The organism is Citrobacter sp. Cpo148, from assembly GCF_030332375.1.
Taxonomy (GTDB): Bacteria; Pseudomonadota; Gammaproteobacteria; order Enterobacterales; family Enterobacteriaceae; genus Citrobacter; species Citrobacter portucalensis.
In genome coordinates, this window is the sequence record NZ_JAOWHY010000034.1 from 54,965 (window position 1) to 170,307 (window position 115,343).

Genomic DNA, 115,343 nt, shown 5'->3' on the forward strand with positions numbered 1-115,343 from the left:
GAGCCTTATCAGGGGTACGTGTCACTACGATTATCTGATGCCCCAGTTCCAGCAGGCAGGGGATCAGATGACGTCCAATCAGGCCAGTACCGCCGGTAATCAGAATCTGCATGTCGCCTCCCGGGTTACGTTTTAGCGCTGCCAGCTCAGCGTCATTGATACTGAGTCGGCGTAACGCAATGCGTGAAGTTTATCTATCTCGACTTCAGCATAAGTGACCCAGTGATGTTCGCGTGCGATATCGAGCACATCTTGAGTTAATTTTTCTAACAATGAGAAGCGGTTACCCTCCACGTGGGCAATGATGCTTTTGGTTATAGTGCGGTAATTCAGCGCGTCGTTGATATCTTCGCTGGTACGCGCTTTGTCTGCCGGATAGTGAATGGCAATGTTGATGACGATATCCTGGCGGTTAAGGATCTCCTCTTCTTTAATGCCGATAAAGGTGCGCAGACGAAGGTTTTTTATACGAATAATAGCGTCAGGTTGTGACATTGCAGGTTTCCTCCATGTATGAACCTCTGCATGATACACGAGAACCGAATTGCGTCACCGCTTCTCACTCAGTGCTTGCTGCATGGCGCGTTCCGTGGCAGGACGCGTACGGATGCGTTCGTGCCAGTTATTGACCGCCGGGTAATTGTCGAGGTCGATGCGCTGACGCTGATGGGCGTGGATCCACGGCCAGCAGGCAATGTCAGCAATGCTGTAGTGATCGCCTCCCAGCCAGGGTGACGTTTCCAGACGTTTATTCATCACGTTGTACAGGCGCTGGGTTTCAACCTGGTATCTTTCAATAGCGTAAGGGATCGTTTGCGGAGCGTAATGACTGAAATGATGATTCTGCCCCAGCATGGGACCCAGACCGCTGACCTGCCAGAACAGCCACTGCAGTGTGGTGTGGCGTTCGCGTAATTCACCGCTGAGCAGCTTACCGCTCTTCTCCGCCAGATAGAGTAAAATTTCTCCGGACTCAAACAAGCTGATGGGCCTTCCGCCATCTTCCGGCGCATGATCGATAATGGCCGGGATTTTATTGTTCGGCGAGATCAGCAGAAAATCGGGGCGAAACTGGCTGCCTTTGCTGATATCGACATGAATCAGACGGTATTGCAGCTGTGCCTCTTCAAGAAACAGCGTGATTTTGTGACCGTTTGGCGATGGCGTGTAATAGAGATCGATCATTTTCAGCATCCGTTTTGTCATGAACCGGGTCATTACAAGTATAGAGCCTGTTGGCGTGCGTGAGTTTTCATCAAGTGACAGCGAGAGAAAGACTCTATATTTTGAAAGCAAGCCAATACACTTCAGAGGACATTATGAGCAAATCTGCAATTACGCTGTGGTCAGATGCCAATTTTTTCTCCCCCTACGTGCTGTCTGTTTATGTCGCTCTGCAAGAGAAGGGGCTACCTTTCACGCTGAAAACCGTTGATCTCAATAGTGGTGAACACTTGCATCCTTCATGGCAAGGTTACGCCTTGACGCGCCGCGTACCGGTTCTTGAGATCGATGGTTTTGAACTGAGCGAATCATCAGCGATTACGGAATTCCTGGAAGAGAGCTTTGCACCGCCACAGTGGGAGCGTATCTACCCACACGATGTACAAAAGCGCGCTCGGGCGCGCCAGGTTCAGGCGTGGATCCGCAGCGATTTAATGCCTATCCGTGAGGAACGATCAACAGATGTCGTTTTTGCTGGCGTGAAGAAAGGACCGTTAAGCGAAGCGGGAAAAGCCAGTGCGGAAAAACTGTTCGCTACTGCGAGCAGTTTACTGAGCCACGGTAAGCAGAATTTATTTGGCGAATGGTGTATCGCTGACTGTGATTTAGCGCTAATGCTTAATCGCCTGGTCCTGAATGGTGATGAGGTTCCAGAAGCGCTTGCGGAATACGCCACCTTCCAGTGGCAGCGCGCTTCAGTACAGCGTTTTATCGCGCTTTCAGCGAAGCGTTCCTGCTGAAAAACGGGCCGTAATCCAGTATCATTACAAGGTGATTTTCAGCGAGGAGTGAGTGATGAAACTGATGTTCGCATCGGACATTCATGGTTCGTTGCCAGCCACGGAACGCGTACTCGAACGGTTTGCTGCAAGCGGCGCGCAATGGCTGGTGATATTGGGTGATGTTTTAAACCACGGGCCGCGTAATGCGCTTCCAGAAGGCTATGCACCTGCGCAGGTTGCTGAACGGCTGAATGAGCTGGCATCGCGAATTATTGCGGTGCGTGGTAATTGCGACAGCGAAGTGGATCAGATGCTCCTGCATTTTCCGATGACTGCGCCGTGGCAGCAAATTCTGACAGAAAACCAGCGACTCTTTTTGACGCACGGACACCTTTTTGGCCCGCAAAATATGCCGGTGCTCAATGCGGGCGATGTTCTGGTTTATGGGCATACTCATCTGCCGGTTGCTGAGCGGCGCGAGGGTATCTATCATTTCAATCCCGGCTCGGTAAGCATCCCGAAAGGGGGCTTTGCGGCAAGTTACGGGATTCTGGATGATAATGTTCTCAGCGTAATGGCACTCAATGATCAAAGTGTTATTGCACAGGTCGAGATTAATCCGTAATTTACCCCACAAACATAAACGCGCCGTAAGAGCGCCAGAAAAAAGAAGGTTTCCTGATGGTGGAACAGCGTCGTTTGGCAAGTACGGAATGGGTGGATATTGTGAATGAAGACAACGAAGTCATTGCACAGTCCAGCCGGGAACAAATGCGGGCGCAACGCTTACGCCATCGTGCAACGTATATCGTTGTGCATGATGGTATGGGCAAAATTCTGGTTCAACGTCGCACTGAGACAAAAGATTTTTTGCCCGGCATGCTGGATGCCACCGCAGGCGGTGTGGTTCAGGCTGACGAGCAGATGCTGGAATCAGCGCGTCGTGAAGCAGAAGAGGAACTGGGGATTGCGGGCGTGCCGTTTGCCGAGCATGGTCAGTTTTACTTTGAAGACCAGAACTGTCGCGTATGGGGGGGGTTGTTTAGCTGCGTTTCCCACGGACCGTTTGCGCTTCAGGAAGATGAGGTCAGTGAAGTTTGCTGGTTGACGCCGGAAGAAATTACCGCGCGCTGCGACGAATTTACACCGGACTCCCTGAAAGCCCTGGCGCTGTGGATGACCCGCAACGCCAAGAATGAAGGGGCGAAAGCCGAAAAGCAGGAAGAAGCTGAGTAAACTCTGTTCATCCGGCCTACTGCGTCGAGAAATCGAGTAGGCCGGACGCACACTTTTTAATGGTAACCCATCATCTGCGCGCCAATCACCACCACGCTGGACATAATAAACAGCAGTCCCAACAGTGTAGCACCTACCTTCAGCCAGTTACGAAAATCCACCCGACAAACGCCTAACGTAGCCATCAGAGATGCTGACGTCGGATAGATAATATGACTGAATCCGTCGCCAAACTGGAAGGCCAGGACTGTGACCTGACGGTTTACGCCAACCAGATCGCCCAGCGGTGCCAGTAGCGGCATGGTTAACGCAGCCTGACCAGAGCCGGAAGTGACGAAGAAATTAAATACTGCCTGGAACAATAGCATAAACCACGCCGCGATGGCGTTATCCAGCCCGCTGATGCCATTGGCAATGCTGTGCAGCAGAGTGTTTAACACGCTGGCTTCACCCGCCTCTCCATTACCGACCAGCAGTAAAATGCCTTTGGCAAAACCAACCAGCAGGGCAGGGGCAATCATCATTCGTGCGCCCTCAGTGAATGAGGAGGCCATGATGTTGAGCGTCATGCCGTTGAGCCGAAACACGACGCCGATAATGCCAATCACCAGACCCATCGTGAAGAACTGACTGGCGATCTCAGGAATAAACCACGCGTTGACGATAACGCCCCAGACAACCCAAATCATCACAGCGGTCAGCACCACTAGCACTAACCAGTCGCCCAGCGTGAAGCGTCGTTCCACGACTTCGTCCTGCTGCTCGCGAAAGAAGCGGTCGGATTCATGTACCCGGGACAAAAGCGGATTCTTTTTGATACGCGCCGCATAGGCCAGCGTGAAGGTCAGCCCGATTAGTGTAGCGATCACCCAGACCACGATGCGTAGCCCGGAACCAGAGAGCACCGGTACCCCCGCAATACCTTGCGCGACTACCACGCAAAATGGGTTCATCCATGAGCTGGCGAAACCAATCTGAGTCGCGATATAGGTAACCAGCACGGTGGTGATACTGTCGTAACCTAGGCGTACCATCAAAGGCGCGATGATAATGGCAAAGGCAACAGCCTCTTCCCCCATGCCAAACACCGCGCCGCCTAAGGAGAAGAGAATAAACAGCACTGGGATAAACAGGACCTCGTTGCCCCGCGTATGGCGAATGAGCGCCAGGATGCCGTTATCAATGGTGCCGGTACGCATAACGATGCCGAATGCGCCGCCAATGACCAGCATAAACATAATGATGCCGACAGCAGTGCCGAATTTCGAGCCGGAGGTTAATCCTTCAAACGGGAAATTCATCAGGCCTGGGCGTTCATCTCCGGTGGTGAATAACTGCACCCGGTGATACTGCTCTTCACCTGCGTCGTTGGTCAGAATACGAAAGGAATGGGGGTCAACCACCTTACGGGTTTTGGTTTGTCCATCAACCTGATACTGAACTTCCTGGCTGTCGAACATCCCGACGGGAACAACCCATGTTGCCAGACTGGTTAAAATGGCGACGAAAAAAATAATCACCAGCGTGTCGGGCATCGCCCATTTTTTAGCTGGCTGTGATTCTGTTACTGCTGACATGAAAGACTATCCCTGTTGCAACGCAAAAGAGAGTAAGTATGCGAACAGAAGAATAGTTATTCATTGATGCAGCGCATCCAGCCAAATGTTTCAGATTATGCCAAAGGGGAAAAAGACATAAAAAAACCGGAAATATCAGCTATTTCCGGTTTGATAAGCAGATGTGTTGCCGGATAAGAGATCCGGCACACTCGGCAGATTACTGCTGCTGCTGGGAAGACTGGATCGCGGTCAGTGCGATGGTGTAGACGATATCGTCTACCAGCGCGCCACGAGACAGGTCGTTCACCGGCTTGCGCATACCCTGCAGCATTGGCCCGATGGAGATCAGGTCGGCAGAACGCTGTACCGCTTTGTAAGTGGTGTTACCGGTGTTCAGATCCGGGAAGATGAACACGGTAGCGCGACCTGCAACCGGAGAGTTCGGCGCTTTGGATTTCGCTACGTCAGCCATAACGGCGGCGTCGTACTGCAGCGGACCGTCGATCATCAGGTCAGGACGTTTTTCCTGTGCCAGACGGGTTGCTTCGCGAACTTTCTCTACGTCACTACCTGCACCAGAAGTACCGGTGGAGTAGGAGAGCATCGCTACGCGCGGTTCGATACCGAAGGCAATTGCGGAATCAGCGGACTGAATCGCGATTTCTGCCAGCTGCTCTGCAGTCGGATCCGGGTTGATCGCGCAGTCGCCATAAACGTAAACCTGATCCGGCAGCAGCATGAAGAACACGGAAGACACCAGAGAGCTACCCGGTGCAGTTTTGATCAGCTGCAGCGGCGGACGGATGGTGTTCGCGGTGGTGTGTACTGCACCAGAAACCAGACCGTCAACATCGTCCTGTTCCAGCATCAGGGTACCGAGAACCACGTTGTCTTCCAGCTGTTCGCGGGCAACGGTTTCGGTCATACCTTTGTTTTTACGCAGTTCGACCAGGCGAGCAACGTAGCTTTCGCGAACCACATCTGGATCAACGATTTCTACACCAGCGCCCAGTTCAACGCCCTGAGAGGCTGCAACGCGGGTGATCTCATCCGGGTTACCCAGCAGTACGCAGGTTGCGATACCACGTTCAGCACAGATGGCTGCCGCTTTAACGGTGCGCGGTTCGTCGCCTTCCGGCAGAACAACGCGTTTGCCCGCTTTGCGTGCCAGCTCGGTCAACTGGTAACGGAACGCTGGCGGAGACAGACGACGGCTGCGCTCAGAGGTCGCAGTCAGGGATTCAATCCAGTCAGCGTTGATGTAGTTAGCAACGTATTCCTGAACTTTCTCAATGCGCTCGTGATCGTCAACCGGAACTTCCAGGTTGAAGCTCTGCAGGCTCAGAGAGGTCTGCCAGGTGTTGGTGTTTACCATGAATACCGGCAGGCCGGTTTCAAATGCACGTTCGCACAGTTTAGTGATGCGCGCGTCCATTTCGTAGCCGCCAGTCAGCAGCAGGGCACCGATTTCCACGCCGTTCATGGCCGCTAGGCATGCTGCAACCAGTACGTCAGGACGATCTGCGGAAGTTACCAGCAGGGAGCCTGCGCGGAAGTGTTCCAGCATATGTGGAATGCTGCGTGCGCAGAACGTCACAGACTTCACGCGACGGGTGTTGATATCGCCTTCGTTTACGATGGTGGCGTTCAGGTGACGCGCCATATCGATTGCACGAGTAGCGATCAGATCGAAGCTCCATGGCACCGCGCCCAGAACCGGCAGCGGACTGGATTCTTGCAGTTTAGCCGGATCAACTTTGATCACTTTCGCTTTGGAAGAGTCGTCGAAAATCTCGGACAGATCCGGGCGAGTACGGCCCTGCTCATCAACCGGTGCGTTCAGTTTGTTAACGATTACGCCGGTGATGTTGGTGTTTTTCGCGCCGCCGAAGCTGCTGCGAGTCAGTTCAATACGCTCGTTCAGCTGTTCCGGGGTGTCGGTACCCTGAGACATAACGAAGACGATTTCCGCGTTCAGCGTTTTCGCGATTTCGTAGTTCAGAGACTGCGCGAACTGATGTTTACGGGTTGGGACCAGGCCTTCAACCAGTACAACTTCAGCGTCTTTGGTGTTCGCGTGGTAGTTCGCGATGATCTCTTCCATCAGCACATCTTTCTGATTGCTGGACAGCAGAGATTCAACGTGGCTCATCTTCAGCGGCTCAGCGGCTGGCAGAGAAGAGTTAGCACGGACGATGCTGGTAGTCTGGTCTGGCGCATCGCCACCGGCACGCGGTTGAGCGATCGGCTTAAAGACGCTCAGACGAACGCCTTTGCGTTCCATTGCGCGGATCACGCCAAGGCTGACGCTGGTCAGGCCGACGCTGGTTCCGGTAGGGATCAGCATAATAATACGGGACACGGTTTATCCTCTTTCGTTACCGCCAATTTAGACGGGTTACAAAACAGCACCGCCAGCTAGGCTGGCGGTGTGAAATCAGGCAGTCAGGCGGCTCGCGTCTTGCGCGATAACCAGTTCTTCGTTGGTTGGGATAACCAGCGCAGGACGGGTACCTTCTTTGTTGATGAAACCAGATTTGCCGAAACGTGCGGCCAGGTTACGTTCGTGGTCAACTTCAAAGCCCAGAACGCCCAGTTTGCCCAGAGACAGTTCACGAACCATCGCTGCGTTTTCACCGATACCACCGGTGAAGACAACTGCATCCAGACGACCATCCATCAGCGCAGTGTAAGAACCGATGTATTTCGCCAGACGGTGGCAGTAAACGTCCATTGCACGTTTAGCGTCTTCTTTAGTAGCGTAGTTATCTTCAACATAACGGCAGTCGCTGGTGACTTCGGTCAGACCCAGCAGGCCGGACTCTTTGGTCAGCATTTTGTTGATCTGGTCAACGCTCATGCCCAGGGTATCGTGCAGGTGGAAGATGATCGCCGGGTCGATGTCACCGGAACGCGTACCCATCACCAGACCTTCCAGCGGGGTCAGACCCATGGAGGTATCAACACATTTACCGTTACGGATAGCAGATACAGAACCGCCATTGCCCAGGTGGCAAGTGATGATGTTCAGCTCTTCAACCGGTTTGTTCAGCACTTTTGCCGCTTCCTGAGTAACGAAGAAGTGGCTGGTACCGTGCGCGCCGTAACGACGAACGCCGTGTTCTTTGTACAGGCTGTACGGCAGAGCATAGAGGTAAGACTCTTCCGGCATAGTCTGATGGAACGCGGTGTCGAATACAGCCACGTTTTTGTCTTTCAGATTAGGGAAGGATTTCAGCGCTTCTGCGATACCGATCAGGTGAGCCGGGTTATGCAGTGGTGCGAAAGAGGCAGAATCTTTGATGCCCTGAATAACGGAATCATCGATAACCACGGAGCTGGTGTACTTCTCGCCGCCGTGTACGATACGGTGACCAATAGCGGTCAATTGCGCAGACAATTCTGGTTTTTGTGCCAGAATAGTGTTAACGATAAAGTTCAGCGCTTCACTGTGAGCGGCGCCTGCACCTAAAGCCGCTTCTTGTTTACCGCCGTCCATTTTCCACTTGATACGTGCTTCTGGGAGATGGAAACATTCGGCTAAACCAGAGAGGTATTCTTCACCGTTTACTGCATCGATGATGGCAAATTTCAGTGAGGAGCTACCGCAGTTCAGAACCAGTACTAACTTACTCGACATGGAAGTACCTATTTATGATACGTGGCTAAAAAAACGTCAGGGAGTCATAGAGCGTAGCGCATGATGACACCGACGTTTATGATTAACATCATGCGCCATAGTCTTTTTGGGCACGATGGAATAAATACCTTTGAGTCTATGTCATTTTGCGTATTTTTCAGGCAATGGCATAATGTATGCCAATTTGACGACTCAATGATTTTGGACTACAGGCCTTACAGGCCGGCACAGGATACCTGAATGTGGGTATCAAAGACAAAATGTTTTGAACGATGTCCCTTGTAGTTGTTGTTTTGCACAAATTTTTTAATTTTTATATGTGAAGTTGAGGTAACCGCCATGTCGACACCGGATAATCGCTCCGTCAATTTTTTTAGCTTGTTTCGCCGGGGGCAGCACTATGCAAAGACGTGGCCAATGGAAAAGCGCCTTGCGCCCGTGTTTGTTGAGAACCGCGTGATCCGCATGACGCGTTACGCGATCCGTTTTATGCCGCCTATCGCCGTCTTCACCTTATGTTGGCAAATTGCGTTAGGGGGGCAGTTGGGCCCGGCCGTGGCGACTGCGCTGTTTGCGCTTAGCCTGCCGATGCAGGGGATGTGGTGGCTGGGAAAACGTTCCGTAACGCCGCTGCCGCCTTCAATTCTCAATTGGTTCTACGAAGTTCGGGGTAAATTGCAAGAAGCTGGGCAGGCGCTCTCTCCGGTAGAAGGAAAGCCGGATTACCAGGCGCTGGCTGACACGCTTAAGCGCGCCTTCAAACAACTGGATAAAACTTTCCTTGATGATTTGTAATTGACCCCTGATTACGCATATAAAAGAAGGCACAAGATGCCTTCTTTTTTTTCATCGCAGTAGTAGTGATACAGGAGTCCCAAATGGAAATGACCAACGCTCAACGTCTGATTTTGTCGAATCAGTACAAAATGATGACTATGCTCGATCCAACTAACGCCGAGCGTTATCGTCGTTTGCAGACGATTATTGAACGCGGTTACGGCTTGCAGATGCGTGAGCTGGATCGTGAGTTTGGTGAACTGACGGAAGAAACCTGTCGTACGATTATCGATATTATGGAGATGTATCACGCATTACATGTGTCCTGGACTAATCTTAAGGATGCGCAGGCTATTGATGAGCGTCGCGTGACCTTCCTCGGTTTTGACGCCGCAACGGAAGCCCGTTTCCTCGGGTACGTTCGTTTTATGGTCAATGTGGAAGGTCGTTACACCCACTTTGATGCGGGTACGCATGGCTTCAACGCCCAGACCCCAATGTGGGAAAAATATCAGCGTATGCTGAATGTTTGGCACTCTTGCCCGCGTCAGTATCACCTGAGCGCGAATGAAATTAACCAAATCATTAATGCCTGAGGGGGCGAGCGTGCAGTGCAAAGGTTTTCTGTTTGATCTGGATGGAACGCTGGTCGATTCCTTACCCGCAGTAGAGCGTGCGTGGTGCAACTGGGCCGATCGCTTCGGCCTCGATCACGCCGAGGTACTCGGCTTTATTCATGGTAAGCAGGCCATTACCTCCCTGCGACACTTTATGGTGGGCAAGTCTGAGGCAGAGATCGCCGCGGAATTTACCCGTCTGGAACAGATCGAAGCGACGGAAACCGCCGGGATCACCGCGCTGCCGGGGGCAGTTGATTTACTCAACCATCTCAATAAAGCAGGTATTCCATGGGCGATTGTGACCTCCGGTTCTATGCCAGTCGCACGTGCGCGTCATCGTGTTGCCGGGCTTCCTGCTCCTGAAGTGTTTGTCACCGCCGAGCGGGTAAAAAGAGGGAAACCAGAGCCAGACGCGTATCTGTTAGGCGCTCAGCTTCTGGGCCTGGCACCGCAGGAATGTGCAGTGGTGGAAGATGCCCCCGCCGGGGTGCTCTCAGGACTGGCTGCTGGGTGTCATGTCATCGCGGTTAACGCGCCAGCGGATACGCCGCGTCTGGACGAAGTTGATTTTTCGCTGACCAGTCTGGAACATATTTCTGTGACCAAACAACCCAACGGAAATGTGGTCGTTATAAGAAATACCTGATCATGATTTAGCCCCAGATTGTTGGGGCTTTTTTATGGCAGAATCAGTCCATCCCTCTCATTTAACAAGGATATGTTGTGAACGGTGAATTGATATGGGTTCTCTCATTGCTGGCGATTGCCGTCGTCTTGTTTGCAACTGGCAGAGTGCGTATGGACGCGGTCGCTTTGCTGGTCATTATTGCCTTTGTTCTGAGCGGAACATTGAGCATCACAGAGGCTTTTTCCGGGTTCAGCGATCCTAACGTTATTTTGATAGCGGCTTTATTCATTATCGGCGACGGCCTGGTGCGTACCGGCGTGGCGACGGTAATGGGTGCCTGGCTGGTGAAGGTCGCCGGCAGCAGTGAAGTCAAAATGCTGGTGTTGCTGATGATAACCGTAGCCGGACTCGGTGCCTTCATGAGTTCGACCGGTGTGGTCGCCATCTTTATTCCGGTTGTCTTAAGCGTTTCTATGCGCATGCAAATCTCCCCCTCACGGCTGATGATGCCGTTGAGCTTTGCCGGATTGATAAGCGGCATGATGACGCTGGTGGCAACGCCGCCGAACCTGGTCGTCAACAGTGAATTGTTACGTGAAGGACTTAACGGTTTTAGCTTTTTTAGCGTAACCCCACTGGGACTGGTGGTGTTGGTACTCGGCATAATTTATATGCTGGTGATGCGTTTTATGCTGAAAGGTGAAGACTCCGGGCAGCCGGGAGACGGCTGGAAGCGCCGGACCTTTCGCGATCTGATCAAAGAATATCGCCTGACAGGGCGTGCCCGTCGCCTGGCGATTCGCCCGGGTTCTCCCATGATTGGCCAACGTCTGGATGATCTGAAATTGCGTGAGCGCTACGGGGCAAACGTGATTGGTGTTGAACGCTGGCGGCGTTTTCGCCGCGTGATTGTCGATGTTAACGGGGTTTCTGAGTTCCGTGCCCGTGACGTATTGCTGATCGATATGTCAGCGGCCGACGTCGACCTGCGTGAATTTTGCAGCGAGCAACTGTTGGAGCCGATGGTGCTGCGTGGTGAATACTTTTCCGAGCAGGCGCTTGACGTGGGTATGGCCGAGATTTCATTAATCCCTGAATCGGAATTGATCGGCAAAACGGTACGGGAAATCGCTTTTCGTACGCGTTATGGCCTGAATGTCGTCGGACTGAAGCGTGATGGTACGGCACTGGCCGGAGCGGTGGTGGATGAACCACTGCTGATGGGCGATATCATTCTGGTAGTGGGTAACTGGAAACTCATCACTTTGTTGGGGCAAAAAGGGCGCGATTTCGTGGTGCTGAATATGCCCGTGGAAGTCAGTGAAGCTTCTCCGGCGCACAGCCAGGCGCCGCATGCGATTTTCTGTCTGGTGCTGATGGTCGCGTTAATGCTTACCGATGAAATCCCTAATACGGTTGCCGCGATTATCGCCTGTTTGCTGATGGGAAAATTCCGCTGCATCGATGCCGAAAGCGCCTATAAAGCCATTCACTGGCCAAGTATTATTTTGATTGTCGGAATGATGCCCTTTGCGCTGGCATTACAGAAAACGGGCGGTGTTGATCTGGTGGTTAAAGGGCTAATGGACGTTGGTGGAGGGTACGGCCCGTATATGATGCTGGGCTGCCTGTTCGTGCTGTGCGCGACCATTGGGTTATTTATCTCTAACACTGCGACGGCGGTACTGATGGCGCCGATTGCGCTGGCGGCAGCAAAGTCGATGGGCGTTTCGCCGTATCCTTTTGCGATGGTGATTGCGATGGCGGCTTCCGCAGCCTTTATGACGCCAGTGTCTTCACCGGTAAACACACTGGTACTCGGGCCGGGTAACTACAGCTTTAGCGATTTCGTAAAAATTGGCGTGCCGTTTACCATCATTGTGATGGTGGTGTGCGTGGTGATGATCCCGATGCTGTTTCCGTTTTGATTTTTATGTGCCGGATGGCGGCTAACGCCTCATCCGGCCTACAAAGGAAGTGTCGCCGCAAACTTACAATGGAGAATCCTGACTGATTTCATCTAATGAGAGGTGAAAACTCGGGACGAATACGTCCATAAAGTAGTCCATCTCTTCGCTGCGTCGTGACTCCAGCGTTTTTTCCAGACGCGTTTTTGCCAGCAAAAATTCGTTGTTACCGGCAGAGAGTTCTTCCAGGCACTTCAGATACGCGCACAGGGCATCCGCCTGTTTAACAATCGACCTCTCTTCTTCACTTAAGGCATGTTCATCAATGAGCGGCGCAAAAATATCGCGCAGCTCATCGGGAACCATATCGACCAGTTTTTGTTGGGCAATTTTCTCTATCGCTTTATATTCCTGAGCAATCTGAGAGTTGAAATATTTCACTGGGGTAGGGAGATCGCCGGTTAACACCTCTGACGCATCGTGATATATCGCCAGCAGGGCAATACGCTCAGCATTAACCTGACCACCAAATTTACGGTTTTTAATTGCGGCCAGCGCATGGGCAACCATGGCAACCTGCAGACTGTGTTCGGACACGTTTTCGGTGCGCACGTTGCGCATCAGCGGCCAGCGATTAATGAGTTTCAGACGGGAGAGGTGGGCAAAAAAGTGGCTCTGCTTCATAATGACCCTTACTCAGTGACTTCAGTAACGGTATTTTGCGCAGAGAGTGCTACCGGATGCAAACCCGGCAGCACTTTGCGTAGTTACAGCTGGCGATACCCTGACAGGAAACGCTCAAATTTACTCAGCGACATTTCGATATCGTCAATACGCGGTAGCGTGACGATGCGGAAATGATCCGGCCACGGCCAGTTGAATGCCGTCCCCTGGACCAGCAGTACTTTTTCCTGCAACAGGAAGTCGAGTACCATCTTCTGGTCGTCATGAATATTAAAGCGTTTAGCATCAATTTTCGGGAACATATACAGCGCACCGCGCGGTTTTACGCAAGAGACGCCGGGGATGTCATTAAGCAGTTCCCAGGCGCGGTTACGTTGCTCATACAGACGTCCGCCTGGCATGATGAATTCGCTGATGCTCTGATATCCACCCAGTGCGGTCTGAATGGCATGTTGTGCCGGAACGTTGGCACACAGGCGCATAGAAGCCAGCATCTCAAGGCCTTCGATATACCCTTTGGCATGTTTCTTCGGTCCGTTCAGTACCATCCAGCCCTGGCGGAAACCGGCAACACGATAGGTTTTTGACAGGCCGTTAAAGGTAATAGTCAGCAGGTCAGGGGCCATTGCCGCAATCGAGTGGTGCTCGGCGTCATCGTAAAGAATTTTGTCGTAAATCTCGTCCGCAAAGATGATGAGATTGTTTTGGCGGGCAATCTCAACAATCTCCATCAGCAGCTCTTTAGAATACACCGCGCCAGTAGGGTTGTTTGGGTTGATGATGACGATCCCACGGGTACGCGGCGTAATTTTGGCGCGGATATCATCCAGGTCCGGGAACCAGTCTGACGATTCGTCACACAGGTAGTGCACGGCATTACCACCAGAGAGCGAAACCGCCGCCGTCCACAGTGGATAATCAGGTGCAGGAACCAGCATTTCGTCCCCACTGTTTAGCAATGCCTGCATGGCCTGCACAATCAATTCAGATACGCCGTTACCGATATAGATATCTTCCACGGTTACGTCGCGCATCCCACGGGCCTGGTAATGCTGCATGATTGCTTTGCGGGCTGAATAAAGGCCTTTGGAATCGCAATATCCTTGCGCAGTTGGCAAATTGCGGATCACATCCACCAAAATTTCATCTGGCGCTTCAAACCCGAAAGGCGCAGGGTTGCCGATGTTCAGTTTCAGAACTTTGTTGCCTTCTTCTTCCAGGCGCTTTGCTTCCTTCAGAACCGGGCCGCGAATGTCATAACAGACGTTTTCTAATTTGCTGGATTTTTCAATGGGGGACATGAACGTTGACCTTTTTAGCTGTGAATGCCACTCCCTGCCGTGGAAGTCAGCCCAGCACAATGTACTCCCACGACGGTGAGTTTTGAAGGGTCTTTAGTAGAATATTTTGGAAAGCAGGGGGATTATAATTCACTGTTAATAACTAAATAATGTGATTTTTGTAGAGTAATGATCTGGATTATTGTGTTTTTTGTGGTTTATATTTTGCTTTGTTAGTGTGGGTATGGTGATTTGTCTGGTCAAAAAAAGTTAGGCCTGTAAAGAAAAAGGTAGCTGAGATCTCAGCTGAATGGCGTAATTCGAAAATACTGAGGTTTGGCCTGCGAAATCTGTTATCGGTCTGATCCCTGCGTGACGCGGTGTGAATCCATTGTTAAGCATAATTAATGAATTGAGGAATTCTTAATTAATTATTATTTATTATTTAAACGACATCAAATTGAGTTGGCCAATAATACGAAAACCGTTGCACTGACATAACACCAATTTGCCCGGAATTATTCGCGATAACACTTATAAATATAGTGGTTTTAGGTTAAGATAACTCCTATGAAATGGTGTGTAGTACGAATTTTACGATAATTCAAATGTTTGTTGGTTGTTCCTAACATCCTGAAAAGTTAGTTTTTAATGTGTAAATTATTGTTCGTTAACTATTTTTTAAATTTACAAAATTTACATGTTTCCCATTAGTCAGAATCATCCAGCAGCTAAAAATACGGCTCTTTCTCGTTGCTATATTCCGATGAATATCACGGGTATTAAAATAGCTCAGAAAGAGAATTGTTTCGTTTGTTAAACCAAATACATCCTTATTTTCACTTGGTTACACTAAGCGAAACTGAAGGGAGGCACATTACAAATGGAGTTGTTTGATTCTGAATGCACAGCATTAACCCGGTATGACCCGCGAGTAAGTGAAAAACTATGATAAATGCAAATCGTCCGATAATTAACCTCGACCTCGATCTGCTGAGAACCTTTGTTGCTGTTGCCGACCTGAATACCTTTGCGGCTGCGGCAGCTGCGGTGTGTCGAACTCAGTCTGCGGTAAGTCAGCAAATGCAGCGTCTTGAACAACTTGTGGGGAAAGAGTTGTTCGCGCGCCATGGACGCAACAAACTGCTGACCGAACACGGTATCCAGCTGTTGGGTTACGCCAGGAAAATACTGCGATTTAATGATGAGGCATGCTCATCATTGATGTTTAACAATCTTCAGGGGGTGTTAACTATCGGTGCTTCTGATGAATCCGCCGATACCATACTCCCTTTTCTGCTTAACCGTATAAGTTCGGTTTATCCGAAACTTGCACTGGATGTCAGAGTGAAACGCAACGCCTACATGGTGGAGATGCTTAAGTCGCAAGAAGTGGATTTAGTGGTCACCACTAACCGACCTGGCGATTTTGAGTGCCTGAATTTGCGAACTTCACCGACGCACTGGTATTGCGCAGCCGAATATATCCTGCAAAAAGGGGAACCGGTGCCGTTAGTTCTGCTGGACGATCCCAGCCCGTTTCGCGATATCGTGCTGGCGACGTTGAATGCCGCACAGATCCCGTGGCGTTTGGCTTATGTCGCTTCAACATTGCCTGCGGTTCGCGCGGCGGTAAAAGCAGGGCTGGGCGTTACTGCCCGTCCTGTCGAAATGATGAGCCCGGATTTACGCGTACTGGGTGCGGCGGACGGATTGCCACCTCTGCCTGATACCGAGTATCTGCTGTGCAGCGATCCGGCCACGCAAAATGAATTAGCTCAGGTTATCTTTAAGTCGATGCAGACATATCAAAATCCTTGGCAATACAATCAGTTTACCCCTGAAGGGGGAGATGACTCGCTGATTGTTGAAGGCGACTTTGAGTAAAGCGTCACAAAAAAAAGTTTTAAAATGTAAGTGTAAAAAAGAGCCACTGATGATGAAAAAACATCCAGCGGCTCTTTTTTTATGCAAATATTACTGCTTTCTGTTCATTCATATACTAAAACTTAACAAAATCAGCAGGTAAAAAAACAGACTGACAATAGGATGAAAAATAATCAGCTGAGTTGCTAAATGTTTCCATGTTAAAAAACTAGAGAAATTGTTGCTGTTTTTTATGGTGAATTAACAAAAGCGTGTCACAGATCAAGAAAATACTCCCATTTAGGGGGAGGCATCTGGGTGAATTCCTGTCAAAATAGACGTGTATTATCTTTTTTACTTCACTACGGACACGATTCAACAACATTAAAAATGACCGATGATGCAATCGAAATGGGTCTAAAGAGCACTTTATGTTAATGAAGTTGGAACAGTGTAAAATAATGTGAGGAAACTTTTGTTAAAGTTGACAAAAGGTTATAGAAAGGAGTAAAAAACCCCATCAATTAGCTGTATAAAATGATTTTTCACAGTGATTGTAAGGTTTTTTTTATTCCTCCCCATGAATCGATGTGGCGTTCATCTGCCGAAAAGAGCAGAGAATTTGGCGCTACTTTTGATGAGTAAGCAATGAGTATGTCAACATCCACTGAAATCATCGCTCATCACTGGGCATTCGCTATCTTTCTTATCGTTGCCATTGGCCTGTGCTGCCTGATGCTCGTCGGCGGCTGGTTTTTAGGGGGTCGCGCACGCGCGAGATCTAAAAACGTGCCGTTTGAATCAGGTATCGACTCGGTCGGCACCGCCCGCCTGCGCCTGTCTGCCAAGTTTTATCTGGTAGCCATGTTCTTCGTTATCTTCGACGTTGAAGCGCTGTATCTGTTCGCATGGTCAACTTCTATCCGTGAAAGCGGTTGGATTGGCTTTGTGGAAGCTGCAATTTTTATTTTTGTGTTACTGGCAGGTCTGGTTTATCTGGTGCGTATTGGCGCGCTGGACTGGACGCCCGCGCGTTCACGCCGCGAGCGTATGAACCCGGAAACGAACAGTATCGCTAATCGTCAACGCTAACCGCGAGGCATTAAGATGGATTATACGCTCACCCGCATAGATCCTAACGGTGAGAACGACCGTTACCCCCTGCAAAAACAGGAGATCGTAACCGACCCCCTGGAACAAGAAGTTAACAAAAACGTGTTCATGGGCAAACTGCATGACATGGTTAACTGGGGCCGTAAAAACTCAATTTGGCCATATAACTTTGGCCTTTCCTGCTGCTACGTTGAGATGGTGACCTCGTTTACCGCCGTGCACGATGTGGCCCGTTTTGGTGCGGAAGTACTGCGTGCATCGCCGCGTCAGGCTGACCTGATGGTCGTAGCCGGAACCTGCTTTACCAAAATGGCACCAGTTATTCAGCGCCTCTACGATCAGATGCTGGAACCGAAATGGGTTATTTCCATGGGCGCATGCGCCAACTCCGGCGGTATGTACGACATCTATTCTGTGGTGCAGGGCGTTGATAAATTTATTCCGGTCGATGTGTACATCCCGGGATGTCCGCCGCGCCCAGAAGCGTATATGCAGGCTCTGATGCTGCTGCAAGATTCCATTGGCAAAGAACGCCGCCCGCTCTCCTGGGTGGTTGGCGATCAGGGCGTTTATCGCGCCAATATGCAGTCAGAACGCGAGCGTAAACGCGGCGAACGTATTGCTGTAACGAATCTTCGTACACCAGACGAGATTTAATTTGCGCCTGTCGGCAGCAGCACTTCCTTCGCTTATCACTACATAAATAGCGCGAAGCACTGCCGACCACCACGGACCATTTGCAATGGTGAACAATATGACCGACTTAACCGCGCAAGACGCCGTATGGCAAACACGGGATCACCTTGATGACCCGGTCATTGGCGAACTGCGCAACCGTTTTGGGCCGGATGCCTTTACCGTTCAGGCGACTCGCACCGGGGTACCCGTTGTTTGGGTCAAGCGTGAACAATTACTGGAAGTTGGCGATTTCTTAAAGAGACTGCCGAAACCTTACGTCATGCTGTTTGACTTACACGGCATGGACGAACGTCTGCGTACGCACCGCGAAGGGTTACCTGCCGCGGATTTTTCCGTTTTCTATCACCTGATCTCCATTGAACGCAATCGCGATATCATGCTCAAGGTGGCTTTGTCTGAAAACGATCTGCGCGTACCGACTTTCACCAAACTGTTCCCGAACGCCAACTGGTATGAGCGTGAAACCTGGGAAATGTTTGGCATCGATATCGAAGGTCACCCGCACCTGACGCGTCTGCTGATGCCGCATACCTGGGAAGGTCATCCGCTGCGTAAAGACTACCCGGCGCGTGCGACCGAATTCGATCCGTTTGAGCTGACTAAAGCCAAACAGGATCTGGAAATGGAAGCGCTGACCTTCAAACCAGAAGATTGGGGTATGAAGCGTAGCACCGAAAATGAGGACTTCATGTTCCTCAACCTCGGTCCTAACCACCCGTCTTCTCACGGAGCTTTCCGTATTGTGCTGCAGCTTGATGGCGAAGAAATCGTCGACTGCGTACCTGACATCGGCTACCACCACCGTGGCGCTGAAAAGATGGGTGAACGTCAGTCCTGGCACAGCTACATTCCGTACACCGACCGTATTGAGTACCTCGGCGGCTGCGTAAACGAAATGCCTTACGTTTTGGCCGTTGAGAAGCTGGCTGGTATCACCACGCCGGATCGCGTCAACGTGATTCGCGTGATGTTGTCCGAACTGTTCCGTATCAACAGCCACCTGCTGTACATCTCCACGTTCATTCAGGACGTCGGCGCGATGACCCCGGTATTCTTCGCCTTTACCGACCGTCAGAAAATCTATGACGTGGTGGAAGCGATCACCGGTTTCCGTATGCACCCGGCCTGGTTCCGTATCGGCGGTGTGGCACACGATCTGCCGCGCGGTTGGGACAAGCTGCTGCGTGACTTCCTCGACTGGATGCCAAAACGTCTGGATTCTTACGAGAAAGCCGCACTGCGTAACACCATCCTGAAAGGCCGTTCGCAGGGCGTTGCCGCTTACGGTAAGAAAGAAGCGCTGGACTGGGGTTGTACCGGTGCTGCGCTGCGCGCGACCGGTATTGATTTCGACGTGCGTAAAGCGCGTCCGTACTCTGGCTACGAAAACTTTGACTTTGAAGTCCCGGTTGGCGGCGGCGTTTCTGACTGCTATACCCGCGTGATGCTGAAAGTTGAAGAGCTGCGCCAGAGTCTGCGCATCCTTGAGCAGTGCCTCAATAACATGCCGGAAGGCCCGTTCAAAGCGGATCACCCGCTGACGACGCCGCCGCCGAAAGAGCGCACGCTGCAACATATCGAAACCCTTATCACCCACTTCCTGCAGGTTTCGTGGGGCCCGGTTATGCCGGCAAACGAGTCCTTCCAGATGGTGGAAGCGACCAAGGGTATCAACAGTTACTACCTGACCAGCGATGGCAGCACCATGAGTTACCGTACCCGTATCCGTACCCCGAGCTATGCGCACCTGCAGCAGATCCCGGTAGCGGTACGTGGCAGCCTGGTGTCCGACTTAATCGTCCATCTGGGTAGTATCGATTTTGTTATGTCAGATGTGGACCGCTAATTATGCACGAGAATCAACAACCACAAACCGAGGCTTTTGAGCTGAGTGCGGCTGAGCGTGAAGCGATTGAGCACGAGAAGCACCACTACGAAGACCCGCGTGCGGCGTCCATTGAAGCGCTGAAAATCGTTCAGAAACAGCGTGGCTGGGTGCCGGATGGGGCGATCTATGCGATCGCTGATGTGCTGGGTATTCCGGCAAGCGACGTAGAAGGTGTTGCTACGTTTTATAGCCAGATCTTCCGCCAGCCGGTAGGTCGCCACGTGATCCGCTATTGCGACAGCGTGGTGTGCCATATCAACGGCTACCAGGGGATCCAGGCCGCGCTTGAGAAAAAACTCAACATCAAGCCGGGGCAGACGACCTTTGATGGTCGCTTTACGCTGCTGCCGACCTGTTGCCTGGGGAACTGCGATAAAGGGCCAAACATGATGATCGATGAAGATACTCATGCTCACCTGACCCCGGAAGGCATTCCCGAACTACTGGAGCGGTATAAATGAAAGACATTATCCGTACTCCCGAAACCCATCCGCTGACCTGGCGTCTGCGTGATGACAAACAGCCGGTCTGGCTGGACGAATACCGTAGCAAGAACGGCTACGAAGGTGCGCGTAAGGCCCTGACCGGGTTGTCACCGGACGAAATCGTTAATCAGGTAAAAGACGCTGGCCTGAAAGGGCGCGGCGGCGCGGGCTTTTCCACCGGTCTGAAGTGGAGCCTGATGCCGAAAGACGAATCCATGAACATCCGTTACCTGCTGTGTAACGCCGATGAAATGGAGCCGGGCACCTATAAAGACCGTCTGCTGATGGAACAGCTGCCGCACCTGCTGGTGGAAGGCATGCTGATTTCCGCGTTTGCGCTGAAAGCGTACCGTGGTTACATCTTCCTGCGCGGTGAATATATCGAAGCAGCCGTGCATCTGCGTCGCGCGATCGCCGAAGCGACCGAAGCCGGTCTGCTTGGCAAAAACATCATGGGCACCGGTTTCGACTTCGAACTGTTTGTCCACACCGGGGCAGGGCGTTATATCTGCGGTGAAGAAACCGCGCTGATCAACTCCCTCGAAGGTCGCCGTGCTAACCCACGTTCCAAGCCGCCGTTCCCGGCAAGCTCTGGCGCATGGGGCAAACCGACCTGCGTAAACAACGTCGAAACCCTGTGTAACGTACCGGCTATCCTCGCGAACGGCGTGGAGTGGTACCAGAACATTTCGAAGAGCAAAGACGCGGGCACCAAGCTGATGGGCTTCTCTGGTCGCGTGAAGAATCCTGGCCTGTGGGAACTGCCTTTCGGTACTACCGCGCGTGAGATCCTCGAAGATTACGCGGGTGGCATGCGCGATGGACTGAAGTTCAAAGCCTGGCAGCCAGGCGGCGCAGGGACTGACTTCCTGACCGAAGCACACCTCGATCTGCCGATGGAATTCGAAAGCATTGGTAAAGCAGGTAGCCGTCTGGGCACCGCGCTGGCCATGGCTGTCGATCACGAGATTGGCATGGTTCCTTTGGTGCGTAACCTCGAAGAGTTCTTTGCCCGCGAGTCCTGCGGCTGGTGTACGCCGTGCCGTGACGGTCTGCCGTGGAGTGTGAAAATTCTGCGCGCGCTGGAGCGTGGCGAAGGCCAGCCAGGGGATATCGAGACACTTGAGCAACTGTGTCGTTTCCTCGGCCCGGGTAAAACCTTCTGTGCACACGCACCGGGCGCAGTGGAACCGCTGCAGAGCGCCATTAAATATTTCCGCGAAGAATTCGAAGCTGGCATCAAGCAGTCCTTCAGCAATACCCATCAGATTGGTGGTATTCAGCCGAACCTGCTGAAAGAGCGCTGGTGATTACAGGGTTAGCCCTGTGTCGCGATAAGAAATTCGATTAACGCTCGGTTACGACCGAGCCAACTGGAAGCATGCTGACTATGGCTACGATTCATGTAGACGGCAAAGAATATGAGGTCAACGGAGCGGACAACCTGCTGGAAGCTTGTCTGTCTCTCGGCCTTGATATTCCGTACTTTTGCTGGCACCCGGCGCTGGGAAGCGTCGGTGCTTGCCGCCAGTGTGCGGTGAAGCAATATCAAAACGCGGAAGACACGCGTGGTCGCCTGGTGATGTCTTGTATGACACCGGCCACCGAAGGCACCTTTATTTCTATTGATGACGAAGAAGCGAAACAGTTCCGCGAAAGCGTCGTGGAGTGGTTGATGACTAACCACCCGCACGACTGTCCGGTCTGTGAAGAGGGCGGCAACTGCCACCTGCAGGATATGACCGTCATGACCGGTCACAGCTTCCGTCGCTACCGCTTCACGAAGCGTACTCACCGTAACCAGGACCTGGGGCCGTTCATCTCTCACGAAATGAACCGCTGCATCGCCTGCTATCGCTGCGTACGTTACTACAAAGATTACGCCGATGGCGCGGATCTGGGCGTCTATGGCGCACATGACAACGTCTACTTTGGCCGCCCGGAAGACGGTACGCTCGAAAGCGAGTTCTCCGGTAACCTGGTAGAAATTTGCCCGACCGGCGTCTTCACCGATAAAACGCACTCTGAGCGTTATAACCGTAAATGGGACATGCAGTTTGCGCCGAGCATCTGCCAGCAGTGTTCCATCGGCTGTAACACCAGCCCGGGCGAGCGCTACGGTGAACTGCGTCGTATCGAAAACCGTTATAACGGTACCGTTAACCACTACTTCCTCTGCGACCGTGGTCGTTTTGGCTATGGTTACGTGAACCTGAAAGACCGTCCGCGTCAGCCGGTACAGCGTCGTGGCGATGACCTGATCACGCTGAACGCCGAGCAGGCGATGCAGGGCGCGGCAGATATTCTGCGTCAGTCGAAGAAAGTAATTGGTATCGGCTCCCCGCGCGCCAGCGTTGAAAGTAACTTCGCGCTGCGTGAACTGGTGGGTGCGGATAACTTCTATACCGGTATCGCCCAGGGCGAGCAGGAACGTCTGCAACTGGCACTGAGCGTGCTGCGTGACGGCGGGATTCATACTCCGGCACTGCGCGAAATCGAATCTTATGATGCGGTTCTGGTGCTGGGCGAAGATGTCACCCAGACCGGCGCACGCGTTGCGCTGGCTGTGCGTCAGGCGGTGAAAGGTAAAGCGCGTGAAATGGCGGCGGCACAGAAAGTGGCTGACTGGCAGATCGCAGCAATCCTTAACATCGGCCAGCGTGCTAAGCACCCGCTGTTCGTTACCAACGTCGATAACACCCGTCTGGATGACATCGCCGCATGGACCTATCGTGCACCGGTTGAAGATCAGGCGCGTTTAGGTTTCGCTATCGCTCATGCGCTGGATAACAACGCTCCGGCGGTTGACGGTATCGACCGTGACCTGCAAAACAAAATTGACGTTATCGTTCAGGCACTGGCCGGGGCGAAGAAACCACTGATTATTTCCGGCACCAACGCCGGTAGCGCCGAAGTGATTCAGGCGGCTGCCAACGTGGCGAAGGCGCTGAAAGGCCGTGGTGCAGACGTCGGCATCACCATGATTGCTCGCTCTGTTAACAGCATGGGCCTGGGTATGATTGGCGGTGGTTCCCTTGACGATGCGCTGACCGAGCTGGAAACAGGTCGTGCTGACGCCGTTGTGGTGCTGGAGAATGACCTGCATCGCCATGCTTCAGCAACCCGTGTGAACGCAGCGCTGGCGAAAGCGCCGCTGGTACTGGTCATTGACCATCAGCGTACGGCAATTATGGAAAACGCTCATCTGGTGCTTTCCGCCGCAAGTTTCGCCGAAAGCGATGGTACGGTGATTAACAACGAAGGCCGCGCTCAGCGTTTCTTCCAGGTCTACGACCCGTCCTACTACGACAGTAACACCGTGATGCTGGAAAGCTGGCGCTGGCTGCACTCGCTGCACAGCACCGTGCAGAGCCGCGAAGTGGACTGGACGCAGCTCGACCACGTTATCGACGCGGTCGTTGAGAAGCTGCCGCAACTGGCGGGTATCAAAGATGCCGCGCCGGACGCAAGCTTCCGTATCCGTGGACAGAAATTGGCTCGTGAACCGCACCGTTACAGCGGTCGTACCGCAATGCGCGCTAACATCAGCGTACACGAACCGCGCCAGCCGCAGGACAAAGACACTATGTTCGCCTTCTCTATGGAAGGGAACAACCAACCGTCTGCGCCGCGTTCACAAATTCCGTTTGCCTGGGCTCCGGGCTGGAACTCCCCACAGGCGTGGAACAAGTTCCAGGATGAAGTGGGCGGTAAACTGCGTCATGGCGATCCGGGCGTGCGTCTGATCGAAGCTTCTGCAGATGGTATGGATTACTTCACTACCGTTCCGGCGAGCTTCCAGGCTCAGGATGGTCAGTGGCGTATAGCGCCGTACTACCATCTGTTTGGCAGTGACGAAATGTCCCAGCGTGCGCCAGTCTTCCAGACCCGTATGCCGCAGCCGTACATCAAACTCAACCCGGCTGATGCCGCGAAGTTGGGTGTTAATGCCGGTACGCGCGTTTCTTTCAGCTACGATGGCAACACGGTTACGCTGCCGGTTGAAATCGCTGAAGGATTAACGGCAGGGCAGGTTGGTTTGCCGATGGGTATGCCTGGCATCGCGCCGGTTCTGGCAGGTGCGCGTCTTGAGGATCTGCAGGAGGCACAACAATGAGTTGGATTACACCCGATCTGATTGAGATCCTGCTGAGCATTCTCAAAGCGGTCGTGATCCTGCTGGTGGTGGTCACCTGCGGGGCATTCATGAGCTTTGGCGAACGTCGTCTGCTGGGTCTGTTCCAGAACCGTTACGGACCGAACCGTGTTGGCTGGGGCGGTTCGCTCCAGCTGGTTGCGGACATGATCAAGATGTTCTTTAAAGAAGACTGGATCCCGAAATTCTCGGATCGCGTCATCTTTACCCTGGCACCGATGATCGCCTTCACCTCGCTGCTGCTGGCTTTCGCCATCGTGCCGGTGAGTCCGAACTGGGTGGTTGCTGACCTGAACATCGGGATCCTGTTCTTCCTGATGATGGCGGGCCTCGCGGTATACGCGGTGCTGTTCGCTGGCTGGTCCAGTAACAACAAATACTCCCTGCTCGGTGCGATGCGTGCGTCTGCGCAGACGCTGAGCTACGAAGTGTTCCTCGGGCTTTCCCTGATGGGCGTGGTGGCGCAGGCCGGTTCATTTAACATGACCGACATCGTCAACAACCAGGCTGATATCTGGAACGTTATTCCGCAGTTCTTTGGTTTTGTCACCTTTGCCATCGCGGGCGTGGCGGTGTGCCACCGTCACCCGTTTGACCAGCCAGAAGCCGAGCAGGAACTGGCCGACGGTTACCACATTGAATATTCCGGTATGAAATTCGGTTTGTTCTTCGTGGGTGAATACATCGGCATCGTCACCATTTCTGCACTGATGGTTACCCTGTTCTTCGGTGGCTGGCATGGCCCGTTCTTACCGCCATTCGTCTGGTTCGCGCTGAAAACCGCGTTCTTCATGATGATGTTCATTTTGATTCGTGCGTCGTTACCGCGTCCTCGTTATGACCAGGTAATGTCCTTCGGCTGGAAAGTCTGTCTGCCGCTGACGCTCGTCAACTTGCTGGTAACGGCGGCTGTCATTCTCTGGCAGGCGCAATAAGGGACACAAAGACCATGACCTTAAAAGAATTGTTCGTAGGTTTCGGCACCCAGGTACGCAGTATCTGGATGATCGGCCTGCATGCGTTCGCGAAACGCGAAACGCAGATGTATCCGGAAGAGCCGGTCTATCTACCGCCCCGTTTTCGTGGTCGTATCGTTCTGACTCGTGATCCAGACGGTGAAGAGCGCTGCGTTGCCTGTAACCTGTGTGCGGTAGCTTGTCCGGTAGGCTGTATTTCTCTGCAAAAAGCAGAGACCAAAGACGGCCGCTGGTATCCGGAGTTTTTCCGCATTAACTTCTCACGCTGCATTTTCTGCGGCCTGTGCGAAGAAGCCTGTCCGACTACGGCTATTCAGCTGACTCCAGATTTCGAGCTGGGTGAGTACAAGCGCCAGGACCTGGTTTACGAGAAAGAGGATCTGCTGATCTCCGGGCCGGGCAAATACCCGGAATATAACTTCTACCGGATGGCAGGTATGGCAATCGACGGCAAAGATAAGGGCGAAGCAGAGAACGAAGCTAAGCCTATCGACGTCAAGAGCCTGTTACCGTAAGGAGAGGGGCAATGGAGTTCGCTTTTTATATCTGTGGCCTGATAGCCATTCTCGCAACCTTGCGGGTGATCACCCACACCAATCCGGTACACGCGTTGCTGTACCTGATTATTTCGCTGCTGGCGATTTCTGGGGTGTTCTTCTCGTTAGGCGCTTACTTCGCCGGTGCGCTGGAAATTATCGTCTACGCGGGCGCCATCATGGTGCTGTTCGTGTTCGTGGTGATGATGCTCAACCTTGGTGGTTCTGAAATTGAACAGGAACGTCAGTGGCTGAAACCGCAGGTGTGGATTGGTCCGGCGATTCTGTCAGCCATTATGCTGGTGGTTATTGTTTACGCCATTCTGGGCGTTAACGATCAGGGCATCGACGGCACGCCAATTAGCGCGAAAGCAGTCGGTATTTCCCTGTTCGGACCGTATGTACTGGCGGTTGAACTGGCTTCGATGCTGCTGCTGGCGGGTCTGGTTGTGGCCTTCCACGTGGGGCGCGAAGAGCGTTCTGGTGAAGTGCTGAGCAATCGCACCGACGACCGCGCGAAAAGAAAAACGGAGGAGCACGCATGATCCCCTTACAACATGGACTGATCCTCGCTGCGATCTTATTCGTGCTGGGCTTAACCGGTCTGGTTATCCGCCGCAATCTGCTGTTTATGCTGATCGGGCTGGAAATCATGATTAACGCCTCCGCGTTGGCCTTTGTGGTCGCCGGAAGCTACTGGGGCCAGACCGATGGTCAGGTGATGTATATTCTCGCCATCAGCCTTGCGGCTGCCGAAGCGAGCATTGGGCTTGCGCTGTTGCTGCAACTTCATCGCCGTCGCCAGAACCTGAACATCGATTCAGTAAGTGAGATGCGTGGATGAACATGCTTGCCTTAACCATTATTCTGCCATTTATTGGCTTTGTATTACTGGCGTTTTCTCGTGGTCGTTGGTCAGAAAATCTGTCTGCTACCGTGGGTGTCGGGTCGATCGGTCTGGCTGCGCTGGTTACTGCGTTTGTTGGCGTTGATTTCTTTGCCAATGGCCAGCAGGCTTACAGCCAGCCGCTGTGGACGTGGATGTCAGTCGGCGACTTCAACATCGGTTTTAACCTGGTGCTGGACGGCCTGTCGCTGACCATGCTCTCCGTGGTGACCGGCGTTGGTTTCCTGATCCACATGTTCGCCTCCTGGTATATGCGCGGAGAAGAGGGCTATTCTCGTTTCTTCGCCTACACCAACCTGTTTATCGCCAGCATGGTGGTTCTGGTGCTGGCGGATAACCTGCTGCTGATGTACCTCGGCTGGGAAGGCGTGGGCCTGTGCTCCTATCTGCTGATTGGTTTCTACTACACCGATCCGAAGAATGGCGCTGCGGCAATGAAAGCCTTCGTGGTAACCCGTGTTGGTGACGTATTCCTGGCGTTCGCGCTGTTCATCCTCTACAACGAGCTGGGCACGCTGAACTTCCGCGAAATGGTGGAACTGGCGCCTGCGCACTTTGCAGACGGTAACAACATGCTGATGTGGGCAACCCTGATGCTGCTGGGCGGTGCGGTCGGTAAATCTGCACAGCTGCCGTTGCAGACCTGGCTTGCTGATGCGATGGCCGGCCCGACGCCTGTCTCCGCGTTGATCCACGCCGCGACGATGGTTACCGCTGGTGTCTACCTGATAGCCCGTACGCACGGCCTGTTCCTGATGACGCCTGAAATCCTGCACCTGGTGGGGATTATCGGTGCTATCACTCTGGTGCTGGCGGGTTTTGCTGCGCTGGTACAGACCGACATCAAACGCGTTCTTGCGTACTCTACCATGAGCCAGATTGGTTATATGTTCCTGGCTCTTGGCGTACAGGCGTGGGATGCGGCGATTTTCCACCTGATGACGCACGCCTTCTTTAAAGCGTTGCTGTTCCTGGCATCCGGCTCGGTTATCCTGGCTTGCCACCACGAACAGAACATCTTCAAGATGGGCGGGCTGCGTAAGTCAATTCCGCTGGTGTATCTCTGCTTCCTGATCGGTGGCGCGGCGCTGTCGGCTCTGCCGCTGATTACCGCTGGCTTCTTCAGTAAGGATGAGATTCTGGCCGGTGCAATGGCGAATGGTCATATTAATCTGATGGTTGCAGGTCTGGTCGGTGCATTCATGACCTCTCTGTACACCTTCCGTATGATTTTCATCGTGTTCCACGGTAAAGAACAAATTCATGCCCACGCAGGGAAGGGGATTACCCATCATCTGCCGCTGATTGTGCTGATGATCCTGTCCACCTTCGTTGGCGCGCTGATTGTGCCGCCGCTGCAGGGTGTACTGCCTGCGACGACCGAGCTTGAGCATGGTCGCGTTATGACGCTGGAAATTACCTCCGGTATCGTAGCGATTGCGGGTATCCTGATCGCAGCATGGCTGTGGCTGGGTAAACGCACGCTGGTGACGTCGATTGCGAACAGTGCGCCGGGCCGCCTGCTGGGTACCTGGTGGTATAACGCCTGGGGCTTCGACTGGCTGTACGACAAAGTGTTCGTCAAGCCGTTCCTGGGTGTTGCCTGGTTGCTGAAACGCGATCCGCTCAACTCAATGATGAACATCCCGGCGATCCTTTCCCGCTTTGCAGGTAAAGGCCTGCTGTTGAGCGAGAACGGTTATCTGCGCTGGTATGTTGCATCAATGAGCATCGGCGCCGTCGTTGTGCTGGCACTGTTGATGGTACTGCGTTGAGTTTGTTGGCTGGATGAACGATTGCCGGATGGCGCTGCGCTTATCCGGCCTACAAACCCAAAAATAATTTTTAGAATTCGTTGAAAATCTGTTCCTGATGTACAGGCGTCATCGGCGAAGTCAGACCGGAGACCGCCAGCGCAGAGCAACCGGAGCGTACTGAAGTACGTGAGGATTGCGAGCACTGCCGGGATTTGGGCTGACGAGTGAGATAGCCTGAGCAGGAGTAAATATAAGGGACATACTTAGCTATGTTATTACCCTGGTTGATATTAATTCCCTTTATCGGTGGCTTCCTGTGCTGGCAGACCGAACGCTTTGGCGTGAAGGTGCCGCGCTGGATTGCGCTGATTACCATGGGATTGACGCTGGCGCTTGGCCTGCAACTGTGGTTGCAGGGCGGCTATTCACTGACGCAATCCGCTGGCATTCCGCAGTGGCAGTCTGAATTTGTCCTGCCGTGGATCCCACGTTTTGGCATCTCTATTCATCTGGCTATCGACGGTCTGTCGCTGCTGATGGTAGTGCTGACCGGTCTGCTCGGTGTTCTGGCGGTACTTTGCTCCTGGAATGAAATCGAAAAATACCAGGGCTTCTTCCATCTGAACCTGATGTGGATCTTAGGCGGCGTGATCGGCGTGTTCCTTGCCATCGACATGTTCCTGTTCTTCTTCTTCTGGGAAATGATGCTGGTGCCGATGTACTTCCTGATCGCGTTGTGGGGGCATAAAGCCTCTGACGGTAAAACGCGTATCACGGCGGCGACCAAGTTCTTCATTTATACCCAGGCGAGTGGTCTGGTGATGTTGATTGCCATCCTGGCGCTGGTGTTTGTGCACTATAAAGCGACCGGTGTGTGGACCTTCAACTATGAAGAGCTGCTGAATACCCCGATGTCCCACGGTGTGGAATATCTGCTGATGCTGGGCTTCTTCATTGCCTTCGCGGTGAAAATGCCGGTAGTTCCGCTGCACGGCTGGTTGCCGGATGCGCACTCCCAGGCGCCGACCGCAGGTTCCGTTGACCTGGCGGGGATTTTGCTGAAAACCGCGGCTTACGGTCTGCTGCGCTTCTCTCTGCCGCTGTTCCCGAACGCGTCGGCGGAGTTTGCACCTATCGCAATGTGGCTGGGCGTTATCGGTATCTTCTACGGCGCGTGGATGGCCTTTAATCAGTACGATATCAAACGTCTGATCGCTTACACCTCCGTATCGCACATGGGCTTCGTACTGATTGCTATCTACACCGGCAGCCAGCTGGCGTACCAGGGTGCTGTTATCCAGATGATTGCGCACGGTCTGTCCGCAGCCGGTCTGTTCATTCTGTGTGGTCAGCTGTACGAACGTCTGCACACGCGAGATATGCGTATGATGGGCGGCCTGTGGGGCAAAATGAAATGGTTGCCTGCGCTGTCGATGTTCTTCGCAGTGTGTACGCTGGGTATGCCGGGTACAGGTAACTTCGTTGGCGAATTTATGATTCTGTTCGGCAGCTACCAGGTGGTTCCGGTCATTACCGTGATCTCGACCTTTGGTCTGGTGTTTGCCTCTGTTTACTCGCTGGCGATGCTGCATCGCGCTTACTTCGGTAAAGCGAAGAGCCAGATTGCCAGTGTTGAACTGCCAGGGATGTCGCTGCGTGAGCTGTTTATCATCCTGTTGCTGGTCGTGCTTCTGGTACTGCTTGGCTTCTATCCGCAGCCGATTCTGGATACCTCGCATTCTGCGATGAGCAACATCCAGCAGTGGTTTGTTAATTCCGTTACTACTACAAGGCCGTAAATCGCCATGACAATAACTCCACAACACCTGATTGCGCTGCTACCGCTGCTGATCGTCGGCTTGACGGTGGTGGTTGTGATGCTCTCCATTGCGTGGCGACGCAATCACTTCCTCAATGCCACGCTGTCGGTCATTGGGCTTAACGCCGCGTTGGTTTCGCTCTGGTTTGTTGGCCAGGCGGGCGCCATGGACGTCACCCCGCTGATGCGGGTTGACGGTTTCGCCATGCTCTACACCGGGCTGGTGCTGCTGGCGAGTCTTGCCACCTGTACCTTCGCTTACCCGTGGCTGGAAGGCTACGATGACAACCGGGAAGAGTTCTACCTGTTGGTGCTGATTGCCGCACTTGGCGGTATTCTGCTGGCTAACGCTAACCATCTGGCGGCGCTGTTCCTTGGTATTGAGCTGATCTCTCTGCCGCTGTTTGGTCTGGTTGGCTATGCGTTCCGTCAGAAACGTTCGCTGGAAGCCAGTATCAAATACACCATTCTGTCTGCCGCAGCGTCTTCCTTCCTGCTGTTCGGTATGGCGCTGGTGTACGCGCAGTCTGGTAATCTGTCGTTTGTTGCACTCGGTAAGAGCCTCGGCGACGGCATGCTGCACGAACCGCTGCTGCTGGCGGGCTTCGGTCTGATGATTGTTGGCCTCGGCTTTAAACTCTCGCTGGTTCCGTTCCACCTGTGGACGCCAGACGTATACCAGGGCGCTCCGGCTCCGGTTTCCACCTTCCTGGCGACGGCGAGCAAAATCGCTATCTTCGGCGTGGTGATGCGTCTGTTCCTGTACGCACCGGTAGGAGATAGCGAAGCGGTACGTATCGTACTGGGCGTAATTGCCTTTGCTTCCATCATCTTCGGTAACCTGATGGCGCTGAGCCAGACCAATATTAAACGTCTGCTCGGTTACTCTTCTATCTCTCACCTCGGCTACCTGCTGGTGGCGCTTATTGCTCTGCAGAGCGGCGAGATGTCGATGGAAGCAGTTGGCGTTTACCTGGCCGGTTACCTGTTCAGCAGCCTCGGCGCGTTCGGTGTGGTCAGCCTGATGTCCAGCCCGTACCGCGGCCCGGATGCGGACTCTCTGTTCTCCTACCGTGGTCTGTTCTGGCATCGTCCGATCCTCGCGGCAGTGATGACGGTGATGATGCTGTCTCTGGCAGGTATCCCGATGACGCTGGGCTTTATCGGTAAGTTCTACGTACTGGCCGTCGGTGTACAGGCTAACCTGTGGTGGCTGGTTGCCGCGGTGGTGGTCGGTTCCGCGATTGGTTTGTACTACTACCTGCGTGTTGCGGTGAGCCTGTACTTGAGCGCACCGCAGCAGTTGAACCGCGATGCGCCGTCCAACTGGCAGTACAGCGCGGGCGGTATCGTGGTGCTGATTTCTGCTCTGCTGGTACTGGTGCTGGGTATTTACCCGCAACCGCTGATCAGCATTGTGCAGTTAGCGACTCCGCTGATGTAAACGAAATGCAGAAACGAAAAAACCCGCCTTGGCGGGTTTTTTTATGCGTGAAATACGGTCAGTTTAATAGCTGACGGCTCACCAGCGGACCGCTGATGCCTTTCGCTGTGCGATCCATCACTTCCTGGATCACTGAAGAAAGCTCATTGACTTCGAATTTGGCCACATAGCCATCCGCTTTTACACGGCGAACGTGATCTTCGTTCGCGCTACCGGAAAGCGAAGAGTGGATAACGACCGGGATTTTCTTCAGACGTTCGTCGGTTTTTATCTTACGGGTAAGCGTAAAACCGTCCATCTCCGGCATTTCGAGATCGGTGAGAACCAGAGCGATCTTCTCACTGACCGGCTTGCCCTCCGCCAGCGCTTCTGCGGAAAGCTGCTGAATTTTTTCCCACGCATCCTGGCCTGTTACATGCATCAGATACGGGATCTCCATGGCGTTTAGACCTTTTTCCAACATGGCGCGGGCCACTTTGGAATCATCAGCCACAATCGCCACCGCACCCGGCGTGATGTTGAATTTATTGGTTTTCAGATCGGTTGCGCGCAGGTCGTGGTTCGCCGGTACGATATCGTACAGGATCTGCTCAACGTCGAGTACCAGCGCCAGGTTGTTGGTCTCTTTGTTGTCGTCCAGGCAAGCGATACTGGTGATATAGCGACCATTAACGGCTTTCTCGGCGGTATGCACCTGTTGCCAGTCCAGGCGCATAATGTTTTCCACTGACTCCACAGCAAACGCCTGGACGCTGCGGGCATATTCTGTGATCAACAGGATGTTGAGTCCGGTCTCTGGCTTACAGCCCGCGACGGCGGGCAGGTCAATCACCGGGATCACCTGATCGCGAATATTAACCATACCCAGTAACGGGGCCTTCATACCCGCCGGACGCGTAAAGGTCGGCATCGGCACGATTTCACGCAGTTTGAATACGTTGATGCCAAACAGCTCTGATTTCTGCTCCTCAACAGATTTGCCGAGGCGAAACAGCAGCAGTTCAAAACGGTTAGACAGGGTTAGGTTTGTCCTGTCATCAATATCTTTCTGGAAATTGTTCATCCTGTCCTCAGTGTGAAAGCCAGCCTTTCCACTGTTATCGGCACTGAGGCGGAAAAATAGAGCGTTAAACGCTGAAAATGGCGAAATCGTGAGCCAGTGCCGTGTCTGGAAATATTGTTTTGCACTCTGCGAGTAAGCGCTGGCAGCCTTTTTCATCGTAGCGTGAGCTAACGTGGGTCATTATCAGACGTCCCACTCCGGCATCCAGCGCCAGCTGTGCGGCTTGTCGGGTTGAGCTGTGCCCGCGACTGTTTGCTTTTTCCTCCATTGAAGCGTCCAGCGTGGTTTCGTGTACCATGACATCTACACCTCGAGCCAGTTCAATGGCGGACGCGCAGGGTCCTGTGTCACCGAAAATAGCGACTGATTTTCCCTTGGTGGGTGGGGAAAGAAAATCGGCACCGTTAATCGCTCGACCATCCTCCAGCACGATGGTTTTTCCGGCTTTCAAATCCTGAAACCACGGGCCCGCTTTAACGTCTGCCGCCTTCAGGGCATTGGCGTCAAGCGCACCGGGTTTATCGTGCTCTTGAATGCGAAAACCGTAGCATTCCAGCGGATGTGCCAGCGGGTAAGCCGTTACTTTTCGCAGGCCGTCATCCACAATCTCACCCGCGGTGATTTCTACAATATCCAGCGGATAATCGGTCCAGGAGCCGCTCAGACGCAATGCGGTTTCGGTAAACTCTCGCAACCCTTTTGGCCCGTAGAGCGTCAGAGGCTGGACATTGCCGGCCATTGAGCGACTGCACAGTAGCCCCGGTAAACCAAACAGGTGATCGCCGTGCAGATGGCTGATAAAAATACGATCGAGTTTTCCTGGATTGAAAGGCGTGGTGAGCATCTGATGCTGCGTCCCTTCGCCGCAATCAAAAAGCCACAGCCCCGCCTGAGTCGGGTGTTGCAGATTCAGTAAAATTGCCGTTACATTGCGTGAGCGCGTGGGGACTCCCGCAGACGTGCCTAAAAATAGTAATTCCATCTTTGCGTTACACTTTTCGCCATCAATAAGGCAGGGTGTTCAGGTTATCACAACATAGGGGCAGACAATGATTCACTGGCAAGATCTCCACCATGCAAAGCTGAGTACCCAACAACTGTACGCACTACTTCAGCTACGATGCGCGGTATTTGTAGTTGAGCAACAGTGTCCGTACCAGGATGTGGATGGCGATGACCTGGCTGGAGAGAATCGGCATATTCTGGGCTGGCATAACGATGAGCTGGTGGCGTATGCGAGGATTCTGAAAAGCGATGACGAGCTGGAGCCGGTAGTGATTGGTCGGGTGATTGTAAGCGAAGCGCTGCGTGGTGAAAAACTGGGGCAACAGCTAATGGCCCAGACGCTGGCATCCTGCGCGCAACACTGGCCACACAAGGCGTTGTATCTGGGCGCACAGGCGCATCTGCAATCGTTCTATGCGCGCTTTGGCTTTGTTCCGGTGACGGATATCTATGACGAAGATGGTATTCCACACGTCGGAATGGCGCGGGAAGCACATCAGGCGTAAACAGGCGCAATCAGTCCAGGTTGTCTATAGTTAGCGGGTACGTCAATAGAAAGGGAGAATATAATGTCTTTTCATTCTTATGAATCACGTATCGATGATGATCTGGAATTATTAAGTGAAACGCTGGAAGAGGTGCTGCGTTCTTCTGGCGACCCAGCAGATCAAAAATACCTTGAGTTAAAAGCGCGGGCAGAGCGGGCGTTAGAAGAGGTGAGAAATCGCGTCAGCCATGCTTCTGATAGCTACTATTACCGTGCGAAAAAAGCTGTTTGTCGGGCGGATGACTATGTGCACGAAAAACCCTGGCGCGGAATCGGCGTTGGCGCCACAGTCGGTTTAGTGATGGGATTATTGTTAGCGCGGCGATAAATTCCGTTCTGTCATCGCATTTGTACGTACTCCCTAACTGGGGGTACTGCTTTTTCTGCTCAGTACCCCGTATAATGAGAGGTTTTTAACAGGGAGAGGTCCGCGTGCATTCAATCACTACTGCGCTGGAAAGTCTGATGCGTCATTTATCGCAAGAGATGCCAGCAGCACCTGGAATTCGTATTTACGATATACCTTTCCCACTGAATGATGCGTTTGACGCTTTAGGATGGCTGGCCAGTCAACCCGTCTGGCCCCAGTTTTACTGGCAGCAGCGTAACGGCGATGAAGAAGCCGCCGTATTAGGGGCCGTCGCCGCATTTTCCTCGCTGGAATCAGCCCAGCAATTTTTACATCAGCATGATAATCATCCCGACCTGTGCATCTGGGGCCTGAATGCCTTTGAGCCTCAGCGTGGCAATTTACTGCTGCCGCGGCTGGAGTGGCGACGTTGCGCCGGAGTGGCGAGCTTACGCTTACATCTTTATAGCGACGTGTCGCTACGTGAAGACGCTGCACAAGCGATCGCCTTCATCTCATCGCTTGCTCCCGTAAAACCGCTCCCTGCATTGCGTTTGAATTTGACGGGAGAACAGCACTGGCCGGAGAAAGCTGGCTGGATAGACCTGATAAAACTCGCCACTCAAACGATCGCAGGAGAAGACCTCGATAAGGTCGTGCTGGCGCGGGCGACCGATTTACAGTTTTCTCAGTCGGTTAATGCCGCTGCCGTGATGGCTTCCAGCCGTCGCTTAAATCTGAACTGCTACCATTTCTTTATGGCATTCTCCGCTGACACCGCTTTTCTTGGCTCTTCTCCTGAACGTCTGTATCGACGACGTGATACGGCGCTGCGCACCGAGGCGCTGGCCGGAACCGTGGCAAATCACCCTGAGGATCATCGGGCCTGGCAATTGGGCGACTGGCTAATGAAAGATGATAAAAACCAGCGCGAGAATATGCTGGTGGTCGAAGATATTTGCCAGCGCCTGCAAGGCTGTACGCAAACTCTCGATGTGCTGCCACCGCAGGTGCTCAGGCTGCGTAAAGTGCAGCACCTGCGCCGTTGCATCTGGACGGAACTGAATCAGGCAGACGATACGCTTTGCCTGATGCAGCTCCAGCCCACGGCGGCAGTTGCCGGTATTCCGCGTGAGCTGGCGCGTGAATTCATCCAGCAAAATGAACCCTTTGAACGCGAGTGGTATGCCGGTTCAGCGGGTTATCTTTCTTTGCGCCAAAGCGAGTTTTGTGTGTCATTGCGTTCAGCGAAAATTAGCGCAAACGTGGTACGCCTGTATGCCGGGGCAGGGATTGTACGTGGCTCAGATCCTGAGCAGGAATGGCAAGAAATAGACAATAAAGCGGCAGGGTTACGTACTTTATTACAGATGGAAGGATAGTGATTTCGTGTATATTTCCGATTCATATCAAAAATCCATTTATTCGATTCTCTATACTGTGTCGCAATATTGATACCGGACAATCTCATGTCAGTAAGCGCATTTAACCGACGCTGGGCGGCGGTCATTCTGGAAGCACTCACTCGCCACGGCGTCAGGCATGTCTGCATTGCCCCTGGCTCTCGTTCTACACCGTTGACGCTGGCGGCAGCGGAAAACCCCGCATTCATCCACCACACCCATTTTGACGAGCGCGGTCTTGGGCATCTGGCTTTAGGTCTGGCAAAAGTCAGCCGTCAGCCTGTCGCCGTGATTGTGACGTCCGGTACCGCGGTGGCGAATTTATATCCCGCGTTGATTGAGGCGGGCCTGACCGGTGAAAAACTGATTTTACTTACCGCTGACAGACCGCCAGAGCTTATCGACTGTGGCGCGAACCAGGCGATTCGTCAGGCCGGAATGTTTGCCTCGCATCCATCGCAAACGCTCTCTTTACCGCGTCCGACTCAGGACATTCCGGCAAGCTGGCTGGTGTCCACTATTGATAATGCGTTAGCTGCCCTGCATAGCGGGGCGGTTCATATCAATTGCCCGTTTGCGGAACCGCTGTATGGCGATATGGACGAAACGGGGATTGCCTGGCAGCAGCGCCTCGGCGACTGGTGGCAGGACGATAAGCCCTGGCTGCGAGAAGCGCGTCGGCTGGAAAGCGACAAACAACGCGACTGGTTTTTCTGGCGACAAAAACGCGGCGTAGTCATTGCGGGCCGCATGAGCGCGGAAGAAGGTCAGAAGGTTGCGCAGTGGGCGCAGACGTTAGGCTGGCCGCTGATTGGCGATGTTCTGTCGCAAACCGGACAACCGCTGCCGTGCGCCGACCTGTGGCTGGGAAATGCGAAAGCTGTAGCTGAATTGCAGCAGGCGCAGATTGTGGTGCAGCTTGGTAGCAGCCTGACCGGAAAACGTCTGCTGCAATGGCAGGCCAGCTGCGATCCGCAGGAATACTGGATTGTCGATAATATCGAAGGCCGCCTCGATCCGGCCCATCATCGCGGCCGCAGGTTGGTGGCGAAAGTTGGCGACTGGCTGGAGCTACATCCGGCGGAGAAACGTCAGCCCTGGTGTATGGAGATCCCTCGTCTGGCGCAACAGGCCTGGCAGGCGGTAGAAGCCCGTCGTGAGGCGTTTGGTGAAGCGCAATTAGCCCACCGTATCCGCGACTACTTGCCGGAGCAGGGGCAGCTGTTCGTGGGTAACAGTCTGGTGGTACGCCTGATTGATGCGCTGTCGCAGCTTCCGGCTGGTTACCCGGTCTATAGCAACCGTGGCGCGAGCGGTATTGACGGCCTGCTGTCAACGGCAGCTGGTGTACAGCGTGCCAGCGCGAAATCGACGCTGGCGATTGTTGGCGATTTATCTGCATTGTATGACCTGAATGCGCTGGCGTTATTGCGCCAGGTTTCTGCACCGTTTGTCCTGATAGTGGTCAATAATAACGGCGGGCAGATTTTCTCCCTGCTGCCGACGCCAGCCAGCGAACGCGAACGGTTCTATCTGATGCCGCAGAACGTACATTTCGAGCATGCTGCCGCCATGTTTAACCTTAAATACCAGCGCCCGGAAAACTGGGAGCAGCTGGAGAGCGCGTTGACTAACGCGTGGCGTACACCTGCGGCCACGGTGATTGAGCTGGTGGTGAACGAAACTGACGGGGCGCAAACCTTGCAGCAACTGCTGGCGCAGGTAAGTCATCTATGATCCTGCATGCGCAGGCGAAAGAGGGGCAGACGGGATTTCCCTGGCTGGTTTTCCTGCACGGTTTCTCTGGCGATTGCCAGGAATGGCAGACGGTCGGCGAAGCGTTTCAGGATTATTCGCGGCTATACATAGACTTGCCGGGACACGGTGGCTCCGCTGACATCGGCGTGAGTGGGTTCGATGATGTCAGCGTTTTGCTGCGTAACACTCTACTTAGTTACAACATGCTTAACTACTGGCTGGTGGGATACTCTCTTGGCGGCAGAGTCGCCATGATGGCGGCCTGTCAGGAGATGCCTGGGCTTTGTGGTCTGGTGGTTGAAGGCGGACATCCCGGCTTGCAAAGCGAGGAGGCGCGCGTTCAGCGTCGTCTCTCGGATGGCCGCTGGGCTGCGCGTTTTCGCGCAGAGCCGCTACGTGAGGTGTTTAATGACTGGTATCAACAGCCCGTTTTTTCCTCGCTGAACGCGGCACAAAGAGAGGCGCTGGTCGCTCTGCGTAGCCAGAATAATGGGCAAACGCTGGCGGCAATGCTGGAGGCCACCTCGCTTGCCGTACAGCCTGATTTACGTGCGCAACTCACGACGCGCACATTTCCGTTTTATTATTTATGTGGTGAACGTGACGAAAAATTCCGCGCTCTGGCGGCGGAAATATCAGTACCAAACCATGTGATTCGTAATGCCGGACACAACGCGCATCGGGACAACCCCGCGGGCGTAGTGGACTGTCTGGCTCAGATTCTGCGTCGCTGACTATAGGACATTTTATGATCTATCCTGATGAAACAATGCTTTACGCACCGGTAGAATGGCACGATTGCTCTGAAGGCTATACCGACATTCTTTACGAGAAATCCACCGACGGTATCGCAAAAATCACTATTAATCGTCCACAGGTACGCAATGCCTTCCGTCCGGTCACCGTGAAAGAGATGATCCAGGCGCTGGCGGATGCCCGCTATGATGACAACATCGGCGTAATTATTCTGACCGGTGCTGGCGACAAAGCGTTCTGCGCAGGCGGCGATCAGAAAGTGCGTGGTGACTACGGCGGATACCAGGATGACTCCGGTGTGCATCACCTGAACGTACTGGACTTCCAGCGCCAGATTCGTACCTGTCCGAAACCGGTAGTCGCGATGGTTGCAGGTTTCTCCATTGGCGGTGGCCATGTGCTGCACATGATGTGTGACCTGACCATTGCGGCTGAAAACGCCATCTTTGGTCAGACCGGCCCGAAAGTCGGTTCTTTCGACGGCGGTTGGGGCGCTTCCTACATGGCGCGCATCGTCGGTCAGAAAAAAGCGCGTGAAATCTGGTTCCTGTGCCGTCAGTACGATGCGAAACAGGCGCTGGATATGGGTCTGGTCAACACCGTGGTTCCGCTGGCGGATCTGGAAAAAGAGACCGTACGCTGGTGCCGTGAAATGCTGCAAAACAGCCCAATGGCGCTGCGCTGCCTGAAAGCCGCACTGAACGCCGACTGTGATGGTCAGGCTGGCCTGCAGGAGCTGGCAGGTAACGCCACTATGCTGTTCTACATGACGGAAGAAGGTCAGGAAGGCCGTAACGCCTTTAACCAGAAACGTCAGCCTGATTTCAGCAAATTCAAACGGAATCCGTAATGCGTAGCGCGCAGGTATACCGCTGGCAGATCCCCATGGACGCGGGGGTGATTCTGCGCGACAGGCGGTTAAAAACGCGTGACGGGCTGTACGTTTGTCTTTGTGACGGCGAGCGCGAAGGGTGGGGAGAAATTTCCCCACTGCCGGGCTTCAGTCAGGAAAGCTGGGAAGAGGCACAAACCGAGCTGCTGGCCTGGGTGAAAGGCTGGTTGCAAGGGGATGACTCCTTACCGCAACTGCCTTCGGTCGCCTTTGGCGTAAGCTGTGCGCTGGCCGAACTGACTGGCGTATTGCCACAGGACGCGGACTATCGTGCTGCGCCGCTGTGTACCGGCGATCCTGACGATCTGGTGCTACAACTGGCGGATATGCCGGGCGAAAAAGTGGCGAAGATCAAGGTCGGTCTGTATGAAGCGGTCCGCGACGGCATGGTAGCCAATCTGCTGCTTGAGGCGATCCCGGAGCTGCATTTGCGACTTGACGCCAACCGGGCCTGGACGCCGTTGAAAGCACAGCAGTTCGCGAAATACGTTAATCCGGAATATCGCGAACGCATTGCCTTTCTCGAAGAGCCGTGCAAAACCCGCGATGATTCTCGTGCCTTCGCGCGTGAAACCGGCATTGCCATCGCCTGGGATGAAAGTCTGCGTGAAGCAGATTTCACCTTCGAAGCTGAAGAGGGCGTCAAGGCCGTGGTTATCAAACCTACGCTGACCGGCAGTCTCGATAAAGTCCGTGAACAGGTGGCTGCGGCGCATGCGCTTGGTCTGACTGCCGTTATCAGTTCGTCAATCGAGTCGAGTCTGGGCTTAACCCAGTTGGCGAGAATTGCCGCCTGGCTAACGCCGCAGACCATTCCGGGTCTGGATACCCTGAGTCTGATGCAGTGCCAGCAGGTACGCACCTGGCCGGGTAGCACGTTGCCGTGTATCGACGTTGATGCGCTGGAACGTCTGCTATGACCCAGCAGGAAATGCCCGATAGCGTGAGCTTATCGGGCCTGGTGCAGTTCCGTGACTGGCCGTGGCGTCACTGGCGACAGGTTCGTGCGAAGGCGCCAGCCTTACGCCTCAACGATGAGGTATTAAGCTGGAGCGATCTCTGCACACGTGTAGATTATCTGGCCTGCGGTTTTGCCGCTCAGGGCGTGGAAGAGGGCGATGGTGTTCTGCTTCGCGCCTGGAATCATCCGCGCGCTTTGCTGGCCTGGCTCGCGCTGCTGCAATGTGGGGCGCGGGTTTTACCTGTGAACCCACAGTTGCCTCAGCCGCTACTTGATGCGCTTATCCCGGACTTAACGCTACGTTTTGCGCTGGATCTGGAGGCCGCTATCGCACTTCCGGAACTCAGCCCGTTGCAGATGCGGTCGTTACCAGGCGATCGCGCCGCTGCGTGGTTGCCTGAACGTTTGAGCACGATGACGTTAACTTCAGGTTCTACCGGATTGCCAAAAGCGGCTGTTCATACCTGTCAGGCGCATCTGGCAAGCGCGCAGGGCGTACTGTCATTAATGCCGTTTGGTGCTGAGGATGACTGGCTGCTCTCGCTGCCGCTGTTTCATGTTTCCGGTCAGGGTATTTTGTGGCGCTGGTTGTTCGCCGGAGCGCGAATGACCGTGCGCGACAAGCAGCCGCTGGAGCAAATGCTGGCTGGATGTACCCACGCTTCACTGGTGCCCACGCAGCTGTGGCGCTTGCTGGTCAACAACACGCCGGTCACACTCAAAGCGGTACTGCTGGGAGGTGCGGCAATTCCTGTTGAATTGACGGAGCAAGCGCGCGAGCAAGGGATTCGTTGCTGGTGCGGTTACGGATTAACGGAGTTTGCTTCTACGGTCTGTGCGAAAGAGGCTGATGGTCTGGCAGATGTGGGTTCCCCCCTGGCGGGCAGAGAGGTAAGAATCGTTGATGATGAAGTCTGGCTGCGTGCCGCCAGCATGGCGCAAGGTTACTGGCGTAACGGACAGCTTATTCCTTTAGTGAACGCGGAAGGCTGGTTTGCAACCCGCGATCGCGGCGTGCTGAAGGACGGCAAGTTAACGATTGTCGGTCGTATGGATAATCTGTTTTTTAGCGGCGGGGAAGGTATACAGCCGGAAGAAGTGGAACGCGTGATTGCAGCGCATCCGCATGTTCTACAAGCCTTCATTGTGCCGATAGAAGACAAAGAGTTTGGCCATCGCCCGGTGGCTGTCATTGAGTATGACGCTAATGCTGGAGAAACTAATCTCGAAGAGTGGGTAAAAGATAAGCTAGCCCGCTTTCAGCAGCCGATTTGTTGGCTAACATTGCCGCCCGAGCTCAAAGCAGGAGGAATTAAAATTTCGCGCCGTGCGTTATTGGATTGGGTAAGTGCTTCATCATTAACATTAAGAAAACATTAATAGTATTTCTCGTTATTGTCATTCCGCAGCTATTGTCCTTTTGTTTATGAGCTAATGTGTAACCTATTGTGAAATTTATTAACAATAGGTGCGCTATGGAATGGCATGTGAAGAAGACCTGCTGTCACAAAAAAGCAGGGAGGCTCTATATCGTACTTTGCGATAGCGGTGGTTCGCTCAAGATGCTTGCCCAGGCGCAATCATCTGAGCGGATTAAGCCCGGCGATCTTCTTTCGCCGCTGAAGGATGCTCAGTATTGTATTAACCGCGATACATCTCGGGTGATTAAGATCATTGATGCCAGACAGTACATTTGTGATGAATGGGAACGTCTGTTACGACTGTCTAAAGATAAATAATCTCAGGACAGGTGTTTGCGTGAAGGCAGAAAAATCGTCATTAGCCCTGCCATGATGCACAGTACTCCTGCAAGCGCTTTCACTGAAAATGTTCCCTGCCAGCCGGGCAGGATCATTGAGGCAACCCACACCAGCACATAGCTCAGGCTGAGCAGGGCATAGGCTTTGCTCAGCGCGAGTTGGTGTAGGGCTTTATGCCAGCAAATAACCGACAGCAAATACCCTGCCAGCCCGGCATATAAAGCAAACGCACCAATACTGACAGAGAATACGGCGGAGATGAACGCCAGCGGCTGCAGCATTGGCGGCAGATTATCCATTGCAAAGCCAAGGCTCAACTGGGCAGCAGAGGTGATAATAACGCTACATAATCCCCAAAATACGCCCATTACACTGCACTCCCAAGAATAAATATGCCGGTAATGATCAGCCCAACGCCCAGCCAGTGGCGGGTTGTGACGGGTTCGCGCCAGATTTTCCAGGCCGCGAGAGTTACCCATACAAAGTTAAGACTCAGCATGGGATAGGCAATACCGACAGGAATGTTTTGTAAAACCGCCAGCCATAGCAGCATGGCCAGACCGAGGCTTGCCAGAGCAAGCCCAATCCATTGCGTAATGTAGCGTTTTCGCGCACGAACAGACACCGGTCGGGTCGCCTGCTTCTGGCATAGCTGGCCGCAGACGCTGAGCAGGCTGGAGAGGACTAAGGCTATCCAGATCATTTGGGCCGATACTGAATCAGGACCAGACGCCCCTGATTATCAATGTAGTCAGCGGGAGGGATGGCAAGCTGATTAATATCTTCATCCTTACCGACAGAGAGCACGAGCGTAATGTTTCCTTGTTGACGATGTTGTGCTAACCAGTCGGCAAAATTCTCCCGACTGACAAAGCGGCCTTGAGCATCCGGGTAGTTGAGACCGTATTTTAACTCGCCCGTTTGTCCGTACATCATGATGTCGTCGCGCTTCAGGCTCCAGGCCAGTCCCGCAGCGACGCCAACGCTGTCGGTGAGAATATAACGGCTCGGCTCCAGCGATTCTTTGGTCATCTCGACAAAAAACTGCGGCTGTTTAGATTCCATCACCCGGTCAGGAATGGAGAAGCCAAATAACAGCGCCAGCCCTAATGGGCATAGTGCTGCGAATTTCCAGTTCTTCTCGCGGTTATTTAGCGTATACCAGCCAAAAAGCGTCCAGATGATAAAGATGCCCCAGGCACAAAAAACCTTATACGTTTCGATATGCGACCAGACCGGCGTCTTCAATGGTCCCAGCGTGGAAACAATAAACGTAGCGACGATGCCGACGACACCAAATAGCACGTTGATCCAGCCATTGATGCGCAGGGATGCTGAGTCTTTTTCCGCAGCCTGCAGGCCGAAGCGCGCCGTTAATATCGCTAGCGGCGCGAAGCAGGAAAGAATATAGGTCGGCAGTTTTCCTTTCGCGATGCTGAAAAACAGGATTGGCATAATAATCCAGCTTAACAGGTACAGAGCACTGCGCGGAACATCCCGCTCACGCCAGCCCGTACGCAGCGCGCCGGGAAGCAGACCGAGCCACGGTAATGTGCCTGCCACAAATATCGGGATGTAGTACCAGATAGGAGCCTTATGCTGGGCATCATCCAGCGCAAAGCGCTGAATATGTTCAACCCAGAAGAAGTAATGCCAGAAATCCGGTTCGCGTTGTGCAATCGCTATACCCCACGGTAGTACGATCGCGATGCAGCCGATCACCGCCAGCAGACCGTAGAGAATGAGGTCTTTCCAACGCTTTTGTGCAAAAACCCACGGCAGTACGCTGAGTACAGGAACGGCGAGTGCCAGAAAACCTTTGGTCATTACACCCATACCGCAGGTCAGCCCAAGCAGCAAAAAAGCGATGATTTTGCGTGTTCTGGTGGTGGCCTGCATGCCTTCCCAAAAACAACACATGCCCGCCATCAGCCAAAGCGCAATGATGGGATCAAGTACCGCGTAGGTGCCGATGCTGTAAACCGAAAAAAACGTTAAAAAGATAGCGGAGGAGAGTACGGCGGTACGCTTATCATGCCACAGTCGCATGGCAAGCCAGGCTACCAGTAATGCGGTCAACAAAGTGGCAAAAATAGCACCCGCTCTGACACCAAAATTATTGGCGCCAAACAACCATTGTCCGATGCTGTTCAACCAGTATCCGGCAATTGGTTTTTCAAAATAACGCAGCCCTAAAAAGTGTGGAACGATCCAGTCACCAGAGTTGAGCATTTCCCGGCTGATTTCAGCATAGCGCGTTTCATCAGGCTGCCAGAGCATACGGCTGTTGATAGGTAAAATAAAATACAGTGCGATTAAAGCGATAAATGCCAGAGTGTAGCGGGCAGCAGGTTTCATGGTGTCACACTCACCGGTTGTTGGCAGCCGAGCCATCCCTCTCTGCCGGGTATTTTTCCACGTACTATCTGTCCTAACGGCAGCGTACTGATGTCGTCAGGTAACAGCTCGCCAAGCGGGCAGAATGTCATCCCCATATCGGCAGCGCGAATGAGCAACTCGTCAAAATTCTGATGAAAGGCGATACCTTCAACTTCCGCATGAATGGTGTACACCGGTGTTCCTCTGCTCATCTGGATGTGGGAGAGAATATAGGAGTTGAAGTCCACCGCCTGGACCTCCTGACCAACCACCTCATCCCATGTTGGTAGGGTGACGGGAATTTGTGGCGTCCCCGTTTTCCCGGATTCCAGCACCGGACGAAATAACGACGTTCCCCGACAGTCACTGTTATAGCGCAGATGGAATGCTTCTTTGGCATGGACGACACGGTTGTCGGCACGCCATCCGGCAACGGCAGAGCAGGTGACTGGCTGACCGATGATGGCTTCAAGTGCGGTGATACCTTGCGAAATATCATCAATCAGCTGTTTGTCATTCCAGTTTCCGCTTCGCGCCTGCCAGGCGTGATGATCCCAGGCATGCAAACCGGTTTCATGAATCTGGGCGGTTTGTGCAATGATTGCCGCGTTGGCCTGGCCAATCTCTTTTCCCGGCCATGCGGTTCCCGCCAATAAAATATCCCATCCGTAGAGTGATGCTGCGTTTGAACGCAGCATCTTCCACAGAAATTGTGGCTTCACCAGACGCCAGAGATGGCGTCCCATGTTGTCAGGCCCAACGCTAAAGAAAAAACTTGCCCGAATGTTATGTCGGTTTAATGTCTCCAGCAGGCGGGGCACGCCTTCGCGCGTCCCCCTGAATGTATCGACATCAATGCGCAAGCCTACTTTGGTCATGATGTGTGTTCCGTGATATCCACACTGCGTAAGAAGAAGTCCAGCGTCTCTTCTACCGTTTCCTGCATCTCAATGGTCGGTTCCCAGTTCAGGCAGCGTTTTGCATTGCGAATGTTAGGCTTACGATGCTCAACGTCTTGATAACCTTTACCGTAGTAGCTGCTGCTTTCGACGTCACGGAAACCGGCAAACGGCGGGAACTGGTTACGCAACGGATGTTTTTCAAAGCAGGAAAGCAGCATTTCTGCCAGTTCCTGAATACTTGCTTCGTTCTGTGGATTACCGATGTTGATAATCTCACCGTCACAGCGGCCGCCTTCGTTTTCAATGATGCGGTACAGGGCTTCGATACCATCGCGAATGTCGGTAAAGCAGCGTTCTTGCTTACCGCCTTCAATCAGCTTGATCGGTGAACCTTCCACGAGGTTGAGGATCAGCTGTGTAATGGCGCGTGAGCTGCCGATACGCGCGGCGTTAAGGCTGTCCAGACGCGGTCCCATCCAGTTAAACGGGCGGAACAGGGTGAAGCGCAATCCCTCTTTTTCGCCGTATGCCCAGATAACACGGTCCAGCAACTGCTTGGATACGGAGTAGATCCAGCGTGGTTTATTGACCGGACCGACGATCAGATTCGAACTGTCTTCATCAAAGACTTTGTCGGTACACATGCCGTAGACTTCGGAGGTTGACGGGAAAATGATGCGCTTGCGGTATTTCACGCAGTAACGAATGATTTTTAGGTTCTCTTCAAAATCGAGCTCAAATACGCGCAGCGGGTTGCGGGTATATTCGATAGGCGTTGCGATCGCCACCAGCGGCAGCACAACGTCGCATTTTTTCACATGATATTCAATCCATTCGGAGTGAATGCTGATATCACCTTCGACGAAATGGAATCGCGGATGTTGCAGGAAACGCCCAATGGCGTCGCTGCCAATATCGAGTCCATACACTTCGTAATTATCTTCTTGCAGCAGGCGCTCGGTCAGATGGTTACCAATGAAGCCGTTAACGCCGAGGATCAGTACGCGAGTACGGCGTTTGCTGGTGGTCACTGACTGGCTGTTTAGGCGAGAACCTGGCACCAGACCCAGAACTTGCGCCAGTTGTGAACCCTGCATTGCAATACCATCGCCAGCTTGTCCGGTAATAATCTCCAGTGCACCATCGACACAGGCGATCAGTAAAGGAGACACTGAGATGACGGTGCCCGGCTGGGCCGCAATGTCGTTTGTGCAAACGCGCGATGACCAGACGGTGAACTTTTGTGTGCCAACATAGCTAAATGCGCCCGGCCACGGATCGCTGACGGCACGGACCTGGTTATGTAACTCCGCGGCAGGTTTGTTCCAGTCGAGGAAGCTATCTTCCGGCGTACGGCGACCAAAACAGGTAGCATCTACATCCTGTTGAGGGAATTCGGAGTAACTTCCCGCGTTGATGGCCGGCAGTGTCTGCTCCAGCAGATGACGTGCTGCCTGACACAATTTATGGTGCAGCGTTAACGCCACGTCTTCCGGTGAAATAGCGACACGTTGCTGGGCAACAATAGCACCGGCATCCGCGCGTTTGACCATGCGGTGAAGTGTGACGCCCGTTTCGGTTTCACCATTGACCAATACCCAGTTCAATGGCGCGCGACCACGGTATTTCGGCAGCAGCGAGCCGTGCAGATTAAATGCACCCTTAGGGGCAAGACTGAGGATCTCATCACTCAGTAAATGGCGATAGTAGAACGAGAAGATAACATCGGGTGCCAGTTGGCTAATGCGCTCAATCCACAGGGGATGATTAACCTCGTCTGGGGCGTAAACCGGAATACCGGCGCTGGCCGCGAGGCGGGAAACAGATCCAAAAAACGCTTTTTCACCCAGGTTGTCGGTGTGCGTAAAAATGGCAGCGATTTCATAACCTGCATCCAACAAGGCCTGGACACCCTGACATCCCATATCGTGATAGGCAAATACGACGGCTTTCATGCGCGGTTTTCCTCGGTTGACTGCGTAGTTTGTGGGCGGATAACGTGTTGAACAAAATAGCGGGGGCGGGCGCGGACATCGTTATAGATGCGACCGATATATTCGCCGAGTAAACCCATGCCAATAAACTGTGCGCCGATAAAGGTAAACAGGACGGCAAACAGCATGAATACCCCCTCCGCTGCCCACTGTGGGCCGAGCGTCAGGCGCAGAACAACAAGCAGGACTGATAAGGTAAAGCCCGTGGCAGCTATCACGCTGCCCAGCAGGCTCAACATGCGAAGCGGTGTTGTGGTAAGGCAAGTCACCAGGTCATACATCAGGTTGATCAGACGCATGAAGCTGTATTTGGAGTCACCAAATTCACGCTCTGCATGATGTACCGGGATCTCCGTGGCGCGACGGGCAAAAATGTTGGCCAGAATAGGGATAAAGGTGCTGCGCTCCTGGCAATGCAGCATGGCATCGACGATGTGACGGCGATAGGCGCGTAGCATGCAGCCGTAGTCGCCCATTGCTTTACCGGTGGTTCGTTGGATCAGATGGTTTATCATTCGTGAGGCGGTCTTACGAAATACGCTATCCTGACGGTTCTGGCGTACCGTGCCTACCACATCGAAACCCTCATCTGCAGTGGCGACCAACCGAGGGATCTCCTCCGGCGGGTTTTGCAAATCGGCATCCAGCGTGATGATCAAGTCTCCGGTGACATGGCTGAAACCGGCCATAATCGCCGAGTGTTGCCCGTAGTTGCGATTCAGTAAAATTGAGACAATATGGCTGTTCGGTGCCTGAGAGGCGTCCATCATCAACTGAGCGGAACGGTCGCTGCTGCCGTCGTCGATTAGCAGAATCTCATAGTCTTTGCCCAATTTTTCGCAGGCGGCACTGGTGCGTCTGATTAACTCTGGCAGGCTTTCCTGTTCATTAAAAACGGGAATAACCACCGAGACTTTTTTAATCGGTGTGGCTTCAAACATGCTCATTGTCCTGCGATCTCGCGAAGCGCCGTAATGACCCGCTGAGTGTCATCATCGGTCATGTCAGGGAATAACGGCAGCGAGCAGATGCGCGCGCTGTTCCATTCAGTATTTGGGAGCGAAAGGGTAGTGAAGCGTTCGCGATAATATTTTTGCGTATGGGCCGCACGAAAATGCAGACCGGTGCCGATATCTTTGGTCTTCAGCGCTTCCATCAGGGCATCTCTGCTCAACCCGCAGCGCGTTTCATCAACACGAATGATGAATAAGTGCCAGGCATGAACGTGCGACCACTGCGGTAGGCTCAGCGGCTGGAATGGCGTATCGGCCAGCGCTTTTTGATAGTGCTGGGCAATTTGCGCCCGGCGTGAATTCAGTTGTCCCAGCTTATTCAGCTGTACCAGCGCGATGGCGGCATTGATATCTGTGAGGTTGTATTTGTATCCTGGCGCAAGTACTTCGGCTTGTGGTGCCCGGCCGTAGGTTTGTCGATCAAATGCATCGACGCCCAGACCGTGAAACTTCAGGCTGCGAAGCCGCTGAGCGAGCTGGCTGTCGTCGGTAACGATCAGTCCACCTTCCGCACAGGTGATATTTTTAATAGCGTGAAACGAGAAGATTGCCGTGCCGCGCGCGCCGACATGGCGACCCTTATACAACGTCCCTACGGCGTGAGCCGCATCTTCTATAACCGGAATGCCGTAGCGCTCGCCAATGGCATAAATTGCATCAAGGTCGGCGGGGGCGCCTGCGTAATGTACCGGAATAATGGCTTTGGTACGCGGGGTGATAGCGGCTTCAATTTGCTCCGGCGTGACCATCAGCGTATCGCGGTCGACGTCGATCATGACCGGCGCCGCCCCCAGCAAAACAATCATGTTGAGGGTCGAAACCCATGTCATTGACGGCGTAATGACCTCATCGCCTGCGCCTATGCCCAGCGCCATCAACGTGATGTGCATCCCTGCCGTAGCGGAGCAGACGGCGACGGTGTGCTGATTTCCGGTGAGCTGACAGAATGCTTCTTCCAGTTGTTGGTTTTTCGGGCCGGTGGTTATCCATCCAGAGTCCAGAACCGTCTTCACAGCGGCAAGTTCTTCAGCGCCCATGGACGGGCGAGAGAAAGGCAAAAAGTCAGACATCATTATTCCTTCAAGCCATTTAACGCCACCGAAGTTTTATTTTTAGTGATAAACAGGGGCGTCGTTAATTATTTCATCAGGCTACAAAGGTTAATGACTGAAGGTTAATTTATCCTTAAGAGTTTAAGGTTTTGGAACGACAGCTAAATAGAGTTATTTTTTATTTATATTAATGAAATTAAAGTTTTTTTTGGTTTTTTTGCGACATTGCTGTTTGCTATAAGTTGATGAGTGCAATGCCGCTATTCAGAATATTAATTTTATGCCGTTATTAAAATGATAACCTACAGTAACCCTTTCAAGGTTAACGTTTTACGCGTGGCGATATTTAAATCGTAGGCACTGAGATCTTCCGGTTTAACCCAGGCGAACGCCTGGAACTCTTCGTTAATCTTCACTTCACGATTCGCCGCGACACAATCGAAAATAAGATAAATCATGTAAATCTCTTCCTGGCTGCCATCAGCATAGGTTTTAGTGCGGATATCATCACTGAAGGTCCAGGGGGTAATTTCTGATAACACCAGCTGTTCGCCCAGCTCTTCCCTCACTTCACGGCGCAGAGCTTCTTCAATACGTTCACTTGGTTCAACACCGCCGCCAGAAAGCGCCCACTGACCGGGAAACACACCGCGGTCATCAGCCATTTTGCAGAGTAAATAACAGCCATCGTTTTGAATTAATGGGCATACAATCGTTCTTTGGCGCATCAGTCGAATCCTTGTTGGGGAGGTAGAGAAAATTCCGTCATGCACGCATCTTACCTTTTGCTGGCGGCAGAAAAAATGTTTCATCGGTGATTAAGAGCGCTATGGCAGGGAAAACAGGATGTTTGTTGAAAATGACGTTCTGGGACGTCCAACTGTGTAATTGGCACAAGAAATTAACCTTAAATAAATCTTGTGAGTAGTATTTAGTTACAATATGTCATTGCATCGCTTTTTTAGCTCATTGATTCCTCGCCATCTGACAGTACAATTCATCGGTTTTGGGGCTATGTTTTGATTCTTGCTGGAAAGGATAGAAAATGAAAAAAAGTTTAATGTTGGGTTTTGCCGGAATGCTGTTTGTTTCCGCGTCGGCGAGCGCGATTAGCATCAGCGGCCAGGCTGGCGAAGACTACACTAACCTGGGATTCGGTATGGGCACTGAGAGTACTGGTCTGGCCGTCAGCGGTAACTGGATGCATAACGATGACGACGGTGATGTTGCCGGGCTGGGTTTAGGTTTGAATATCCCACTGGGGCCGCTGATGGCGACCGTTGGTGGTAAAGGTGTTTATACCAATCCAAACGATGGCGATGAAGGCTATGCTGCCGCTGTCGGTGGTGGTTTACAATGGCCGATTGGCGATAGCTTCCGTCTGTTTGGTGAGTATTATTACTCTCCTGATTCACTTTCCAGCGGTATCGACAGCTATGAAGAAGCGAATGCCGGTGCGCGTCTGACCATTTTGCGTCCGCTGAGCATTGAAGCCGGTTATCGTTACCTGAACCTGGCAGGCAAAGACGGCAACCGTGATAACGCGATTGCTGATGGCCCGTACGTTGGGGTTAACGCCAGCTTCTAACATTTCTGGCGCGGCGTTCAGTCGCGCCTTACCCCCTCCATGCGTTAAAGTGTTTTCATCATAAAAGCAGGAGAACACGATGTTAAACGTGGAGATGCTATCCACAGGGGATGAAGTGTTGCACGGACAAATCGTCGACACCAATGCCGCCTGGCTGGCCGATTTTTTCTTTAATCAGGGTTTACCGCTAACACGCCGCAACACGGTAGGTGACAATCTTAACGATTTGGTCGCCGTTTTGCGTGAGCGTAGCGAGCACGCCGATGTACTGATCGTTAATGGCGGTCTGGGACCAACCAGCGATGATTTGAGCGCGCTGGCAGCGGCAACGGCAAAAGGCGAAGGGTTGGTGCTGCATGAAGCATGGCTGGCCGAGATGGAGCGATATTTCCGCGATCGTGGCCGCGTGATGGCGCAAAGCAACCGCAAACAGGCTGAACTTCCGGCCAGCGCTGAGTTTATCAATAATCCGGTGGGTACCGCGTGTGGGTTCGCCCTGAAGCTTAACCGCTGCCTGATGTTCTTTACACCAGGTGTACCGTCAGAATTCAAAGTCATGGTGGAGCATGAGATCCTGCCTCGTTTGCGTGAGCGTTTCTCTTTGGCTCAGCCCCCGTTATGCCTGCGATTAACCACCTTTGGCCGTTCTGAAAGCGACCTGGCGCAGAGTCTGGATCCGCTGCCGTTGCCTCCGGGAGTAACAATGGGGTATCGCTCCTCAATGCCGATTATTGAGCTGAAGCTGACCGGGCCGGATTCCCAACGGGAAGCGATGCTGGCGTTGTGGCCAGAAGTTAAGCGGGTTGCCGGGCAGAATATGATTTTTGAAGGTACGGAAGGCTTACCCGCGCAAATCGCCCGCACGTTGCAAGAACGGCAATTCAGCCTGACGCTGAGCGAACAATTCACCGGTGGTCTGGTGGCATTGCAGCTTTCTCGTGCGAATGCGCCAATGTTGGCGAGTGAAGTGGTTCCGCCTCAGGAAGAAACGCTGGCGCAAACGGCGCATTGGATAACCGAACGACGCAGCAAACATTATGCTGGATTGGCACTCGCGATATCGGCTTTCGAAAACGAACATATTAACTTTGCGCTGGCCACGCCTGATGGGACACACGCCTTGCGCGTAAGGCTGAATGCAAATCGCTACAGCCTGGCGATTCGTCAGGAAGTGTGCGCGATGATGGCGCTAAATATGCTGCGCCGCTGGCTTAACAATCAGGATATCGCTAGCGAACACGGCTGGATCGAAGTGGTTGAGTCGTTGACGATTTAATTATTGATTGGGAAGGCTAAATGCCTTCCCAATCTGGCTCATGCGGTGGTATCGCCAGGCAATAGCCCGGTAATTAACTGAACTAAATCACGATCAATACCTTGTTCCAGCATTATGTGAGCGATACGTAAGGCTTCTTCTTGCGTACCTTTTTGCACCCCTTGTTCTAACCCTTTTTGCATTCCTTGTTCTAACCCTTGCTGTATCCCTTCTTGCAGTCCATTTTGGTGGCCTTCCTGCCTGAGTCTCTCTGCAATTGTCATCAGCTTCTCCTTGTGATGGGGGGATCGTTCGGCAACTTCGCGGATAAACTCGCTGACGCGAGAAACGTCGCCGTACCGTATCAGGTAATTAAATAGCGTTTGTAGCTGGCTGTCATTAGCAGTGCTTGTAACTAATAGCGAGACCAGTCGATCCACTAACCCCATTAAGTCACGATCGCGGATATGTTTTTGCATCAATTCAAGCAGCGCAACCCTGCGATGCTGCGCAATTTCATCGTCAGGTATTACGGTAATGTCGACCAGCGGAAAAGCCTCAGAATACAGTTGTCGCGCCAGTTGCGGATTATCAAATTCATCCAGCCAGTTGAGCGACCAGGGATAGGGACTTTGTTGACCGTGATAAAATAGCATGGGGATCACCAGCGGCAGCGTTTTATTCCCGGCATCAAGATGATGCTGCATCGCCGCGGTGGCATAACGCATCAGGCGAAATGCCATATGCGGTACCGCGGTACTCTGATGTTCAATAACACAATAAATATAGCCCTGACCTTCGCGGGTTTTTAGTGACCACACTACGTCGGAGTAGTATGCGCGGAGATCTTGTTCGATAAAACTGGTGGACTCCAGCTTCAGCGTTTGTAAATCACATATCTCACGTAATGCGATAGGAAGGTGTATCTCCAGAAAATCCCGAGCCATCTCAGGGTAAGACATTATCTTTTTAAAAACGGCATCATGCGGTGTAGATGTAGTGGATTTAGCCATGGTAGTCCGTCACCAGAAAGAGAAGATGGCGTGACGGTATCCACTTTTAATATGCGCTGCATGCGGGAAATGGGTTCTTTGCGTGGATGAATCAGAGATAAATATATCCGACTGCAACGTATTCAATTAAGCGGAACGGGCTACGCAAAAATGCCCGGTAGCAAACACCACCGGGCAACAGAGTTAACCCAACGCTTTGGCAAGCAGGGTGATAGGATGTTCGCAGCGTTTGCTTGTAGACATCTCAATCTGCCATTTACAGGTTTCGCAGTCGGTGACGACGATATCAGCGCCGCTTTCTTCAATTTGGCGGAATAACGGTGCGCCAATAGACTGTGAAGTCGGATAGTTTTCCTTTTTAAAGCCGTAAGTCCCGGCAATCCCGCAACACTGAGAATCCAGCACCGTCAGCTCCAGCCCTGGAATTTGTCGCAGTAGCTCCAGCGTATAGAGCGTCCAGCCCATTTTCTCCATGTGACATGGCGTGTGATAGACCACCTTCAGCGGCAGCGTTTTCAGCGGCAGCGTTTTACCTTCATCCAGCTTGCGCCATAGCCAGCGGGTTGCCAGTTCAATGTGTTCACGCAGGCCTGAGTTGTCGACATCCAGCACTTCCGGATATTCATCACGTAGCGCAAAGGTACAGGTTGATGAGGTGGCGATCACCGGAATGCCTTTGCCATCAATTGCCTCCCTGAGCGAGGCCACGTTGCTGACAGCCTGCTTACGCGCTTTATCGGTAAAACCGTTGGCAATCAGCGGTACGCCGCAGCATTTCTCTTTACTCAGCAGTTGCACACCAGTACCCATTGCATTCAACACCTTGATCAGGTCTTTGCCGAGCTGGGGATGGTTGTAATTCACAAAACAGCCGTGGAAAAAGGCGACCTGATCCTGGTATTGCGCCTGCTGTGCGGCAACGCTGCGATACCAGCGGCGGAAGGTGCCAAAGGAGTACTTCGGCAGCGTACGGCGATGATCGATTTTTAACGCGTAATCCAGCAGTTGACGCACCGGTTTTAATGAGGTGGCGGTATTCACTATAGGGGCGAAGGGGGTGGATACGCTGCCCATTAAATCGGTATGACTTAAGACAAAGTTACGCAACGATGGGCGCGTCGTGTCGTATTTGGCGCGCGCGCGCTGGATGATATCGCCGATTTTCACGTCTGACGGACAGGCCACTTCGCAGCGTTTACAGTTGATGCAGTATTTCAGCGCGTCGTCATATAGCGCGCCATCTTTCAGGCGCAGGCGTTCACCGTCCGGGCCGGCCTGCTTAGGGCCCGGGTAGCTCGGATTGACGCGACTTACCGGGCAGGCGGTGGTGCACACCGTACATTTGATACAACTTTCAAAACGTGTGTCGCTCATTGCTGTCCTCCTGCACGTTTCGCAATATGATGCGCGGCATGTAAGGCGCTAACTGCGCACACGCCGCCTCCGCAACCCTGGGAGATAGGGTCGAATCCGCCGAGGACGGAACCAATGGCATACATGTTCTCTATCGTTTTTCCCGCCAGTGATGGGCGTAATGCGGAATCGGTAGTCACGCCAAACTGTTGCCACGGTTGTGGATCGAAAACATCACGCTGATACCACTCGGCGCGGGTAGCTGTTTGCTGTACATCCAGTCCCAGGATTGGTTCGTAGATTGCCTCACGCGTGGCGACCAGCCCGCTGCTGAAGAAACTGCCGCTGGCGAGCACGGCGAAACGTGGCCGCAAGGGGATATCGGCATGATTTCGGGTCCAGATTTCGCTGACCACGCCATCCTGACAGGTGATTTTTTTCACTTCATCACCCGGCATCCACACACCGCCCTGGCGCACAAACTGGCGCTGTAATTTGTTGTGCAAACGCATGCCCAGTACCGAAGGTGGTAGGGTCGGTAACAGTGTCAGCGAGCAGGGGAGGCGCTCGTTAAGCCACTGCCAGAGCCGCTCATCGGCCAGACCAAAGCATGCCGGCATGATTATCATGTCGCAGGTTTTTGCCATTGGCAGCAATGCGTCATAGAGCAGCGACCATTTATCTTCGTTATCCAGCAGGCGCGCAATATTAACGGCACGAAACTCGGTTGGGTTATCACGCAGGACATCCAGCTCCGGTAGCTCGATTTCTGCCGTCTCGACGCTGAGATTGCGTTGGCGTAATGACGCCGCGGCGAGATGCGCCTGAAAATCCAGTAACCCGCTAATCCCTACAACGCAGATACGCTGCGCGGACAGCGGCCAGACCGGCACTTCCGGGGAACTTAACCAGGTTGAGCGCAGGGTGCCCAGCGGGGTAACACGTTGATGTGCCTGATGCACTTTGCCCTGCAAATGCGTTCCGCATTCTTCCAGTAAATTTTGCGCCTGTTGGGCCAGTTCCAGAACGTTCTGCGTTCCGATGGTGCTATACGGATGTGCGGGTGCCTGAGTGCGCAGCGCATTCAAACCCGCTTCTATATCCGTCACCGGCTGACCATCGGGTAAGCTGCTGAGCAAATCCAGTGAGCCGGAGGAAAAATGCAGGGCGCTTTGGCCGCGGGTAACAATCGTGCAGCGCAGTCCGCTTTTTTGCAGTTGCAGGCCACATAGCAGTCCGGCGAGGCCGCCGCCGATAATGACGGTATCAAATTTCATCCTGGTGCTCCTTTTCCAGACCACACAACCCTTGATAAACCCAGCGCGTGAATTCGCTTTCGCGCAGCGCATCTCCCCAGGCGATAGGCTGCACGCCTTTCCAGCGTTCGTTGAGGAAGTCGGAAAGCTGGGTAATGGACTGCGCTGCGGTAGTGACATTGAAACGTTGCAGCAAACCTGCGGCGCGACAGGCACACAATTCGCCCTGGCAGGTCCCCATTCCAACACGGGTACGGCGACGCAAATCGAGCAGGCTGTTGACGGTTAAATTCTCGACGGCGTATTGCACTTCGCCTGCGGTGACTGCTTCGCATTCACAGACCAGACTGCGGTGCTGGCGGCCTTCGCTAAGCCACGCAGGGGTGCGATCGCCGTGACGGTAGACCGCCGAGCCGCGTAGTGGCGCTGGCAATGAGATCACGCGTTTAAGCGTATGCTCGGTAGATTCCTGTGAGCCAGGCAGCGCGGTGTCTGCCGTTGTGCAAGGCTGGGTATTGCCCAGCTTACGGCAAACGGCATCGGTGGCCCATTCCGCCATCAGGCGGTAGGTCATCAGTTTGCCGCCGGTAATGGTGATAAACCCTTCCAGTCCGTCACGTTCAGCGTGATCGAACAGTACAATCCCACGGCTGACGTTACGACCGCTTGGGTCGTCGTCGCTGGCCACCAGCGGGCGTACGCCGGAGTAGGCGCGTAAAATGCGCGTTTTCGCCATAATCGGCGCCAACTTCTCGCCTTCACGCAGCAGAATATCGACCTCTTCTGCGGTGACGCGGTTGCTGTCGATATCGTCGTAATCAATGTGCTGTGAGGTGGTACCGATCAGTGAAATAGTATCGCCAGGCACCAGAATATCGGCGTCAGAGGGCTTACGGCAGCGGTTAATGACATGCTGGTTAATGCGATGATCCATAATCAGCAACGAACCTTTGGCCGGGAACATACGGATGCTCAGATCGGCATATTCCGCAATGTGTTGACCCCAGATCCCAGCGGCGTTGACGACAACCGGTGCATGCAGGGACTGCATTTCGCCTGTCAGATGATTGCGCACGTTAACGCCGCAAACCGTTGCGCCTTCGCGGATCAGTCCCGTCACTTCATGCGCCGTTAAGATAACCGCGCCATGCTCACGCGCATCCAGCATGTTAGCTGCTGTTAAGCGGAAAGGATCGACCGTGCCGTCTGGTACTTTTACTGCACCAATCAGCTGTGGATTCACAGAAGGTTCGATAATACGTGCCTGCTGAGGGTCAATCGCTTCTGCGCGAATCCCTGCCTCTTCACAGGCGCGAATAAAGGTGGCCTGGAAGGAAAGCTCATCCTCCGGCAGAGTAATAAACAGACCGTCCGTTGGCTCAACGCAATGACGGGCGATACGTTTCAGAATTTGGTTTTCGCTGATGCACTCACGGGCAGATTCAGCGTCGGTGACGGCGTAGCGTGCACCGCTGTGCAGCAGGCCGTGGTTGCGTCCGGTCGCACCTGTGGCGATATCGTGGCGTTCCACTAAGATGACGCGCAACCCGCGCAGCGCACAGTCACGTGCGATCCCTGCACCTGTTGCTCCTCCACCAATGATAATCACGTCACTTGTTTGCGAGTCGCGAGTTTTCATTGTTTTTCCTCACAGTTCGTTTTTTATCATTTAGCCACATAAAAAACATGGATTGTTTGATTTCGCGCATAATCGCTCATTATTCGAAAATGAAACGTGATTTCGTGCGCCTTTATGAACATTTGTCATAAATCTGTAACAATATGTGCTGCGTTTCACATTTTTGTTATGTATCTTTCCTTAACATCGCGGCCACACTGGGAGCGGTAGGGTAGTAATGACGAACTGCAGTGTTTACTTCGAATGAAAGACGGCCACGGAGGCTACACTATGTTGAGCATTTTTAAACCAGCGTCACACACGGCGCGTTTACCTGCAGCGGAGATCGACCCGACATATCGTCGATTACGTTGGCAGATTTTTCTGGGGATTTTCTTTGGTTATGCCGCGTACTATCTGGTACGTAAGAACTTTGCCCTTGCGATGCCGTATCTGGTTGAACAAGGTTTCTCGCGTGGCGATCTGGGTTTTGCGTTGTCCGGTATCTCCATTGCTTACGGATTTTCGAAATTCATCATGGGGTCCATTTCGGATCGCTCGAATCCGCGCGTTTTCCTGCCAGCCGGTCTGATACTGGCCGCCGCTGTGATGTTGTTCATGGGCTTTGTGCCGTGGGCGACATCAAGCATTGCTATTATGTTTGTGCTGCTGTTCCTCTGCGGATGGTTCCAGGGGATGGGCTGGCCGCCGTGTGGCCGTACCATGGTGCACTGGTGGTCGCAGAAAGAGCGTGGAGGCATTGTTTCCGTCTGGAACTGTGCGCATAACGTGGGTGGCGGTCTGCCTCCGCTGTTGTTCCTGCTGGGTATGGCCTGGTTCAATGACTGGAAAGCGGCGCTGTATATGCCTGCTTTCGGTGCGATCGTCGTCGCGCTGATTGCTTTTGCCCTGATGCGTGATACACCGCAGTCCTGTGGTCTGCCGCCTATCGAAGAGTATAAGAACGACTATCCGGACGATTACACCGAGAAAGCGGAAGAAGAGCTGACTGCGAAGCAGATCTTCATGCAGTACGTACTGCCGAACAAACTGTTGTGGTACATCGCTATCGCCAACGTGTTTGTTTATCTGCTGCGCTACGGCATCCTGGACTGGTCACCAACCTACCTGAAAGAAGTGAAGCATTTCGCACTGGACAAATCATCCTGGGCCTACTTCCTGTATGAGTATGCGGGTATTCCAGGCACGCTGCTGTGCGGCTGGATGTCGGATAAAGTCTTCCGTGGTAACCGTGGCGCGACCGGCGTGTTCTTTATGACGCTGGTAACTATTGCGACCATCGTTTACTGGATGAACCCGGCAGGCAACCCGAACGTGGATATGGCTTGTATGATCATCATCGGCTTCCTGATCTACGGTCCGGTAATGTTGATTGGTCTGCACGCGCTGGAACTGGCACCGAAAAAAGCGGCGGGAACGGCGGCTGGCTTTACCGGTCTGTTCGGTTATCTCGGCGGTTCTGTGGCCGCGAGCGCCATTGTTGGCTACACCGTTGACTTCTTCGGTTGGGACGGCGGCTTTATGGTAATGATTGGCGGTAGCGTGCTGGCGGTTATTCTGCTGGTAGTCGTCATGATTGGCGAAAAACGCCATCACGAAGAGATGGAACTGAAGCGTAACGGGGGCTAATAGATGAAAACCACATTGAAAAGTCTCAGCGTGGCGCTGATGCTCGCAGGTATGGTAGTCAGCAGTGCAGCTGTTGCCGCAGATAAAATCGTGATTGCGCATCGTGGCGCCAGCGGTTATCTGCCGGAGCATACGCTGCCAGCAAAGGCGATGGCCTATGCCCAGGGGGCGGATTATCTGGAGCAGGATTTGGTTATGACCAAGGATGACCATCTGGTCGTCCTGCATGACCACTATCTTGACCGCGTCACCGATGTTGCCGAGCGTTTCCCGGATCGGGCGCGTAAAGACGGGCGTTACTACGCTATCGACTTTACGCTGGATGAAATTAAATCGCTGAAATTTACCGAAGGCTTCGATATCGAAAATGGCAAAAAGGTCCAGACCTACCCAGGGCGCTTCCCGATGGGTAAATCTGATTTCCGCGTGCACACGTTCGAAGAAGAGATTGAGTTTGTTCAGGGATTAAATCATTCCACCGGTAAAAACATCGGTATTTACCCGGAAATGAAAGCGCCGTGGTTCCATCACCAGGAAGGGAAGGACATTGCGGCTAAGACGCTGGAAGTGCTGAAAAAGTACGGGTATACCGACAAGAACGACAAGGTCTATCTACAGTGTTTTGATGTTGCAGAGTTGAAGCGCATTAAAAATGAACTGGAACCGAAGATGGGGATGGATCTCAATCTGGTACAGTTGATTGCGTACACCGACTGGAATGAAACTCAGGAGAAAAAGCCGGACGGTAGTTGGGTTAATTACAACTACGACTGGATGTTTAAGCCGGGTGCCATGAAGCAGGTTGCGCAGTATGCGGACGGCATTGGGCCGGACTACCACATGCTGATTGATGAGAAGTCGAAGAAGGGCAATATCTCGTTAACTGGCATGGTGCAGGACGCACATCAGAATAAGATGGTGGTGCATCCTTATACCGTTCGCGCCGATCAACTGCCGGATTACACCACTGACGTAAACCAGCTGTATGACATTCTTTATAACAAGGCGGACGTTGACGGGCTGTTCACCGACTTCCCCGACAAAGCAGTGAAATTCTTGAATAAAGAGTGATGGCGTAAGGCCTGTGATGCACCTCCGGTCACAGGCCTAAATGGATGAAACGTTTTAACTGCTAGATAAGGCCGTCTGCTGTCAACGTTTCCATACATGCCTGCAGGAGAAATAAAGGGCTGCCGTCCACCGGCGGCTCTTTTGCCAGTAAGGATATCTGTCGATAGAACGTCGGTTCCAGCGCGACTGAGCGTACTTTCCCACCAACCGCCTTCAGCGTTAATTCCGGTAATAACGCTATACCCAGCCCCTGACGAATAAAGCTCATCGCGGTATCCGGATGGTTAAACTCGTATTTAATGACCGGTTCAATTCCCTTCTCTTTAAATAGCGTCATGATGCTTAATTCATAGCGACCTTTGCTGATAATGAGCGGTTCTCCAACCAGTTGTTCCACTGAAATTGTGCTATTGGCCGCCAGCGGATGGCTTTCAGGAACTACAACGGTAAATTTGTCGCGATACACCGGTACGCAGTACATGCCATTTACCGGGAAATGCACAAATCCCGCATCGATGTCCCCACTGCGCAGGGAATCAACGATTGCCGTGCTGTTTTCTTCATAAGGGATAATTTTGATGTGCGGGTGATGCTGTTCGAAGTGGTGGATGATGCCGGGCAAAATACAGGCACAGGCGCTGGGAAAGCAGCCGATACGCAGGGTTCTGGCCGGGTTTTGTCGCTCTTGCTCGGCAATCTCTTTCACCGCGTTGGTTTCAGACACGATCGTCCGCAGGTGTGAAACGATCCGACTCCCGGCCGGACTAAGTTGAATGTCTTTGCGGCGTTCGCGGATAAGAATATCAACCCCTAGCTCTTCCTCTAGCGCTGAAATTGCCTGGCTAACGGCGGATTGGGTCATGTACAGCCGCTTGCTGGCTTCGGTAAAACCACCGTACTCAAGTACGGCAAGCAGGGCGTGGATCTGGGTTAATGTCATTAGTTCCTTCTAATCAACAATATTAAAACGATTAATTTCTCTAATATAATGGACCTGTTTATACTTGCGGTCTACCGTAAAATCACACTTCGACGCACCTGTCCGTAGTTCAGTTGAGCTGAGCGTTGCCTGCGTGCGCCGTCTGGACAGGTTGTCGAATATGAAAGAAAAACTGTGGACGAAAGATTTTTGGGCAATAACGATAATCAGCTTTATTATATTTTTTGTTTTTTATGTCCTGCTCACGCTGTTACCGATCTATATTTCGGATCGCCTGCATGCCACTCCAGATAAGGCCGGATTATTAGTCACCTTCTTTTTGGGGGCCGCCATTGTTGTGCGCCCGTTTGCGGGACAATGGGTAGGAAAATATTCGAATAAAACAATTCTGGTGCTCTCTTCTCTGGCCTTTTTGGTGGTCACTGCGCTGTATCCTTTTTGCCACTCAATTGAATCACTGCTGTTGATTCGGGTGCTTCATGGTGTAACGTTTGGCGTTATTACCACGGTAAAAGGAACGATTTCCGCGCGGTTGATACCGGCCTCCCGACGTGGGGAGGGCATCAGTTTTTTCTCGTTAGCCATGGGACTGGCAATGGTTGTGGGGCCGTGGGTAGGGCTGAACATGGCTCGCTGGGAAGCTTTTACCACTGCATTCTGGCTGTGTAGCGCGGTTGCCGTACTGGGTATTATCCTGTCATTGATTGTCGCCGTACCGCCGGTTATCCGTCATGCTGACGGCTCAAAACCGAAGCTGGGATTTGCTGCTATGTTTGATCGCGCCGCACTGCCTTTCGCGATGGTGACGTTTTTCATGACCTTTTCCTACGCGGGCGTTTCCGCTTTTCTCGCACTGTATGCGCGCGAGCTCGATCTGATGGCCGCCGCCAGTAATTTCCTGTTGTGTTATGCCATTTGCCTGATGATCTGTCGAACCTTTACCGGCAATGTTTGTGATAAAAAAGGGCCGAAATACGTGGTCTATCCGTGTTTGCTGGCTTTCACCGTCGGGCTGGTGGCGCTTGGCTATACTAACGGCAGCATTATGATGATTATTTCCGGTGGATTAATTGGCATCGGTTATGGTTCGGTCACACCCGTATTTCAGACACAAATTATTAGTTCGGTGGAACCCCATAAAATTGGTATCGCCAATTCGCTGTTTTTCAATGCGATGGATGCAGGAATGGCAATCGGCGCGTTTATCATGGGGATGATGGTCGAGGGTGTGGGATATCGGGCGATTTATCTGGTGGGTGCGCTGCTGGTGGTACTGGCCGGGGCGCTGTATATCATGCAGATGAAAAAACGCGGAGACGTGGTACTGGTCTCCGCGCATGAAGTTCACTAAACACTATAACTCTATTTCAATATCGCCTTTTGCCCGGCAACAGCACGGTAATATTTCACCGGGCTGAATGAAGGCCAGCGGTTCTGCAATCCAGTCAACCTGTCCCGCCACCAGGCGGGTACGGCAGGAGCCGCAGTAGCCTTCACGACACTGATATTCGACTTCAACATCGTGCGACTCGAGCGCGGCAAGCAGGGAAGGGTGTTCATCCTGGCACAGCAACTGCGTGCCAGAGATGCGCAGAGTCACGCGGCCCATCAGAGCTGGAAGTTACTCAGATCGTCAGTATCGACTTCGGCATCGATCTGGCCGACCAGATAAGAGCTGACTTCCACTTCTTGCGGCGCAACCTGGACGTTGTCAGACACCAGCCAGGTATTGATCCAAGGGATCGGGTTAGAACGTGTCTGGAATGGCAGATCGAGTCCAACAGCCTGCATACGGATGTTGGTGATGTACTCAACGTACTGGCACAGAATGTCTTTGTTCAGGCCAATCATTGAGCCATCACGGAACAGATAGTCCGCCCACTCTTTTTCCTGCAGCGCGGCCTGTACGAACAGGTCGTAGCACTCTTGTTTGCACTCTTCGGCAATTTCCGCCATCTCCGGATCGTCCACGCCGCTGCGCAGCAGGTTCAGCATATGCTGAGTACCGGTCAGGTGCAGGGCTTCGTCGCGGGCGATCAGACGAATAATTTTCGCGTTGCCTTCCATCAGTTCACGTTCGGCGAAGGCGAAAGAGCAGGCGAAGCTGACATAAAAGCGGATCGCTTCCAGCGCGTTCACGCTCATCAGGCACAGATACAGCTTCTTCTTCAGCTCACGCAGGTTTACGACAACCGTTTTACCATTAACGGTATGCGTACCTTCACCGAGCAAATGCCAGTAGCTGGTCATCTCGATCAATTCGTCGTAGTAGCTGGAGATGCCTTCTGCGCGTTTCTGGATTTGCTCGTTGGTGACGATATCGTCAAACACCACCGCCGGATCGTTAACAATATTACGGATGATGTGGGTGTAAGAGCGGGAGTGGATCGTTTCAGAAAACGCCCACGTTTCCACCCAGGTTTCCAGTTCAGGGATCGAGATTAACGGCAGCAGCGCGACGTTAGGACTACGTCCCTGAATGGAGTCCAGCAGCGTCTGATACTTCAGGTTGCTGATGAAGATATGTTTTTCATGTTCCGGCAATGCCTGGAAGTCGATACGATCGCGAGAAACATCGACTTCTTCCGGACGCCAGAAGAAAGAGAGCTGCTTTTCGATCAGTTTTTCAAAGATGTCATATTTTTGCTGATCGTAGCGGGCGACGTTCACCGGCTGGCCGAAGAACATCGGTTCCAGAAGCTGATCATTTTTCGTCTGTGAAAAAGTGGTGTATGCCATTGATGTGAATCCTGTCTGGAATGTACTGCCGGATGCGCTTTGCTTATCCGGCCTACAATACCGCGAATTAATTTGTAGGCCGGGTAAGCGTTACGCCACCCGGCAAAAGATTAAATCTTACATGCGCCGCTTTCGCAGCCATCGTCCTGAATGGACGGTACCAGATCGTCCTGAGAGTCTTCCGCACCGTCACGGGTGTTCTGATAATACAGCGTTTTGACACCAAATTTGTAGGCGGTGAGCAGGTCTTTCAGCAACTGCTGCATCGGTACTTTTCCGGACGGGAAGCGCGACGGATCGTAGTTGGTGTTGGCGGAAATCGACTGATCGATAAATTTCTGCATGATGCCTACCAGCTGCAGATAGCCGTCGTTGTTTGGCATTTCCCACAGCAGTTCGTATGCGTCGTGCAGGTGTTCGTAGTCCGGCACGACCTGACGCAGAATCCCATCTTTCGACGCTTTGATGCTCACGTAACCGCGTGGTGGTTCAATACCGTTGGTGGCGTTGGAGATCTGTGAAGAGGTCTCGGACGGCATCAGGGCTGACAGCGTGGAGTTACGCAGGCCGTAAGTCTTGATAGATTCACGCAGCTGTTCCCAGTCCATATGCAGCGGTTCGTTAGCGATAGCATCAAGATCTTTTTTATAGGTATCAATCGGCAGAATACCTTTCGCATAGGTGGTTTCGTTAAACCATGGGCATGCGCCTTGCTCTTTTGCCAGCTCGTTAGAAGCCTTCAACAGGTAATATTGAATCGCTTCAAAGGTTTTGTGAGTCAGGTTATTGGCGCTGCCGTCAGAGTAGCGTTTACCGTTTTTCGCCAGCCAGTAAGCGTAGTTGATCACGCCAATACCCAGCGTACGACGACCCATCGCACCGCGCTTGGCGGCCGGAATCGGATAATCCTGGTAATCGAGCAGCGCATCCAGCGCACGTACAGCCAGTACAGCCAGCTCTTCCAGTTCGTCCAGGCTTTCGATAGCGCCCAGGTTAAATGCGGACAGCGTACACAGTGCAATTTCGCCGTTTTCATCGTTAACGTCGGTCAGCGGTTTGGTCGGCAGGGCAATTTCCAGGCACAGGTTGGACTGGCGTACCGGCGCGACAACCGGATCAAACGGGCTATGGGTGTTGCAGTGGTCAACGTTCTGAATGTAGATACGACCGGTCGAGGCACGTTCCTGCATCATCAGTGAGAACAGCTCAACTGCTTTCACGCGCTGTTTGCGGATGCTGTCGTCGTTTTCATATTGGGTGTACAGACGCTCGAACTCATCCTGATCGGCGAAGAACGCGTCATACAGACCCGGGACGTCAGACGGGCTAAACAGGGTGATGTCACCGCCTTTCAGCAGGCGGGTGTACATCAGCTTGTTGATCTGTACGCCGTAGTCCATGTGACGAACGCGGTTACCTTCGACGCCACGGTTGTTTTTCAGGACCAGCAGGCTTTCAACTTCCAGGTGCCACATTGGGTAGAACAGCGTGGCTGCACCACCGCGTACGCCACCTTGAGAGCAGGATTTCACCGCAGTCTGGAAATGCTTGTAGAACGGAATACAGCCGGTGTGGAACGCTTCACCGCCGCGAATCGGGCTACCCAGCGCACGGATGCGACCAGCGTTAATGCCGATACCGGCACGCTGAGAAACGTATTTCACAATTGCGCTGGAGGTTGCGTTGATGGAGTCCAGGCTGTCGCCGCACTCGATTAGTACGCAGGAGCTGAACTGACGCGTTGGGGTACGCACGCCGGACATAATTGGCGTCGGCAGCGAGATTTTGAACGTAGAAACGGCGTCGTAGAAACGTTTTACATATTGCAGACGTGTTTCACGCGGATAGTTAGAGAACAGGCAAGCCGCTACCAGAATGTAGAGGAACTGTGCGCTTTCATAGATCTCACCGGTAACACGGTTTTGCACCAAATATTTACCTTCCAACTGCTTCACCGCAGCGTAGGAGAAGGTCATATCACGGTCGTGTACGATGAACGAGTCCATCTGCTTGAACTCTTCTTCCGTGTAGTCTTCCAGCAGATGATTGTCGTATTTGCCCATTTCAACCATTTTCACGACATGGTCGAACAGCTTTGGCGGTTCAAACTCACCGTACGCTTTTTTACGCAGGTGGAAAATCGCCAGACGGGCAGCCAGATACTGATAATCCGGCGCTTCGCGGGAGATCAGGTCGGCGGCTGCTTTGATGATTGTTTCATGGATGTCGGAGGTCTTGATTCCGTCATAAAACTGAATGTGGGAGCGCAGCTCGACCTGAGAAATCGATACGTTATTCAGTCCTTCTGCCGCCCAATCCAGAACTCGGTGGATTTTGTCGAGATTGATGCGCTCTGTACTACCATCACGCTTTGTCACCAGCAGACTCTGATTCATGTGGTTTTTTACCTGTCCGTGAAAGAAAAAATATCCCCCATATTATCCACAGAGTCATGTTGTGACTAAGTCTGTGGATAAATACTATATGTAGGGGTTGTTTGATAAAATAGACGCTATATGGTGAGTATTCTAGTAGGGATTCTTTTCAGCACAAGAGTTGATTTTGAGGTTAAATTGAGGTTGCAAAAGGGTGATAATCGCTAAGTGCGCGTCTTATAAGGCCTGGCGGGGATGTCAATAATTGAGAAAAAAAATAGAAAATTTGATCGAGTGCTGATTTCTTCATCTAAGGCAAGGAAAGTTCTTATGATCTGGCACAGGATTTGTAGGCCTGATAAGCGAAACGTCATCAGGCATGGTTCCAGTAAGCATGCCGGATGGCGGCGTTGCACGCTTTATCCGGCCTACAGGAGCGGTTAATCAACCTTGGCGGTGGTATGTACCATATAGTTCACATCAACGCCCGGGCCAAGTTTGAAGGTGTTGGTGATGGGGTTGTAATGCAGGCCGGTCATATGGCGCTCTTTCAGTACGGTCTGGTCAACCCACTCTAATAATTCAGCAGGCTTAATAAATTTTTTCACATCGTGCGTGCCTTTCGGCACCATGCGCAGAATATATTCCGCTCCGACCACCGCCATCAGCCAGGATTTGCCGTTGCGGTTAAGCGTGGAGAAAAATACTTCGCCACCCGGTTTGACCAGCCTGGCGCAAGCTCTGACCACTGACTGTGGGTCTGGCACGTGCTCCAGCATTTCCATACAGGTGACAACGTCATACTGATGTGCATGCTTTTCCGCATGCTCTTCGACGGTTTCTTGTACGTACTCTACCTGGATACCGCTTTCCAGTGCATGCAGTTTTGCTACCTGCAGCGGTTCAAAACCCATGTCCAGTCCGGTGACGGTAGCACCTTCGCGCGCCATGCTCTCCGCCAGAATACCGCCGCCGCATCCGACGTCGAGTACCTTTTTACCAAACAGGCCGCCTGAGCGCTCAGTAATATAGCCCAGACGCAGTGGGTTAATGCGGTGCAGCGGCTTAAATTCACCCTCAAGATCCCACCAGCGTGACGCGACTGCTTCAAACTTGGCAATTTCTTCATGGTCAACGTTGTGAGCTACCGGAGGTTTTTCGGCATTCATTGGGGCTTCTACTCCTAAATTTGCGATGCAAATGAGTATATCAGCCTGACGGGATGAATAAAGCCTCTGTCAGGGGGAATCCATTTACCTGAATCTGCACGGATGTGTTATAATTTGCGACCTTTGAATCCGGGATACAGTAGAGGGATAGCGGTTAGATGAGCGACCTTGCGAGAGAAATTACACCGGTCAACATTGAGGAAGAGCTGAAGAGCTCCTATCTGGATTATGCGATGTCGGTCATTGTTGGCCGTGCGCTGCCGGACGTCCGAGATGGCCTGAAACCGGTTCACCGTCGCGTACTTTACGCCATGAACGTATTGGGCAACGACTGGAATAAAGCCTATAAAAAATCTGCCCGTGTCGTTGGTGACGTAATCGGTAAATACCACCCTCATGGTGATACCGCCGTTTACGACACCATTGTTCGTATGGCGCAGCCATTCTCCTTGCGCTACATGCTGGTAGATGGTCAGGGTAACTTTGGTTCTGTCGATGGCGACTCCGCAGCGGCGATGCGTTATACGGAAATCCGTATGTCGAAAATCGCCCATGAGCTGATGGCTGACCTGGAAAAAGAAACGGTTGATTTCGTCGACAACTATGACGGCACCGAACAAATTCCTGACGTCATGCCGACCAAAATTCCTAACCTGCTGGTGAACGGTTCGTCCGGTATCGCGGTAGGTATGGCGACCAACATTCCGCCGCACAACCTGACCGAAGTGATCAACGGCTGTCTGGCATATATTGACGATGAAGACATCAGCATTGAAGGGCTGATGGAACATATTCCGGGTCCGGACTTCCCGACTGCCGCGATCATCAACGGTCGTCGTGGTATCGAAGAAGCCTACCGTACCGGTCGTGGCAAAGTGTACATTCGCGCACGCGCGGAAGTCGAAGCGGATGCCAAAACGGGTCGTGAAACCATCATCGTTCACGAAATTCCGTATCAGGTAAACAAAGCGCGCCTGATTGAGAAAATCGCCGAGCTGGTAAAAGACAAACGCGTTGAAGGCATCAGCGCGCTGCGTGACGAGTCTGACAAAGACGGTATGCGCATCGTGATTGAAGTGAAACGCGATGCGGTCGGGGAAGTGGTTCTGAACAATCTCTATTCCCAGACCCAACTGCAGGTTTCCTTCGGTATCAACATGGTTGCGTTGCACCATGGCCAGCCGAAGATCATGAACCTGAAAGATATTATTGCCGCGTTCGTACGTCACCGCCGTGAAGTCGTTACCCGTCGTACTATCTTTGAACTGCGTAAAGCCCGCGACCGTGCGCACATCCTTGAAGCGCTGGCGATTGCGCTGGCGAACATCGATCCGATCATCGAACTGATCCGCCGCGCGCCGACCCCGGCTGAAGCGAAAGCTGCGCTGGTTGCGCGTTCGTGGGAACTGGGCAACGTTTCCGCCATGCTGGAACGTGCCGGTGATGACGCCGCGCGTCCTGAATGGCTGGAGCCGGAATTTGGCGTGCGTGACGGTCAGTACTATCTGACTGAACAGCAGGCCCAGGCTATTCTGGATCTGCGTTTGCAGAAACTGACCGGCCTTGAGCACGAAAAACTGCTCGACGAATACAAAGAGCTGCTGGAACAGATCGCTGAACTGCTACACATTCTGGGCAGCGCCGATCGTCTGATGGAAGTTATCCGTGAAGAGATGGAGCTGATTCGTGAACAGTTCGGTGACGCTCGTCGTACCGAAATCACCGCGAACAGCGCTGACATCAACATCGAAGATCTGATTAGCCAGGAAGATGTTGTCGTAACCTTGTCTCATCAGGGCTACGTGAAATATCAGCCGTTAACCGATTACGAAGCGCAGCGTCGTGGCGGTAAAGGTAAATCAGCAGCGCGCATTAAAGAAGAAGACTTTATTGACCGCCTGCTGGTGGCCAACACCCATGACACGATCCTCTGCTTCTCCAGCCGTGGTCGTTTGTACTGGATGAAGGTCTATCAGTTGCCGGAAGCAAGCCGCGGCGCACGTGGACGTCCAATCGTCAACCTGCTGCCACTGGAAGCTAACGAACGTATTACCGCAATTCTGCCAGTACGTGAGTACGAAGAGGGCGTGAACGTCTTCATGGCAACCGCCAGCGGTACCGTGAAGAAAACGGCGCTGACCGAGTTCAGCCGTCCACGTTCTGCCGGTATTATTGCGGTTAACCTGAACGAAGGCGACGAACTGATTGGTGTAGATCTGACATCCGGCAGTGACGAAGTCATGTTGTTCTCTGCGGCAGGTAAAGTGGTGCGCTTTAAAGAAGATGCTGTCCGTGCAATGGGTCGTACCGCGACAGGTGTACGCGGTATCAAGCTGGCGGAAAAAGATAGCGTGGTATCGCTGATCGTTCCGCGCGGTGAAGGTGCGATCCTGACCGTTACTCAGAACGGTTACGGTAAACGTACGGCGGCGGAAGAGTATCCGACCAAGTCTCGTGCGACCCAGGGCGTTATCTCCATCAAGGTTACCGAGCGCAACGGTTCCGTTGTTGGCGCAGTGCAGGTTGAAGATACCGACCAGATCATGATGATCACCGACGCAGGTACGCTGGTACGTACTCGCGTGTCGGAAATCAGCGTGGTAGGGCGTAATACCCAGGGTGTGATCCTTATCCGTACTGCGGAAGACGAAAACGTCGTGGGTCTGCAACGCGTTGCTGAACCGGTTGATGATGAAGAGCTCGATTCCATCGACGGAAGCGCAGCTGAAGGTGACGAGGATATCGCACCTGAAGCGGAAAGCGATGATGATGCAGCAGCGGATGACGCTGACGAGTAATTAAGACGCTATAAAAAGGGCCGGAGAAATCCGGCCCTTTTTTTAATGGCATTGCGACAAAAGACATTTACCGCTACCTTAACCACACTCTATTAATGCCCTGAGGCGGAGCTTCGCCCCTTTGAAATACCTTGCTTCCGTTCATTCAACCCTAAAAGTTTCACGCTACCTGTTCAGAGCGTTGGCGCTCGTTATCTGGTGTCTGATTGCGTTCGCCTCCGTGTTCTACATTGTGAATGCGCTGCATCAGCGAGAGTCTGAGATCCATCAGGAGCTTAATCTCAGCTCCGATCAGGCCCAGCGCTACATTCAGCGCACATCTGATGTCATTAAAGAGCTGAAATATATTGCCGAGAATCGCTTAACGGCGGAAAACGGCGTGATGTCGCTGCGGGCGCGAGATGATAAAACCGTCGTGCCTAATTTTGAGCCGCTGTTTGCCGACTCCGACTGTTCTGTCATGGGCAACGCCTGGCGAGGTTCTCTGGAATCACTGGCATGGTTTATGCGCTACTGGCGCGACAACTTTTCCGCCGCCTATGATTTAAATCGAGTGTTCCTGATTGGCAGCGACAACCTCTGTATGGCCAATTTCGGCTTGCGTGATATGCCTGTCGAACGTGACGAGGCCCTGAAGGCGTTGCATGAGCGCATTATTAAGTATCGCAATGCTACGCAAGATGAAAACGGCAACAACTTGTTCTGGATCAGCCAGGGGCCGCGTCCGGGAGTAGGGTATTTCTATGCGCTGACGCCGGTTTACCTCGCCAATCGCCTCCAGGCGCTGTTGGGCGTAGAGCAGCCTATTCGTATGGAGAATTTCTTCACGCCGGGCAGTTTACCGATGGGCGTGACCATCCTCGACGAAAATGGGCATGCGCTGATTTCGCTCACTGGCCCTGAAGGGAATATTAAGGCTGAGCCCCACTGGATGCAGGAACGCTCCTGGTTTGGTTACACGCCGGGTTTCCGCGAGCTGGTATTGAAGAAGAATCTGCCTCCGTCCTCCCTGAGCATCGTTTATTCCGTTCCGGTCGATCTGGTGCTGGAGCGGATCCGCATGATGATCCTGAACGCTATCTTGTTGAACGTGCTGGTTGGCGCGGCATTGTTTATGCTCACGCGCATGTATGAACGGCGCATTTTTATTCCAGCGGAAAGCGATGCTCAGCGGCTGGAAGAACATGAGCAGTTTAACCGTAAAATCGTAGCTTCTGCGCCGGTGGGTATTTGTATTCTGCGCACGATGGATGGGATTAACATCCTGAGTAACGAACTGGCGCACACCTATCTGAATATGCTGACGCATGAAGACCGTCAGCGGTTAACGCAAATTATTTGCGGCCAACAGGTCAATTTTGTTGATGTACTGACCAGCAACAATACCAATCTGCAAATCAGCTTTGTGCACTCGCGCTATCGCAATGAAAACGTGGCAATTTGTGTCCTGGTTGATGTCAGTGCGCGCGTTAAAATGGAAGAGTCGTTGCAGGAGATGGCGCAGGCGGCGGAACAGGCTAGCCAGTCCAAATCGATGTTCCTTGCGACGGTGAGCCATGAGCTACGTACACCGCTATATGGCATTATCGGTAACCTTGATTTGTTGCAAACCAAAGAGTTACCGAGTGGGGTGGATCGTCTGGTAACGGCGATGAATAACTCTTCCAGCCTGCTGCTGAAAATTATCAGCGATATTCTCGACTTCTCAAAAATTGAATCTGAACAGCTGAAGATTGAGCCGCGAGAGTTTTCACCGCGTGAAGTCATGAACCATATTACGGCTAACTATTTGCCGCTGGTGGTCCGCAAGCAGTTGGGGTTGTACTGCTTTATCGACCCGGATGTGCCCGTGGCGCTGAATGGCGATCCGATGCGTTTACAACAGGTGATTTCTAATCTGCTGAGTAACGCAATCAAGTTTACCGATACCGGTTGTATTGTGCTGCACGTGCAGTGCAGCGGCGACTACCTGAGCATTCGAGTGCGTGATACCGGTGTAGGGATCCCTGCCAAAGAGGTGGTTCGGTTGTTCGATCCTTTCTTCCAGGTGGGGACTGGCGTACAGCGTAATTTCCAGGGAACGGGACTCGGTTTGGCGATTTGTGAAAAATTGATCAGCATGATGGATGGAGATATTTCCGTCGATTCCGAGCCGGGAATGGGGAGTCAGTTTACGCTGCGTATTCCGCTTTATGGCGCACAGTATCCGCTGAAAAAGGGTGTTGAAGGATTTGCAGGCACACGTTGCTGGCTGGCAGTACGTAATGCGTCACTGTACCAATTTCTCGAATCCAGCCTGACGCGTAACGGGATGACGGTGCTGAGATATGAGGGACAACAGCCCGATGCGGATGACCTGCTGGTGGCCGACGATGTGCTGGAACAGGCCTGGCAGGGACGAGCAGCGGTAATTTTCTGCCGCCGCCATATTGGCATTCCGCTGGAAAGAGAGCCTGGAGAATGGGTACACAGCGTTGCGTCACCGCACGAACTGCCTGCGCTGTTGGCGCATATCTACAGTGTAGAGCTGGGGAGTGAAGATCTCTCCACGGCGCTGCCTGCCCCGGATAAAGCCGGTGCGACGAACGATGACATGATGATCCTGGTTGTTGACGATCACCCTATCAACCGGCGCTTACTGGCCGATCAGCTGGGATCGTTGGGATATCAGTGTAAAACGGCGAATGACGGTGTGGATGCGCTCAATGTACTCAGCAAAAACCATATCGATATCGTGCTGAGTGACGTCAACATGCCAAACATGGATGGTTATCGCCTGACGCAGCGTATCCGCCAGCTAGGGTTGACGCTGCCTGTTGTGGGGGTAACGGCAAACGCGCTTGCCGAAGAGAAGCAGCGTTGTCTGGAATCAGGTATGGATAGCTGTCTGTCCAAGCCGGTGACCTTAGACGTATTGAAGCAAACGCTGGCGGTCTATGCGGAAAGAGTGAGAAAAACGCGGGGATAGGGGATAAAAGAGCCGGATGGCGGCGTTAGTCTTATCCGGCCTACGAAACGTGCACGATGCTGTGTGTTCGTAGGCCTGATAAACGCAGCGCCATCAGGCATTTTGACGTGATAAAGAATTACTCTTTGTCTGACGGACTCAGCGTCACGGAGGAGAGGTAATTCAGCAGTGCGATATCGTTTTCCACACCGAGCTTCATCATTGCCGATTTTTTCTGGCTGCTGATGGTTTTAATGCTGCGGTTGAGCTTTTTAGCGATTTCAGTAACCAGGAAACCTTCGGCAAACAAGCGCAGAACTTCACTCTCTTTCGGTGACAGACGTTTGTCGCCATAGCCGCTGGCGCTGATTTTCTCCAGCAGACGAGACACGCTTTCCGGGGTAAATTTCTTACCTTTCTGCAGCGCGGCCAGCGCTTTTGGCAGGTCGGTAGGCGCACCTTGCTTCAGTACGATCCCTTCAATATCGAGATCCAGTACCGCGCTCAGGATAGCCGGATTGTTGTTCATGGTCAGAACGATAATCGACAGGCTTGGGAAATGACGCTTGATATATTTAATTAACGTGATCCCATCACCGTATTTATCTCCCGGCATGGAGAGGTCGGTAATCAACACATGAGCATCTAACTTAGGCAAATTGTTGATCAGTGCTGTGGAGTCTTCAAATTCGCCGACAACATTTACCCACTCGATCTGTTCAAGTGATTTACGAATACCGAACAGTACAATCGGGTGGTCATCGGCAATAATTACGTTCATAGTGTTCATGTATTGGGCTACCTTGCTACAGCAAGCTCTTGACGTAAACGTCAATGTCGCTGATGTATTTTTCTATACCTGGAGCATCTTTCTCTTGAATAAGATGTTCCAGCGCTTCACATAACTGCTTGCCGGGTACCAGATTAAGCATGGCAAACACGCCTTTCAGGCGATGGGCCGTTTGGGCTAATGCAGCGAAATCGCTGATAGCCGCCTCAGTATACAACCTCTTAACATCATCCGGTACTGTGTCTACAAAGAGAGCGTAGTAACCACTGGCATGAAGTTCGGCGTTTTCATCTCCGCCGAGGGGGAGTTCCTGGAACTCTTCTTGTGCCAGCTGCTCTTCAATTAGCTCAAGGACAGCTTCCTGCATAGCATTGCTCATATTAAAGTTGACGCGCAGTTGGCCGGGGCCAATTTTCCGTACGCCAGACTCATCATCGCTTAAAAGCAAGCCTGAGGCTGTAAGATTAGACGGATTATCTGTTAAAAAGAGATCATATTCTTGACTATTCAACCGTTCGTCGGGCGTGATGCAGGTTGCTCCCCAGTTTTCCAGTTGACGTAATACAATGCTCCGTACGTCATTAGAGGTGACATCAACCATTACGCAGACGTCATCCAACAGGCGCTCTTCACTGTCAGCATGTTGATCGTGCAGCGGCATTTTAACATGGACGATGTAACGTGTTCCAAGTTCTTCCCGTGCTTTAATATTCAGGTGTCCGCCAAGCTTACGGGCTAACTGATCGCACAACCAGAACGTCAGCGGGTTGGCCTTGCCGTATCGATCGCCCTGCGTGTCATTAATGAATGGGAAATGGAGATTATCAACTTCATTTAATGTGACGCCTTCCCCGGTATCCAGAATGCGGAAGGTCAGGCGTTCGGCCTCCGACTCATCCTGGTCGACTTCCAGCGTGATTTTACCAATCTGAGTGGTAGTTACCGCATATTGGATCAACAGCAGCAAAATACGGCGCAAGGCATCGCGATCGCCACGGCGTTCGTCATGGGCGCTTAGGTGATTTTTAATCAGTAACTGCAGCCCTTTACGCTTAATAGCCGGTAGAACCTCCGGAACCACGTCGTCAATTAATGCCTGCACGGAAAACAGTGTGGATTCACCTTTCCAGGCATCGTTCTCCAGCAGGTTGGCTAGCTGGATTTCGTCCACCATTCGCACCAGAACGTCGGCCTGATTGGCCAGTTTCTGGCTGTCTGGTGTATTGAGCGCGGCGGCATTAGCAGCCAGCGTTTTCGCGGGGTCTTTCAGCGCGCTGCCAATATTCTGCATAAAGGCCGCGCGGGCCTGCTGGTTTTTCTCATACAGCCGCTGTGCTTGTTTCAGCTTCTTATTGACCAGCACCTCGCGGTCCTGGTCACGAATGATAAAGATCTGCGTTCTCGGGGAGATCTGGCTGCGAAACAGTCTGATCTCATACAGTTCATTATTGATGGTGGCCTGAATCACTCCCTGATGCTGCTCTGCCATATTGGTAATGTTTTGCAGATTTAAATGTGGCAGCAGGTGGTCGGCAATTTTATTGCTGATAACCGTGCGGTTTGCTTCCTGATCGTGTACCAGTAATCCCAGCGGCAGAAGGGAAACAATCTCTTCATTGATTGCGCGCAGAACGCGCAGCTCATTATTTGCCGCAAGGTTTGGCGCCACCTGGGTGGAACGGGCAGGGAGGTGGCGAAAGGTGGTATAGCCAAACAGCGCCAGAGCCAGTAACGCAATGTTCAGCAAAAGCGGTAGCAGAATGCTTTGCAATGTGTCGAGTAGCAATGAGCCAAACGGAACCTGCCACACCAGCCGCATATCCGTTGAGTTTAGCGCCGAAGAGATCTCAATTTTACTGTTGTTGAAATTAATGCTGACGCTGTCAGGCGACTCTTTTTCATTCAGGTGCTCGGTCGTTGAGGTGGCATCAGGTTCCAGATGGAAACTGTCCAGCGGCATACCGGGCGGGATCAAGTCATTAATCGGCAGGTCAAAGGCGACAACCGTTGCCAGATGTCCTGGCTGATTAAAGGTCGTGCGTAGCGTGAAGTAATGCCCGTTCTGCCAGGCCAGACGGCGCAGTGAAGAGAAGCTTTCACGTTCATCTAGCGCATTAGCCTGTTGTAGCATCTCAGCTCGCCGGGAATCGACAATATTCCCAATCGTCGATTCTTTAAAACCGGAGGTCAGATCTTTCAGTGGTAACGTTGAGATTAGGATCAGGCTGTTATCCTGACCATTCAGGTAATACATTGACCATGGGACATTCTCTGCGCCCCACAACGTGTCCAGATACGTTGAAATGCGCTGGGTCATTTCCAGTGTAGAACTGTCATGCGAGCCAAAAATCAGCGCCTCGGTCTTTCTGCGGGGTTTCTCAAGATAATAGATATCTTGTTTCAGACGCGTTTCCTGTAGCCCATCTGCGCCTGGTGAACTGGTTGTAGCGGCAATATTGTCATAGATTTGCCAGGTCACGTATCGCCAGGTATCGACCCTTTTATGAATGGCATGGGTAATATCAACAATCTGATAGCTCTTATCTTTTAACCAGGTGTTGACGGCGCTCTGGACCATAACACCCATCATCACCAACAGCACAACGATCAGTAATAAGAAGAAACGGGTAATACTTCCTGGCAACAGGGAGAATCGGGTGGAAACCGTTGTGTCAGACTGACTCATTCGTGTTTATGACCTGTTAAACGACGCGAAAGATGAAAGGGCAGTATAAAGGGTAATGTATGAATTACCACACTTACACCACGCCGCCTGGCCTCCATTCTTTGCGCCTGATTTTGTTGCAGCCATTACGATGCAAAGGTGTACAGAAGATAAAGGCGGGTACAAATATTCGTACGGAATGTATACATTTAGCATTAAATAACAAGAAATTATTTATCAAACTTATATCTGATCGTGACACCCGAGATAGTTAATAGTCGTTATAGTTTTGCATCGGTAGCACGGAAAGGTAAGTTTTGTGTAAAGAAGGGTAAAAAAAAACCGAACGCAGAGCATTCGGCTGAAATAGGGGTAAACAGACATTCATAAATGAATGACGGTAATAAATAAAGTTAATGATGATAGCGAGTCTATTTTAGTTGCGAGTGAAGATTTTGTTTTGTCATTCAGTGCTATAAGGTGCTTTTGTGTAATGAGTTGATTTTAAAGGCAATTAAAATGATTCTTGATTATTTGTGCTTATTTTGCCTGTTTTTTGATTTTAAAAAAGTTCCCTCATATTAATATTTTGAAACATCTATACCGACAAATGAAACACCTTAAAAGTTTTAGTATCATATTCGTGTTGGATTATTCTGTGTTTTTGCGGAGAATGAAGTTGCCGACTGGTTAATGACCTTAATCAGTATGCAGTGGCATAAAAAAGCAATAAAGGCATATAACAGAGGGTTAATAACATGAAAGTTAAAGTACTGTCCCTCCTGGTACCAGCACTGCTGGTAGCAGGCGCAGCGAATGCGGCTGAAATTTATAACAAAGACGGCAACAAATTAGATCTGTACGGTAAAGTCGACGGTCTGCACTATTTCTCTGATGACTCTTCTAAAGATGGTGATCAGACCTATATGCGTATCGGCTTCAAAGGCGAAACTCAGGTTAACGACCAACTGACCGGTTACGGCCAGTGGGAATACCAGATTCAGGGTAACGCGCCTGAGTCTGAGAACAACTCCTGGACTCGTGTGGCGTTTGCGGGTCTGAAATTCGCTGACGTAGGCTCTTTCGACTACGGTCGTAACTACGGCGTAGTTTACGACGTAACGTCCTGGACCGACGTTCTGCCAGAATTCGGCGGCGACACCTACGGTTCTGACAACTTCATGCAGCAGCGTGGTAACGGCTTCGCGACCTACCGTAACACCGACTTCTTCGGTCTGGTTGATGGCCTGAACTTTGCCCTGCAGTACCAGGGTAAAAACGGTAGCCCGGAAGGCGAAGGTATGACTGGTGTGACCGGCAACGGTCGTGATGCACTGCGTCAGAATGGCGACGGCGTTGGTGGATCAATCACTTATGATATCGGTGAAGGCTTCGCGCTGGGTACTGCTGTCACCAGCTCCAAACGTACTGACGAGCAGAACCGTTTGAACTTCGGTACCGGCGACCGTGCTGAAACCTACACTGGTGGTCTGAAATACGACGCGAACAACGTGTACCTGGCAGCACAGTACACCCAGACCTACAACGCAACGCGTGCAGGCTCTCTGGGCTGGGCTAACAAAGCACAGAACTTTGAAGCTGTTGCACAGTACCAGTTCGACTTCGGTCTGCGTCCGTCCGTGGCTTACCTGCAGTCCAAAGGTAAAGACCTGGGCCGCGGCTATGGAGACGAAGATATCCTGAAATATGTTGATGTTGGCGCGACCTACTACTTCAACAAAAACATGTCCACCTATGTTGATTACAAAATCAACCTGCTGGATGACAACCAGTTCACTCGTGATGCTGGCATCAGCACCGATGACATCGTAGCACTGGGTCTGGTTTACCAGTTCTAATCTACATTATGTCTATCAAAGGCCCTGCGGGGCCTTTTTTAATGCCGTTTTTTCGCCGTACAAACAACGATTTTTGGTGTACTCTTGCGCCCGTTCGCATGAGGATAATTACGTATGGAAATGAATTTTTATCGCGCAGCACTGCTGGCTGTGACGATCTTTTTTGTCGGGTGCGATGAGGCCCCGAAACCTGCTCAGACCACAATTCCTGCCACGGTTCTGGAAGGTAAAACGATGGGCACTTTCTGGCGGGTCAGTGTGGTAGGCGTAGATGCCAAACGCGCCAGGGAACTGCAGGCCAAGATCCAGACTCAGCTTGATGCCGATGATCAACTGCTCTCCACCTATAAAAACGATTCTGCGTTAATGCGCTTTAACCTGTCGAAAAGCCTGTCGCCGTGGCCGGTTAACGACGCCATGGCGGATATCGTGACTTCGGCGCTACGCATTGGTGCAAAAACCGATGGGGCCATGGATATCACCGTGGGGCCGTTAGTCAACCTGTGGGGCTTTGGCCCGGATCAGCAGCCGTTGCATATTCCCACCCAAGCGCAAATTGACGCTGCAAAAGCGCAAACCGGGCTTTCTCATCTGAAAGTTGTGAATGAAGCGCATCAGAACTACCTGCAAAAAGACTTGCCGGATCTGTATGTTGATCTCTCGACCGTTGGTGAAGGGTACGCCGCCGATCATCTGGCTCGATTGATGGAGCAAGAGGGGATCGCCCGTTATCTGGTTTCCGTTGGTGGTGCGCTGAACAGCAGGGGAATGAATGCTGAAGGGCATCCGTGGCGAGTGGCGATCCAGAAACCCACCGATCGCGAAAACGCGGTGCAGGCGATTGTCGACATTAACGGGCACGGCATTAGCACCTCCGGCAGCTATCGTAACTATTATGAGCTGGACGGTAAGCGCCTTTCCCATGTTATCGATCCGCAAACCGGTCGCCCGATCGAACATAATCTGGTGTCCGTAACGGTGATTGCGCCAACGGCGCTGGAAGCCGATGGCTGGGATACAGGATTGATGGTGCTTGGCCCGGAAAAGGCCAAAGAAGTCGTGCGTCGTGAAGGGTTGGCGGTCTATATGATTGTGAAAGAGGGCGAGGGGTTTAAAACCTGGATGTCGCCGCAGTTTAATAGCTTTCTGGTCAGCGAAAAAAATTAAAAAGCAAGATTGCGGGTTTTTATGCCCGACGATGGGGACACACTGAGGCTAAGCGCTATGCTTAACAAAGGAGTCCGAAATGAAAAATCGTTTACGCATCACTGACGATGACCGTTGGCAGTCCGTTGTGGATCGCGACGTTAACGCCGACGGTCAGTTTGTTTTTGCCGTCCAGACCACCGGTATTTTCTGCCGTCCGTCCTGTCGGGCAAAACATGCGCTGCGCAAAAATGTCCGTTTTTACGCCGATGCCCAGCAGGCACAGGATGCCGGGTTTCGCCCCTGTAAGCGCTGCCAGCCGGATAAAGACAGCGCGCAACAGCATCGGCTGGACAAAATTGCCCGCGCCTGTCAGTTGTTGGAGCAAGAGTCACCTCTTACGCTGGACGAGCTGGCACAGCAGGTGGCGATGAGCCCGTATCACTTGCATCGTCTGTTTAAAGCCACGACGGGCATGACCCCGAAAGTGTGGCAACAATCATGGCGTGCTCGCCGTCTGCGTGATGCCCTGGCGAAAGGTGTTCCGGTTACACAGGCGATTCTCAATGCCGGATTCCCCGACAGCAGCAGCTACTATCGCAAAGCCGATCAAGCATTAGGCATGACGGCAAAGCAATTTCGTAAAGGTGGCGACAACGTTTCTGTACGCTATACCCTCGCAGATTGCGCTCTGGGTCGCTGTCTGGTGGCGGAAAGCGAGCGGGGTATCTGCGCGATCTTGCTTGGCGATGATGACGCTACGTTGGTTGCGGATCTTCATGCGCTGTTTCCCGCCGCGCAGGATGTTCCTGCAGATGCCAATTTTCAGCAGCGCGTGCGCGAAGTGATCGTTGCGATCAACTCGCGTGACGCGTCGCTATCGCTACCCCTGGATATTCGGGGAACAGTCTTTCAGCAGCAGGTGTGGCAGGCGCTGCGCACAATTCCGTGCGGTGAAACAGTGAGCTACCAACAGCTGGCCAGCGCCATCGGCAAACCGAAGGCGGTGCGCGCGGTGGCCAGTGCCTGTGGGGCCAACAAACTGGCGATTGTTATCCCGTGTCACCGGGTGATCCGTGGCGATGGCGCACTTTCGGGCTACCGATGGGGTATTGCGCGCAAGGCGCAGTTACTGCAACGGGAAGCTACTGGCGAGGAAACATAATGCTCGATCTCTTTGCGGATGCGAAACCCTGGCAGGAGCCGCTGGCGTCAGGTGCGGTTATTCTCCGACGTTTCGCTTTTGACTCTGCGCCCACTTTACTTCAGGCGATAGCGGCTGTCGCCAGACAGTCGCCGTTTCGCCAGATGGTGACGCCCGGCGGCTATACGATGTCGGTGGCGATGACCAACTGCGGCCATTTGGGCTGGACGACGGATCAGCATGGCTATCTTTATTCTCCGTTTGATCCACTCACCGGCACGCACTGGCCGCCGCTGCCGGATGCGTTCGCTGATCTGTGCCAACAGGCGGCGACGGCGGCGGGCTATGCTGATTTTCAACCCGATGCCTGCCTGATTAACCGCTACACGCCAGGGGCAAAACTGTCCTTACATCAGGATAAAGACGAGCCCGACCTGCGGGCGCCGATTGTCTCTGTATCGCTGGGGCTACCAGCCATCTTTCAATTTGGCGGCTTGCGCCGTAATGACCCTTTAAAGCGTTTGCTGCTGGAACATGGCGATGTCGTGGTGTGGGGCGGTAATTCGCGGCTGTTTTATCATGGGATCCAGCCGCTTAAAACAGGGTATCACCCATTAACCGGAGACTGTCGTTACAACCTGACGTTTCGTCTGGCGGGTAAAAAAGAATAAAAATAAGAATTATTATTGCTGTCAGCGAAGAGATGTTTAAACTGCGGGCTGTTATTACTTGTCCGGGTTGTGTGCATGGAACTTTTACTTCTTGTCTGGCGGCAGTATCGCTGGCCATTTATCAGCGTGATGGCGCTCAGTCTCGCCAGCGCCGCGTTGGGGATTGGGCTGATTGCGTTTATCAACCAGCGCTTGATCGAAACGGTCGACACCACGCTGATGGTGCTACCGGAGTTTCTTGGCCTGCTGCTGTTGTTGATGGTTGTCACCCTCGGTTCTCAGCTGGCGTTGACCACGCTGGGTCACCACTTTGTCTACCGCCTGCGTAGCGAATTTATCAAACGAATTCTGGATACTCACGTCGAGCGTATTGAACAGCTTGGCAGCGCCTCGTTGCTGGCCGGTTTAACCAGTGATATCCGCAACATCACCATCGCCTTTGTTCGTCTGCCTGAGCTGGTGCAGGGGATTATCCTGACCATAGGATCGACGGCGTATCTGGCGATGCTGTCGACCAAAATGCTACTGGTAACGGCAGTCTGGATGGCAATCACCATCTGGGGCGGATTTGTGCTGGTGGCGCGGGTGTATAAACACATGGCCACCTTGCGCGAAACTGAAGACAAGTTGTACAACGATTATCAGACGGTGCTGGAAGGGCGCAAAGAGCTGACGCTTAACCGCGAGCGCGCCGAGCATATCTTTAATCAGATGTACGTCCCGGATGCCAAAGAGTATCGCCACCATATTATCCGTGCCGATACCTTCCACCTGAGCGCGGTTAACTGGTCGAACATTATGATGCTGGGTGCCATTGGCCTGGTGTTCTGGATGGCTAACAGTCTGGGATGGGCTGATACCGCCGTGGCAGCGACCTATTCTCTGACGCTGTTATTCCTGCGAACACCGTTGCTCTCTGCCGTTGGCGCGCTGCCGACGCTGCTTACCGCGCAGGTGGCGTTCAACAAGCTGAATAAATTCGCACTGGCACCTTTTAAGGCCGAATTCCCACGCCCAACCGCGTTTCCCAACTGGCAAACGCTGGAGCTGCGCAACGTGGTTTTCCACTATCAGGATAATGCGTTTTCCGTAGGGCCGGTGAATCTGACGATTCATCGCGGTGAACTGATCTTTCTGATTGGCGGTAACGGTAGCGGAAAATCTACGCTGGCGATGTTACTGACCGGTCTATACCAGCCGCAGTCAGGCGAAATATTGCTTGATGGTAAGGCCGTTGCCGTTGAAAAACCGGAAGACTACCGCAAGCTATTCTCCGCCGTGTTTACCGACGTCTGGCTGTTCGACAAACTGCTGGGGCCGGAAGGTAAAGAGGCTAATCCGCAACTGGTCGCGAAGTGGCTGGAACATCTGAAGATGGGTCATAAGCTGGAGCTGAGCGATGGTCGTATCCTCAATCTGAAGCTGTCGAAAGGGCAGAAGAAACGCGTGGCGCTGCTGCTGGCCCTGGCGGAGGAGCGCGACATCATTCTGCTGGATGAGTGGGCTGCCGATCAGGATCCCCATTTCCGCCGGGAGTTCTATCAGGTGTTATTGCCTTTGATGCAGGAAATGGGGAAAACCATTTTCGCTATCAGCCACGACGATCATTATTTTATTCACGCCGACCGTCTGCTGGAAATGCGCAACGGACAGTTGAGTGAACTGTTGGGCGATGAACGTGACGCCGCCTCGCGCGACGCGGTGGCTCGCACAGCCTGATCCTTCGTGCCGCCGGTTTTTTAGCCACCCGGCGGCACTGTTTATTGTTATTTACATAAATCGGCATCATGATTAATGATATTTCATATCATGGATTTATGATTAATGTCTGTAATAAACAAAAACAGCGCCAGACTGCGTGATGAAGAGCGTGCGCGCCTCATCTGGCTGCTGACCACTGATAAAGCCATTATTTCAACGCTATTGGGCAAGCTTACCCTGGCTGAGCAATATGACGTCGGTACGTTAGCCGACGATATTGCTGAGGTAGGGGCGCTGGTGGCCCACCTGCCACCGCCTGACCTCGCCGATACCCTCGAAGCTTTGCCCTCTGAAGAGCGCCACGCTCTGTGGCGACTGGTCGAAAATGAAAAGCGCGGTAACGTCTTGCTTGAGGCGTCTGAAAACGTCTGGGACGACCTGATCGATGAGATGAGCGACCGCGAGCTGCTGGATGCGCTGCAATATCTCGATATCGATGAACAGATTTACCTGGTGCAGCATTTGCCTCGTAACCTTACCGGTCGTCTGCTGGCGACGTTACCGGCAGAGGAGCGGACGCGCGTTCGCCAGGTGCTGCACTACGAGAAAAATAGCGTCGGCGCGATCATGGAGTTCGAGGTCATCACTGTGCGTCCGGACGTGACGCTGGAAGTGGTGCAACGCTATCTGCGGCGGCTGGGGAAAATGCCGGAGAACACCGATAAACTTTTCGTGACCGATCGCAATAAAGTGCTGGCTGGCGAACTGACGCTAACCTGCATTTTACTCAATGATGTGCAGCGAAAAGTCAGCGAGGTGATGGAAGATGACCCGCTCACCTTTTCTCCTGAAGATATCGCCGAAAACGCTGCGCGTACCTTCGAACGCGACAACCTGGTCAGCGCCGCGGTGGTTGACCCTTCCGGTAAACTGATGGGCCGTTTAACCATCGATGAGATTGTCGACGTTGTCTATGAAGAAACCGACACCGATCTGCGGCGAATGGGGGGCTTAAGCGCCGAAGAGGACGTGTTTGCGCCTGTTACCAAAGCGGTAAAAACCCGCTGGGCGTGGTTGGCCGTTAACCTCTGTACCGCCTTTATCGCCTCGCGGGTGATCGACGGTTTTGAACATACGATTTCGCAACTGGTGGCGCTGGCCTCGTTGATGCCGATTGTGGCGGGTATCGGCGGCAATACCGGGAATCAAACTATCACTATGATCGTCCGCGCGCTGGCGCTGCAAAATATTCAGCCGGGGAACCTGACGTTTCTCATCCTGCGCGAGATGGGCGTGGCGCTAATCAACGGCCTCGTGTGGGGCGGGATTATGGGGGGCATTACCTGGTGGCTATACGATGATATGGCGCTCGGTGGTGTGATGACTCTGGCGATGATGCTCAATCTGCTGATGGCGGCGTTGATGGGGGTTATCATTCCGATGACGATGGTGAAGCTCGGGCGCGACCCGGCGGTCGGCTCGAGCGTCATGATAACCGCTATCACTGATACTGGTGGTTTCTTTATTTTTCTCGGTCTGGCAACGCTGTTTCTGATGTAGTCGCCCGTTTGCGTCTGACGATACGCGGTAGAATAAGCATCGTCATCACCCCGGCAACCACGCCAATCGCCAGGTTGCCGGTAGAAACCGTGGCAGCGACGGTCACCAGCATCACCAGCGTTTCAGTGACGGGCAGTTTCGTCAGCGTGGCGGGCTGGATGCTGTGCCAACTGAAGGTTTTTACCGCCACAATCACCATAATACCTGCCAGCACCGACATGGGTATTTCTGCCATCACTTCGCTTAACCCTGTGACTAACAGGAGTAATACCAGTCCGGCGGCAACCGTCGAGACGCGGCTGCGTCCTTTGCCCATCTCGACGTTAACGATGGTTTGACCAATCATTGCGCACCCGGCAATACCGCCATAAAATCCGGCCAAAATATTGGCAATCCCCAGTCCGGTGCTTTCGCGATTCTTATTCGACGGCGTCACCGTCAGGTCATCCACCAGACGGGCGGTTAACAGCGACTCCATCAAACCAACAAAAGCGATACTCAGCGCGCAGGGCCAGATAATCGCCAGCGTTTGCAGGTTGAGCGGAACCAACAACTGGGTGAAACCCGGCAGTCCGCCGCTCATTGAACCTTCGTCACCGACGGTCGGTAACAGTTGCCCGCTGGTGACAGTGAACACGGTTAGCAGCACGATGGCGATAAGCGGTGCGGGGATTGCTTTAATAAACCGCGGAACCCACAGCACAATCAGCAGCGTCAGGACAAACAGCCCCCAGATGAGCGGGCTTTTGCCCCAGAAATGCGGGACCTGGGCAAAGAAAATCAATATCCCCAGCGCGTTAACAAAGCCGGTCATCACGGCCGTAGGGATGAATCGCATCAGACGTGCCATTCCCAATACACCAAACAGGATCTGAATCATCCCGGCCAGCACCACTGCAGGCAGGATGTATTGCACGCCGTGTTGATGCACCATCGGACCAATCACCAGCGCGACCGATCCTGCAGCGGCGGTAACCATTGCGGGACGACCGCCTAAAAAAGACATCGCCAGGCACAGTACGACGGAGGCGATCAGACTGACTTTAGGATCAACGCCTGCGATCACGGAAAACGAGATTACTTCCGGGATCAGCGCCAGGGCGGTTACCACACCGGCCAGCGTTTCGCGCACCAGCAGACGGGGTTGGCGGAGCACGGCGCGGGTCGTGTGTTCCGAGACTGTGGCAGAGGAATGTTGAGTTGCAGACATAGTTACACTCAGGTCAAAAATGGCCTGATACAGCAGACCGACAGGCATCCGTGCGGTGAATAGCAAAGCGCAGCATAGTACCCGTCAGATGGACCGGTTTCCAGAAATGATTGTCAATAACCGCATAAACTATCAACGTATTAATAACATTTTTAAAAATTAAATATAATTTATAAACTTTATTTAATTATTTTTACTTAAGTGTTACCGTTGGTGCCGCTCGATTTTCACCTGCATTAAAAGCAAAAAAGCGATACTAAAAGTAAGGCATTAACATTATGAAAAAAGTGACTGCCATGCTCTTCACCATGGCCGTTGGGCTGAATGTTGTCTCGATGGCGGCAAAAGCGAAAGCGGCGGAAGAGCAGGAAACGGATGTACTGTTGATTGGCGGCGGCATCATGAGCGCCACGCTGGGAACCTATTTACAGGAGCTGGAGCCGCAATGGTCAATGACCATGGTTGAGCGACTGGATGGTGTAGCGCAGGAAAGCTCAAACGGCTGGAATAACGCCGGAACCGGCCACTCCGCACTGATGGAGCTGAACTACACGCCTAAAAAGGCCGACGGTAGCATCAGCATTGAAAAGGCAGTCGAAATTAACGAAGCCTTCCAGATTTCCCGCCAGTTTTGGGCCTATCAGGTCAATAATGGCGTAATGCATGAACCACGCTCGTTTATCACCACCGTTCCGCACATGAGTTTTGTCTGGGGTGACGAGAACGTGAACTTCCTTCGTGCCCGTTACACCGCACTGCAGCAGAGCACGCTGTTCCGTGGTATGCGCTATTCAGAAGACCACGCGCAGATCAAAGAGTGGGCGCCGCTGGTCATGGAAGGTCGCGATCCGCAGCAGAAAGTCGCGGCAACGCGTACCGAGATTGGTACTGACGTGAATTACGGCGAAATCACCCGCCAACTGATTACCTCATTGCAGAAAAAGCCCAACTTTGCGCTGCAGTTGAGCACCGAAGTGCGTGGCTTTAAGCGTAATGCCGATAATAGCTGGACTGTCACAGTCGCCGATCTGAAAAATAACGAAGCGGAACACGATATCAAGGCGAAGTTTGTCTTTATCGGTGCCGGTGGCGCTGCGCTGAAGCTGTTGCAGGAAACCGACATTCCGGAAGCGAAAGGCTATGCCGGATTCCCGGTGGGCGGGCAGTTCCTGGTTGCGGAAAACCCGGATGTGGTCAATCGCCACCTGGCGAAAGTGTACGGTCAGGCCTCCGTGGGCGCGCCGCCGATGTCTGTACCGCATATCGACACCCGTATCCTTGATGGCAAGCGCGTTGTGCTGTTTGGGCCATTCGCGACATTCTCCACCAAGTTCCTGAAGAATGGTTCATTGTGGGATCTGCTCAGCTCGACCACCACCTCAAACTTTATGCCGATGGTCAACGTGGGTCTGGATAACTTCGATCTGGTGAAATATCTGGTGAGCCAGGTGATGCTCAGCGACGACGACCGTTTTGCTGCGCTGCAAGAGTACTATCCGCAGGCGAAAAAAGAAGACTGGCGTTTATGGCAGGCTGGCCAGCGTGTGCAGATCATCAAAAGCGATGCGGAGAAGGGCGGCGTGCTGCGTCTGGGCACTGAAGTCGTCAGCGATAAAGAAGGCACGATTGCAGCGCTGCTGGGAGCTTCTCCGGGCGCATCAACCGCGGCACCGATCATGCTGCATCTGATGGAAAAAGTGTTTAAAGATAAAGTAGCCAGCCCCGAGTGGCAGGCGAAGCTGAAAACCATTATTCCGTCTTATGGTACTAAGCTGAACGGTAACGTTGAGGCTACGGAACAAGAGCTGCAGTACACCAGTGAGGTTCTGGGTCTGAAATATGACAAGCCGCAGGTTGCTGATGAAGCGCCGAAACCACAGCTGAAACCTCAGGCACAACCTCAGCCTGAACAGAAAGCCGTCGCGGATATCGCGCTGTAAAATAAAATGCCGGATGGCGCTGCTGCGCTTATCCGGCATTGTTTATGCGTCTGTAGGCCGGATAAGGCGGTACGCTGCCATCCGGCACATTCTCACTTAGCGCGCGACTGCGTCCTGAATTTTGTCTTCCGCTTTCCAGATACGGTATTTAACGTCCACGTTTTCCGGGGTATAGACCACAATCGGCAACTTGCTGTTGTAACGCAGCATGCCGTCATCACCCAGATGCGCAGTAATGAATTTCTTCTCTTTCTTACCGTCCGGGCAGGCCATCATGGTTGAAACCGGAGACGTAACTTTGTCAAAGACATAGTAGTCATATCCCCAACCCTCCAGCGTTTTGCTGTCCAGTTCTCCGCCCAGGCGGTGTTGGTTACAGTCAACTTCCAGCGTTTGTCCGATCAGCAGTTCTACTTTCAGAGTAGATTCATCTTTCTCAGGGGTAAGCTGGATAACCTGGCGCTTCATACCCTTTTCCGCCTTGGGATAAGGGGCGACTTTTTCCAGCGGCTGAGCGGCGGTATCGTTACTGGCAGCCCATGCAGAGGTGCTGGCAAAGGCGGCGAAAAGTACGGCAGGGACAATTGTCTTCATCTTATTGTTCACAGTGTTTCCTTTCTTCTGTCTTATGAACGAGTCTGTAGCAGGTTAACATATTTGGATAATCTATTAATCTGGATTTACTTATATTTAAAGTGTATTAGGTAGCGTTTCGTTGCCATGGTAGCGATATATCCTAGGAATTATCCTAATATTGGGATCTTTGTCTTTTTTAGTAAGTCGTTATATACATTGTTATATAACTCATTGAAATGTGAGCAAAAGCGCATTTTTTCCCGCCAACTCAACACTCCTTTGATCCGGCAACAGCATTTACCCCAATTGGGGTATGCACCTCTAACACATCCTGAAATATCTTACGGCTAAAAATAACTACTCATAAATAGTGCAGTTTTTTATGTCGTTCAACCCGCCGAGGGAGGGCGTCATTATGGAAGGACAATGTCATGGTTGATTTATCCCGTCGAGGCATGTTGACAGGCAGTTGGCGAAACGCCAGCGCAGGGATTCGTCCGCCGTGGAGCAAGGAAGACTCTCACTTTCTGGCCCATTGCCTCCGTTGTGACGCCTGCATCCAGGCGTGCGAAACCGACATCCTGCAGCGAGGCCAGGGTGGTTACCCGAGCGTAAATTTCAAACACGGCGAGTGCAGCTTTTGCTATGCCTGCGCAGAAGCCTGTCCCGAATCACTTTTTCTTCCGCGCCACACCAGGGCATGGGATCTGAATTTTACGATTGGGGAAAACTGTCTCGCACATCAGTCCGTTGAATGTCACCGCTGTCAGGATAGCTGTGAGCCCATGGCAATAACCTTTCGTCCCACGCTGTCCGGCATTTATCAGCCGCAGCTCGACAATCAGGACTGTAACGGATGTGGCGCCTGTGTCGCTATCTGCCCGGTATCAGCCATTAACGCGGAGTACAACCATGGACAATAACTGGCAGGTCTGCAGCCTGGTCGTTCAGGCCAAAAGCCAGCATATCAACGATATCGCCACGCAGTTGCGTTCCTTTCCCGGTTGCGAAGTTGCACTCAGCGATGTGGAAAGTGGTCAGTTGATTGTGGTGGTGGAAGCTGAGCAAAGTGAAACGCTAATGAAAACAATTGAGTCAGTACGCAACGTTGCGGGCGTACTGGCGGTGTCGCTGGTTTATCACCAGCAGGATGAGCAAGGTGAGGAAACACCATGAAACTCAGTCGTCGTAGCTTTATGAAAGCTAACGCCGTTGCGGCCGCTGCGGCGGCTGCCGGGTTAAGCGTGCCGGGCGTTGCCCGCGCGGTAGTCGGTCAGCAAGAAGCCATTAAATGGGACAAAGCCCCGTGCCGTTTTTGCGGGACGGGCTGTGGCGTATTGGTCGGAACGCAGCAAGGGCGTGTTGTGGCATGCCAGGGCGATCCGGATGCGCCGGTTAACCGTGGGCTTAACTGCATCAAAGGTTACTTCCTGCCGAAAATCATGTACGGAAAAGACCGTTTAACGCAGCCGATGCTGCGCATGAAAGACGGCAAGTATCACAAAGAAGGCGAGTTCACCCCGATTAGCTGGGACCAGGCCTTTGACGTGATGGAAGAGAAATTCAAAACGTCGATGAAAGAGAAAGGCCCTGAGTCTATCGGTATGTTCGGCTCTGGCCAGTGGACGATTTGGGAAGGTTATGCCGCTGCCAAATTGTTTAAAGCGGGTTTCCGTTCCAATAACATCGACCCGAACGCACGTCACTGCATGGCGTCAGCAGTAGTCGGTTTTATGCGTACCTTCGGTATGGATGAACCGATGGGCTGCTATGACGATATCGAACATGCGGATGCCTTCGTCCTGTGGGGCGCGAATATGGCAGAGATGCACCCGATCCTGTGGTCGCGCATCACCAACCGTCGTCTGTCCGATCCTAATGTTAACGTCGCGGTTCTTTCCACCTTCCAGCACCGCAGTTTTGAGCTGGCGGATAACGGTATGGTCTTCACGCCGCAAACCGATCTGGTGATCCTCAACTACATCGCGAACTACATTATTCAAAACAATGCGATTAACCAGGATTTCTTTAGCAAGCACGTTAACCTGCGTAAAGGCGTGACGGACATCGGCTACGGTCTGCGTCCAACCCATCCGCTGGAAAAAGCGGCGAAAAACCCGGGATCCGATGCTTCTGAACCGATGAGCTTTGAGGATTACAAAGCCTTCGTTGCTGAGTACACGCTGGATAAAACCGCCGAAATGACCGGCGTACCGAAAGATCAGCTGGAACAGCTGGCGCAGCTGTATGCCGATCCGAAGAAAAAAGTCATCTCCTACTGGACGATGGGCTTTAACCAGCACACCCGCGGCGTGTGGGCCAACAACCTGGTCTATAACCTGCACTTGCTGACTGGCAAAATCTCCCAGCCAGGCTGCGGCCCGTTCTCTCTGACCGGCCAGCCTTCAGCGTGCGGCACTGCGCGTGAAGTCGGTACGTTCTCCCACCGTCTGCCTGCGGATATGGTGGTAACGAACGAAAAACACCGCGATATCTGCGAGAAGCACTGGAATATTCCGTCAGGGACCATTCCGGCAAAAGTTGGTCTGCACGCCGTGGCGCAAGACCGTGCGCTGAAAGATGGCAAGCTCAATGTCTACTGGGCGATGTGTACTAACAACATGCAGGCCGGTCCGAACATCAACGAAGAGCGTATGCCGGGCTGGCGCGATCCGCGCAACTTCATCATCGTCTCCGATCCGTACCCGACGATCAGCGCCCTGTCGGCTGACCTGATCCTGCCGACCGCGATGTGGGTAGAGAAAGAAGGTGCCTACGGTAACGCAGAACGTCGTACACAGTTCTGGCGTCAGCAAATTAAAGCGCCGGGCGAATCGAAATCGGATCTGTGGCAACTGGTGCAGTTCTCTCGTCGCTTCAAAACAGAAGAAGTATGGCCGGAAGACCTGCTGGCACAAAAACCGGAACTGCGCGGTAAAACGCTGTATGACGTGCTGTTTGCTACGCCAGCAGTAACGAAATTCCCAGTGACTGAACTGGCTGAAGATCAACTGAACGATGAATCCCGCGAGCTGGGCTTCTATCTGCAAAAAGGGTTGTTCGAAGAGTACGCCTGGTTTGGCCGCGGTCACGGGCACGATCTTGCGCCATTTGACGATTACCACAAAGCGCGCGGTTTACGCTGGCCAGTCGTTGAGGGTAAAGAGACCCAGTGGCGCTACAGCGAAGGCAACGACCCTTACGTGAAAGCAGGTGAAAGCTACAAGTTCTACGGTAAACCGGACGGTAAAGCGGTTATCTTCGCGCTGCCATTTGAGCCTGCTGCTGAAGCGCCGGATAAAGAATATGACCTGTGGCTGTCTACCGGACGTGTGCTGGAACACTGGCATACCGGCAGTATGACGCGTCGTGTGCCTGAACTGCACCGTGCTTTCCCGGAAGCCGTGCTATTTATCCACCCGCTGGATGCAAAAGCACGCGATCTGCGCCGTGGCGATAAGGTCAAAGTGATTTCCCGTCGTGGCGAAGTGATTTCGATTGTTGAAACACGCGGTCGTAACCGTCCGCCGCAGGGGCTGGTGTACATGCCGTTCTTCGATGCCGCACAGCTGGTGAATAACCTGACGCTGGATGCGACGGATCCGCTCTCCAAAGAGACGGATTTCAAGAAGTGCGCCGTGAAACTGGCGAAGGTGTAACGCGTTATGTCCCGGTCAGCAAAACCCCAAAATGGCCGCCGCCGCTTTCTGCGCGATATGGTTCGCGCAGCGGGCGGGCTGGCCGTCGTTGGCGTGGCGCTGGGGTTGCAACAACAAACCGCACGCGCAACCGGCGTGCGGTTGCGCCCGCCAGGTGCACTGAGCGAGGAGGCATTCGCCAGCGCCTGCGTACGTTGCGGTCAGTGCGTTCAGGCATGTCCCTATGACACGCTGAAGCTGGCAACGCTGGCCTCCGGGCTGGCGGCCGGTACGCCATATTTTGTCGCCCGTGATATTCCCTGCGAAATGTGTGAGGACATTCCGTGTGCCAAAGTCTGCCCGAGCGGCGCGTTGGACAGGGAAATTGAATCCATTGACGATTCGCGTATGGGGCTGGCGGTACTGCTGGATCACGAAAACTGCCTCAACTATCAGGGATTGCGCTGCGACGTTTGCTATCGCGAGTGCCCGAAAATTGATGAGGCGATCACCCTGGAGCTGGACCGCAATATGCGTACCGGCAAGCATGCGCGGTTTATTCCGACCGTGCACAGCGATGCCTGTACCGGCTGTGGGAAATGCGAAAAAGTCTGCGTACTGGAACAGCCAGCAATAAAAGTACTGCCGCTGTCGCTGGCGAAAGGGGAGTTAGGACACCATTACCGCTTCGGTTGGCTGGAGGGGAACAATGGCAAATCGTAAACGTGATGCCGGGCGTGAAGCGCAGGCAAAAAAAGGATGGTGGAAGAGTCATCGCTGGCTGCTGCTGCGTCGTTTGAGTCAATTTCTGATACTGGCGATGTTCCTCAGCGGCCCGTGGCTTGGCGTGTGGATCCTGCATGGCAACTACAGTAGCAGCCTGTTGCTGGACGCTATCCCGTTCACCGATCCGCTGATTACTCTGCAAAGCCTGGCCAGCGGGCATCTGCCGGCGACGGTGGCGTTAACGGGAGCAGCTATCATCACGGTGCTGTATGCCCTGGCAGGTAAGCGACTGTTTTGCAGTTGGGTTTGTCCCATGAACCCGGTTACCGATTTAGCCAGTTGGTTGCGCAGAAGGTTTGACCTGAATAAGTCCGCAACCCTGCCACGCCATATACGGTACGTCCTGCTGGTGGTTATCCTGGTCGGTTCCGCCCTGACCGGTACGCTGTTGTGGGAGTGGATAAATCCAGTCTCTCTGCTTGGACGGAGCCTGGTAATGGGATTCGGTAGCGGAGCGCTGCTGATCCTCGCGCTGTTTTTATTTGATTTACTGGTCGTTGAGCATGGCTGGTGCGGGCATCTTTGCCCACTGGGTGCGCTGTATAGCGTGGTGGGAAGCAAAGGGGCATTAACCGTTTCGGCAAAAGAACGTAACAGATGTAACCGCTGTATGGATTGTTTTCATGTTTGCCCGGAACCGCATGTGCTACGTGCGCCGGTGCTGGATGAGCAAAGTCCGGTGCAGGTAACCAGCCGCGATTGCATGGCCTGCGGTCGCTGCGTGGATGTCTGTTCTGAGGATGTTTTTACAATAACAACACGATGGAGTTCGGGAGCGAAATCATGAAAAGCCATGACCTGATTAAGACGCTGTGTCAATGGACGGCCCTGCTTGCCCTGGTCGTCAGTGGGGCCGTTTGGGCTGCAAATGGAGTGGATCTGAGCCAGTCACCGGAAGTCTCAGGAACACAGGAAGGGGCGATTCGCATGCCGAAAGAGCAAGAGCGCATGCCGCTGAACTATGTGAATCAGCCGCCGATGGTTCCGCATAGCGTTGAAGGGTATCAGGTGACGACTAACACTAACCGCTGCCTGCAATGCCACGGTGTGGAAAGCTATCGCACTACCGGTGCGCCGCGCATCAGTCCGACGCACTTTATGGACAGCGACGGCAAGGTATTGGCTGAAGTTGCGCCGCGTCGTTATTTCTGCCTGCAATGTCACGTTCCGCAGGCTGACGCCGCGCCGATTGTTGAAAATACCTTCACCCCCTCGAAAGGTTACGGGAAATAAGAGGTCATTATGGAAAATTCTAACCGTAAACCAGGCTGGATTAAGCGCGTCTGGCAATGGTGGCGTCGCCCCAGCCGTCTGGCGCTCGGCACGCTGTTGTTAATCGGCTTTGTGGGCGGCATTATTTTCTGGGGCGGCTTTAATACCGGTATGGAAAAGGCCAATACAGAAGAGTTCTGCATTAGCTGTCACGAAATGCGCAATACGGTATACCAGGAATACATGGAAACCGTACACTACAACAACCGCAGTGGTGTGCGAGCGACTTGCCCTGATTGCCACGTCCCGCATGAGTGGGGCCCGAAAATGATTCGTAAGATCAAGGCCAGTAAAGAGCTGTACGCGAAAGCACTGGGGCTGATAGATACACCGCAGAAATTTGAAGACCATCGTCTGACGATGGCGCAAAATGAGTGGCGGCGTATGAAAGATAATAATTCGCAAGAGTGCCGAAACTGTCACAACTTCGAGTTTATGGATTTAACCGCCCAGAAAGGCGTTGCGGCCAAAATGCACGACCAGGCCGTGAAAGACGGGCAAACCTGTATTGACTGTCATAAAGGGATAGCGCACAAACTGCCTGATATGCGCGAAGTCAAACCGGGCTTTTAACAGGATGTAGATAACCAGGTATGCTTGAAGCCAGAGAATTACTTTGCGAGCGAGATGACAGAATACTGTTCAGCAATCTGTCATTTCGCGTCAACGCAGGGGAATGGGTACAAATTACCGGCAGCAACGGCGCAGGGAAAACTACTCTGCTGCGGTTGCTTACCGGGCTGGCGCGTCCCGATGCAGGGGAGGTTTGCTGGCAAGAGCAGCCGCTGCATCACGTGCGGGACAGCTACCATCAGCAACTGCTGTGGATCGGACATCAGCCGGGGATAAAAACCCGGCTTTCGGCGTTGGAGAACCTGCGTTTCTTCCATCATGACGGCGACATTGCACAGTGTCTGGCTGCGCTGGCACAGGCGGGACTTGCCGGATATGAAGATATTCCGGTGAACCAGCTCTCCGCCGGACAACAGCGGCGCGTGGCGCTGGCCCGTTTGTGGCTGACCCGCGCCCGGCTGTGGATCCTCGATGAACCCTTTACCGCCATTGATGTGAACGGCGTTGAGCGACTGACTCAGCGTATGGCGCAGCATACAGAGCAGGGCGGTATTGTTATTCTCACCACCCACCAACCGCTCAATGTCGAAACCGATAAAGTGCGACGTATTGCGCTGACCAGCGAGAGGGCAACGCAATGATGTGGCGAATCTTCCGTTTAGAACTGCGAGTTGCGTTTCGTCATAGTGCGGAAATCGCCAATCCTTTATGGTTCTTCCTGATTGTTATTACGCTGTTCCCGCTGAGCATTGGGCCGGAGCCGCAGCTACTGGCGCGCATTGCGCCGGGCATCATTTGGGTTGCGGCGCTGCTGGCGTCATTGCTGGCGCTGGAGCGCTTGTTTCGTGATGACTTACAGGACGGCAGCCTTGAGCAACTGATGCTGCTGCCGTTACCGCTACCGGCCGTGGTGCTGGCGAAAGTGATGGCGCACTGGGTCGTGACCGGCCTGCCGCTGTTGATCCTCTCGCCGCTAGTGGCGCTGCTGCTGGGCATGGATATGTACAGCTGGAAAATTATGGCGCTGACGTTGTTACTCGGAACGCCGACGCTGGGCTTCCTCGGTGCGCCGGGTGTGGGACTGACGGTGGGCTTAAAGCGCGGCGGCGTGTTGTTAAGCGTGCTGGTGCTCCCGCTCACCATACCCTTACTGATTTTTGCAACCGCCGCGATGGATGCGGCTTCTATGCACTTACCGGTTGAAGGGTACATGGCAATTCTGGGCGCGTTGCTGGTCGGCAGCGCCACGTTAAGCCCGTTTGCCACAGCTGCGGCGTTACGGATAAGCGTGCAGTAACGAGAATTAGATGTGTAGGCCGGGCAAGGTGCTCTGGCACAACGGATTTTAATTTATGGAGTCTGGTGACTGAACTATGTGGAAAACACTTCATCAATTGGCGATGCCCCCTCGGCTCTATCAGATCTGTGGCTGGTTTATCCCGTGGCTGGCGATTGCCAGCGCGGTGGTACTGATAACGGGATGGGTCTGGGGCTTTGGTTTTGCGCCTGCGGACTATCAGCAGGGGCAGAGCTATCGCATTATTTATCTGCACGTTCCGGCGGCAATCTGGTCGATGGGCATTTATGCCTCGATGGCTGTTGCCGCGTTTATCGGCCTGGTCTGGCAGATGAAAATGGCCAATCTGGCGCTGGCTGCGATGGCGCCGATTGGTGCAGTGTTTACCTTTATTGCGCTGGTGACCGGCTCCGCATGGGGCAAACCGATGTGGGGAACCTGGTGGGTCTGGGATGCTCGACTCACCTCTGAACTGGTGCTGCTGTTTCTCTACGTGGGCGCCATTGCGCTGTGGCATGCCTTTGACGACCGCCGTCTGGCAGGTCGTGCCGCCGGTATTCTGGTGCTGATTGGCGTGGTCAACTTACCGATTATCCACTATTCGGTTGAGTGGTGGAATACGCTGCATCAGGGTTCTACCCGCATGCAGCAAAGCATCGATCCGGCGATGCGTACGCCGCTGCGTCTGGCGATCGTCGGCTACCTGTTACTGTTTGTCACGCTGGCGCTGATGCGCATGCGTAACCTGATTTTGATGATGGAAAAACGCCGCCCGTGGGTGAGCGAACTGATCTTAAAAAGAGGCCGCCAATGACCCCTGCATTTGCATCATGGAGTGATTTTTTCGCGATGGGCGGCTACGCCTTGTATGTCTGGCTTGCCGTAGCGATGAGCGTTATCCCGCTGGTGGTGCTGGTACTGCATTCCGCGTTACAACATCGCGCAATTTTACGCGGTGTGGCGCAGCAGCGGGCGAGAGAAGCGCGTATGCGTGCGGCGCAAGTGCAACGGGAGGCGGCGTGAATATTCGACGTAAAAATCGGTTATGGATAGCCTGTGCGGTACTGGCGGGTCTGGCGTTGACCATTACGCTGGTGCTTTATGCGCTGCGTTCTAATATTGACCTGTTCTATACGCCGGGAGAGATACTCTACGGTAAGCGCGAAACGCAGCAGATGCCCGAAGTCGGTCAGCGCCTGCGCGTGGGCGGAATGGTGATGCCCGGTAGCGTAAAGCGCGATCCGCAGTCGTTGAAGGTGAATTTCAGTATCTATGACGCCGAAGGTGTGGTGGATGTCACCTACGAAGGCATTCTGCCGGATCTGTTCCGCGAAGGGCAGGGTGTCGTTGTTCAGGGCGAACTGGACGAAGGAAATCATGTGCAGGCCAAAGAGGTTCTTGCCAAACATGATGAGAATTACACCCCGCCGGAAGTCGAAAAAGCGATGCAGGAAAACCATCGTCGCCCGGAAAGTGTTTATAAGGATAAAACGTCATGATGCCTGAAATTGGCAATGCGCTGTTGTGCCTTGCGCTCGGCGTGGCGTTACTACTGTCAGTCTATCCGCTGTGGGGCGTAGCGCGCGGCGACGTGCGAATGATGGCCTCCGCGCGGCCTTTTGCCTGGGTTCTGTTTATCTGCGTGATGGGGGCGTTCCTGATTCTGGTCAACGCCTTCGTGGTTAATGACTTTACCGTCACCTACGTTGCCAGCAACTCCAATACCCAGCTTCCGGTCTGGTATCGGGTGGCAGCAACCTGGGGGGCTCATGAAGGCTCGCTGTTGCTATGGGTGCTGCTGATGAGCGGCTGGACGTTCGCCGTTGCGGCGTTCAGCCAGCGAATGCCGCTGGACATCGTTGCTCGCGTGCTGGCGGTGATGGGGATGGTAAGCGTTGGCTTTCTGCTGTTTATTCTGTTTACCTCCAACCCGTTTGCCCGTACGTTGCCCAACTTCCCTATTGAAGGGCGCGACCTGAACCCGCTGTTGCAGGATCCGGGGCTGATTTTCCATCCGCCGTTGCTGTACATGGGGTATGTCGGCTTCTCCGTGGCCTTCGCGTTTGCGATTGCCGCGCTGATGAGCGGACGACTGGACAGTACCTTCGCCCGTTTTTCGCGTCCGTGGACGCTGGCGGCGTGGGTGTTCCTGACGCTGGGTATTGTGCTCGGTTCGGCCTGGGCCTATTACGAGCTGGGCTGGGGCGGTTGGTGGTTCTGGGATCCAGTTGAGAACGCCTCGTTTATGCCATGGCTGGTGGGAACGGCGCTGATGCACTCGCTGTCGGTAACCGAACAGCGTGCCAGCTTTAAAGCCTGGACGCTGCTGCTGTCAATCTGCGCATTCTCGCTTTGCCTGTTAGGTACTTTCCTGGTGCGCTCCGGCGTGTTGGTATCGGTGCATGCCTTCGCCTCCGATCCGTCACGCGGGATGTTTATTCTGGCCTTTATGGTATTGGTGATTGGCGGCTCCCTGCTGCTGTTTGCGGTGCGCGGTCACAAGGTCCGTTCACGGGTAAACAACGCGCTGTGGTCGCGTGAATCTCTGCTGTTGGGCAACAACGTTCTGCTGATTGCCGCCATGCTGGTGGTGCTCTTGGGCACGCTGCTGCCGCTGGTGCACAAACAGCTGGGTCTGGGCAGCATTTCGATTGGCGAACCGTTCTTCAACACCATGTTTACCTGGCTGATGGCGCCGTTCGCGCTGTTGCTGGGAATTGGGCCATTAGTGCGCTGGGGCCGTGACCGACCGCGTAAACTGAAAACGTTACTGATTATCGCGTTTGTCACCACGCTTGTTCTGTCGCTGCTGCTGCCGTGGTTGTTTGAGGATCGCATTGCCGCTATGACGGTGGTAGGGCTGGCGATGGCATGTTGGATATTTGTGCTGGCGATGTCCGAAGCGTTCCTGCGTGTTTCCCGCGGAACGAAGTTAACACCAAGCTATTGGGGCATGGTGTCGGGCCACGTTGGGCTGGCGATTACTATTGTCGGTATTGCCTTCAGCCAGAACTACAGCGTTGAACGCGATGTGCGCATGAAAGCGGGTGATAGCGTCAGTATCCATAACTATCAGTTCACGTTCCGCGAAGTGAAAGATATTACCGGACCTAACTACCGGGGCGGTGTCGCCATTATTGGCGTTACCCGAGATGGTAAACCGGAAGCCACGCTGCATGCGGAAAAACGCTTCTATAACAGCACCAGTTCGATAATGACCGAAGCGGCAATTGACGGCGGGTTCACGCGCGATCTGTACGCCGCGCTGGGTGAAGAACTGGATAACGGCGCATGGGCTGTGCGTCTGTACTACAAACCGTTTATTCGCTGGATTTGGGCCGGAGGATTGCTGATGGCGCTGGGCGGATTGTTCTGCCTGTTTGATCCACGCTATCGTCAGCGCACGCGTCCTCGCGCAGCGGTGCAAAAAAATGCGTCGGAGGCTGTATGAAGCGCAACGCACTGTTAATTCCGTTTATTATTTTTCTGATCATTGCGGCGGCGCTGCTGTGGCAGCTGGCGCGTAACGCTCAGGGGGACGATCCCACGAATCTGGAATCGGCGCTGATCGGCAAACCCGTTCCGACATTCCGCCTGGAGTCGCTGGAGAATCCGGGTCAGCATTATCAGGCCGATGTGCTGACCCAGGGCAAACCGGTACTGCTGAACGTCTGGGCGACCTGGTGTCCGACCTGTCGCGCCGAACATCAGTATCTGAACCAGCTGTCTGCACAAGGCGTGCGGGTGGTGGGTCTGAACTATAAAGACGATCGTCAGAAAGCCATTGTCTGGCTGAAAGAGCTGGGCAATCCTTACTCATTAAGCCTGTTTGACGGCGACGGTATGCTCGGTCTGGATCTTGGCGTGTACGGCGCGCCGGAAACGTTCCTGATCGACGGTAAAGGTATTATTCGCTATCGCCATGCCGGTGATTTGAATGCCAGGGTGTGGGAGAGCGAGATCAAACCGTTGTGGGATAAGTACAGTAAGGAGGCTGCGCAATGAGATTTTTACTGGGCCTGCTGATGCTGGTTATCTCGGGATCTGCGCTGGCGACCATCGATGTGATGCAGTTTAAGGATGAAGCGCAGGAGCAGCAGTTCCGTCAGCTTACTGAACAGCTGCGCTGTCCTAAATGTCAGAACAACAGTATCGCCGATTCTAACTCGATGATTGCCACTGACCTGCGCCAGAAAGTGTACGAACTGATGCAGGAAGGAAAAAGTCAGAAAGAGATTGTCGACTACATGGTGGCGCGCTACGGCAACTTCGTCACCTACGATCCACCGTTGACGCCGCTTACAGTGCTTTTGTGGGTGATGCCGGTGGTAGCGATTGGTTTGGGCGGCTGGATTATTTTTGCCCGTACTCGCCGACGCGTCCGGGTGAAGCTGGAAGAGTTTCCTGACGACGTTATCCCGGATGGCAAACGCGGTGGATTTGGGTTGTTTGTGCCCGGCATCGTGGTGGCGCTGATCGTTGGCGCGGTGAGCTATTATGAAACCGGCAGCTATAAGCAGGTTCAGGTCTGGCAGCAGGCCACCGCTCAGGCTCCGGCGCTGCTGGAACGCGCGTTGGATCCGAAAGCTGACCCGCTCAATGAAGAGGATATGACACGTCTGGCGCTGGGGCTGCGTACGCGTTTACAAGCCGATCCTACAAACGTTGAAGGTTGGATCATGCTTGGGCGTATTGGCATGGTACTCGGTAACGCCAGTACGGCCACTGAAGCCTATGCCAATGCCTATCGACTGGATCCTAAAAACAGCGATGCGGCGCTGGGTTATGCGGAAGCACTGACCCGTTCATCCGATCCTGACGATAACCGCCGGGGAGGGGAGCTGTTACGCCAGCTGGTGCGCGGCGAGCATGCCAACGTGCGGGTTCTCAGCATGTACGCGTTTAACGCTTTTGAACAGCAGCGCTTCGGCGAGGCGGTTGCGGCGTGGGAGATGATGCTGAAATTATTACCGGCCAATGATACCCGTCGGGCGGTGATAGAACGCAGCATTAAGCAGGCGATGGAGCAGCTAACGCCGCAGGAGAAGTAAGAGTCCAGATTACCCGAAGGCGTGCTGCTTTCGGGCCTGTGCGAGCTTTGTAGGCCGGATAAGACGCTGCTGCGTCGTCATCCGGCATCTCATTGATTACTGCATGCCGCGCGTTTGCAAAAACAGGATGGTGGCAGCAACGCGAGAACGCACATTGAGTTTGCGCAGCAGGTTGCGAATATGCACCTTCACCGTCTGTTCAGAAATATTCAGCACTGATGCAATCTGTTTGTTCGACAGTCCCTGAGCAAGTTCATGCAATACATCCAGCTCGCGTTCGGTGAGAATGCTGAATGGATCTTCCTGCGCACCAAACAGGTCACGTTCGCGCAGATATTCGCTAACGCGAGCGCTAAACGCTTTACCGCCTTTGGCACCGTTACGAATGGCTTCCAGCAAGACTTCAGGATCGCTATCTTTCAGTAAATAACCATCCGCGCCGGCATCAATTAAGGCGTACACATCGCTGGCGGCATCCGATACGGTAAGAATAATAATTTGCGCGGTGACGCCGTCCCGACGCAGCGCATTCAGGGTGTCCAGCCCGCTCATACCTTTCATATTGAGATCCAGCAGGATCACATCAAGGTCCAGACGGTTTGCCAGATCGATAGCACTTGCGCCGTCGCCAGCTTCAGCGACTACGTCAAATGCGGGATCCAGTTGCAATAATTGACTAATTCCCCGCCGCATGAGCGGGTGGTCGTCGACAATCAGCACCCGAAAAGGCGTTACTTCAGGCATACTATTCTCCTGAGCTTTTATTAGTATCATTATTGTTTTCAGCGCATCAATCGTCCAGATTCACCGCGCTGATGAGAGGATGAATTTTACCCCAATTTGTGCATGGGTAAGTAGCAAAACCTGTGCTGAAGGCTGCTGTAAAACTCAGGAATGCGGAATCGCAGACATAAAAAAAACCAACCGCAAGGGTTGGTTTTTTTAGGGATTTTTGGTCGGCACGAGAGGATTTGAACCTCCGACCCCCGACACCCCATGACGGTGCGCTACCAGGCTGCGCTACGTGCCGACGCTATGGCTGCTAATACTACTGCTTTCCGCTACGAATGCAAGAGGATGCCTCACTAACTGATTTATAATTAATCAGTTAGCAATAAATCGTTTCTCATCCGTCAGAACCTGTAGCAGCAGGCTGAGCTGCGGTTTCTGATCTTTTATTTTCTCGCCACGTAAATCATAGGTCTGATAATTTCCGTTGTTGTTCAGCACCAGCGTCATCTCTGGCGTAGTCACTGCCATCGTGCTGCCGTCAGCGGCGGTCACCCAGTAATGGCGACGTGTAGCATTGAACAAATCCTGCCCCTGCGAGTATTCGTTAGCCGGCGTGCTGACATGCAGCAGGCGCTGCATCAGCGTCGTCATCAGGTCTGTATGATCGGTCAGGCTATTGATACGCTGGGCAGGTGTTCCCGGCCAGTGAATCACCAGAGGAACCTGCAGATGACCGCGCGACCAGGCAAAGTTGTTCTCTTCCTGAGTCAGCGGCACACCGCGGCCAGCGGTAATAATCACCACCGTGTTGTCCAGTTTACCCGAGTCGCGCAGGGCGCTAAGAACACGGTTAATATTGGCATCCACATCCTGAGCGGCGCTGGCGTAGCGTTTGGCAAAGTTCTTCTGGTTACTGTCATCAAGGTTTGTCCCGTTAAAGGAGACCCAGGAGAACCAGCGATTATCTTCCTGCGCGTAGCGTCCCAGCCAGTTAATCCATTGGCTTGCGGTTTGTTCGTCTGATTGCGTTTGCACGCTCGGCATGGAGAAATCTGACAGTAGCGCCTGACGATAAAGCGGGCTGGTAAAGCCATCCGAGGAGAATAGCCCTAACTGATAACCCTGCTGGTTCAGTGCAGAGATCAGCGCCGCAGGCGTTCGGGTCGACAAAATGCCGTCCATGTAGCTTGGTGATACGCCATAGAACAGGCCAAAGATCCCGTTATCCGTGGTGTTGCCTGAGCTCATGTGACGCGTAAAGGAGATATTCTGCCCGGCGAACTCAGCCAGCGCAGGCATCTGTTTTTCAAAGCGTGAGTAGTTCAGGCCGTCTACGGTGATCAGCAGAACGTTCTGGCCGGTGCCCAGATCGCGATAGTGCAGTTCGCTGAGCGGGTACTGCACGGAAACCGCTTCCGGATTACCCTGTTCGATCAGGCGACGCTGATACTCTTGCGCATCCAGCAGGCCATGTTTTTCCAGAAACTTACGCGCCGTCATCGGGTAGGAGAGCGGCAGGTTTGCGCGTTGCATGGTAATCGGGCGATAGAAATTGGCATCTGCCCAGATATACACCACATGCGAGGCGATAAAAGAAACGAAGAAGAATGCCGCTAACGGTTTTGCGAAATGGCGACGACGCGTCAGGCTGCGCAGCTTTTGCCAGCTCCAGGTCGCAAACAACATTTCTATTAACAGGATAACCGGCACGCTGATAAACAACAGTTGCCAGTCACGCGCCGCTTCGTTCTGGTCAGGATTAATGACCAGTTCCCAGACTATCGGGTTAAGGTGCAGGTGGAAGCGGGTGAAAACTTCGCTGTCGATTAACAACAGCGTCATGCCAGCTGTCGCCAGAATAGCTGATAAGAATCGCATCAGCCTCTGGGACATGACGATAAACGTCAGGGGAAACAGGATTAGCAGATAGGTGGCAAACACCAGAAAGCTAAAATGCCCGACAACGCTCAGGTAGGAATAAACACGACCTGCAAGGGTTGTCGGCCAGTCGGCGACAAACAGGTAACGGCTACCGAGAACCATGGCCAACAGAATGTTGAACAAGGCAAACCAGTGCCCCCAGCTAACCATCTGGGAGACTTTCTCACGGTAGCGCTGACGATGAGTTACCATAAACTATTGTTCGTTTCCCCGGAGCAGGCTCTTAATGCGCTTGGTCGTCGTTTACCGAAGACTGCAATGCGCGGGCAAAAGAGTTGGCAATCGCCTGGCGCTGGGCCGGTGCGATGCTTGTATTGATAAGGTTAGTCACCATGTTTCCCAGAACCATCAGGGAAAGGTCGGTCGGCGCCTTATGTTTTTCCAGTACGTTGAGCATCTCATTCAGCAGTTGTTCAACGTGTTCGTCACTATAGCGGGAAATTTGTGGCATAAATCGAAATCAGTCTGTTCATGAAAGGGCAACATATTACCGTACAGACAGTTTTTTTTCTGCTTTTTTATCTTCTATTGCGTCACTGCCCGGCAGGTGGTTGAATACCGCCCGGTCTAAGAGGAGAGTTTATCATGAGTCTGGATATCAACCAGATTGCCCTGCACCAGCTTATCAAACGTGACGAGCAGAACCTTGAGCTGGTCTTGCGCGATTCATTACTGGAACCGACAGCGACGGTTGTCGATATGATGGCTGAGTTGCATCGGGTGTATAGCGCCAAGAATAAAGCCTATGGCCTGTTTAGCGAAGAGAGTGAACTGGCGCAAACGCTGCGTTTACAGCGTCAGGGCGAAGAGGATTTTCTGGCATTTAGTCGTGCCGCGACCGGACGCTTGCGGGACGAGCTGGCGAAATATCCTTTTGCCGACGGCGGCATTGTCCTGTTCTGCCATTACCGCTATCTGGCGGTAGAGTATCTGCTGGTCGCCGTGCTGAACAATTTAAGCAGCATGCGCGTCAATGAAAATCTGGATATCAACCCGACGCACTATCTGGATATCAATCATGCGGACATCGTGGCGCGTATTGATTTAACCGAGTGGGAAACCAATCCGGAGTCCACACGCTATCTGACGTTCCTGAAAGGGCGGGTAGGGCGCAAAGTCGCCGATTTCTTTATGGATTTCCTCGGTGCCAGCGAAGGTCTGAACGCCAAAGCGCAAAACCGTGGCCTGCTGCAGGCGGTCGATGACTTTACTGCCGAGGCGCAACTCGATAAAGCCGAACGCCAGAACGTGCGTCAGCAGGTGTACAGCTACTGTAACGAGCAGCTGCAGGCTGGTGAAGAGATCGAGCTGGAGTCGCTGTCTAAAGAGCTTTCCGGCGTCAGTGAAGTCAGCTTCAGCGAATTTACCGCTGATAAAGGCTACGAGCTGGAAGAGAGCTTCCCTGCGGATCGCAGTACGCTGCGTCAGTTAACCAAATTTGCCGGCAGCGGCGGTGGGTTAACCATTAACTTCGACGCTATGTTACTGGGTGAACGTATTTTCTGGGATCCGGCGACGGACACCTTGACCATCAAAGGTACGCCGCCGAACCTGCGCGACCAGCTGCAGCGCCGCACGTCTGGCGGGAAATAAAACCGTGTGCCGGGTGAGAGCGTTAACGCCTTATCCGGTCGACGAGAACCATCAGTATCGATGACAAAATCCCATAAAAAAACCCCGCCTTGGCGGGGTTTTTCTTCAACTTGTTTGCGATTACGCGCGAACGAAGTCGATGTGGGACAGCTTCGGCTTGAACGGGTGACGCTGTACAGCCTGAGCTTTAACTTTAACTTCTTTACCGTCAACAACGATGGTCAGAACTTCGCTGTAGAATTCAGCTTTAGCTTGCATGTTCATAACTGCATCGTGATCCAGTTCGATAGCAATCGGGGCTTCTGCGCCACCGTAGATGATTGCCGGGAACTTGTTAGCGGCACGCAGGCGGCGGCTCGCACCCTTACCCTGCTCTTTACGTACTTCAGCGTTGATAGTAAACATTTAAATCTCTCTTTAATAATTCCTGCTACAGGCGACCCAGCAACAGGTAAGTGATCTGCTTTGCGTATGCAAAAGCGGGCGAGATTCTATACTCAAACGGCTGGTACATCAATCAAAAGTACGATTAACCGCGTAATTCATGTGCCCGACGAAAGCGTCCTTCATAATCGAAGACCTTTTCACGGACCTGCCAGTACTGACCTTTCATGCGCGCCACCACGAAATCAGGATGCCGTAACAACGCCTGCTGATTGAGGATATCGGCGGCGGTTATCCAGCGTAAGGGTATACCGGGTGTTCGGGTGTGCGGGCGAATAAACAGTTGTTCGAAGGCCGTACGCTGCGCGGGAGTGTGCAGGCGAAAGCGTTCGCTGACGTCAGCGCCATCTTCATCGTAATAGGTGATTTTCAGCCATTCGCCTTTATCATCCTGCCCGTTTTGTAACACCATACCACTACAGCGCAGGACCAGCGCATCTTTGAGCCTGAGCGCGGCTTTCAGCATGTCATCCGGGTCAACCAGCACCGTGTCGCACTCGCGACAACGGCGGGCGGCGATGTCATTTTCCGCGTTGCATTGTGGGCAGTTTTTAAAACGGAAACGAAAATCGCACTGTTCGCGATGGCCGTCATCATCTTCAAACCATCCCTGGCAGCGGCGGCCAAAATGTTCAATCAGCGTGCCGTCTGCCGTGGTTTTGCCCCAGAAGGTGTTTGCAAATCCGCAGGCAGGACAGAACACCTGTACCGGAACGTTGTCGCTTTTCCCTTTCGGAGCACCCACTTCCGGTGCGTACAGATCGTGCGGGTTGCCGGCGTAATCGAGGATCAGACAGTCGGTTTTACCCGGTGCAAGGCGCAACCCACGACCAACAATTTGTTGGTAAAGGCTAACTGACTCTGTTGGGCGCAGAATGGCGATAAGGTCGACGTGCGGGGCATCGAATCCGGTGGTCAGGACCGATACATTCACCAGATAGCGAAAACGCTGGGCTTTGAACTCTTCAATCAGCACGTCGCGCTCAGCGCCTGGCGTATCTCCAGTGATTAGCGCGGCGTCGTCAGCGGGCAGCAGACCCTGAATTTCTTTGGCGTGCTCAACGGTGGCGGCGAAAATCATCACCCCTTTGCGGGTTTGGGCAAACTCGACAATCTGGCTGATGATATGCGGCGTTATTCGTTGCTGCTTTTTCAGCTCCTGATTCAGATCTGCTTCGCTAAACAGGCCGTTACTCTGCGCCTGCAGGCGACTAAAGTCATACTGCACGACCGGCATGTCGAGGCGTTCTGGCGGCGTCAGGTAGCCGTGTTTAATCATGTAGCGCAGCGGTAATTCATAAATGCAGTCGCGAAACAGCGCTTTTTCATCGCCGCGCACCATACCATGATAATGAAAATGATAAATCCAGCCCTTACCCAAACGAAAAGGTGTGGCGGTAAGCCCGAGCAGACGTAAGTGGGGATTTACTTTAGTCAGGTGAGTGAGGATTTGCTGATACTGACTCTCTTCATCATCGCCAATACGGTGGCATTCATCGACGATCAGCAGGGAGAATTCACCCTGAAAGGCCTCCAGATTACGCGCTACCGACTGTACGCTGCCAAAGACTACTTTCCCGTGGCTCTCTTTACGCTTCAGGCCTGCGGCAAAAATATCGGCTTCAAGCCCCAGCGCACAATATTTGGCATGGTTTTGTGCGACCAGTTCTTTGACGTGCGCCAATACCAGTACGCGACCACGTGCCACGCGGGCCAGTTCAGCAATCACCAGACTTTTGCCCGCGCCGGTTGGCAGGACGATAACCGCCGGGGTGCGGTGGTGGCGAAAATGGTTGAGCGTGGCGTCCACGGCTTCTTTTTGGTACGGGCGAAGAGTAAAAATCATGAGCTCATTAAGGTAAACAGCAACAATGTATAGTATGCCATGAATCATTTCCCTTGAGGGATGGTGTAACACCGCTATACTGGGCGGATAATAGTCCCACTTTTCGGGCGTAAACCCGCTTCTCGTATTTTTACAGGCAAAAATCACACTCATGCGACTTGATAAATTTATCGCTCAGCAACTCGGCGTCAGCCGCGCTATTGCCGGGCGTGAGATCCGTGCTAACCGCGTTACCGTCGACGGTGAAATCGTTAAAAACAGTGCCTTTAAGCTGCTACCAGAACACGACGTCGAATATGACGGTAATTCCCTGGTTCAACAAAATGGCCCGCGCTATTTTATGCTGAATAAGCCTCAGGGTTATGTTTGCTCAACGGATGACCCGGATCATCCGACGGTGCTCTATTTCCTTGATGAACCGGTTGCCTACAAACTGCATGCGGCAGGGCGTCTGGATATCGACACCACCGGACTGGTACTGATGACCGATGACGGACAGTGGTCGCATCGTATCACCTCTCCTCGTCACCATTGTGAGAAAACCTATCTGGTGACGCTGGAGTCGCCAGTGGCAGACGATACCGCCGAGCAGTTTGCCCATGGCGTACAGTTGCATAATGAAAAAGACCTGACCAAACCGGCTGTTCTGGAGGTCATTACGCCAACTCAGGTGCGATTGACCATCAGCGAAGGGCGTTATCATCAGGTAAAACGTATGTTTGCCGCGGTGGGTAACCACGTTGTGGAACTGCACCGTGAACGAATTGGTGACATCAGGCTTGATGACGATCTGGAGCCGGGTGAATACCGTCCATTGACCGAAGAAGAAATCGCCAGCGTTAACTTAACCCCGCGTTAATTTCAGGAGCTAAATGTGACCACCCGGCAGAACTCGTCAATTGCCATAGTTTTTATCCTTGGCTTGTTAGCCATGCTGATGCCGTTGTCGATTGATATGTATCTTCCGGCGCTACCTGTTATCTCAGAACAGTTTGGTGTGCCTGCGGGTAGCGCGCAGATGACCCTCAGTACCTATATTCTGGGGTTTGCAGTGGGGCAGTTGCTCTATGGCCCAATGGCTGACAGCATTGGGCGCAAGCCGGTGATTCTGGGCGGAACGCTGGTGTTTGCGGCGGCGGCAGTGGCCTGCGCCCTGGCGCAAACTATTGATCAACTGATCGTGATGCGTTTCTTCCACGGTCTGGCTGCTGCGGCGGCGAGCGTGGTAATCAACGCCCTGATGCGCGATATCTATCCGAAGGAAGAGTTCTCGCGCATGATGTCATTCGTCATGCTGGTGACCACAATTGCGCCTTTGTTGGCACCTATCGTGGGTGGTTGGGTGCTGGTATGGCTTAGCTGGCACTATATCTTTTGGATCCTCGCCATGGCGGCTGTTCTGGCGTCGGTGATGATCTTTACGCTGATCAAAGAGACCCTGCCTGTAGAGCGTCGCCAGCCGTTTCGCCTGCGTACCACTATTGGCAACTTTGCCTCGCTGTTTCGTCATAAACGAGTGCTGAGCTATATGCTGGCCAGCGGGTTCAGCTTTGCCGGGATGTTCTCGTTTCTGAGCGCCGGACCCTTTGTTTACATTGAGATCAACCACGTTTCACCGCAGCATTTCGGTTATTACTTCGCACTGAACATCGTATTCCTGTTCGTGATGACTATCATCAACAGTCGCTTTGTGCGTCGGGTTGGGGCATTGAATATGTTCCGTACCGGTCTGTGGATCCAGTTCGTGATGGCGGGATGGATGGTCTTTAGCGCACTGTTCGGGCTGGGGTTCTGGGCTCTGGTCGTTGGCGTTGCGGCGTTTGTTGGCTGTGTATCGATGGTGTCATCAAACGCCATGGCGGTTATTCTGGATGAATTTCCGTATATGGCGGGAACGGCGTCATCGCTGGCTGGGACATTCCGCTTTGGCATTGGCGCCATTGTCGGGGCCCTGTTGTCTCTGGCGACCTTTAACTCGGCCTGGCCAATGATATGGTCGATCGCATTTTGCGCTACCTGCTCAATTCTCTTCTATCTTTACGCCAGTCGCGCTCAAAAACGGTGATCTATTACACAACCTGGGGGCCATAAGGTCTCCAGAGTTGATGTACATCAACCGCAAATCTATCATTTCCCCCGCTTATGTTTATTTTATGTAAAATCAATTTATGTAAAAAGTCACATCATTGTAGTTAAAAAGGTTGAGTTAGATCGCAGAAACGAGTACATATAGCCCGGAAATATGCCAGAACCGTTGAATAAATTTAATTACTGGGTTCTGTAAGCAGCATAAGTACTGGATGTAAACGTTTACCAACTGTCTAAAGACGTATTGTCAATGATGTGTTAATATTGATGTAAAATAATTGTGAAGTGATTGTGCTTCCAGGGAAAGAAAGTGATGACATTACAACTCTCAATCGTTCATCGTCTGCCGCAGAGCTATCGTTGGTCGGTGGGTTTCGCAGGTTCGAAAGTTGAACCGATTCCGCAAAACGGTCAGAGTAATGAGAACAGCCTGGTGGCACTCAAATTGCTCAGTCCTGATGGTGACAGCGCGTGGTCAGTCATGCATAAGCTCAGCCAGGCCCTCAGTGATATCGAGGTTCCTTGTTCCGTACTGGAATGTGAAGGGGAGCCGTGCCTGTTTGTGAATCGCCAGGACGAATTTGCCGCGACCTGCAGACTGAAAAACTTCGGCGTGGCTATCGCAGAACCGTTTTCAAACAACAATCCTTTTTGAGCGTCAGCTTAGCGCGAGCAGCTGACGCGTATAGGCCTGCTGTGGTGCGTTAAAGACGTGCTCGCATTGCCCTTGCTCCACGACCTCTCCCTGACGTAGCACAATAACCTGATGGCATAATGCGCGTACTACGTGCAAATCATGGCTGATAAAAATATAAGCCAGCCGATGCTTTTCCTGTAAGGATTTTAACAACGTCAGGATTTGCGCCTGTACGGTCCTGTCGAGCGACGATGTTGGTTCATCCAGAATGATCAGGGAAGGTTTGAGAATCAATGCTCTGGCAATAGCAATGCGTTGGCGTTGTCCGCCAGAAAACTCCGCAGGATAACGATGTCGCGTTTCGCTATCCAATCCCACTTCCTCCATCACCGATTTCACCTGTGCCTCGCGTTGTTCGGCTGACAGGGTAGGCTGATGAACGCGCAACCCCTCCTCGATAATCTGTAGCACGCTCAGGCGTGGGTTCAGCGAGGAGTTGGGATCCTGAAATACCACCTGAATACGGTGACGGACCGGCAATAGCTGGCGTCGATTTAAGGTATGCAGTGCCAGACCATCGAACACAATGCTTCCCTGCGAGGTGATTAACCGCAGAAGCGCCAGCCCGGTGGTGCTTTTTCCGGAGCCTGACTCTCCAACCAGCCCCAGCGTTTCACCGGGCCGGAGGGAAAAACTGACGTCGTTAACGACGACGTTGTGGTCCACCACGCGTTTCAGGATACCTTTGCGGATAGGAAAGGCGACGCGGAGTTTTTCCACTTCCAGCAACGGAGCTTGCCCGACAGGCAAAGGTACCGGGTCGCCGGAAGGTTCGCTGTTTAACAATTTCTTCGTGTAGGGATGCGTTGGCGCAGTGAGCAACTGTGCTGCTCTATTTTGCTCAACGCACTGGCCGTTTTGCATGACCGCCACGGTATCGGCCAGTTTTTTCACAATACTCAGGTTGTGGGTGATGAACAGTAATCCCATGTTCAGCTCGCGCTGTAGTTCCCTCAGCAATTGCAGGATCTGTGCCTGAACGGAAACGTCCAGCGCGGTAGTCGGTTCATCAGCAATAAGCAGCTCAGGTTGTGTCAGCAGTGCCATGGCGATCATCACACGCTGGCGTTCACCGCCGGACAGTTGGTGTGGGTAATCTGCGAGACGTTTGGCTGCCTGACGGATGCCAACGCGATCCAGGCAGGTCAGGATTTCTGCCCGCGCCGCTTCCCGACGCATTCCCCTATGCAGCGACAGCACTTCATAAAGCTGTTTTTCCAGATTGTGGAGCGGGTTCAGTGACACCATCGGCTCCTGGAAAATCATGGCGATTTTATTCCCCCGTACGCCGCGAAGCGTCTGCTCGTTGGCGTGAAGTAATGATTCACCATGAAAACGGATGTCCCCGGAAGGGTAAACTACCGGAGGGGACGGTAACAACCGTAGGATAGAAAGCGCGGTCACGCTTTTCCCCGAGCCAGACTCGCCCACCAGCGCCAGCGTTTGTCCGGCATCAACCCGTAGTGAGAGGGCATTGACTACGGTGCGCACGGTCTCTTGTTGACGAAAACCTACCGATAAATTCTCAATGGCTAACAGAGGTTGTGTCATTTTAAATCGCCTTGTTGGGATCAAACGCATCGCGTACCGCTTCACCAATAAAGATCAGCAGCGATAGTAGCAGGGCAACGGAGATGAACGCGGTGATGCCAAGCCACGGTGCCTGCAGGTTGTTTTTACCCTGTAACAGGAGTTCTCCCAGTGATGGCGAGCCAAGCGGTAAACCGAACCCAAGAAAATCCAGTGAGGTCAGAGTAGTTATCGAGGCGCATAAAATAAACGGTAAAAAAGTCAGGGCCGCGACCATCGCGTTAGGCAGCATATGACGCAGAATAATACTGCGATCGCTTACGCCTAGCGCTTGAGCGGCTCGAATGTAATCAAAGTTTCGGGTACGTAAAAATTCCGCGCGCACCACGCCAACCAGGCTCATCCAGCCAAACAATACGGTAATGCCCAGCAGCCACCAGAAGTTAGGCTGGACCACGCTCGACAATAGAATGATGAGAAACAGCGTTGGCATTCCTGACCAAACTTCAATGAATCGTTGCCCCCACAGGTCCACCTTGCCGCCATAATAGCCCTGAATTGCGCCAGCCATAATGCCCATCACGCTCGAACAGAGGGTGAGCATTAGACCAAACAAGACAGAAATACGTGTGCCGTAGAGGATGCGCGCCAGTACATCACCGCCGTTGGCGTCTGTTCCCAGCCAGTTTTGTGCGGAAGGCGGGGAAGGGAAGGGCTTATCGGTGGCAAAGTTAATGCTGGTGGCCCCAAAGCGTATTGGTGCCCACAGGATCCAGCCCTGGTTTTCCAGGCGCTGTTGTAGCCACGGGTCCTGATAATCAGCCTGAGTCGCCAGGGGGCCGCCGAAGTCGCTTTCACTGTAGTTTTTGAACAGGGGGAAATACCAGCTATTGTCGTAGCGCACCAGTAGCGGCTTATCATTGGCAATCAGTTCTGAACACAGGCTAAGACCGAACAGCACCAGAAAAATCCACAGCGACCAGTAGCCGCGACGATTGTGGCGAAAGCGCGCCCAGCGGGCCTGACTGACGGGGCTTAATCGCGACATTAGCGTCCCTCAAAATCAATACGAGGATCGACCAGCGTATAGCTGATGTCGCTGAGGATATTCAGCAGCAGACCGATCAGGGTGAAGATATAAAGCGTGCCAAACATTACCGGGTAGTCGCGTGATACGGTGGATTCATAACCCAGCAATCCCAGGCCGTTAAGTGAGAACATCACTTCAATCAGCAGTGAGCCGGTAAAAAACATGCTGATAAACGTTGCCGGGAAGCCGGCGATCACCAGCAACATGGCATTGCGAAACACATGTTTCCACAGAATATTTTTCTCGCTGACCCCTTTAGCGCGTGCGGTGACGACATATTGTTTGCGCACCTCATCCAGAAATGAGTTCTTGGTCAGCATAGTCAGTGCGGCAAACCCACCAACCACCGTCGCCAGCACCGGCAGGGTAATATGCCAAAGGTAGTCGGTTACTTTCTGATACCAGGGCAGGGAGTCAAAATTGGCGGATACCAGCCCGCGAAGCGGGAACAGGTCGTAGTAGCTTCCCCCGGCAAAAAAGACGATCAGCAAAATGGCAAACAGAAAGGCCGGTATGGCATAGCCGATAATAATAAATGCGCTGCTCCAGACATCAAACCGGCTGCCGTTATGCACCGCTTTGCGGATCCCAAGCGGTATCGACACCAGATAGATGATGAGCGTACTCCACAGCCCCAGCGTGACGGAAACAGGCAGGCTGTCTTTGATAAGCGTCAGCACCGAGGCGCTACGAAACAGGCTGTCACCGAAATCGAAACGAATGTAATCCCAGAGCATTTTGAAGTAACGCTCATGAATGGGCTTATCGAACCCATAGCGGCGAGTGATTTCGGCGATCACTTCCGGGTCCAGACCCCGTCCGCCTCGATAATTACTGTCGCTGATGTTACCAACGCCGGTTTGCGCGTGGCTGGCACGAACACCTTCGCTACCCGCGCCGGGTAATGCCCCGCTTTGCCCGAACTCAATGGCGGCGACGGCCTGTTCAACCGGGCCGCCTGGGGCAATTTGCACGATAAAAAAGTTGATGGTGATGATGGCCCAAAGCGTTGGGATCACCAGCAGTAGACGTCGAATCAGATACGCGCCCATTTATTCTCCCTGTCGTCTGGCTGCGGGCAGTTTCGCCGCTTTGTTGACGTCATACCACCAGTTGTCGAGACCAATGGTGTAAATTGGGCGAATAGCAGGATGCGAAAATTTATCCCACCAGGCGATGCGATCCTCTGCCATAAACCACATCGGCAACATGTAGTAGTTCCAGGTTAATACCCTGTCCAGTGCCCGGCCCAGTGGGATCAATTTGGCTTTATCACCTTGTGCCGCGATGATTTGGTCGATCAGTTTATCAATCACCGGGCTTTGTACGCCGGGGGCGTTGTAGCTGGAATCAATATATTGAGAGGCCCACAGAATTTGCAGGTCCGAACTCGGCCACGGCATCGCGCGATACAACCTCGGCATCATGTCATAGTCGCGACTGCGCAGGCGGTTCGTGATTTGTGAATTATCCACCTGGCGGATATTCATGGTAATACCTAAGCGCTGCAGGTTGTGCTGGAACGGCAGCACCCACTGACTGTTGCTGCCCGCCGGGAGCAACAGTTCAAAGCTCAGAGGTTTACCGCTGGCGCTGTTTACGCGCTGCTGACCCTTTAGTACCCACCCGGCCTGCTCCAGTAAGGTATCGGCTTTCAACAGGTTGTCGCGGTCGTAGCCATCGCCTTTTGATTTTGGCGGCTGATAGATTTGGCTAAAGACCTCAGAGGGGAGATCTTTTTTCAAGGGCGCGAGTATCACCAGCTCATCTGCGTCGGGGTATTTTGTCGCGGCATATTCGGTATTCTGAAAATAGCTGTTGGTCCGGCTCCAGGCATTATAGAACAGCGCTTTATTCATCCATTCAAAATCAAAGGCCAGCGTGATGGCTTCCCGTACCCGTCGGTCGCTGAATACCGGACGCTGAATATTAAATGCCAGCCAGCGGGTATCCTGCGCGGACTCGTTTTTTTG

General features: G+C 53.0%; 103 protein-coding genes and 1 tRNA gene (2 of these 104 running past the window's edge). 63 read left to right on the forward strand and 41 right to left on the reverse strand.

Going from position 1 to position 115,343, the window contains the following annotated elements; genetic code table 11:
- The 3 genes in view from OGY10_RS02140 to yfcG are tightly spaced (at most 54 nt apart) and all read right to left on the reverse strand, a layout consistent with a single transcriptional unit that may run on beyond the window.
- Positions 1-112 carry the beginning of a TIGR01777 family oxidoreductase gene (locus tag OGY10_RS02140; protein WP_191226968.1) on the reverse strand. It extends 782 nt beyond the left edge of the window, so only the first 112 of its 894 coding nucleotides appear in the window; it begins with the start codon at positions 110-112; its stop codon lies beyond the left edge, outside the window.
- Positions 113-132: 20 nt separating this feature from the next.
- Positions 133-495, reverse strand: coding sequence for a dihydroneopterin triphosphate 2'-epimerase (gene folX / locus OGY10_RS02145; RefSeq protein WP_003028107.1), 363 nt, complete (start codon positions 493-495; stop codon positions 133-135).
- Between the two features lie 54 nt (positions 496-549).
- Positions 550-1,185, reverse strand: coding sequence for a GSH-dependent disulfide bond oxidoreductase (gene yfcG, locus OGY10_RS02150; protein WP_020996685.1), 636 nt, complete (start codon positions 1,183-1,185; stop codon positions 550-552).
- A gap of 134 nt (positions 1,186-1,319) precedes the next feature.
- Between yfcG and yfcF the strand changes: the two genes are divergently transcribed.
- The 3 genes from yfcF to yfcD are packed head-to-tail and all read left to right on the forward strand — an operon-like array spanning position 1,320 to position 3,182.
- Positions 1,320-1,964: a glutathione transferase gene (gene yfcF, locus OGY10_RS02155; RefSeq protein WP_003834778.1), complete on the forward strand. Its 645-nt coding sequence runs from the start codon at positions 1,320-1,322 to the stop codon at positions 1,962-1,964.
- 55 nt (positions 1,965-2,019) lie between these two features.
- Positions 2,020-2,571, forward strand: coding sequence for a phosphodiesterase (gene yfcE, locus OGY10_RS02160; protein WP_008785353.1), 552 nt, complete (start codon positions 2,020-2,022; stop codon positions 2,569-2,571).
- A 56-nt stretch (positions 2,572-2,627) separates the two neighbouring features.
- Entirely contained in the window at positions 2,628-3,182 is a 555-nt protein-coding gene (gene yfcD, locus OGY10_RS02165; protein WP_003834775.1) for an NUDIX hydrolase YfcD, read from the forward strand.
- Positions 3,183-3,238: 56 nt separating this feature from the next.
- Here yfcD and yfcC read toward each other — a convergent pair whose 3' ends face one another.
- From yfcC to ackA, 3 genes are all read right to left on the reverse strand, one after another.
- Complete coding sequence (gene yfcC, locus OGY10_RS02170) at positions 3,239-4,759, reverse strand: putative basic amino acid antiporter YfcC (protein WP_191226970.1); 1,521 nt, start codon at positions 4,757-4,759, stop codon at positions 3,239-3,241.
- 199 nt (positions 4,760-4,958) lie between these two features.
- Positions 4,959-7,103: a phosphate acetyltransferase gene (gene pta / locus OGY10_RS02175; RefSeq protein WP_008785351.1), complete on the reverse strand. Its 2,145-nt coding sequence runs from the start codon at positions 7,101-7,103 to the stop codon at positions 4,959-4,961.
- A gap of 75 nt (positions 7,104-7,178) precedes the next feature.
- Positions 7,179-8,381, reverse strand: a complete 1,203-nt coding sequence (gene ackA, locus OGY10_RS02180) for an acetate kinase (RefSeq protein WP_003834770.1) — start codon at positions 8,379-8,381, stop codon at positions 7,179-7,181.
- A gap of 339 nt (positions 8,382-8,720) precedes the next feature.
- On the opposite strand from ackA, the gene yfbV reads away from it, so the two are divergent.
- The 4 genes from yfbV to OGY10_RS02200 all read left to right on the forward strand — a co-directional run bounded on the left by yfbV (position 8,721) and on the right by OGY10_RS02200 (position 12,334).
- Positions 8,721-9,176 carry a terminus macrodomain insulation protein YfbV gene (yfbV, locus tag OGY10_RS02185; protein ID WP_003028087.1) on the forward strand — a complete coding sequence of 152 codons (456 nt, stop codon included), beginning with the start codon at positions 8,721-8,723 and terminating at the stop codon, positions 9,174-9,176.
- A gap of 83 nt (positions 9,177-9,259) precedes the next feature.
- Positions 9,260-9,754 carry a YfbU family protein gene (locus tag OGY10_RS02190; protein WP_003028086.1) on the forward strand — a complete coding sequence of 165 codons (495 nt, stop codon included), beginning with the start codon at positions 9,260-9,262 and terminating at the stop codon, positions 9,752-9,754.
- Positions 9,747-10,424, forward strand: a complete 678-nt coding sequence (locus OGY10_RS02195; RefSeq protein WP_008785348.1) for a sugar phosphatase — start codon at positions 9,747-9,749, stop codon at positions 10,422-10,424. The genes OGY10_RS02190 and OGY10_RS02195 overlap by 8 nt, the downstream gene beginning before the upstream one ends.
- A 77-nt stretch (positions 10,425-10,501) precedes the next feature.
- The gene (locus OGY10_RS02200; RefSeq protein ID WP_032944084.1) at positions 10,502-12,334 is read left to right on the forward strand and encodes an SLC13 family permease; all 1,833 of its coding nucleotides are present in this window, start codon (positions 10,502-10,504) and stop codon (positions 12,332-12,334) included.
- A 63-nt stretch (positions 12,335-12,397) separates the two neighbouring features.
- On the opposite strand, the gene yfbR is transcribed toward OGY10_RS02200, so the two are convergent.
- Both yfbR and alaA read right to left on the reverse strand, forming a co-directional pair.
- Positions 12,398-12,997: a 5'-deoxynucleotidase gene (gene yfbR, locus OGY10_RS02205; protein ID WP_286576151.1), complete on the reverse strand. Its 600-nt coding sequence runs from the start codon at positions 12,995-12,997 to the stop codon at positions 12,398-12,400.
- A gap of 83 nt (positions 12,998-13,080) precedes the next feature.
- Positions 13,081-14,298, reverse strand: coding sequence for an alanine transaminase AlaA (gene alaA / locus OGY10_RS02210; protein ID WP_003028082.1), 1,218 nt, complete (start codon positions 14,296-14,298; stop codon positions 13,081-13,083).
- A gap of 927 nt (positions 14,299-15,225) precedes the next feature.
- Here alaA and lrhA point away from each other — a divergent pair.
- The 14 genes from lrhA to nuoN all read left to right on the forward strand — a co-directional run bounded on the left by lrhA (position 15,226) and on the right by nuoN (position 31,924).
- Positions 15,226-16,164 carry a transcriptional regulator LrhA gene (gene lrhA, locus OGY10_RS02215; protein WP_003834760.1) on the forward strand — a complete coding sequence of 313 codons (939 nt, stop codon included), beginning with the start codon at positions 15,226-15,228 and terminating at the stop codon, positions 16,162-16,164.
- 627 nt (positions 16,165-16,791) lie between these two features.
- Positions 16,792-17,235, forward strand: a complete 444-nt coding sequence (gene nuoA, locus OGY10_RS02220; RefSeq protein ID WP_003028077.1) for an NADH-quinone oxidoreductase subunit NuoA — start codon at positions 16,792-16,794, stop codon at positions 17,233-17,235.
- A 15-nt stretch (positions 17,236-17,250) separates the two neighbouring features.
- Entirely contained in the window at positions 17,251-17,913 is a 663-nt protein-coding gene (gene nuoB / locus OGY10_RS02225; protein WP_003028075.1) for an NADH-quinone oxidoreductase subunit NuoB, read from the forward strand.
- A gap of 85 nt (positions 17,914-17,998) precedes the next feature.
- On the forward strand, positions 17,999-19,801 hold the full coding sequence (gene nuoC / locus OGY10_RS02230; protein ID WP_003834757.1) for an NADH-quinone oxidoreductase subunit C/D: 1,803 nt from the start codon (positions 17,999-18,001) through the stop codon (positions 19,799-19,801).
- Positions 19,802-19,803: 2 nt separating this feature from the next.
- Positions 19,804-20,304, forward strand: a complete 501-nt coding sequence (gene nuoE, locus OGY10_RS02235; RefSeq protein ID WP_003028069.1) for an NADH-quinone oxidoreductase subunit NuoE — start codon at positions 19,804-19,806, stop codon at positions 20,302-20,304.
- Entirely contained in the window at positions 20,301-21,638 is a 1,338-nt protein-coding gene (gene nuoF / locus OGY10_RS02240) for an NADH-quinone oxidoreductase subunit NuoF (protein WP_003834753.1), read from the forward strand. The genes nuoE and nuoF overlap by 4 nt, the downstream gene beginning before the upstream one ends.
- Before the next feature lie 80 nt (positions 21,639-21,718).
- A complete protein-coding gene (gene nuoG, locus OGY10_RS02245) occupies positions 21,719-24,445 on the forward strand; it encodes an NADH-quinone oxidoreductase subunit NuoG (RefSeq protein ID WP_032941985.1) in 2,727 nt (908 codons plus the stop codon).
- Positions 24,442-25,419 carry an NADH-quinone oxidoreductase subunit NuoH gene (gene nuoH / locus OGY10_RS02250; protein ID WP_003028063.1) on the forward strand — a complete coding sequence of 326 codons (978 nt, stop codon included), beginning with the start codon at positions 24,442-24,444 and terminating at the stop codon, positions 25,417-25,419. Before nuoG ends, nuoH begins: the two co-directional genes overlap by 4 nt.
- Before the next feature lie 14 nt (positions 25,420-25,433).
- Positions 25,434-25,976, forward strand: coding sequence for an NADH-quinone oxidoreductase subunit NuoI (gene nuoI / locus OGY10_RS02255; protein WP_003028062.1), 543 nt, complete (start codon positions 25,434-25,436; stop codon positions 25,974-25,976).
- An 11-nt stretch (positions 25,977-25,987) separates the two neighbouring features.
- Positions 25,988-26,542 carry an NADH-quinone oxidoreductase subunit J gene (nuoJ, locus tag OGY10_RS02260; protein WP_003028059.1) on the forward strand — a complete coding sequence of 185 codons (555 nt, stop codon included), beginning with the start codon at positions 25,988-25,990 and terminating at the stop codon, positions 26,540-26,542.
- Entirely contained in the window at positions 26,539-26,841 is a 303-nt protein-coding gene (nuoK, locus tag OGY10_RS02265; RefSeq protein ID WP_000612644.1) for an NADH-quinone oxidoreductase subunit NuoK, read from the forward strand. The genes nuoJ and nuoK overlap by 4 nt, the downstream gene beginning before the upstream one ends.
- Positions 26,838-28,679 carry an NADH-quinone oxidoreductase subunit L gene (gene nuoL / locus OGY10_RS02270; protein ID WP_003834744.1) on the forward strand — a complete coding sequence of 614 codons (1,842 nt, stop codon included), beginning with the start codon at positions 26,838-26,840 and terminating at the stop codon, positions 28,677-28,679. Before nuoK ends, nuoL begins: the two co-directional genes overlap by 4 nt.
- Before the next feature lie 251 nt (positions 28,680-28,930).
- Positions 28,931-30,460, forward strand: a complete 1,530-nt coding sequence (gene nuoM / locus OGY10_RS02275; protein WP_003027692.1) for an NADH-quinone oxidoreductase subunit M — start codon at positions 28,931-28,933, stop codon at positions 30,458-30,460.
- A 6-nt stretch (positions 30,461-30,466) separates the two neighbouring features.
- On the forward strand, positions 30,467-31,924 hold the full coding sequence (gene nuoN / locus OGY10_RS02280; protein ID WP_003027689.1) for an NADH-quinone oxidoreductase subunit NuoN: 1,458 nt from the start codon (positions 30,467-30,469) through the stop codon (positions 31,922-31,924).
- Between the two features lie 58 nt (positions 31,925-31,982).
- Here nuoN and OGY10_RS02285 read toward each other — a convergent pair whose 3' ends face one another.
- Together OGY10_RS02285 and rbn are read right to left on the reverse strand one after the other, a co-directional pair.
- Positions 31,983-32,987, reverse strand: coding sequence for a chemotaxis protein (locus OGY10_RS02285; RefSeq protein WP_071445229.1), 1,005 nt, complete (start codon positions 32,985-32,987; stop codon positions 31,983-31,985).
- A 64-nt stretch (positions 32,988-33,051) separates the two neighbouring features.
- Complete coding sequence (rbn, locus tag OGY10_RS02290; RefSeq protein WP_071445232.1) at positions 33,052-33,969, reverse strand: ribonuclease BN; 918 nt, start codon at positions 33,967-33,969, stop codon at positions 33,052-33,054.
- Between the two features lie 67 nt (positions 33,970-34,036).
- Between rbn and OGY10_RS02295 the strand changes: the two genes are divergently transcribed.
- The 9 genes from OGY10_RS02295 (at position 34,037) to pmrD (ending at position 42,397) form a co-directional block, all read left to right on the forward strand.
- Entirely contained in the window at positions 34,037-34,498 is a 462-nt protein-coding gene (locus tag OGY10_RS02295) for a GNAT family N-acetyltransferase (protein WP_008785342.1), read from the forward strand.
- A 63-nt stretch (positions 34,499-34,561) separates the two neighbouring features.
- On the forward strand, positions 34,562-34,867 hold the full coding sequence (elaB, locus tag OGY10_RS02300) for a stress response protein ElaB (RefSeq protein ID WP_003027683.1): 306 nt from the start codon (positions 34,562-34,564) through the stop codon (positions 34,865-34,867).
- Positions 34,868-34,971: 104 nt separating this feature from the next.
- A complete protein-coding gene (gene menF / locus OGY10_RS02305; protein ID WP_286576154.1) occupies positions 34,972-36,270 on the forward strand; it encodes an isochorismate synthase MenF in 1,299 nt (432 codons plus the stop codon).
- Positions 36,271-36,357: 87 nt separating this feature from the next.
- Positions 36,358-38,028: a 2-succinyl-5-enolpyruvyl-6-hydroxy-3-cyclohexene-1-carboxylic-acid synthase gene (gene menD / locus OGY10_RS02310; protein ID WP_057066388.1), complete on the forward strand. Its 1,671-nt coding sequence runs from the start codon at positions 36,358-36,360 to the stop codon at positions 38,026-38,028.
- A complete protein-coding gene (gene menH / locus OGY10_RS02315) occupies positions 38,025-38,783 on the forward strand; it encodes a 2-succinyl-6-hydroxy-2,4-cyclohexadiene-1-carboxylate synthase (protein WP_186413144.1) in 759 nt (252 codons plus the stop codon). Before menD ends, menH begins: the two co-directional genes overlap by 4 nt.
- A 14-nt stretch (positions 38,784-38,797) precedes the next feature.
- Complete coding sequence (gene menB, locus OGY10_RS02320) at positions 38,798-39,655, forward strand: 1,4-dihydroxy-2-naphthoyl-CoA synthase (RefSeq protein ID WP_003027671.1); 858 nt, start codon at positions 38,798-38,800, stop codon at positions 39,653-39,655.
- Positions 39,655-40,617, forward strand: a complete 963-nt coding sequence (gene menC / locus OGY10_RS02325) for an o-succinylbenzoate synthase (protein WP_071445235.1) — start codon at positions 39,655-39,657, stop codon at positions 40,615-40,617. The genes menB and menC overlap by 1 nt, the downstream gene beginning before the upstream one ends.
- Positions 40,614-42,038, forward strand: coding sequence for an o-succinylbenzoate--CoA ligase (menE, locus tag OGY10_RS02330; protein ID WP_071445237.1), 1,425 nt, complete (start codon positions 40,614-40,616; stop codon positions 42,036-42,038). The genes menC and menE overlap by 4 nt, the downstream gene beginning before the upstream one ends.
- A gap of 95 nt (positions 42,039-42,133) precedes the next feature.
- Complete coding sequence (gene pmrD, locus OGY10_RS02335) at positions 42,134-42,397, forward strand: signal transduction protein PmrD (RefSeq protein ID WP_008785336.1); 264 nt, start codon at positions 42,134-42,136, stop codon at positions 42,395-42,397.
- Between the two features lie 2 nt (positions 42,398-42,399).
- Here pmrD and arnF read toward each other — a convergent pair whose 3' ends face one another.
- The 8 genes from arnF to nudI all read right to left on the reverse strand — a co-directional run bounded on the left by arnF (position 42,400) and on the right by nudI (position 50,486).
- Positions 42,400-42,786, reverse strand: coding sequence for a 4-amino-4-deoxy-L-arabinose-phosphoundecaprenol flippase subunit ArnF (gene arnF, locus OGY10_RS02340; RefSeq protein WP_191226977.1), 387 nt, complete (start codon positions 42,784-42,786; stop codon positions 42,400-42,402).
- A complete protein-coding gene (arnE, locus tag OGY10_RS02345; protein ID WP_008785334.1) occupies positions 42,786-43,121 on the reverse strand; it encodes a 4-amino-4-deoxy-L-arabinose-phosphoundecaprenol flippase subunit ArnE in 336 nt (111 codons plus the stop codon). The genes arnF and arnE overlap by 1 nt, the downstream gene beginning before the upstream one ends.
- Complete coding sequence (arnT, locus tag OGY10_RS02350) at positions 43,118-44,776, reverse strand: lipid IV(A) 4-amino-4-deoxy-L-arabinosyltransferase (protein ID WP_048234845.1); 1,659 nt, start codon at positions 44,774-44,776, stop codon at positions 43,118-43,120. Before arnT ends, arnE begins: the two co-directional genes overlap by 4 nt.
- The gene (gene arnD, locus OGY10_RS02355; protein ID WP_218659081.1) at positions 44,773-45,675 is read right to left on the reverse strand and encodes a 4-deoxy-4-formamido-L-arabinose-phosphoundecaprenol deformylase; all 903 of its coding nucleotides are present in this window, start codon (positions 45,673-45,675) and stop codon (positions 44,773-44,775) included. Before arnD ends, arnT begins: the two co-directional genes overlap by 4 nt.
- The gene (arnA, locus tag OGY10_RS02360; protein ID WP_286576162.1) at positions 45,672-47,654 is read right to left on the reverse strand and encodes a bifunctional UDP-4-amino-4-deoxy-L-arabinose formyltransferase/UDP-glucuronic acid oxidase ArnA; all 1,983 of its coding nucleotides are present in this window, start codon (positions 47,652-47,654) and stop codon (positions 45,672-45,674) included. Before arnA ends, arnD begins: the two co-directional genes overlap by 4 nt.
- Positions 47,651-48,634, reverse strand: a complete 984-nt coding sequence (gene arnC, locus OGY10_RS02365; protein WP_042307134.1) for an undecaprenyl-phosphate 4-deoxy-4-formamido-L-arabinose transferase — start codon at positions 48,632-48,634, stop codon at positions 47,651-47,653. Before arnC ends, arnA begins: the two co-directional genes overlap by 4 nt.
- A 2-nt stretch (positions 48,635-48,636) precedes the next feature.
- Positions 48,637-49,776, reverse strand: a complete 1,140-nt coding sequence (gene arnB, locus OGY10_RS02370; RefSeq protein WP_071445244.1) for a UDP-4-amino-4-deoxy-L-arabinose aminotransferase — start codon at positions 49,774-49,776, stop codon at positions 48,637-48,639.
- 284 nt (positions 49,777-50,060) lie between these two features.
- Positions 50,061-50,486, reverse strand: coding sequence for a nucleoside triphosphatase NudI (gene nudI / locus OGY10_RS02375; protein ID WP_100272088.1), 426 nt, complete (start codon positions 50,484-50,486; stop codon positions 50,061-50,063).
- A gap of 317 nt (positions 50,487-50,803) precedes the next feature.
- Here nudI and OGY10_RS02380 point away from each other — a divergent pair, with 317 nt between their 5' ends.
- Complete coding sequence (locus OGY10_RS02380; RefSeq protein ID WP_008785326.1) at positions 50,804-51,346, forward strand: YfaZ family outer membrane protein; 543 nt, start codon at positions 50,804-50,806, stop codon at positions 51,344-51,346.
- A 79-nt stretch (positions 51,347-51,425) separates the two neighbouring features.
- A complete protein-coding gene (locus OGY10_RS02385) occupies positions 51,426-52,622 on the forward strand; it encodes a nicotinamide mononucleotide deamidase-related protein YfaY (protein ID WP_267445365.1) in 1,197 nt (398 codons plus the stop codon).
- A gap of 38 nt (positions 52,623-52,660) precedes the next feature.
- Here the strand turns inward: OGY10_RS02385 and OGY10_RS02390 are convergent, their stop codons facing one another.
- The 4 genes from OGY10_RS02390 to glpA form a co-directional block, all read right to left on the reverse strand.
- A complete protein-coding gene (locus OGY10_RS02390) occupies positions 52,661-53,614 on the reverse strand; it encodes an Rpn family recombination-promoting nuclease/putative transposase (protein WP_100272089.1) in 954 nt (317 codons plus the stop codon).
- Between the two features lie 183 nt (positions 53,615-53,797).
- On the reverse strand, positions 53,798-54,988 hold the full coding sequence (gene glpC, locus OGY10_RS02395) for an anaerobic glycerol-3-phosphate dehydrogenase subunit GlpC (protein ID WP_003834686.1): 1,191 nt from the start codon (positions 54,986-54,988) through the stop codon (positions 53,798-53,800).
- Positions 54,985-56,244, reverse strand: coding sequence for a glycerol-3-phosphate dehydrogenase subunit GlpB (glpB, locus tag OGY10_RS02400; RefSeq protein ID WP_100272090.1), 1,260 nt, complete (start codon positions 56,242-56,244; stop codon positions 54,985-54,987). Before glpB ends, glpC begins: the two co-directional genes overlap by 4 nt.
- Positions 56,234-57,862: an anaerobic glycerol-3-phosphate dehydrogenase subunit A gene (gene glpA, locus OGY10_RS02405; protein WP_191226979.1), complete on the reverse strand. Its 1,629-nt coding sequence runs from the start codon at positions 57,860-57,862 to the stop codon at positions 56,234-56,236. The genes glpB and glpA overlap by 11 nt, the downstream gene beginning before the upstream one ends.
- A 270-nt stretch (positions 57,863-58,132) precedes the next feature.
- Here glpA and glpT point away from each other — a divergent pair, with 270 nt between their 5' ends.
- Both glpT and glpQ read left to right on the forward strand, forming a co-directional pair.
- Positions 58,133-59,491 carry a glycerol-3-phosphate transporter gene (gene glpT, locus OGY10_RS02410; protein ID WP_003834677.1) on the forward strand — a complete coding sequence of 453 codons (1,359 nt, stop codon included), beginning with the start codon at positions 58,133-58,135 and terminating at the stop codon, positions 59,489-59,491.
- A 3-nt stretch (positions 59,492-59,494) separates the two neighbouring features.
- A complete protein-coding gene (gene glpQ / locus OGY10_RS02415) occupies positions 59,495-60,562 on the forward strand; it encodes a glycerophosphodiester phosphodiesterase (RefSeq protein ID WP_048234857.1) in 1,068 nt (355 codons plus the stop codon).
- Positions 60,563-60,623: 61 nt separating this feature from the next.
- On the opposite strand, the gene OGY10_RS02420 is transcribed toward glpQ, so the two are convergent.
- Positions 60,624-61,502, reverse strand: coding sequence for a LysR family transcriptional regulator (locus tag OGY10_RS02420; protein ID WP_048234858.1), 879 nt, complete (start codon positions 61,500-61,502; stop codon positions 60,624-60,626).
- Positions 61,503-61,662: 160 nt separating this feature from the next.
- Here OGY10_RS02420 and OGY10_RS02425 point away from each other — a divergent pair, with 160 nt between their 5' ends.
- Entirely contained in the window at positions 61,663-62,853 is a 1,191-nt protein-coding gene (locus OGY10_RS02425; RefSeq protein WP_191226980.1) for an MFS transporter, read from the forward strand.
- A gap of 3 nt (positions 62,854-62,856) precedes the next feature.
- Here OGY10_RS02425 and yfaE read toward each other — a convergent pair whose 3' ends face one another.
- From yfaE to ubiG, 4 genes are all read right to left on the reverse strand, one after another.
- Positions 62,857-63,111, reverse strand: a complete 255-nt coding sequence (yfaE, locus tag OGY10_RS02430) for a ferredoxin-like diferric-tyrosyl radical cofactor maintenance protein YfaE (RefSeq protein ID WP_003027609.1) — start codon at positions 63,109-63,111, stop codon at positions 62,857-62,859.
- A complete protein-coding gene (gene nrdB, locus OGY10_RS02435) occupies positions 63,111-64,241 on the reverse strand; it encodes a class Ia ribonucleoside-diphosphate reductase subunit beta (protein ID WP_003834668.1) in 1,131 nt (376 codons plus the stop codon). Before nrdB ends, yfaE begins: the two co-directional genes overlap by 1 nt.
- Before the next feature lie 110 nt (positions 64,242-64,351).
- Positions 64,352-66,637: a class 1a ribonucleoside-diphosphate reductase subunit alpha gene (gene nrdA / locus OGY10_RS02440; RefSeq protein ID WP_008785315.1), complete on the reverse strand. Its 2,286-nt coding sequence runs from the start codon at positions 66,635-66,637 to the stop codon at positions 64,352-64,354.
- 419 nt (positions 66,638-67,056) lie between these two features.
- Positions 67,057-67,785, reverse strand: coding sequence for a bifunctional 2-polyprenyl-6-hydroxyphenol methylase/3-demethylubiquinol 3-O-methyltransferase UbiG (gene ubiG, locus OGY10_RS02445; protein ID WP_008785314.1), 729 nt, complete (start codon positions 67,783-67,785; stop codon positions 67,057-67,059).
- A gap of 158 nt (positions 67,786-67,943) precedes the next feature.
- Between ubiG and gyrA the strand changes: the two genes are divergently transcribed.
- Positions 67,944-70,583 (forward strand): DNA topoisomerase (ATP-hydrolyzing) subunit A, encoded by a 2,640-nt coding sequence (gene gyrA, locus OGY10_RS02450; RefSeq protein WP_003834662.1) that lies wholly within the window; start codon positions 67,944-67,946, stop codon positions 70,581-70,583.
- A gap of 121 nt (positions 70,584-70,704) precedes the next feature.
- The gene (gene rcsC, locus OGY10_RS02455) at positions 70,705-73,551 is read left to right on the forward strand and encodes a two-component system sensor histidine kinase RcsC (RefSeq protein WP_286576170.1); all 2,847 of its coding nucleotides are present in this window, start codon (positions 70,705-70,707) and stop codon (positions 73,549-73,551) included.
- 118 nt (positions 73,552-73,669) lie between these two features.
- Here the strand turns inward: rcsC and rcsB are convergent, their stop codons facing one another.
- Positions 73,670-74,320, reverse strand: coding sequence for a response regulator transcription factor RcsB (gene rcsB, locus OGY10_RS02460; protein ID WP_003027592.1), 651 nt, complete (start codon positions 74,318-74,320; stop codon positions 73,670-73,672).
- A 16-nt stretch (positions 74,321-74,336) separates the two neighbouring features.
- Entirely contained in the window at positions 74,337-77,006 is a 2,670-nt protein-coding gene (rcsD, locus tag OGY10_RS02465; protein ID WP_008785311.1) for a phosphotransferase RcsD, read from the reverse strand.
- A 737-nt stretch (positions 77,007-77,743) separates the two neighbouring features.
- Here rcsD and OGY10_RS02470 point away from each other — a divergent pair.
- From OGY10_RS02470 to mgtE, 6 genes are all read left to right on the forward strand, one after another.
- A complete protein-coding gene (locus tag OGY10_RS02470; protein ID WP_057066398.1) occupies positions 77,744-78,844 on the forward strand; it encodes a porin OmpC in 1,101 nt (366 codons plus the stop codon).
- Positions 78,845-78,958: 114 nt separating this feature from the next.
- Entirely contained in the window at positions 78,959-80,011 is a 1,053-nt protein-coding gene (gene apbE / locus OGY10_RS02475; protein WP_071444655.1) for an FAD:protein FMN transferase ApbE, read from the forward strand.
- Between the two features lie 79 nt (positions 80,012-80,090).
- The gene (gene ada, locus OGY10_RS02480; RefSeq protein ID WP_191226982.1) at positions 80,091-81,155 is read left to right on the forward strand and encodes a bifunctional DNA-binding transcriptional regulator/O6-methylguanine-DNA methyltransferase Ada; all 1,065 of its coding nucleotides are present in this window, start codon (positions 80,091-80,093) and stop codon (positions 81,153-81,155) included.
- On the forward strand, positions 81,155-81,805 hold the full coding sequence (alkB, locus tag OGY10_RS02485; RefSeq protein ID WP_125362695.1) for a DNA oxidative demethylase AlkB: 651 nt from the start codon (positions 81,155-81,157) through the stop codon (positions 81,803-81,805). The genes ada and alkB overlap by 1 nt, the downstream gene beginning before the upstream one ends.
- Before the next feature lie 75 nt (positions 81,806-81,880).
- On the forward strand, positions 81,881-83,524 hold the full coding sequence (locus OGY10_RS02490) for a multidrug ABC transporter permease/ATP-binding protein (protein WP_191226983.1): 1,644 nt from the start codon (positions 81,881-81,883) through the stop codon (positions 83,522-83,524).
- A gap of 105 nt (positions 83,525-83,629) precedes the next feature.
- Positions 83,630-85,066, forward strand: a complete 1,437-nt coding sequence (gene mgtE / locus OGY10_RS02495) for a magnesium transporter (RefSeq protein ID WP_191226984.1) — start codon at positions 83,630-83,632, stop codon at positions 85,064-85,066.
- Here the strand turns inward: mgtE and OGY10_RS02500 are convergent.
- Entirely contained in the window at positions 85,029-86,276 is a 1,248-nt protein-coding gene (locus OGY10_RS02500; protein ID WP_191226985.1) for a SulP family inorganic anion transporter, read from the reverse strand. The genes mgtE and OGY10_RS02500 overlap by 38 nt on opposite strands.
- 278 nt (positions 86,277-86,554) lie before the next feature.
- On the opposite strand from OGY10_RS02500, the gene mqo reads away from it, so the two are divergent.
- Positions 86,555-88,216, forward strand: coding sequence for a malate dehydrogenase (quinone) (gene mqo / locus OGY10_RS02505; protein ID WP_003834639.1), 1,662 nt, complete (start codon positions 86,555-86,557; stop codon positions 88,214-88,216).
- Positions 88,217-88,312: 96 nt separating this feature from the next.
- Here mqo and eco read toward each other — a convergent pair whose 3' ends face one another.
- Positions 88,313-88,810: a serine protease inhibitor ecotin gene (eco, locus tag OGY10_RS02510; protein ID WP_048216405.1), complete on the reverse strand. Its 498-nt coding sequence runs from the start codon at positions 88,808-88,810 to the stop codon at positions 88,313-88,315.
- A gap of 413 nt (positions 88,811-89,223) precedes the next feature.
- Between eco and napF the strand changes: the two genes are divergently transcribed.
- The 15 genes from napF to OGY10_RS02585 all read left to right on the forward strand — a co-directional run bounded on the left by napF (position 89,224) and on the right by OGY10_RS02585 (position 101,409).
- Positions 89,224-89,715 carry a ferredoxin-type protein NapF gene (gene napF / locus OGY10_RS02515; RefSeq protein WP_003027564.1) on the forward strand — a complete coding sequence of 164 codons (492 nt, stop codon included), beginning with the start codon at positions 89,224-89,226 and terminating at the stop codon, positions 89,713-89,715.
- A complete protein-coding gene (gene napD / locus OGY10_RS02520) occupies positions 89,705-89,968 on the forward strand; it encodes a chaperone NapD (protein ID WP_003027560.1) in 264 nt (87 codons plus the stop codon). The genes napF and napD overlap by 11 nt, the downstream gene beginning before the upstream one ends.
- Complete coding sequence (gene napA / locus OGY10_RS02525; protein WP_032944032.1) at positions 89,965-92,451, forward strand: nitrate reductase catalytic subunit NapA; 2,487 nt, start codon at positions 89,965-89,967, stop codon at positions 92,449-92,451. Before napD ends, napA begins: the two co-directional genes overlap by 4 nt.
- A gap of 6 nt (positions 92,452-92,457) precedes the next feature.
- Positions 92,458-93,153: a ferredoxin-type protein NapG gene (napG, locus tag OGY10_RS02530; RefSeq protein WP_003834629.1), complete on the forward strand. Its 696-nt coding sequence runs from the start codon at positions 92,458-92,460 to the stop codon at positions 93,151-93,153.
- Positions 93,140-94,003, forward strand: coding sequence for a quinol dehydrogenase ferredoxin subunit NapH (gene napH / locus OGY10_RS02535; RefSeq protein WP_286576173.1), 864 nt, complete (start codon positions 93,140-93,142; stop codon positions 94,001-94,003). Before napG ends, napH begins: the two co-directional genes overlap by 14 nt.
- On the forward strand, positions 94,000-94,449 hold the full coding sequence (gene napB / locus OGY10_RS02540; RefSeq protein WP_003834627.1) for a nitrate reductase cytochrome c-type subunit: 450 nt from the start codon (positions 94,000-94,002) through the stop codon (positions 94,447-94,449). The genes napH and napB overlap by 4 nt, the downstream gene beginning before the upstream one ends.
- Positions 94,450-94,458: 9 nt before the next feature.
- Positions 94,459-95,061 carry a cytochrome c-type protein NapC gene (gene napC / locus OGY10_RS02545; protein WP_003027548.1) on the forward strand — a complete coding sequence of 201 codons (603 nt, stop codon included), beginning with the start codon at positions 94,459-94,461 and terminating at the stop codon, positions 95,059-95,061.
- Between the two features lie 20 nt (positions 95,062-95,081).
- Positions 95,082-95,702, forward strand: a complete 621-nt coding sequence (gene ccmA / locus OGY10_RS02550) for a cytochrome c biogenesis heme-transporting ATPase CcmA (protein WP_008785298.1) — start codon at positions 95,082-95,084, stop codon at positions 95,700-95,702.
- Entirely contained in the window at positions 95,699-96,358 is a 660-nt protein-coding gene (ccmB, locus tag OGY10_RS02555) for a heme exporter protein CcmB (RefSeq protein ID WP_048215891.1), read from the forward strand. Before ccmA ends, ccmB begins: the two co-directional genes overlap by 4 nt.
- Before the next feature lie 76 nt (positions 96,359-96,434).
- On the forward strand, positions 96,435-97,172 hold the full coding sequence (locus OGY10_RS02560) for a heme ABC transporter permease (protein WP_003027538.1): 738 nt from the start codon (positions 96,435-96,437) through the stop codon (positions 97,170-97,172).
- Complete coding sequence (ccmD, locus tag OGY10_RS02565) at positions 97,169-97,381, forward strand: heme exporter protein CcmD (protein WP_020996676.1); 213 nt, start codon at positions 97,169-97,171, stop codon at positions 97,379-97,381. Before OGY10_RS02560 ends, ccmD begins: the two co-directional genes overlap by 4 nt.
- Complete coding sequence (ccmE, locus tag OGY10_RS02570; RefSeq protein WP_003834619.1) at positions 97,378-97,857, forward strand: cytochrome c maturation protein CcmE; 480 nt, start codon at positions 97,378-97,380, stop codon at positions 97,855-97,857. The genes ccmD and ccmE overlap by 4 nt, the downstream gene beginning before the upstream one ends.
- Positions 97,854-99,809 carry a heme lyase CcmF/NrfE family subunit gene (locus OGY10_RS02575; RefSeq protein ID WP_191226987.1) on the forward strand — a complete coding sequence of 652 codons (1,956 nt, stop codon included), beginning with the start codon at positions 97,854-97,856 and terminating at the stop codon, positions 99,807-99,809. Before ccmE ends, OGY10_RS02575 begins: the two co-directional genes overlap by 4 nt.
- On the forward strand, positions 99,806-100,363 hold the full coding sequence (gene dsbE / locus OGY10_RS02580; RefSeq protein ID WP_003834613.1) for a thiol:disulfide interchange protein DsbE: 558 nt from the start codon (positions 99,806-99,808) through the stop codon (positions 100,361-100,363). Before OGY10_RS02575 ends, dsbE begins: the two co-directional genes overlap by 4 nt.
- A complete protein-coding gene (locus tag OGY10_RS02585; protein ID WP_032944027.1) occupies positions 100,360-101,409 on the forward strand; it encodes a cytochrome c-type biogenesis protein CcmH in 1,050 nt (349 codons plus the stop codon). The genes dsbE and OGY10_RS02585 overlap by 4 nt, the downstream gene beginning before the upstream one ends.
- 96 nt (positions 101,410-101,505) lie before the next feature.
- Here the strand turns inward: OGY10_RS02585 and narP are convergent, their stop codons facing one another.
- The 4 genes from narP to OGY10_RS02605 form a co-directional block, all read right to left on the reverse strand.
- Positions 101,506-102,153 (reverse strand): nitrate/nitrite response regulator protein NarP, encoded by a 648-nt coding sequence (gene narP / locus OGY10_RS02590; protein WP_003834605.1) that lies wholly within the window; start codon positions 102,151-102,153, stop codon positions 101,506-101,508.
- 209 nt (positions 102,154-102,362) lie between these two features.
- A tRNA-Pro gene (locus tag OGY10_RS02595) sits at positions 102,363-102,439 on the reverse strand.
- 74 nt (positions 102,440-102,513) lie between these two features.
- Positions 102,514-104,274, reverse strand: a complete 1,761-nt coding sequence (gene yejM, locus OGY10_RS02600) for an LPS biosynthesis-modulating metalloenzyme YejM (RefSeq protein WP_057066518.1) — start codon at positions 104,272-104,274, stop codon at positions 102,514-102,516.
- A gap of 31 nt (positions 104,275-104,305) precedes the next feature.
- The gene (locus tag OGY10_RS02605; protein ID WP_003027506.1) at positions 104,306-104,533 is read right to left on the reverse strand and encodes a YejL family protein; all 228 of its coding nucleotides are present in this window, start codon (positions 104,531-104,533) and stop codon (positions 104,306-104,308) included.
- A 134-nt stretch (positions 104,534-104,667) separates the two neighbouring features.
- On the opposite strand from OGY10_RS02605, the gene yejK reads away from it, so the two are divergent.
- Entirely contained in the window at positions 104,668-105,675 is a 1,008-nt protein-coding gene (yejK, locus tag OGY10_RS02610; protein WP_003027504.1) for a nucleoid-associated protein YejK, read from the forward strand.
- A gap of 120 nt (positions 105,676-105,795) precedes the next feature.
- Here the strand turns inward: yejK and rplY are convergent, their stop codons facing one another.
- Together rplY and radD are read right to left on the reverse strand one after the other, a co-directional pair.
- Positions 105,796-106,080: a 50S ribosomal protein L25 gene (gene rplY, locus OGY10_RS02615; protein ID WP_003027502.1), complete on the reverse strand. Its 285-nt coding sequence runs from the start codon at positions 106,078-106,080 to the stop codon at positions 105,796-105,798.
- A 124-nt stretch (positions 106,081-106,204) separates the two neighbouring features.
- A complete protein-coding gene (radD, locus tag OGY10_RS02620) occupies positions 106,205-107,965 on the reverse strand; it encodes a DNA repair helicase RadD (protein WP_125362689.1) in 1,761 nt (586 codons plus the stop codon).
- Positions 107,966-108,116: 151 nt separating this feature from the next.
- Here radD and rsuA point away from each other — a divergent pair, with 151 nt between their 5' ends.
- The 3 genes from rsuA (at position 108,117) to OGY10_RS02635 (ending at position 110,708) form a co-directional block, all read left to right on the forward strand.
- Positions 108,117-108,824, forward strand: a complete 708-nt coding sequence (gene rsuA / locus OGY10_RS02625; RefSeq protein ID WP_008785291.1) for a 16S rRNA pseudouridine(516) synthase RsuA — start codon at positions 108,117-108,119, stop codon at positions 108,822-108,824.
- Positions 108,825-108,839: 15 nt separating this feature from the next.
- The gene (locus tag OGY10_RS02630) at positions 108,840-110,030 is read left to right on the forward strand and encodes a Bcr/CflA family multidrug efflux MFS transporter (RefSeq protein WP_286576174.1); all 1,191 of its coding nucleotides are present in this window, start codon (positions 108,840-108,842) and stop codon (positions 110,028-110,030) included.
- 333 nt (positions 110,031-110,363) lie between these two features.
- On the forward strand, positions 110,364-110,708 hold the full coding sequence (locus OGY10_RS02635; protein ID WP_085951589.1) for a YejG family protein: 345 nt from the start codon (positions 110,364-110,366) through the stop codon (positions 110,706-110,708).
- Positions 110,709-110,711: 3 nt separating this feature from the next.
- Here OGY10_RS02635 and yejF read toward each other — a convergent pair whose 3' ends face one another.
- The 4 genes in view from yejF to OGY10_RS02655 are tightly spaced (at most 1 nt apart) and all read right to left on the reverse strand, a layout consistent with a single transcriptional unit that may run on beyond the window.
- Entirely contained in the window at positions 110,712-112,301 is a 1,590-nt protein-coding gene (gene yejF, locus OGY10_RS02640) for a microcin C ABC transporter ATP-binding protein YejF (protein WP_208743980.1), read from the reverse strand.
- A gap of 1 nt (position 112,302) precedes the next feature.
- The gene (locus tag OGY10_RS02645; protein ID WP_071444666.1) at positions 112,303-113,328 is read right to left on the reverse strand and encodes an ABC transporter permease; all 1,026 of its coding nucleotides are present in this window, start codon (positions 113,326-113,328) and stop codon (positions 112,303-112,305) included.
- Positions 113,328-114,422 carry a microcin C ABC transporter permease YejB gene (locus OGY10_RS02650; RefSeq protein ID WP_003834575.1) on the reverse strand — a complete coding sequence of 365 codons (1,095 nt, stop codon included), beginning with the start codon at positions 114,420-114,422 and terminating at the stop codon, positions 113,328-113,330. The genes OGY10_RS02645 and OGY10_RS02650 overlap by 1 nt, the downstream gene beginning before the upstream one ends.
- Positions 114,423-115,343 carry the 3' portion of an extracellular solute-binding protein gene (locus OGY10_RS02655; RefSeq protein ID WP_191226991.1) on the reverse strand. 894 nt of this gene lie beyond the right edge of the window, so the window shows 921 of its 1,815 coding nt (coding positions 895-1,815); its start codon lies beyond the right edge, outside the window; the stop codon is at positions 114,423-114,425.

Coding starts and splice junctions, on each gene's coding strand:
- folX (WP_003028107.1), bottom strand. CDS start 495: ATGTCACAACCTGACGCTATTATTCGTATAAAAAACCTTCGTCTGCGC.
- yfcG (WP_020996685.1), bottom strand. CDS start 1,185: ATGATCGATCTCTATTACACGCCATCGCCAAACGGTCACAAAATCACG.
- yfcF (WP_003834778.1), top strand. CDS start 1,320: ATGAGCAAATCTGCAATTACGCTGTGGTCAGATGCCAATTTTTTCTCC.
- yfcE (WP_008785353.1), top strand. CDS start 2,020: ATGAAACTGATGTTCGCATCGGACATTCATGGTTCGTTGCCAGCCACG.
- yfcD (WP_003834775.1), top strand. CDS start 2,628: ATGGTGGAACAGCGTCGTTTGGCAAGTACGGAATGGGTGGATATTGTG.
- yfcC (WP_191226970.1), bottom strand. CDS start 4,759: ATGTCAGCAGTAACAGAATCACAGCCAGCTAAAAAATGGGCGATGCCC.
- ackA (WP_003834770.1), bottom strand. CDS start 8,381: ATGTCGAGTAAGTTAGTACTGGTTCTGAACTGCGGTAGCTCCTCACTG.
- yfbV (WP_003028087.1), top strand. CDS start 8,721: ATGTCGACACCGGATAATCGCTCCGTCAATTTTTTTAGCTTGTTTCGC.
- OGY10_RS02190 (WP_003028086.1), top strand. CDS start 9,260: ATGGAAATGACCAACGCTCAACGTCTGATTTTGTCGAATCAGTACAAA.
- OGY10_RS02195 (WP_008785348.1), top strand. CDS start 9,747: ATGCCTGAGGGGGCGAGCGTGCAGTGCAAAGGTTTTCTGTTTGATCTG.
- yfbR (WP_286576151.1), bottom strand. CDS start 12,997: ATGAAGCAGAGCCACTTTTTTGCCCACCTCTCCCGTCTGAAACTCATT.
- alaA (WP_003028082.1), bottom strand. CDS start 14,298: ATGTCCCCCATTGAAAAATCCAGCAAATTAGAAAACGTCTGTTATGAC.
- lrhA (WP_003834760.1), top strand. CDS start 15,226: ATGATAAATGCAAATCGTCCGATAATTAACCTCGACCTCGATCTGCTG.
- nuoA (WP_003028077.1), top strand. CDS start 16,792: ATGAGTATGTCAACATCCACTGAAATCATCGCTCATCACTGGGCATTC.
- nuoB (WP_003028075.1), top strand. CDS start 17,251: ATGGATTATACGCTCACCCGCATAGATCCTAACGGTGAGAACGACCGT.
- nuoC (WP_003834757.1), top strand. CDS start 17,999: ATGGTGAACAATATGACCGACTTAACCGCGCAAGACGCCGTATGGCAA.
- nuoE (WP_003028069.1), top strand. CDS start 19,804: ATGCACGAGAATCAACAACCACAAACCGAGGCTTTTGAGCTGAGTGCG.
- nuoF (WP_003834753.1), top strand. CDS start 20,301: ATGAAAGACATTATCCGTACTCCCGAAACCCATCCGCTGACCTGGCGT.
- nuoG (WP_032941985.1), top strand. CDS start 21,719: ATGGCTACGATTCATGTAGACGGCAAAGAATATGAGGTCAACGGAGCG.
- nuoH (WP_003028063.1), top strand. CDS start 24,442: ATGAGTTGGATTACACCCGATCTGATTGAGATCCTGCTGAGCATTCTC.
- nuoI (WP_003028062.1), top strand. CDS start 25,434: ATGACCTTAAAAGAATTGTTCGTAGGTTTCGGCACCCAGGTACGCAGT.
- nuoJ (WP_003028059.1), top strand. CDS start 25,988: ATGGAGTTCGCTTTTTATATCTGTGGCCTGATAGCCATTCTCGCAACC.
- nuoK (WP_000612644.1), top strand. CDS start 26,539: ATGATCCCCTTACAACATGGACTGATCCTCGCTGCGATCTTATTCGTG.
- nuoL (WP_003834744.1), top strand. CDS start 26,838: ATGAACATGCTTGCCTTAACCATTATTCTGCCATTTATTGGCTTTGTA.
- nuoM (WP_003027692.1), top strand. CDS start 28,931: ATGTTATTACCCTGGTTGATATTAATTCCCTTTATCGGTGGCTTCCTG.
- nuoN (WP_003027689.1), top strand. CDS start 30,467: ATGACAATAACTCCACAACACCTGATTGCGCTGCTACCGCTGCTGATC.
- OGY10_RS02285 (WP_071445229.1), bottom strand. CDS start 32,987: ATGAACAATTTCCAGAAAGATATTGATGACAGGACAAACCTAACCCTG.
- rbn (WP_071445232.1), bottom strand. CDS start 33,969: ATGGAATTACTATTTTTAGGCACGTCTGCGGGAGTCCCCACGCGCTCA.
- OGY10_RS02295 (WP_008785342.1), top strand. CDS start 34,037: ATGATTCACTGGCAAGATCTCCACCATGCAAAGCTGAGTACCCAACAA.
- elaB (WP_003027683.1), top strand. CDS start 34,562: ATGTCTTTTCATTCTTATGAATCACGTATCGATGATGATCTGGAATTA.
- menD (WP_057066388.1), top strand. CDS start 36,358: ATGTCAGTAAGCGCATTTAACCGACGCTGGGCGGCGGTCATTCTGGAA.
- menH (WP_186413144.1), top strand. CDS start 38,025: ATGATCCTGCATGCGCAGGCGAAAGAGGGGCAGACGGGATTTCCCTGG.
- menB (WP_003027671.1), top strand. CDS start 38,798: ATGATCTATCCTGATGAAACAATGCTTTACGCACCGGTAGAATGGCAC.
- menC (WP_071445235.1), top strand. CDS start 39,655: ATGCGTAGCGCGCAGGTATACCGCTGGCAGATCCCCATGGACGCGGGG.
- menE (WP_071445237.1), top strand. CDS start 40,614: ATGACCCAGCAGGAAATGCCCGATAGCGTGAGCTTATCGGGCCTGGTG.
- pmrD (WP_008785336.1), top strand. CDS start 42,134: ATGGAATGGCATGTGAAGAAGACCTGCTGTCACAAAAAAGCAGGGAGG.
- arnF (WP_191226977.1), bottom strand. CDS start 42,786: ATGGGCGTATTTTGGGGATTATGTAGCGTTATTATCACCTCTGCTGCC.
- arnE (WP_008785334.1), bottom strand. CDS start 43,121: ATGATCTGGATAGCCTTAGTCCTCTCCAGCCTGCTCAGCGTCTGCGGC.
- arnT (WP_048234845.1), bottom strand. CDS start 44,776: ATGAAACCTGCTGCCCGCTACACTCTGGCATTTATCGCTTTAATCGCA.
- arnD (WP_218659081.1), bottom strand. CDS start 45,675: ATGACCAAAGTAGGCTTGCGCATTGATGTCGATACATTCAGGGGGACG.
- arnA (WP_286576162.1), bottom strand. CDS start 47,654: ATGAAAGCCGTCGTATTTGCCTATCACGATATGGGATGTCAGGGTGTC.
- arnC (WP_042307134.1), bottom strand. CDS start 48,634: ATGTTTGAAGCCACACCGATTAAAAAAGTCTCGGTGGTTATTCCCGTT.
- arnB (WP_071445244.1), bottom strand. CDS start 49,776: ATGTCTGACTTTTTGCCTTTCTCTCGCCCGTCCATGGGCGCTGAAGAA.
- nudI (WP_100272088.1), bottom strand. CDS start 50,486: ATGCGCCAAAGAACGATTGTATGCCCATTAATTCAAAACGATGGCTGT.
- OGY10_RS02380 (WP_008785326.1), top strand. CDS start 50,804: ATGAAAAAAAGTTTAATGTTGGGTTTTGCCGGAATGCTGTTTGTTTCC.
- OGY10_RS02385 (WP_267445365.1), top strand. CDS start 51,426: ATGTTAAACGTGGAGATGCTATCCACAGGGGATGAAGTGTTGCACGGA.
- OGY10_RS02390 (WP_100272089.1), bottom strand. CDS start 53,614: ATGGCTAAATCCACTACATCTACACCGCATGATGCCGTTTTTAAAAAG.
- glpC (WP_003834686.1), bottom strand. CDS start 54,988: ATGAGCGACACACGTTTTGAAAGTTGTATCAAATGTACGGTGTGCACC.
- glpB (WP_100272090.1), bottom strand. CDS start 56,244: ATGAAATTTGATACCGTCATTATCGGCGGCGGCCTCGCCGGACTGCTA.
- glpA (WP_191226979.1), bottom strand. CDS start 57,862: ATGAAAACTCGCGACTCGCAAACAAGTGACGTGATTATCATTGGTGGA.
- glpT (WP_003834677.1), top strand. CDS start 58,133: ATGTTGAGCATTTTTAAACCAGCGTCACACACGGCGCGTTTACCTGCA.
- glpQ (WP_048234857.1), top strand. CDS start 59,495: ATGAAAACCACATTGAAAAGTCTCAGCGTGGCGCTGATGCTCGCAGGT.
- OGY10_RS02420 (WP_048234858.1), bottom strand. CDS start 61,502: ATGACATTAACCCAGATCCACGCCCTGCTTGCCGTACTTGAGTACGGT.
- OGY10_RS02425 (WP_191226980.1), top strand. CDS start 61,663: ATGAAAGAAAAACTGTGGACGAAAGATTTTTGGGCAATAACGATAATC.
- yfaE (WP_003027609.1), bottom strand. CDS start 63,111: ATGGGCCGCGTGACTCTGCGCATCTCTGGCACGCAGTTGCTGTGCCAG.
- nrdB (WP_003834668.1), bottom strand. CDS start 64,241: ATGGCATACACCACTTTTTCACAGACGAAAAATGATCAGCTTCTGGAA.
- nrdA (WP_008785315.1), bottom strand. CDS start 66,637: ATGAATCAGAGTCTGCTGGTGACAAAGCGTGATGGTAGTACAGAGCGC.
- ubiG (WP_008785314.1), bottom strand. CDS start 67,785: ATGAATGCCGAAAAACCTCCGGTAGCTCACAACGTTGACCATGAAGAA.
- gyrA (WP_003834662.1), top strand. CDS start 67,944: ATGAGCGACCTTGCGAGAGAAATTACACCGGTCAACATTGAGGAAGAG.
- rcsB (WP_003027592.1), bottom strand. CDS start 74,320: ATGAACACTATGAACGTAATTATTGCCGATGACCACCCGATTGTACTG.
- rcsD (WP_008785311.1), bottom strand. CDS start 77,006: ATGAGTCAGTCTGACACAACGGTTTCCACCCGATTCTCCCTGTTGCCA.
- OGY10_RS02470 (WP_057066398.1), top strand. CDS start 77,744: ATGAAAGTTAAAGTACTGTCCCTCCTGGTACCAGCACTGCTGGTAGCA.
- apbE (WP_071444655.1), top strand. CDS start 78,959: ATGGAAATGAATTTTTATCGCGCAGCACTGCTGGCTGTGACGATCTTT.
- ada (WP_191226982.1), top strand. CDS start 80,091: ATGAAAAATCGTTTACGCATCACTGACGATGACCGTTGGCAGTCCGTT.
- alkB (WP_125362695.1), top strand. CDS start 81,155: ATGCTCGATCTCTTTGCGGATGCGAAACCCTGGCAGGAGCCGCTGGCG.
- OGY10_RS02490 (WP_191226983.1), top strand. CDS start 81,881: ATGGAACTTTTACTTCTTGTCTGGCGGCAGTATCGCTGGCCATTTATC.
- mgtE (WP_191226984.1), top strand. CDS start 83,630: ATGTCTGTAATAAACAAAAACAGCGCCAGACTGCGTGATGAAGAGCGT.
- OGY10_RS02500 (WP_191226985.1), bottom strand. CDS start 86,276: ATGTCTGCAACTCAACATTCCTCTGCCACAGTCTCGGAACACACGACC.
- mqo (WP_003834639.1), top strand. CDS start 86,555: ATGAAAAAAGTGACTGCCATGCTCTTCACCATGGCCGTTGGGCTGAAT.
- eco (WP_048216405.1), bottom strand. CDS start 88,810: ATGAAGACAATTGTCCCTGCCGTACTTTTCGCCGCCTTTGCCAGCACC.
- napF (WP_003027564.1), top strand. CDS start 89,224: ATGGTTGATTTATCCCGTCGAGGCATGTTGACAGGCAGTTGGCGAAAC.
- napD (WP_003027560.1), top strand. CDS start 89,705: ATGGACAATAACTGGCAGGTCTGCAGCCTGGTCGTTCAGGCCAAAAGC.
- napA (WP_032944032.1), top strand. CDS start 89,965: ATGAAACTCAGTCGTCGTAGCTTTATGAAAGCTAACGCCGTTGCGGCC.
- napG (WP_003834629.1), top strand. CDS start 92,458: ATGTCCCGGTCAGCAAAACCCCAAAATGGCCGCCGCCGCTTTCTGCGC.
- napH (WP_286576173.1), top strand. CDS start 93,140: ATGGCAAATCGTAAACGTGATGCCGGGCGTGAAGCGCAGGCAAAAAAA.
- napB (WP_003834627.1), top strand. CDS start 94,000: ATGAAAAGCCATGACCTGATTAAGACGCTGTGTCAATGGACGGCCCTG.
- napC (WP_003027548.1), top strand. CDS start 94,459: ATGGAAAATTCTAACCGTAAACCAGGCTGGATTAAGCGCGTCTGGCAA.
- ccmA (WP_008785298.1), top strand. CDS start 95,082: ATGCTTGAAGCCAGAGAATTACTTTGCGAGCGAGATGACAGAATACTG.
- ccmB (WP_048215891.1), top strand. CDS start 95,699: ATGATGTGGCGAATCTTCCGTTTAGAACTGCGAGTTGCGTTTCGTCAT.
- OGY10_RS02560 (WP_003027538.1), top strand. CDS start 96,435: ATGTGGAAAACACTTCATCAATTGGCGATGCCCCCTCGGCTCTATCAG.
- ccmD (WP_020996676.1), top strand. CDS start 97,169: ATGACCCCTGCATTTGCATCATGGAGTGATTTTTTCGCGATGGGCGGC.
- OGY10_RS02575 (WP_191226987.1), top strand. CDS start 97,854: ATGATGCCTGAAATTGGCAATGCGCTGTTGTGCCTTGCGCTCGGCGTG.
- dsbE (WP_003834613.1), top strand. CDS start 99,806: ATGAAGCGCAACGCACTGTTAATTCCGTTTATTATTTTTCTGATCATT.
- OGY10_RS02585 (WP_032944027.1), top strand. CDS start 100,360: ATGAGATTTTTACTGGGCCTGCTGATGCTGGTTATCTCGGGATCTGCG.
- narP (WP_003834605.1), bottom strand. CDS start 102,153: ATGCCTGAAGTAACGCCTTTTCGGGTGCTGATTGTCGACGACCACCCG.
- yejM (WP_057066518.1), bottom strand. CDS start 104,274: ATGGTAACTCATCGTCAGCGCTACCGTGAGAAAGTCTCCCAGATGGTT.
- OGY10_RS02605 (WP_003027506.1), bottom strand. CDS start 104,533: ATGCCACAAATTTCCCGCTATAGTGACGAACACGTTGAACAACTGCTG.
- yejK (WP_003027504.1), top strand. CDS start 104,668: ATGAGTCTGGATATCAACCAGATTGCCCTGCACCAGCTTATCAAACGT.
- rplY (WP_003027502.1), bottom strand. CDS start 106,080: ATGTTTACTATCAACGCTGAAGTACGTAAAGAGCAGGGTAAGGGTGCG.
- radD (WP_125362689.1), bottom strand. CDS start 107,965: ATGATTTTTACTCTTCGCCCGTACCAAAAAGAAGCCGTGGACGCCACG.
- rsuA (WP_008785291.1), top strand. CDS start 108,117: ATGCGACTTGATAAATTTATCGCTCAGCAACTCGGCGTCAGCCGCGCT.
- yejF (WP_208743980.1), bottom strand. CDS start 112,301: ATGACACAACCTCTGTTAGCCATTGAGAATTTATCGGTAGGTTTTCGT.
- OGY10_RS02645 (WP_071444666.1), bottom strand. CDS start 113,328: ATGTCGCGATTAAGCCCCGTCAGTCAGGCCCGCTGGGCGCGCTTTCGC.
- OGY10_RS02650 (WP_003834575.1), bottom strand. CDS start 114,422: ATGGGCGCGTATCTGATTCGACGTCTACTGCTGGTGATCCCAACGCTT.